The organism is Streptomyces sp. CNT372 (genome assembly GCF_000377145.1).
On record NZ_KB897778.1, the window covers coordinates 289,125 to 404,467 of the forward strand.

At 74.4% G+C, this 115,343-nt stretch carries 90 protein-coding genes, 1 tRNA gene and 2 pseudogenes (1 of these 93 only partly in view); 46 read left to right on the plus strand and 47 right to left on the minus strand.

Annotated elements, in window-relative coordinates:
• Positions 1-162: 162 nt before the first annotated feature.
• From C593_RS0106625 to C593_RS0106635, 3 genes are all read left to right on the plus strand, one after another.
• Positions 163-1,296: an acyl-CoA dehydrogenase family protein gene (locus tag C593_RS0106625; RefSeq protein WP_018846512.1), complete on the plus strand. Its 1,134-nt coding sequence runs from the start codon at positions 163-165 to the stop codon at positions 1,294-1,296.
• Positions 1,297-1,540: 244 nt separating this feature from the next.
• Positions 1,541-3,064 carry an NDP-hexose 2,3-dehydratase family protein gene (locus C593_RS0106630; RefSeq protein ID WP_018846513.1) on the plus strand — a complete coding sequence of 508 codons (1,524 nt, stop codon included), beginning with the start codon at positions 1,541-1,543 and terminating at the stop codon, positions 3,062-3,064.
• Positions 3,061-4,746 carry an MFS transporter gene (locus tag C593_RS0106635; RefSeq protein ID WP_018846514.1) on the plus strand — a complete coding sequence of 562 codons (1,686 nt, stop codon included), beginning with the start codon at positions 3,061-3,063 and terminating at the stop codon, positions 4,744-4,746. Before C593_RS0106630 ends, C593_RS0106635 begins: the two co-directional genes overlap by 4 nt.
• A 359-nt stretch (positions 4,747-5,105) precedes the next feature.
• Here C593_RS0106635 and C593_RS0106640 read toward each other — a convergent pair whose 3' ends face one another.
• The 4 genes from C593_RS0106640 to C593_RS0106655 all read right to left on the minus strand — a co-directional run bounded on the left by C593_RS0106640 (position 5,106) and on the right by C593_RS0106655 (position 8,783).
• Positions 5,106-5,513, minus strand: coding sequence for a hypothetical protein (locus C593_RS0106640; RefSeq protein ID WP_018846515.1), 408 nt, complete (start codon positions 5,511-5,513; stop codon positions 5,106-5,108).
• Positions 5,514-5,769: 256 nt separating this feature from the next.
• Complete coding sequence (locus C593_RS0106645; RefSeq protein WP_018846516.1) at positions 5,770-7,032, minus strand: FAD-dependent oxidoreductase; 1,263 nt, start codon at positions 7,030-7,032, stop codon at positions 5,770-5,772.
• Complete coding sequence (locus C593_RS0106650) at positions 7,032-7,355, minus strand: 2Fe-2S iron-sulfur cluster-binding protein (protein ID WP_018846517.1); 324 nt, start codon at positions 7,353-7,355, stop codon at positions 7,032-7,034. The genes C593_RS0106645 and C593_RS0106650 overlap by 1 nt, the downstream gene beginning before the upstream one ends.
• 198 nt (positions 7,356-7,553) lie before the next feature.
• A complete protein-coding gene (locus C593_RS0106655; protein WP_018846518.1) occupies positions 7,554-8,783 on the minus strand; it encodes a cytochrome P450 in 1,230 nt (409 codons plus the stop codon).
• A 122-nt stretch (positions 8,784-8,905) separates the two neighbouring features.
• On the opposite strand from C593_RS0106655, the gene C593_RS0106660 reads away from it, so the two are divergent.
• A complete protein-coding gene (locus C593_RS0106660) occupies positions 8,906-10,087 on the plus strand; it encodes a CaiB/BaiF CoA transferase family protein (RefSeq protein ID WP_018846519.1) in 1,182 nt (393 codons plus the stop codon).
• Between the two features lie 13 nt (positions 10,088-10,100).
• Here the strand turns inward: C593_RS0106660 and C593_RS0106665 are convergent, their stop codons facing one another.
• The 3 genes from C593_RS0106665 to C593_RS0106675 all read right to left on the minus strand — a co-directional run bounded on the left by C593_RS0106665 (position 10,101) and on the right by C593_RS0106675 (position 13,726).
• Positions 10,101-11,420 carry a UDP-glucose dehydrogenase family protein gene (locus C593_RS0106665; protein ID WP_018846520.1) on the minus strand — a complete coding sequence of 440 codons (1,320 nt, stop codon included), beginning with the start codon at positions 11,418-11,420 and terminating at the stop codon, positions 10,101-10,103.
• Positions 11,421-11,487: 67 nt separating this feature from the next.
• The gene (locus C593_RS0106670) at positions 11,488-11,928 is read right to left on the minus strand and encodes an NUDIX domain-containing protein (protein WP_018846521.1); all 441 of its coding nucleotides are present in this window, start codon (positions 11,926-11,928) and stop codon (positions 11,488-11,490) included.
• 31 nt (positions 11,929-11,959) lie between these two features.
• Positions 11,960-13,726, minus strand: coding sequence for an asparagine synthetase B family protein (locus C593_RS0106675; RefSeq protein WP_018846522.1), 1,767 nt, complete (start codon positions 13,724-13,726; stop codon positions 11,960-11,962).
• Between the two features lie 244 nt (positions 13,727-13,970).
• On the opposite strand from C593_RS0106675, the gene C593_RS0106680 reads away from it, so the two are divergent.
• Positions 13,971-15,362, plus strand: a complete 1,392-nt coding sequence (locus tag C593_RS0106680; protein ID WP_018846523.1) for an NsdA family TPR-like regulatory protein — start codon at positions 13,971-13,973, stop codon at positions 15,360-15,362.
• A 110-nt stretch (positions 15,363-15,472) separates the two neighbouring features.
• Here C593_RS0106680 and C593_RS0106685 read toward each other — a convergent pair whose 3' ends face one another.
• Complete coding sequence (locus C593_RS0106685; protein WP_018846524.1) at positions 15,473-16,015, minus strand: hypothetical protein; 543 nt, start codon at positions 16,013-16,015, stop codon at positions 15,473-15,475.
• 136 nt (positions 16,016-16,151) lie between these two features.
• On the opposite strand from C593_RS0106685, the gene C593_RS0106690 reads away from it, so the two are divergent.
• From C593_RS0106690 to C593_RS28980, 3 genes are all read left to right on the plus strand, one after another.
• Positions 16,152-17,297 (plus strand): epoxide hydrolase family protein, encoded by a 1,146-nt coding sequence (locus C593_RS0106690; protein WP_018846525.1) that lies wholly within the window; start codon positions 16,152-16,154, stop codon positions 17,295-17,297.
• Positions 17,298-17,409: 112 nt separating this feature from the next.
• A complete protein-coding gene (locus C593_RS0106695; protein ID WP_018846526.1) occupies positions 17,410-17,910 on the plus strand; it encodes a hypothetical protein in 501 nt (166 codons plus the stop codon).
• A 245-nt stretch (positions 17,911-18,155) separates the two neighbouring features.
• Entirely contained in the window at positions 18,156-20,315 is a 2,160-nt protein-coding gene (locus C593_RS28980; protein WP_018846527.1) for an amino acid adenylation domain-containing protein, read from the plus strand.
• Positions 20,316-20,428: 113 nt separating this feature from the next.
• Here the strand turns inward: C593_RS28980 and C593_RS0106705 are convergent, their stop codons facing one another.
• The 3 genes from C593_RS0106705 to C593_RS0106715 all read right to left on the minus strand — a co-directional run bounded on the left by C593_RS0106705 (position 20,429) and on the right by C593_RS0106715 (position 24,177).
• Entirely contained in the window at positions 20,429-21,283 is an 855-nt protein-coding gene (locus tag C593_RS0106705; protein ID WP_018846528.1) for an alpha/beta fold hydrolase, read from the minus strand.
• A 37-nt stretch (positions 21,284-21,320) separates the two neighbouring features.
• Positions 21,321-22,358 carry a ketoacyl-ACP synthase III family protein gene (locus tag C593_RS0106710; protein WP_018846529.1) on the minus strand — a complete coding sequence of 346 codons (1,038 nt, stop codon included), beginning with the start codon at positions 22,356-22,358 and terminating at the stop codon, positions 21,321-21,323.
• A 253-nt stretch (positions 22,359-22,611) separates the two neighbouring features.
• Complete coding sequence (locus C593_RS0106715; protein WP_199790001.1) at positions 22,612-24,177, minus strand: alpha/beta fold hydrolase; 1,566 nt, start codon at positions 24,175-24,177, stop codon at positions 22,612-22,614.
• Positions 24,178-24,354: 177 nt separating this feature from the next.
• Here C593_RS0106715 and C593_RS0106720 point away from each other — a divergent pair, with 177 nt between their 5' ends.
• Complete coding sequence (locus C593_RS0106720) at positions 24,355-25,413, plus strand: glucose-1-phosphate thymidylyltransferase (RefSeq protein ID WP_018846531.1); 1,059 nt, start codon at positions 24,355-24,357, stop codon at positions 25,411-25,413.
• 35 nt (positions 25,414-25,448) lie between these two features.
• Positions 25,449-26,447: an NAD-dependent epimerase/dehydratase family protein gene (locus tag C593_RS28985; RefSeq protein ID WP_106434579.1), complete on the plus strand. Its 999-nt coding sequence runs from the start codon at positions 25,449-25,451 to the stop codon at positions 26,445-26,447.
• Between the two features lie 206 nt (positions 26,448-26,653).
• Here the strand turns inward: C593_RS28985 and C593_RS0106730 are convergent, their stop codons facing one another.
• Both C593_RS0106730 and C593_RS0106735 read right to left on the minus strand, forming a co-directional pair.
• Positions 26,654-27,766: a DegT/DnrJ/EryC1/StrS aminotransferase family protein gene (locus tag C593_RS0106730; RefSeq protein WP_018846533.1), complete on the minus strand. Its 1,113-nt coding sequence runs from the start codon at positions 27,764-27,766 to the stop codon at positions 26,654-26,656.
• Between the two features lie 147 nt (positions 27,767-27,913).
• A complete protein-coding gene (locus C593_RS0106735) occupies positions 27,914-29,107 on the minus strand; it encodes a winged helix DNA-binding domain-containing protein (RefSeq protein WP_018846534.1) in 1,194 nt (397 codons plus the stop codon).
• Positions 29,108-29,286: 179 nt separating this feature from the next.
• On the opposite strand from C593_RS0106735, the gene C593_RS0106740 reads away from it, so the two are divergent.
• Positions 29,287-30,000, plus strand: a complete 714-nt coding sequence (locus tag C593_RS0106740) for a class I SAM-dependent methyltransferase (protein ID WP_018846535.1) — start codon at positions 29,287-29,289, stop codon at positions 29,998-30,000.
• An 84-nt stretch (positions 30,001-30,084) separates the two neighbouring features.
• Here C593_RS0106740 and C593_RS0106745 read toward each other — a convergent pair whose 3' ends face one another.
• The gene (locus C593_RS0106745; protein ID WP_051093644.1) at positions 30,085-31,299 is read right to left on the minus strand and encodes a low temperature requirement protein A; all 1,215 of its coding nucleotides are present in this window, start codon (positions 31,297-31,299) and stop codon (positions 30,085-30,087) included.
• A 490-nt stretch (positions 31,300-31,789) separates the two neighbouring features.
• Between C593_RS0106745 and C593_RS0106750 the strand changes: the two genes are divergently transcribed.
• Positions 31,790-32,647, plus strand: a complete 858-nt coding sequence (locus C593_RS0106750) for a hypothetical protein (RefSeq protein ID WP_018846537.1) — start codon at positions 31,790-31,792, stop codon at positions 32,645-32,647.
• Here C593_RS0106750 and C593_RS28990 read toward each other — a convergent pair.
• From C593_RS28990 to C593_RS28995, 4 genes are all read right to left on the minus strand, one after another.
• On the minus strand, positions 32,635-33,498 hold the full coding sequence (locus tag C593_RS28990) for an aldo/keto reductase (RefSeq protein ID WP_037744908.1): 864 nt from the start codon (positions 33,496-33,498) through the stop codon (positions 32,635-32,637). The genes C593_RS0106750 and C593_RS28990 overlap by 13 nt on opposite strands.
• Complete coding sequence (locus tag C593_RS0106760) at positions 33,432-34,643, minus strand: JmjC domain-containing protein (protein WP_018846539.1); 1,212 nt, start codon at positions 34,641-34,643, stop codon at positions 33,432-33,434. Before C593_RS0106760 ends, C593_RS28990 begins: the two co-directional genes overlap by 67 nt.
• A 78-nt stretch (positions 34,644-34,721) precedes the next feature.
• The gene (locus C593_RS33265; RefSeq protein WP_018846540.1) at positions 34,722-34,883 is read right to left on the minus strand and encodes a hypothetical protein; all 162 of its coding nucleotides are present in this window, start codon (positions 34,881-34,883) and stop codon (positions 34,722-34,724) included.
• A 46-nt stretch (positions 34,884-34,929) separates the two neighbouring features.
• Positions 34,930-35,139: a hypothetical protein gene (locus C593_RS28995; RefSeq protein WP_018846541.1), complete on the minus strand. Its 210-nt coding sequence runs from the start codon at positions 35,137-35,139 to the stop codon at positions 34,930-34,932.
• A 157-nt stretch (positions 35,140-35,296) separates the two neighbouring features.
• On the opposite strand from C593_RS28995, the gene C593_RS0106780 reads away from it, so the two are divergent.
• Together C593_RS0106780 and C593_RS0106785 are read left to right on the plus strand one after the other, a co-directional pair.
• Positions 35,297-36,592: an NsdA family TPR-like regulatory protein gene (locus C593_RS0106780; protein ID WP_106434571.1), complete on the plus strand. Its 1,296-nt coding sequence runs from the start codon at positions 35,297-35,299 to the stop codon at positions 36,590-36,592.
• 19 nt (positions 36,593-36,611) lie between these two features.
• Entirely contained in the window at positions 36,612-37,427 is an 816-nt protein-coding gene (locus C593_RS0106785) for a class I SAM-dependent methyltransferase (RefSeq protein ID WP_018846544.1), read from the plus strand.
• Between the two features lie 71 nt (positions 37,428-37,498).
• Here the strand turns inward: C593_RS0106785 and C593_RS0106790 are convergent, their stop codons facing one another.
• Both C593_RS0106790 and C593_RS0106795 read right to left on the minus strand, forming a co-directional pair.
• Positions 37,499-38,713 (minus strand): macrolide family glycosyltransferase, encoded by a 1,215-nt coding sequence (locus C593_RS0106790; protein ID WP_018846545.1) that lies wholly within the window; start codon positions 38,711-38,713, stop codon positions 37,499-37,501.
• Positions 38,710-39,732, minus strand: coding sequence for an MDR family NADP-dependent oxidoreductase (locus C593_RS0106795; protein WP_018846546.1), 1,023 nt, complete (start codon positions 39,730-39,732; stop codon positions 38,710-38,712). The genes C593_RS0106790 and C593_RS0106795 overlap by 4 nt, the downstream gene beginning before the upstream one ends.
• A gap of 426 nt (positions 39,733-40,158) precedes the next feature.
• Here C593_RS0106795 and cimA point away from each other — a divergent pair, with 426 nt between their 5' ends.
• The 9 genes and pseudogenes from cimA to C593_RS33620 form a co-directional block, all read left to right on the plus strand.
• Positions 40,159-41,802, plus strand: a complete 1,644-nt coding sequence (cimA, locus tag C593_RS0106800) for a citramalate synthase (protein WP_018846547.1) — start codon at positions 40,159-40,161, stop codon at positions 41,800-41,802.
• Positions 41,803-42,061: 259 nt separating this feature from the next.
• On the plus strand, positions 42,062-43,108 hold the full coding sequence (locus tag C593_RS0106805; RefSeq protein ID WP_018846548.1) for a ketoacyl-ACP synthase III family protein: 1,047 nt from the start codon (positions 42,062-42,064) through the stop codon (positions 43,106-43,108).
• Positions 43,109-43,235: 127 nt separating this feature from the next.
• Positions 43,236-44,222 (plus strand): aromatase/cyclase, encoded by a 987-nt coding sequence (locus tag C593_RS0106810; protein ID WP_018846549.1) that lies wholly within the window; start codon positions 43,236-43,238, stop codon positions 44,220-44,222.
• On the plus strand, positions 44,209-44,844 hold the full coding sequence (locus C593_RS0106815; protein WP_158686802.1) for a hypothetical protein: 636 nt from the start codon (positions 44,209-44,211) through the stop codon (positions 44,842-44,844). The genes C593_RS0106810 and C593_RS0106815 overlap by 14 nt, the downstream gene beginning before the upstream one ends.
• Positions 44,845-45,216: 372 nt before the next feature.
• Positions 45,217-45,429, plus strand: coding sequence for an acyl-CoA carboxylase epsilon subunit (locus C593_RS0106820; protein WP_158686803.1), 213 nt, complete (start codon positions 45,217-45,219; stop codon positions 45,427-45,429).
• Positions 45,426-47,297 (plus strand): fatty acyl-AMP ligase, encoded by a 1,872-nt coding sequence (locus tag C593_RS0106825; protein WP_018846552.1) that lies wholly within the window; start codon positions 45,426-45,428, stop codon positions 47,295-47,297. Before C593_RS0106820 ends, C593_RS0106825 begins: the two co-directional genes overlap by 4 nt.
• Positions 47,294-49,231 (plus strand): acyl-CoA dehydrogenase family protein, encoded by a 1,938-nt coding sequence (locus C593_RS29000; protein ID WP_018846553.1) that lies wholly within the window; start codon positions 47,294-47,296, stop codon positions 49,229-49,231. The genes C593_RS0106825 and C593_RS29000 overlap by 4 nt, the downstream gene beginning before the upstream one ends.
• A 120-nt stretch (positions 49,232-49,351) precedes the next feature.
• Complete coding sequence (locus tag C593_RS0106835) at positions 49,352-50,584, plus strand: acyltransferase domain-containing protein (protein WP_026277428.1); 1,233 nt, start codon at positions 49,352-49,354, stop codon at positions 50,582-50,584.
• 366 nt (positions 50,585-50,950) lie between these two features.
• Positions 50,951-51,241, plus strand: a pseudogene (locus C593_RS33620) (4'-phosphopantetheinyl transferase family protein); the annotation flags it as partial.
• A gap of 222 nt (positions 51,242-51,463) precedes the next feature.
• Here C593_RS33620 and C593_RS30910 read toward each other — a convergent pair.
• The 4 genes from C593_RS30910 to C593_RS29010 form a co-directional block, all read right to left on the minus strand.
• Positions 51,464-52,078 carry a response regulator transcription factor gene (locus tag C593_RS30910; protein ID WP_018846555.1) on the minus strand — a complete coding sequence of 205 codons (615 nt, stop codon included), beginning with the start codon at positions 52,076-52,078 and terminating at the stop codon, positions 51,464-51,466.
• Between the two features lie 234 nt (positions 52,079-52,312).
• Positions 52,313-53,632, minus strand: coding sequence for a histidine kinase (locus C593_RS0106850; protein WP_018846556.1), 1,320 nt, complete (start codon positions 53,630-53,632; stop codon positions 52,313-52,315).
• Positions 53,633-53,719: 87 nt separating this feature from the next.
• Positions 53,720-55,981 (minus strand): TOMM precursor leader peptide-binding protein, encoded by a 2,262-nt coding sequence (locus C593_RS0106855; protein ID WP_020610246.1) that lies wholly within the window; start codon positions 55,979-55,981, stop codon positions 53,720-53,722.
• On the minus strand, positions 55,978-56,466 hold the full coding sequence (locus tag C593_RS29010; RefSeq protein WP_018846558.1) for a hypothetical protein: 489 nt from the start codon (positions 56,464-56,466) through the stop codon (positions 55,978-55,980). Before C593_RS29010 ends, C593_RS0106855 begins: the two co-directional genes overlap by 4 nt.
• A 241-nt stretch (positions 56,467-56,707) precedes the next feature.
• Here C593_RS29010 and C593_RS0106865 point away from each other — a divergent pair, with 241 nt between their 5' ends.
• The 9 genes from C593_RS0106865 to C593_RS33630 all read left to right on the plus strand — a co-directional run bounded on the left by C593_RS0106865 (position 56,708) and on the right by C593_RS33630 (position 65,936).
• Entirely contained in the window at positions 56,708-57,511 is an 804-nt protein-coding gene (locus C593_RS0106865) for an AfsR/SARP family transcriptional regulator (RefSeq protein ID WP_020610247.1), read from the plus strand.
• A gap of 348 nt (positions 57,512-57,859) precedes the next feature.
• Complete coding sequence (locus tag C593_RS0106870) at positions 57,860-59,500, plus strand: acyl-CoA carboxylase subunit beta (protein ID WP_018846560.1); 1,641 nt, start codon at positions 57,860-57,862, stop codon at positions 59,498-59,500.
• A 263-nt stretch (positions 59,501-59,763) separates the two neighbouring features.
• Positions 59,764-61,032: a beta-ketoacyl-[acyl-carrier-protein] synthase family protein gene (locus C593_RS0106875; protein ID WP_018846561.1), complete on the plus strand. Its 1,269-nt coding sequence runs from the start codon at positions 59,764-59,766 to the stop codon at positions 61,030-61,032.
• The gene (locus C593_RS0106880) at positions 61,029-62,297 is read left to right on the plus strand and encodes a ketosynthase chain-length factor (protein ID WP_018846562.1); all 1,269 of its coding nucleotides are present in this window, start codon (positions 61,029-61,031) and stop codon (positions 62,295-62,297) included. The genes C593_RS0106875 and C593_RS0106880 overlap by 4 nt, the downstream gene beginning before the upstream one ends.
• Positions 62,298-62,377: 80 nt before the next feature.
• Positions 62,378-62,659: an acyl carrier protein gene (locus tag C593_RS0106885; RefSeq protein ID WP_018846563.1), complete on the plus strand. Its 282-nt coding sequence runs from the start codon at positions 62,378-62,380 to the stop codon at positions 62,657-62,659.
• A 158-nt stretch (positions 62,660-62,817) separates the two neighbouring features.
• Positions 62,818-64,608 carry an acyltransferase domain-containing protein gene (locus C593_RS33270; RefSeq protein ID WP_018846564.1) on the plus strand — a complete coding sequence of 597 codons (1,791 nt, stop codon included), beginning with the start codon at positions 62,818-62,820 and terminating at the stop codon, positions 64,606-64,608.
• Between the two features lie 280 nt (positions 64,609-64,888).
• Positions 64,889-65,164, plus strand: coding sequence for a hypothetical protein (locus tag C593_RS0106895; protein ID WP_018846565.1), 276 nt, complete (start codon positions 64,889-64,891; stop codon positions 65,162-65,164).
• Positions 65,161-65,529 (plus strand): hypothetical protein, encoded by a 369-nt coding sequence (locus C593_RS33625; protein WP_486591082.1) that lies wholly within the window; start codon positions 65,161-65,163, stop codon positions 65,527-65,529. The genes C593_RS0106895 and C593_RS33625 overlap by 4 nt, the downstream gene beginning before the upstream one ends.
• 80 nt (positions 65,530-65,609) lie before the next feature.
• Positions 65,610-65,936, plus strand: coding sequence for a hypothetical protein (locus C593_RS33630; protein WP_486591083.1), 327 nt, complete (start codon positions 65,610-65,612; stop codon positions 65,934-65,936).
• A 426-nt stretch (positions 65,937-66,362) separates the two neighbouring features.
• On the opposite strand, the gene C593_RS0106905 is transcribed toward C593_RS33630, so the two are convergent.
• The 3 genes from C593_RS0106905 to C593_RS0106915 all read right to left on the minus strand — a co-directional run bounded on the left by C593_RS0106905 (position 66,363) and on the right by C593_RS0106915 (position 67,351).
• Entirely contained in the window at positions 66,363-66,821 is a 459-nt protein-coding gene (locus C593_RS0106905; RefSeq protein ID WP_018846566.1) for a type II toxin-antitoxin system VapC family toxin, read from the minus strand.
• Positions 66,811-67,080, minus strand: a complete 270-nt coding sequence (locus C593_RS0106910; protein ID WP_026277431.1) for a prevent-host-death protein — start codon at positions 67,078-67,080, stop codon at positions 66,811-66,813. The genes C593_RS0106905 and C593_RS0106910 overlap by 11 nt, the downstream gene beginning before the upstream one ends.
• Before the next feature lie 195 nt (positions 67,081-67,275).
• Positions 67,276-67,351 (minus strand) — tRNA-Arg (locus tag C593_RS0106915).
• A 315-nt stretch (positions 67,352-67,666) separates the two neighbouring features.
• Here C593_RS0106915 and C593_RS0106920 point away from each other — a divergent pair.
• The 7 genes from C593_RS0106920 to C593_RS0106950 all read left to right on the plus strand — a co-directional run bounded on the left by C593_RS0106920 (position 67,667) and on the right by C593_RS0106950 (position 76,740).
• A complete protein-coding gene (locus C593_RS0106920; RefSeq protein ID WP_020610248.1) occupies positions 67,667-69,391 on the plus strand; it encodes a GTPase domain-containing protein in 1,725 nt (574 codons plus the stop codon).
• A gap of 6 nt (positions 69,392-69,397) precedes the next feature.
• Positions 69,398-71,233 (plus strand): YfjP family GTPase, encoded by a 1,836-nt coding sequence (locus C593_RS0106925; RefSeq protein ID WP_018846569.1) that lies wholly within the window; start codon positions 69,398-69,400, stop codon positions 71,231-71,233.
• A gap of 279 nt (positions 71,234-71,512) precedes the next feature.
• Positions 71,513-71,971: a single-stranded DNA-binding protein gene (locus C593_RS29030; protein WP_018846570.1), complete on the plus strand. Its 459-nt coding sequence runs from the start codon at positions 71,513-71,515 to the stop codon at positions 71,969-71,971.
• 346 nt (positions 71,972-72,317) lie between these two features.
• Positions 72,318-73,676 (plus strand): Cys-Gln thioester bond-forming surface protein, encoded by a 1,359-nt coding sequence (locus tag C593_RS0106935; RefSeq protein WP_018846571.1) that lies wholly within the window; start codon positions 72,318-72,320, stop codon positions 73,674-73,676.
• A 238-nt stretch (positions 73,677-73,914) separates the two neighbouring features.
• Positions 73,915-75,579 (plus strand): energy-dependent translational throttle protein EttA, encoded by a 1,665-nt coding sequence (ettA, locus tag C593_RS0106940; protein ID WP_018846572.1) that lies wholly within the window; start codon positions 73,915-73,917, stop codon positions 75,577-75,579.
• 7 nt (positions 75,580-75,586) lie between these two features.
• On the plus strand, positions 75,587-76,057 hold the full coding sequence (locus tag C593_RS0106945) for an acyl-CoA thioesterase (protein WP_018846573.1): 471 nt from the start codon (positions 75,587-75,589) through the stop codon (positions 76,055-76,057).
• A 14-nt stretch (positions 76,058-76,071) separates the two neighbouring features.
• On the plus strand, positions 76,072-76,740 hold the full coding sequence (locus C593_RS0106950; protein WP_026277432.1) for a DUF8010 domain-containing protein: 669 nt from the start codon (positions 76,072-76,074) through the stop codon (positions 76,738-76,740).
• A 135-nt stretch (positions 76,741-76,875) separates the two neighbouring features.
• Here C593_RS0106950 and C593_RS0106955 read toward each other — a convergent pair whose 3' ends face one another.
• The 4 genes from C593_RS0106955 to C593_RS0106970 all read right to left on the minus strand — a co-directional run bounded on the left by C593_RS0106955 (position 76,876) and on the right by C593_RS0106970 (position 84,871).
• Positions 76,876-77,835 carry an ABC transporter ATP-binding protein gene (locus C593_RS0106955; protein ID WP_018846575.1) on the minus strand — a complete coding sequence of 320 codons (960 nt, stop codon included), beginning with the start codon at positions 77,833-77,835 and terminating at the stop codon, positions 76,876-76,878.
• Entirely contained in the window at positions 77,832-80,858 is a 3,027-nt protein-coding gene (locus tag C593_RS0106960; RefSeq protein ID WP_018846576.1) for a hypothetical protein, read from the minus strand. Before C593_RS0106960 ends, C593_RS0106955 begins: the two co-directional genes overlap by 4 nt.
• A 1-nt stretch (position 80,859) precedes the next feature.
• Positions 80,860-84,222: an ABC transporter permease gene (locus tag C593_RS0106965; RefSeq protein ID WP_018846577.1), complete on the minus strand. Its 3,363-nt coding sequence runs from the start codon at positions 84,220-84,222 to the stop codon at positions 80,860-80,862.
• Positions 84,223-84,466: 244 nt separating this feature from the next.
• The gene (locus C593_RS0106970; RefSeq protein ID WP_018846578.1) at positions 84,467-84,871 is read right to left on the minus strand and encodes a globin; all 405 of its coding nucleotides are present in this window, start codon (positions 84,869-84,871) and stop codon (positions 84,467-84,469) included.
• A 463-nt stretch (positions 84,872-85,334) separates the two neighbouring features.
• Between C593_RS0106970 and C593_RS0106975 the strand changes: the two genes are divergently transcribed.
• Positions 85,335-86,351: a methyltransferase domain-containing protein gene (locus tag C593_RS0106975; protein WP_018846579.1), complete on the plus strand. Its 1,017-nt coding sequence runs from the start codon at positions 85,335-85,337 to the stop codon at positions 86,349-86,351.
• 30 nt (positions 86,352-86,381) lie between these two features.
• Here C593_RS0106975 and C593_RS0106980 read toward each other — a convergent pair whose 3' ends face one another.
• The 12 genes and pseudogenes from C593_RS0106980 to C593_RS0107040 form a co-directional block, all read right to left on the minus strand.
• Positions 86,382-87,914, minus strand: coding sequence for an FHA domain-containing protein (locus tag C593_RS0106980; protein WP_018846580.1), 1,533 nt, complete (start codon positions 87,912-87,914; stop codon positions 86,382-86,384).
• 139 nt (positions 87,915-88,053) lie between these two features.
• A complete protein-coding gene (locus C593_RS0106985; protein ID WP_018846581.1) occupies positions 88,054-89,415 on the minus strand; it encodes a VWA domain-containing protein in 1,362 nt (453 codons plus the stop codon).
• Positions 89,416-89,637: 222 nt separating this feature from the next.
• Positions 89,638-91,044: a PP2C family protein-serine/threonine phosphatase gene (locus C593_RS29035; RefSeq protein WP_078521270.1), complete on the minus strand. Its 1,407-nt coding sequence runs from the start codon at positions 91,042-91,044 to the stop codon at positions 89,638-89,640.
• Positions 91,045-91,596: 552 nt separating this feature from the next.
• A complete protein-coding gene (locus tag C593_RS29040; protein ID WP_078521230.1) occupies positions 91,597-94,173 on the minus strand; it encodes a tetratricopeptide repeat protein in 2,577 nt (858 codons plus the stop codon).
• The gene (locus tag C593_RS0107005; RefSeq protein ID WP_078521232.1) at positions 94,170-95,510 is read right to left on the minus strand and encodes a hypothetical protein; all 1,341 of its coding nucleotides are present in this window, start codon (positions 95,508-95,510) and stop codon (positions 94,170-94,172) included. The genes C593_RS29040 and C593_RS0107005 overlap by 4 nt, the downstream gene beginning before the upstream one ends.
• Positions 95,511-95,594: 84 nt before the next feature.
• Complete coding sequence (locus C593_RS0107010) at positions 95,595-96,638, minus strand: glutamate ABC transporter substrate-binding protein (RefSeq protein ID WP_018846586.1); 1,044 nt, start codon at positions 96,636-96,638, stop codon at positions 95,595-95,597.
• Positions 96,639-96,655: 17 nt separating this feature from the next.
• Positions 96,656-98,053, minus strand: coding sequence for a hypothetical protein (locus tag C593_RS0107015; protein ID WP_026277434.1), 1,398 nt, complete (start codon positions 98,051-98,053; stop codon positions 96,656-96,658).
• A gap of 1,060 nt (positions 98,054-99,113) precedes the next feature.
• Positions 99,114-100,100: a BadF/BadG/BcrA/BcrD ATPase family protein gene (locus tag C593_RS0107020; RefSeq protein WP_018846588.1), complete on the minus strand. Its 987-nt coding sequence runs from the start codon at positions 100,098-100,100 to the stop codon at positions 99,114-99,116.
• Positions 100,091-101,356, minus strand: coding sequence for a 6-phospho-beta-glucosidase (locus C593_RS0107025; RefSeq protein ID WP_026277435.1), 1,266 nt, complete (start codon positions 101,354-101,356; stop codon positions 100,091-100,093). The genes C593_RS0107020 and C593_RS0107025 overlap by 10 nt, the downstream gene beginning before the upstream one ends.
• A gap of 6 nt (positions 101,357-101,362) precedes the next feature.
• Positions 101,363-101,590 (minus strand): annotated as a pseudogene (locus C593_RS31370) (carbohydrate ABC transporter permease); the annotation flags it as partial.
• A 105-nt stretch (positions 101,591-101,695) separates the two neighbouring features.
• The gene (locus tag C593_RS0107035; protein ID WP_018846591.1) at positions 101,696-102,898 is read right to left on the minus strand and encodes an ROK family transcriptional regulator; all 1,203 of its coding nucleotides are present in this window, start codon (positions 102,896-102,898) and stop codon (positions 101,696-101,698) included.
• Positions 102,899-103,115: 217 nt separating this feature from the next.
• On the minus strand, positions 103,116-104,183 hold the full coding sequence (locus C593_RS0107040; RefSeq protein WP_018846592.1) for a mechanosensitive ion channel family protein: 1,068 nt from the start codon (positions 104,181-104,183) through the stop codon (positions 103,116-103,118).
• 251 nt (positions 104,184-104,434) lie between these two features.
• Between C593_RS0107040 and C593_RS0107045 the strand changes: the two genes are divergently transcribed.
• Positions 104,435-104,971, plus strand: a complete 537-nt coding sequence (locus C593_RS0107045) for an HNH endonuclease (protein WP_018846593.1) — start codon at positions 104,435-104,437, stop codon at positions 104,969-104,971.
• A 281-nt stretch (positions 104,972-105,252) separates the two neighbouring features.
• Here the strand turns inward: C593_RS0107045 and C593_RS0107050 are convergent, their stop codons facing one another.
• Positions 105,253-108,273 (minus strand): beta-N-acetylglucosaminidase domain-containing protein, encoded by a 3,021-nt coding sequence (locus tag C593_RS0107050; protein ID WP_018846594.1) that lies wholly within the window; start codon positions 108,271-108,273, stop codon positions 105,253-105,255.
• Positions 108,274-108,574: 301 nt separating this feature from the next.
• Here C593_RS0107050 and C593_RS0107055 point away from each other — a divergent pair, with 301 nt between their 5' ends.
• From C593_RS0107055 to C593_RS0107075, 5 genes are all read left to right on the plus strand, one after another.
• Entirely contained in the window at positions 108,575-108,844 is a 270-nt protein-coding gene (locus C593_RS0107055; RefSeq protein WP_018846595.1) for a hypothetical protein, read from the plus strand.
• Between the two features lie 321 nt (positions 108,845-109,165).
• On the plus strand, positions 109,166-111,532 hold the full coding sequence (malQ, locus tag C593_RS0107060; RefSeq protein WP_018846596.1) for a 4-alpha-glucanotransferase: 2,367 nt from the start codon (positions 109,166-109,168) through the stop codon (positions 111,530-111,532).
• A 23-nt stretch (positions 111,533-111,555) separates the two neighbouring features.
• On the plus strand, positions 111,556-111,786 hold the full coding sequence (locus tag C593_RS0107065) for a hypothetical protein (RefSeq protein ID WP_018846597.1): 231 nt from the start codon (positions 111,556-111,558) through the stop codon (positions 111,784-111,786).
• Between the two features lie 189 nt (positions 111,787-111,975).
• Positions 111,976-112,389 carry a hypothetical protein gene (locus C593_RS0107070; protein ID WP_486591084.1) on the plus strand — a complete coding sequence of 138 codons (414 nt, stop codon included), beginning with the start codon at positions 111,976-111,978 and terminating at the stop codon, positions 112,387-112,389.
• 37 nt (positions 112,390-112,426) lie between these two features.
• Positions 112,427-112,696: a transcriptional regulator gene (locus C593_RS0107075; RefSeq protein WP_018846599.1), complete on the plus strand. Its 270-nt coding sequence runs from the start codon at positions 112,427-112,429 to the stop codon at positions 112,694-112,696.
• A gap of 102 nt (positions 112,697-112,798) precedes the next feature.
• Here the strand turns inward: C593_RS0107075 and C593_RS30915 are convergent, their stop codons facing one another.
• From C593_RS30915 to C593_RS0107090, 3 genes are all read right to left on the minus strand, one after another.
• Positions 112,799-113,365 (minus strand): hypothetical protein, encoded by a 567-nt coding sequence (locus C593_RS30915; protein ID WP_018846600.1) that lies wholly within the window; start codon positions 113,363-113,365, stop codon positions 112,799-112,801.
• Positions 113,366-113,619: 254 nt separating this feature from the next.
• Positions 113,620-114,720 (minus strand): selina-4(15),7(11)-diene synthase, encoded by a 1,101-nt coding sequence (locus C593_RS0107085; RefSeq protein ID WP_018846601.1) that lies wholly within the window; start codon positions 114,718-114,720, stop codon positions 113,620-113,622.
• Between the two features lie 297 nt (positions 114,721-115,017).
• Positions 115,018-115,343, minus strand: partial view of an ATP/GTP-binding protein gene (locus tag C593_RS0107090; RefSeq protein ID WP_026277437.1) — the 3' portion only. The gene runs 295 nt beyond the window's last position; only the last 326 of its 621 coding nucleotides appear in the window; its start codon lies beyond the right edge, outside the window; it ends in the stop codon at positions 115,018-115,020.

A 115,343-nucleotide genomic window follows, 5' to 3' on the forward strand; every position in this document is an offset into this window, starting at 1 on the left:
CCCGCGCGCCGTACCGGCACCGAACCCGCGCGCCGTACCGGCACCGAACCCGCGCGCCGTACCGGCACCGAACCCGCGCGCCGTACCGGCCCCGTCGCAAGGCACCCGCGCGAGCCGCCCCACCCCCACCCCGATCCGTTCCCCAGCCAGGAGGTCACGAGGATGTCCGCCGACGACATACAGCAGCCGGACACCGGCACGGTCACCGTCGCCGCCGAGGCCGTGCGCGCCCTCGCGGCCCGCCACGCCGCCGACGCCGACAGCAGCCGCAAGCTCGCCCGCGAGGTCGCCGACGCGGTCCGCGACGCCGGGTTCGCCCGTCACTTCGTCGGCCGCGAACACGGCGGCAGCGAAGGCACGTTCGCGGAGCTGACCGAGGCGGTCGCCACCGTCGCCCGGTCCTGCGCGTCCACCGCCTGGTACGCCTCGCTGGCCGCCTACTCCGGCCGGATCGCCTCCCACCTTCCGCGGGAGGGCCGCGAGGCCCTGTGGGCCGACGGCCCGGACACCGTGATCGCCACCGCCCTGATGCCCGCCGGCCGGGCCGTCCGCGCCGAGGGCGGCTGGCGGCTGACCGGACGCTGGGGATACGTCAGCGGCATCGACTTCGCCGACTGGGCCCTGGTCTGCGCCGTCGTCCCGGCCGCCGGCGGCGAAGGGCCGCCCGCCATGCGGTTCTTCGCCCTCCCGTGGGGCACCTGGACCGTCGACAACACCTGGGACAGCGTCGGCATGCGGGCCACCGGCAGCCACACCGTCAACGTCCAGGACATCCTGGTCGCCGACCACCTCTCCTTCGACCGGACCGAACTCCTCACCGGCCGCAACAGCTCCTCCGACCGGCCCGTCCACAACGTGCCCCTCCAGGCCGTCGCCGGACTGCCCTTCGTCGCCCCCGTCGTCGGCTCCGCCCTCGGCGCCCTGGACGCGGCCGCCGCGACCGTCACCGGCCGCCGCCGGACCCCCGCCAACGAGGTGAAGCTCGTCCGCGCGGCCGGTCTGATCGCCGCGGCCCGGCTCCTCGTCGAGGAGAACGCCGCCACCGCCGACACCCACCGGCTCGACCGCGGCCTGCTGGCCCGTGCCGAGCGCAACGCCACCACCGCCGCCGAGATCCTCCGCGACGCGGCCGGGCTGCTCGTCGCCCTCGCGGGCACCGGCGGACTCGGCGAGGCCCATGAACTCCAGCGCCACTGGCGGGACATCACCTCCGCCACCAGCCATGTCGCGCTCCAGTACGAGACCTCCGCGGCGAAGAGCCACGCCACCGCGCTCCTGGGCCCCGCCCCGGAGTGAGGCGCAGGCCGCGCGGCCCGGGGCCCGCCGGCCCCACCCCCTCCGGGCGGCGGCGCCCTGCCCGTCCGACCACCCCACCCACCGACCCGCTCGCTCAGGGAGCACGCGCGCCCGGCGGATCCGTACGGCGGCTCCCGGAACCACCGTTCCGGGAGGCCCCAATGGACCGGGGGACGTCCGGCCGCCGCCGGACACCCCGGGGCCGGGCACACCCCAGCCGCTTGACCACCCATAGGAGCCTGCCATGTCCACCGCCGTCCACGCGGGGCCCGCCGGCGCGGGAACCCTGCTGCGCCCGCCGTCCACGGCCCTGCCGCCCGGGGCCCTCCCGCCGTCCCCCGACACCGGCCCGCCGCTGGCGCCCCGCCTCGCCCGCTCCGCCGCGGCCACCGGCGCGGGGGCGTTCATCCGGACCGAGGAGATCGCCGACTGGTTCGAGGAACGCAGACGCGCCCACCACTTCGCCGTCCGGCGCATCCCCTTCGCCGAGCTCACCGGCTGGTCCTTCCGGCCCGGCACCGGGAACCTCGGCCACGACAGCGGACGGTTCTTCACCGTCGAGGGGCTGCGGGTCGGCGTCGACGGCGGACCGTACCGGAGCTGGCAGCAGCCCATCATCAACCAGCCCGAGGTCGGCGTCCTCGGCATCCTGGCCAAGGAGTTCGACGGCGTCCTGCACTTCCTGATGCAGGCCAAGATGGAGCCCGGCAACCCGAACCTGCTCCAGCTCTCGCCCACGGTCCAGGCCACCCGCAGCAACTACCTCAAGGTCCACCGGGGCGCCTCCGTCCCCCATCTGGACCGCTTCCTGGAGCCCGAGCGGACCGGCGGACGCGTCCTCGCCGACGCCCTCCAGTCCGAGCACGGCGCCTGGTTCTTCCGCAAGAGCAACCGGAACATGATCGTCGAGATCTTCGACGACATCCCTCCGCACGACGACTTCCGCTGGCTCACCCTCGGCCAGATCGGCGAACTCCTGCACCGCGAGAACTTCGTCAACATGGACGCTCGTTCCGTCCTCGCAGGCGCCCCGATCACCGACCCCGCCGACCCGGCCGACCTCGGGGCGGTCCGCTCCGGCACCGAGCTGCTGTCCTGGTTCGCCGCCGAACGCTCCCCGTACGTCCTCGCCGAGCGCATCCCGCTCGACGGGCTGGAGGGCTGGCGGCGCGACGACTGGCACCTGGAACGCGACGACCAGCGCTTCTTCCGGGTGGTCGCGGTCGCCGTGCAGGCCGGCAGCCGGGAGGTCACCGGCTGGAGCCAGCCGCTGATCGAGCCCATCGGCCGAGGCGTCGCCGCCTTCGTCGTGCGCCGCTTCCATGGCGTTCCGCACGTCCTGGTGCAGGCCCGCACCGAGGCCGGGCTCAACCACGGGGTGGAACTCGCGCCGACCGTGCAGTGCGTCCCCGAGAACCACGCCCAGCTCTCCGGCGACGACCGTCCGCTCTTCCTCGACACCGTGCTCGGCGCGAGCCAGGACCGCGTCCACTACGAGGCCGTCCTCTCCGAGGAGGGCGGACGCTTCCTCGACGCGGAGAGCCGCTATCTGATCGTCGAGGCGCCCGAAGCGGCGGCCGACGGCCGGTCCGAGGTCCCGGACGTCCCGCCGCCCGGCTACCAGTGGGCCACCCCCGCCCAGCTCGGCGCACTCGCCCGGCACGGCTACTACCTCAACGTCCAGGCCCGCACGCTGCTCTCGGTCATCGGCAGCGGCGCGGCGGGCCCGGCACTGAACCCCCGAAGTCCGTACGGAGGAACCTCATGACCGAAGCAGCCCGGCCCACCGCACCCGTCCCCCGGGCAGGCAGGCGGGAATGGACCGGACTCGCCGTCCTGGCGCTGCCCACCCTGCTGATCTCGATGGACGTCACGGTCCTGTACCTGGCCGTCCCGCAGCTCAGCGCCGACCTGGCCCCCAGCAGCTCCCAGCTGCTGTGGATCCTGGACGTCTACGGCTTCCTCGTCGCGGGCTTCCTGATCGCCATGGGCGTCATCGGCGACCGGATCGGACGGCGGCGGCTCCTGCTGGTCGGCGCCGCCGCGTTCGGCGTCGCGTCCCTGGTCGCGGCCTGGTCGACGAGCGCGGAGATGCTCATCGCCAACCGGGCGCTGCTGGGCATCGCGGGCGCCACCCTGATGCCGTCCACGCTGGCCCTGATCCGCAACATGTTCCAGGACCCGCGCCAGCGCACGGGCGCCATCGCCGTGTGGATGTCCAGCTTCACCGTCGGCATGACCCTGGGCCCGCTGGTCGGCGGCGCCCTGCTGGAGCACTTCTGGTGGGGCTCGGTCTTCCTGCTCGGCGTCCCGCCGATGCTCCTGCTGCTGGTCGTCGGCCCGATCCTGCTGCCCGAGTACCGCGACCCGGCGCCGGGGCGCCTCGACGTGCCCAGTGTGGCGCTGTCGGTGGCCGCCATGATCGGCCTGGTGTACGGCGTCAAGGAACTGGCCAAGGACGGCCTCGCCCCGGTGCCGGCGCTGGTCCTGGCGACGGGCCTGCTCCTCGGGTACGTCTTCGTGCGCCGGCAGCGCGCCCTCACCGACCCGCTGCTCGACCTGCGGCTCTTCGCGGACCGCGCGTTCAGTGCCTCGCTGACCACGCTGACGCTGTCGCTGTTCGCGATGTCCGGACTGTTCTTCTTCCTGTCCCAGTACATGCAACTCGTGCTGGGGCTCTCGCCGTTCGAGGCGGGTCTGTGGACGCTGCCGCAGACAGCCGCGATGATCGGGGCCGCGGCGGTGACCCCGGCCCTGGTCAAGCGGTCCCGGCCGGCCTTCGTGATGGGCGGCGGCCTGGTCGTCGCGGCGGTCGGCTTCCTGATGTTCACCCTGCTGGACGGCTCCGACGACCTGGGGCTGATGGCCGCGGGCACGGTGGTCTTCGCGCTGGGGATCAGCCCGATGTCGATCCTGGGCGTCGACATGATCGTGGGCGCGGCGCCGCCCGAGCGCGCGGGGGCCGCCTCCGCGATCTCGGAGACCAACCAGGAGTTCGGCATGGCGATCGGCGTCGCCGTCCTCGGCAGCGTCGGTACGGCGGTGTACCGGGCGCAGCTCACGGACACGATGCCGTCCGGAGTGCCGGAGGCGGTCGCGGAGACCGCCCGGGACACCCTCGGCGGCGCCCTCGGCGCGGCGGGCTCCCTGCCGGGTGACGCGGGCGCGGCCCTGGTCGCGGCGGCGCGGGCCGCCTTCGTGGACGGGCTGCACGTGAACGCGGTCATCGGCGCGGTGCTGGTGGTGCTGGCGGCCGTCCTCGTCGTCCTGATGCTCCGGGACGTGGAGCCGGTCGACCCGGAAACGGCGGAGGCGGCGGCCGCGGAGGCGGCAGCCGGGGGACGCCCGGCCGACTCGGACCGGGCTCCCGCGGAGGCGTCCGCCGGGCCGGGTGACGCGGGGACACCGGCGTCCCCGGACCCGGCGCACCGCTCGGACGTCCCCGTCTGACGCGCCCCGTCCTGATACGGGCCCCGTTACCGGCCCCGGCCCCGACCCCGAGCTCCCCGGGGTCGGGGCCACGGGCGTTGCGGGCGCGGCCGAGGGCGTCGGGGGTGGGCGCTCGTACGTCGAGCGGGCTGTGGGTCCGGGCCGGGCGTCCGCCCCGGGCGCGACCAGGGGCGAGCGCCCCCGCCGGGGAGACCGTCCGCGGGTTCCGGGCCGGGCGTCGGCCCCGTTCCGGGCCGGCGAGTGGGCCGAAGGGCGCGCGGGTGCCGCAAGGGAGGCCGCGCGCAGGCGCCGAGGAACGAGGTGCCGAGCACGGCAGACCGTCGGGACCCGCTGAAAGCGCCCGGAGGCGAACCGAGCCCTCAAGAAGAAGCAGCGGCCCGTGCTCGCAGGGAGACGTGCTTGGTGCGCAGGACACGGCCGGTGGTGCTGTCGCGGACCACGGAGGTGCCCGTGCTGTGGAAGGTGTCCCCGTCGAGGACGGCCAGTTGGTCGATGTCCACCCAGGCGACGCATGCGCCCCCCGCCGGGCCGCGCTCGTCGTAGAGGGGTTCCGCGACGCGGAAGGCGAAGCTCCCCGGCCCGGCCGGGTCCCAGTGGCCGGCGCCGCCGGTGGAGAGGAAGGCGCGGCCGTCCGCGGTGAGGTGGAGGACCACCTCCGAGGTCTCCGTCCCCCGGTGCACCCTGGCCGCCCAGGCTCCGACGGGCGCGGTCGCGGGGAGGTCGGCGTGGAGGGCGGCGCGGGGTTCCGTACGCGAGGTGGTTGCCATGGGTCCAGCGTCACGCAGCCACCTCGAACGCCTGTCGAGCCCCCGTTGAATTCCGGCCATCGGACAGCCATGTTCCGGCCATCGTGGTCAAGCGCCGAGTGCCGAGCGCGGAGTGCCGAGTGCCGAGCGCGGAACGCCGTACGCCGGAACGCCCTACGCCGGGAAGCCGGGAAGCCGGGACGCCGTGCGCCGGGAAGCCGGGCCGCCCCTCGGGGCGGCCCGGCTTCCCGGTCCGGATACGGCCGGGCCGTCGCCGCTACTGCGGCTGCCGCGCCCGCTGGAACGCCTTCAGGTCGAAGTCCGGCCCGGCCACCTCCGCCGGCCCCGGCAGCGCCTCCCCGCCCTCCGCCAGAAGCCGGCGGGTGATCATGTGGTCGGCGGGGCGGTTGACCGACTCCGTGCCGAGCAGCCGCTCCCCGGCGAAGCAGAACACCGAGAAGCGCCCGCCGGCCACGTCCCCGGACACCACCGTGCGGTCGTGCCCGGCGGTGATGCCCGCGAGCTGCACCCGCAGCCCGCACTGCTCGGTCCAGAACCACGGCACCGCGGCGTACGGCCCCGGCGCGTCCCCGCAGATCGCGCCCGCCACGCTGCGCGCCTGGTCGGAAGCGTTCTGCACGGACTCCAGCCGCAGCGGGCGGCCCGCGTGCGGGCTCGGGAAGCGGGCGCAGTCCCCGATCGCGTACACGGACCGGTCCGCAGTCCGCAGCGTCGCGTCGACGAGGACGCCGTCGCCCACCGGAAGCCCCGCGTCCGCGGCGAGTTCGGTACGCGGCAGGACGCCGACGCCCATCACGACCACGTCCGCCGCGACGCGCTCCCCGCCGTCCAGCTCGGCGACCCGCACCCGGCCGGCGCCGTCGCCGTGCAGGGCCAGGACCTCGCGGCGGGTCAGGATCCGGGTGCCCCGGGCGCGGTGCTCGGCGGTCAGGTGCTCGGCCAGGGCCGCGCTGGCGGACCGCTCCATGACCCGCGCCCCCGCCTCGACGACCGTGACCTCCAGGCCCAGCAGCCGTGCCGTGGAAGCGAGTTCGAGCCCGACGAAGCCCGCGCCGACGACCAGAAGCTGCGCCCCGGGCCGCAGTTCCGCGCGCAGCGCGAGGGCGTCCCGCAGATCGCGCAGGGTGTGCACGCCGGCCAGCGAGGCGCCGGGCAGCGGCAGCACCCGTGGCCGCGCGCCCGTCGCCAGCACGAGGTGGTCGTAGCGCAGCCGCACCCCGCGCCCGCCGCCCCGGGCGAGGGTCACCCGCTGGCCGCCCGGGTCGAGTTCGGTGACCGGCGTGCCGGTGATCAGCTCGATGTCCTGGGCCTCGTAGAACGACTGCGGACGCAGGTCCAGTTCGTCCGCCGGGGTGCTCCCGGTGAGGTACCCCTTGGACAGCGGCGGGCGCTGGTACGGAAGGGCGTCCTCCGCGCCGACCAGGGTGATCCGGCCGGAGAAGCCCCGGCTGCGCAGGGCGGCGGCGGTCTCGGTGCCGCCCTGCCCCGCGCCGATGACGACGACCGAGGACGCGCCCATCAGGACTGCGCCTCCGGCAGATGCACCAGCAGCCCGTCCATGTCGTCGGTGACGGGCAGCTGGCAGCTGAGCCGGCTGGTCTCGCGGCGGGGGCTGGCCGTGCCGTAGAGCACGTCGTCCTCCACCTCGTGCATGGGCGGCAGCGGCAGGGTGTTCGCCTCGTCGATGTAGACGTGGCACGTGCCGCACTGGGCGGAGCCGCCGCACTGCGCCTCGATGCCGTCGATGTTGTTGAGCTTCGCGCCGCGCATCACGGTGCCCGGGGAGGCGACGTCGACGACGGTGTCGGTGCCGTCCGGGCTCCGGTAGGTGATCTTGGCCATGGGTGTCCTCCTCGGACTCGGACCGTGCGTGTGCTGCCTGCCTGAGTGCTGTTCCTGACCGCGCGGGTTGTGACCGCGTCCCGGCCGCGGCCTGACCGCCGCGCGTCCCGGCCGCGGCCTGACCGCCGCGTGTCCGGACCGCGTTCCGGCCGCGTTCCGGCCGCTTGGCGCCGGCGGCCGCGTTCCGGTGGCGCGGCCTCACCACGTGATCGGCAGCTCCCACAGCCCGTAGATCACGGCACCCTCCTTGCGCGGGATCTCCGCGAACGGCTTGGCCAGCCGCAGGGTCGGGATGCGCTGGAACAGCTTGCTCCAGACGATCTCAAGCTCCAGCCGGGCCAGGTCCGCGCCGATGCAGTGGTGCACGCCGTGGCCGAACCCGAGGTGCTTGCGGCTGCCGCGGCTGAGGATGACCTTCTCCGGCTCCGGGAAGACCTCCGGGTCGCGGTTGGCGGCGAGACCGAGGCAGAGGATGCCGTCGCCCTTGCGGATGACCTCCCCGCCGATCTCAATGTCCTCCAGCGCGACGCGCGGCACCGCCGTGTCGCCGATGGTCGCGATCCGGATCAGCTCCTCCACGGCCGGCTTCACCAGGGAGGGGTCCGCCTTCAACTGCTCCAGCTGCTCCGGGTTCTCCAGCAGGCAGGCCGTGCCGAGGGAGATCTGGCTGGCGGTGGTCTCGTGGCCGCCGTTCATCAGCAGCCGGACCATGTTGAACAGGTCGCGGTCGGTGTACTCCTCGCCGGACGCCTCGTAGTCCGCCATCGCCCGGCTGAGCAGGTCCTCGCCCGGCTCCCGCTTCTTGAGCTGGATCAGGTCGTCGACGTACGCGTTGACCTCGACGATCGCGGCCTGGCGCTCCTCGGCGGAGCTGTGGCCGCCGAGGAGGGCGGTGCCGTGCTTGATGAAGAAGTCGTGCTTGTCGTGGGGTATGCCGAGGAGTTCGCAGATCACCGTCATCGGCACGGGCAGCGAGAACGCGTGGTGCAGGTCGACCGGCGGCGGCGAGGCCAGCATCCGGTCGATGTGCTCGTCGACGATCTCCTCGATGCGCGGGCGCAGCTTCTTCACCTGGCGGCTGGTGAAGGTGAGGGCCGCCTTGCGGCGGGTCCTGGTGTGCTCCTCGCCGTCGTAGCCGATGAAGGAGGTCTCGGTGCGGAACTCCGGCGGCGCGATGAAGTAGAAGGGGAAGTTGTCGTGCTTGCGCGAGGCGCTGACCCGGGGGTCGGTGAGCAGCTGACGGATCGTGTGGTAGCCGGTCACGGTCCAGATCCGCAGGCCGGAACCGGTCAGGGTGACCTGGGAGACGTCCTTCTCGATCATCTCCGGGTACTCGGGGGGCGTGCTGAACGGGCAGCCGCGCTGGTACGGGAAGGTCTTGGGCGCGGTCTCGGAATCGGTGCCGGACGGACTGGTGCTGGTCGTCATCGTCGTGAGTCCCTTCGGTCGGCATGGGCGGGCCGCAAGGCGAGCAGTGTCGCCCCGCGCCCTCAGCCCCTGATGGAGTCACGCTCAAGGGCACCTGAAGGCCCCGTTCCTAGCCTCCGGCCATGGAGACGGAGACACAGACACGTGGGATCGGCGGCCCGCTGAGCGGGCTGCGCGTCCTCGAACTCGCCGCTATCGGCCCCGCGCCGTTCGCCTGCATGCTCCTCGCCGACCTGGGGGCCGACGTCGTCCGCGTCGACCGGCCCGGCGCGCCCCGGGCGTTCGGCTCCTGGCACCGGGTGCTGGACCGGGGGCGCCGCTCGGTGGCCCTGGACCTCAAGGACCCGGCCGCGGTGGACGCCCTGCTCCGGCTGGTGGACGGCGCGGACGTCCTGGTGGAGGGCTACCGGCCGGGCGTCGCCGAGCGGCTGGGCGTCGGCCCGGCGGTCTGCCTCGCCCGCAACCCGCGCCTGGTGTACGGGCGGATGACCGGCTGGGGGCAGGACGGTCCGCTGGCGCGGGAGCCCGGACACGACATCAACTACCTGGCGCTCAGCGGCGCGCTGGACGCGATCGGACCCGCCGGCGGGCCGCCCGTCCTGCCGCTCAACCTCCTCGGCGACTTCGCGGGCGGCGGGCTGCCGCTCGCCTTCGGCATCCTCGCCGCCCTCCAGGAGCGCGGGCGCTCCGGGCGCGGCCAGGTCGTGGACAGCGCGATCGTCGACGGGACGGCCTCGCTGCTGGGCATGCTCGCGGCGACGGCCGCGGCGGGGGAGTGGCAGCCGGAACGCGGCACCAACACCCTGGACGGCGGGGCCCCGTTCTACGACGTGTACGCCTGCGCGGACGGCCGCCACATCGCGGTCGGCGCACTGGAGGACCGCTTCTACGCGGCGCTCCTGACCGGCCTCGGCCTGGACCCGGCCACCGTCCCCGACCGGTCGGACCCGGCCGCCTGGCCCGCCCTGCGGGAACGGTTCGCCGCCCGCTTCCGCACTCGCACCCGGGACGCCTGGGCCGCGGCCTTCGCGGGCACCGAGGCATGTGTGACGCCCGTCCTCACCCTCCACGAGGCGGAACGCCACCCGCACCACCGGGCCCGGGGCGTCCACATCGGCGCGGACGGCATCGTCCAGCCGGCCCCCGCCCCCCGCTTCGACCGCACCCCGCCCCCGCCCGTCCCGGCCCCGGCCCCGGCGGTGGGCGCGCACACGGACGAGATCCTGGCGGAGATCGGCCTCACGGCGGCGGACCTGAGTGGCCGCCGCACGGGCCGCCCGGAGCCGGCGACGGCGAGGGGGTGACGGGCGGGCCTGATCAGGCCCGCCCCAGGGACCTCACCAGCCACCCGGCCCCACGCCAGCGGCCCGCGTCCAAGGTGCCCCGGGCGTCGACGACCCGGGGGCTGTGAGTACGGACGGGAAGCCGCTCCGGAGCGACGCCGGAGAACTCCTCCCACTCGGTGAGGTGCAGCAGCAGATCGCAGTCGAGGACGGCGGTGACCGGGTCCTCGGCGTAGTCCAGTTCGGGGTGGCGCTTGCGGGCGTTGTCGAGGGCCTTGGGGTCGGTGACGGTCACGACGGCACCGAGCGCGTGGAGGGCCGCGGCGACGGCCAGGGCCGGTGAGTCGCGGATGTCGTCGGTCCCGGGCTTGAACGCCGCGCCCCATACGGTGATCCGCTTGCCGCGCAGGTCGGGGCCGAGTTCTTCGGAGGCCACGTCCAGCACACGCTGCCGCCGGCGGTCGTTGACGGCGCTCACTTCCCGGAGGATGCCGGCGGCTGCCGAGGCGTCGAGTTCCTCGGCGCGGGCGACGAAGCCACGCAGGTCCTTGGGCAGGCATCCGCCACCGAACCCGAGGCCGGGGTGCATGCCCTCATGGCCGATGCGGACGTCGTGGCCGAGGATCTCCGCGAGCGCGGAGACGTCCGCCCCGGATTTTTCGCAGATTTCCGCCATGGCGTTGATGAAGGAGATTTTGGTGGCAAGGAAGGAGTTCGCCGCGCCCTTGGCGAGTTCCGCGGTGGTCCAGTCCGTGACGATCGTCGGCACGCCGGCTCGGATGATCCCCTCGTAGGCCTGCCGCAGCAAGGTCTCGGCCAGGGAGTGCCGGGTGCCGAACCCGAGGACGAGCCGGTCGGGGCGGAGGGTGTCCTCGACGGCATGCGACTCCCTCAGGAACTCGGGATTCCAGGCGGTCTCGACGAGGTCGCCCGCGGGTGCGTGGTCGCGCAGGATCTCCGCGACGCGGGCTGCGGTGCCGACGGGGACGGTCGATTTGACCGCGACCACGGCCGGTGACGTCAGATGCACGGCCAGGAGGCGTACCGCCTCGAAGAGTTGCGTGAGGTCGTAGGCGTCACCACCCGGCAGCTGCGGGGTGCCGACTCCGACGAAGTGGAGGGCGGCGAACTCGGCCGCCTCCCGGTAGGAGGCGGTGAACCTCAGCCGCCCGCTTGCTGTGTGCCTCGCGAGCAGATCGTCCAGGCCCTGCTCGAAGAAGGGCGCCCGGCCCGCGTTGAGGGCGTTCACCCTGTCGACATCGGAGTCCATGCCCACGACGTGGTGGCCCAGCTCGGCCATACAGGCGGCGTGGGTGGCTCCGAGGTATCCGCAGCCGATGACGGTCATCTTCATGGTGGGGAATGTCCCTTCGGGTCGGTCGTCGCCGGCCCGCCTCCCTTTTCCCGCAGATGCGGGGTGGTCAGGAGGGCCCGGCGGCGGCCAGGTGGTGACGGATCCCGTCCCGGATGAACGGCGGGATCGTGAGGGTATGGAGCTGTCCGGGGGCGAAGAACCGGAGTTCGACGCCCTCGGTGAGGGGGAGGGCCGAGGCGTCGCCGTCCCAGGCACAGGCGAAGAACGTGATGGTCTGACCCGAGCCCTGCTCGTCGGGGACCTCGAACAGCTCGGTCAGTTGCCGGACGGTGAGTCCGGCTTCCTCGTTCAGTTCGCGAGCGATGGCGGTGGCCGCTTCCTCGCCGGGCTCGCAGCCTCCGCCCAGCAGGCTCCAGTGGGCGGGCCATGCGATCCCCGGCAGGTCGTCGCGGAGGTGCAGGAGAAGTTCGCCACGGCGATTCGTGATGATGGCGACGGCGCCGCGGGGGGATCCCGGGCCCGGCCGCACGGAGGCGTCAATGGGCATCCCGACACGCTAACGGGCCGCTCCCGGGTCGTCATGCGGCGGCCCGTGTGGTCTGCTCGGCGAACCACGCGGCCGTCATCACGGCCTGCATGCGGGTCCGGTCGAACCGGCCGCCCCGGCCGAAACCCGTCTCCAGAAGGGGGCGGAAGGCAGTAGGAGCGTTCGCCAGGGCCGCCGTGATCCGGTCGTCGGCCCACTGCGCGAGCTCGCCGTTCAGCCATTCCGGAACCGGTGAGGCGAAGCCGAGCTTGTCCCGGCCCGCCCAGACCTCGCGCGGCAAACCGAGGACACGGGCCGCGTCGCGCAGGATCCGCTTGCCCCGGGCCGGGTCGGTGATCTTGTGCTCGACCGGGAGCCGGTAGCACAACTCGACCAGATCACGGGCGAGGTAGGGCGATCGCCGTTCGAGCGCGTGGGCGGAGGCGAGCTTGTCACTGGTCAGCACGAGCGGCCTCCAGGCCGTGGCCAGATCGACCATGGTCAGGGCGCGAGCCGGATCCCCGTCGGCCCGCGCCATCGCGTCGGCGACATGGGCTCCGATCCGCCCGTCCGGATCCGGCCCTCGCAGGATCAGCCTGGTCGCGGCCTCCGCCGGTGCGAGGACCTCGCCCGCCGTGTGCAGCAGCTTGGCCGCCAGCGGTCGGTACGCCGTCAGCCCGGCCCGCACAACGTCATCGGGGCCGAAGAGAACCAGAGCCTGACGGACATAGCCCATGAGGAACTCGTCGGGCCCGAGGCCGCCGACCACGACCCGCAGGCCCAGGTCGGCGATCGTCCGGTAGGCCATGTACTCCGAGAAGGTGGACGCGTTGCCCATCGGATAGTCCAAGGCCCGCATCAGGGCGGGTAACGCATGGCGGAAGTCGTCCGGATCCGGCTCGACGACCACCAGTTCGGCACCGATGTCGCGAGCGATCGCGGCGGCTGCCGCAGACTCGTCCAACCGGTCCTGCCCTCTGTAGCGGACGGTGACACAGATCGGGGGCCGCATCAGATGGGCGAGGACCGCCGAGTCGAGCCCGCCGGAGAGGAGAAGGGCGTAGTCGCACGCGGGAGCACGGAGGGGGATCTGTTCCGCCAACAGGGTCGCGAACTTCCCCAGCGCCTCGTCGTACGTGCCGGTAAACGGGGACCGGTCCGTCAGGCGCCACCAGGTCGCATGCTCGATCGAACCGGACGCGACATCGAAGGACAGCAGCGTTGCCGGCGCCAGGAGCTGGATGCCCTGAAACGGGGTGTCGACGCCGACGGGGGTCTCCAGTGCCGCTACCTCCGGTCGCAGGACCAGGGGCGCGGGTCCGTAGCCCGTCAGGGTGGACACCTCGGAGGCGAAGGCGAGCCGGCCGCCGTCCAGACGCCAGTAGAGAGGCTTCTCCCCCAGCCGGTCACGGGCCAGGAACAGTTTCGCCGAGCGGGGGTCGTAGACGGCAAGGGCGAACATCCCGTCCAGTCCCGCCAAGCAGGACGGCCCGATCCTCGCCCATGCCCGCAGCACGAAGTGGGCGTCCGACTCGCGCTCGCCCAACTCGATGCCCCAGGCGGCTGCCTGCGTACGCCAGTTGTAGATCTCTCCGTTGAAGGTGAGCAGCACTCCGGTGGCCGGGTCCAGGTACGGGCCCGGCTCGGCCTCGGGATCGACGACGAGCAGTGTGTTCATGGCCAGCACCCCGCGCCCGTCGCCGCTGGCGACTTGCCTGGTGCCGTCCGGGCCACGATGGCGCTGCGCCGCTCCCATCGCCGCGATCGTCCGCTCGTGCCGGGCGGCATCGCCGCCGGCCAGTCCTGCGATTCCGCACATCTGGTTCACCCCCGGGCATGAAGTCGTGGTGCCGATGACCGTCGGCGGTCTGCTCTGTGCCCGACGCGGTCCGGGCTTCATCACACCGGTTCGCACCAGGCGTCCACGAGGGCTCGCACGGGGGCTCACAACTCGCGAAACCGGTCCATCCGGGGCTCACGGGCACATACCCTCGGTGTCCCGCCGGGGAAGCCCTTCCGCCGTCGGTGGGCACAAGTCGCCGATCCGGTGGAGGAGGAGACGGGTGGCGTCGACCAGCCGCCGGCAGCGGCCGCCCAACGCGGACCTTGCCCGGTTCATCGAGGCAAGCGGCGCGAGCCGCAAGTCCCTCGCCTTGCGGGTCAACCAACTCGCGCAGCAGGCAGGTGTCGGGACGGACTACTCGCACACGTCCGTCGCGAACTGGTGCCGCAGAGGCATGGTGCCGAAGTGGCCGGTGCCGGTTCTGCTCGCCCAGGCACTCGCCGAGCGCCTCGGCCGACCGGTGTCTCCGTCCGATATCGGTATGGGCGACGCGCAGACACCGGGCGCGGAGGTGGGGTTGGATTTCCCCCGGGACCGTGGTGAGGCGGTCCGTGTGGCCACCTCGTTCTGGAGTTTCGTGAACCGCCGCGACTTCCTGACCGGATCCGGGTTCGCCGTCTCCGCGTTCAGCACCCCCGTCACCCGCTGGCTGGTCGCGCCGTCCGACGGGCCCGCCGACATGGCCGGGGGCAAGCAGGTCGGACGGGCCGATCTGGACGAACTCCGTGACGCGGCCGAGGAGGCCCGCCGCTGGGACTCCAAGTACGGCGGCGGGAACTGGCGGGCCGGCTCCGTCGCCGTCTGCCTCCAGCAGCGTGCTGCCCCGTTGCTGCGGGGCACTTTCAGCGACGACGTCGGGCGCGACCTGTTCTCCGTGACCGCCGAACTGTCCAGGCTGGCCGGGTGGACGGCGTTCGACGTCGGTCGGCACGACGCGGCCCAGCGGCACTTCATCCAGGCGCTGCGCCTGGCGAGAGCGGGCGGAGACGTGCAGCTGGGCTGCTACGTGTTGACCACGATGGCCATGCAGTCACTGTTGCGGGGCTTCGCCTCCGAGGCCGTCGACATGGCCCAGGGCGCGTACGAGCGGGCCAAGGGGCAGGCCGCGCCCCGGGTCCTGGCCTTCACACGGCTGATCGAGGCCCGTGCGCACGCCCGCACCGGAGACTCCCGGGCCGCCTCCCACGCCTTGGCCGGGTCGGAGGAACTCCTGGGCCGGGCGGACGCCGGGGGCTGGGACGAGCCCGCCTGGATCGACTTCTACCGTCACGCCCGTCTCTCCGCGGACGCCGCCGAGGTCTTCCGCGACCTGAGGAAGCCGAAGGCCGCCCTGGCCTGGAACCAGCAGGCCGCCGCGATGCCCCGGGGAGTTTTCACCCGCTCGGTCGGGATGCGGCTCGCGATCGTGGGGACGGCCCATCTCCAGGCGCGCGACCTCGACCGGGGCCTGGAACTCGGCCATCAGTCCGTGGACATCCTGGCCCGGGTGCGGTCCTCGCGGGCCAAGGACTACGTCCGCGAGTTCAGCACGGCGCTCGCGCCGTGGCGGCGGGAACCGCGCGTTCGTGCCTTCCTGCACCGCGGGGCCACGGAACTCGGCATCGACGGCTGACGACGGGGCCGAGCCGCGCACGCCGACGGGCCACGGGCTGGGTGCCCGTGGCCCGTAGGCGTTCCTCCGGTGTCGCGGTGTGCGGGTGTGCTGTCAGGCGGTCGGGGGTGTCACGCGCACGGCGCGCCGTTCGGCGGGCCCGTGCGGACCGCGGTGATGGAGACCGGGACCGTGGCCTGCACCGTGCCGTCGGCCGCGTGGACGGTGGAGACGCCCGAGCCCGCGAACGAGGCGCCCGTCTGCTCCGCCGACTGGGCGATGTCGACCCAGCCCTCGACCGTGCCGTTCGCGTCACGCCAGTACTCGCGTATGCCGTAGTCGAAGGCGGCCGGTCCGGTGCGGTGCCAGCGGCCCTTGCTCGCGCCGGCGGGGGAGACCAGGCACACCGAGCGGTCCGCGCCGAAGGACATCGTCACGTCGTACTGGGCGCCCTCGCGGACCACCGTCGCCGTCCAGGTGCCCACCGGGACGGCGAAACGAGGCGCGGGCGGCGCCGCGCCCGCCGGGCCGGCCATGGCCGGGAGGGTGAACACCGCGGCCCCCGCGAGCACCGTCGCCGCCAGGGCCAGGGGCCCGCGCCGTGTGCTCCGGCCGGTCCGTCCGCCGCCCCGCGCGGGGTACGACTTCGGCCACTTCCGTTGCGTCTGCCTCATCCGATTCATGGCGCGGAGTCTCACCTCCCGGCCTCTCACCGCACTCGACCGCTGCTGTAGGGGCCCGCCCTAGCGTCTGCGCCACCGCGACGGCGTACGCCCCGCGGACGGAACAAGCCACGGAGGAGGCCACGGGGTGAGCTCAGTCATCGAGCCCTACCGGGCGGACATCCCGCAGACCGCGCTCGACGAGCTCCGCGACCGGCTGCGCGCCACACGCTGGCCGGACCGGGAGACGGTGGACGACTGGTCCCAGGGCGCTCCCCTGGACCAGGTGCGGGGACTGTGCCGGCGCTGGGCGGAGGAGTACGACTGGCGGGCAACCGAACGCCGACTCAACACCTTCCCGCAGTACACCACCGAGATCGACGGCCTGCGCGTCCACTTCCTGCACGTCCGCTCGCCGCACCCGGACGCCGTGCCGCTGCTGCTGACGCACGGCTGGCCCAGCTCCGTCGTCGAGTTCCTGGACCTGATCCCGCAGCTCACCGACCCCGAGGACCCGGCCGACGCCTTCCATGTGGTCGTCCCGTCGCTGCCCGGCCACGGCTTCGGACCCGCGCCCACCACGGCCGGCTGGACCGTCGGCCGGATCGCCTCGGCCTGGGCCGGGCTGATGGAGCGACTCGGCCACGAGCAGTACATCGCGCACGGCGGAGACTGGGGCTCCTGGGTCTCCGCCGCCCTCGGCAGCACCGACGCCGCGCGCCTGCGGGGCATCCATCTGACGATGCCGCTCGCCCGGCCGCCGGAGCGGCAGATCCCGTTCGAGGAGCTGGACGAGCGCGACCGCGCCGCCATGGGCCGGATGCAGAGCTTCGGGAAGAACCGTTCCGGGTACGCGGCCATCCAGTCGACCCGGCCGCAGGCCCTCGGCTACGGCCTCGCCGACTCCCCAGCCGCCCAGCTCGCCTGGATCGTCGACCGGTTCTGGGAGTGGGCCGACCACGACGGCGACCTGGAGAAGGCGATCGGGGCCGACCGGCTGCTCGACATCGTGTCGATGTACTGGTTCGGCAACACGGGTGCCGCCTCGGCCCGCCTGTTCTGGGAGAGCTTCGAGTCGGAGCCGATGGCCGCGACCGCCGTGCCCACCGGCTGCTCGGTCTTCCCCAAGGACGCCTGGCTGCCGCGCGCCTGGGCGCGGGAGCGCTTCACCGAGCTGCGCTACTGGCGCGACCTGCCGGACGGCGGCCACTTCCCTGCCCTGGAACGGCCGGAGGTCCTGGCCGCCGAACTCCGCGCGTTCAACCGCGAGCTGGGCCGGCCGGCGGCGCGCTGAGCCGCGCCCCGGGCTGCCCTGCCCCCTGATCCGCACGGAGGCGTACGTCGCGCACGTACGTCTCGCATGCCTGTCATGCACGACCGATGATCATAGAAGGGACTCAGCGCACATGACTCAGCGCACGAAGAAGTACGGCATCCGGATCCTCGCCCCGGCGGTGGGGCTCGCGGCGGCGGCCGTCCTGGTCGCCCCGGCCGGCGCGGGGGCCGCCCCCTCGAACGGCTGGTACCACCGCAACTCCACGCCGGTGGGTACCTGGGAGGGCACCGTCGAGCACGCGCAGGGCACGGGCAATGTGACCCTGTCCTTCCAGCCGAACGGCGTGATGTGCCTGTCGTCCGGCGGCGGCCCGGAGGGCGGCGGCGAGGGCAAGGGCTACTGGAAGCCCACGGGGCCCAACACCTTCAGCTACCGCGTGAAGGAGCGCCTCTTCGAGGGTGACGGCACCACCGTGGGCTACGTCGACGTCAACCAGAAGGCCCTCCAGAGCGGGCACACCTTCAACAGCTCCGGCATATCGAAGATCTACGACGCGAACTACACCTTCCTGTTCGAGGCGGAGGCCAAGGTCAACGTCACGCGCGTGAGCCTGGTTCCCACCGTCTGCTGAATGCGGTAGGAGGCGAGAACGAGCGCGGCAGCGGAGGGTGCGGGCGGACGGGTGCGGCCGTCCGCCCGCACCCGTGTGCGTCGCCCCCATGTGCGCAGCGCACATGGGGGCGACGCATATGTGTTCCGCGCACACGGACTCCGCGCACACGATCGATTCGAGTGCCGGTCGAGCCCTCTGCCGCACCCTTGGTCCGGACATACCGGTATTCGGACCGGAATCCGTCTCTCCGAGGAGCGTACGCGGTGAATCCATTCGACAACCGGGACGGGCAGTTCCTGCTGGTGGCCGACGACGAAGGCCGGCACGCGCTCTGGCCCGCACCCCTGGCCGTGCCGGAGGGCTGGCGGACCGTCCACCGCGGCGGTCACACCGACTGCCTGGCCCGTGTGACGGAGCTGTGGAGCGACATGCGGCCGCTGAGTGTGGTGGCGGCCCACACGGCCGCGGCCGGCACCACGGCCGGCACCACGGCCGGCGCCTCCGCCGCCGACGCCACCTCCGGGCCGGACCGGCCCGCCTCCGCGGCCGAGCTCTTCGAGCAGCAGGCGGCCCGGTCGCCCGGTGAGACCGCCGTCGTCTTCGAGGACACCGAGCTGACCTACGCACAGCTCAACGCGCGCGCGAACCGTGTCGCCCACCGCCTGATAGCCCGGGGCGTCGGCCCGGAGGACGTCGTCGCGCTGCTGCTCCCGCGCTCCGCCGAGCTGGTCGTCGGCCTGCTGGCCATCCTGAAGACCGGCGCCGCCTACATGCCCGTGGACACCGAGTACCCGGAGCAGCGGCGCCAGTTGATGTTCGACCTGGCGCGCCCCGCGTGCGTGGTGGACGCCGGGCTGTTCGCCGCCCTGGAGGCCGAGGGGGAGGACCGGACCCCGGCGGGGAACCCGGTCGACGCCGACCGTGTCCGCCCGCTCACCCCCTCCGGCGCCGCGTACCTGATCTTCACCTCCGGATCCACCGGCGTCCCCAAGGGGATCGTCATGCACGACGCCGGACTGACGAATCTGCTGCGCTGGCAGCGCGGCGCCATCCCCGGCGGACCGGGCGTGCGCACCGCGCAGTTCGCCGCGATCGGCTTCGACGTCTCGGTGCAGGAGATCCTGTCCACGCTGGTCTCCGGCCGGACCCTGGTCGTCCCGCCGGACGGCATCCGCCGCGACCCCGAGGCCGTCGTCGCCTGGCTGGATCGCCACCGGGTGAACGAGCTGTTCGCGCCGACGGCGGTCCTGGACGCCCTGGTCGGCGCGGCCGCCGAGAACGGCAGTGAACTGCCGCACCTGACCGACGTCATCCAGGCCGGTGAGGCGCTGCACGTGGACGGCGGTCTGCGGGAGTTCGGCCGGCGCACGCCCTTCCGGCTGCACAACGAGTACGGGCCCGCCGAGACCCATGTGGTCCTCGCACACACCCTCTCCGCGGACGCCGCCGGCTGGCCTTCGTCCGTGCCCATCGGCACCGAGGTCACCGCGACCCGCTCCTATGTCCTCGACGAGAAGCTGGACCCGGTCCCCGACGGTGCCGCCGGCGAGCTGTACCTCGCGGGAGCCCAGGTCGCGCGCGGCTACTGGCAGCGGCCCGATCTGACCGCGCAGCGCTTCGTGCCCGACCCGTACGGCGGCCCGGGCGCGGTCATGTACCGCTCGGGGGACCTGGTGCGCAGGGGCGCGGACGGCGTGTTCGAGTTCCTCGGCCGGGCCGACGACCAGGTGAAGATCCGCGGCTTCCGGGTGGAGCCCGGCGAGGTCGAGGCGGTCCTGCTGGGGCACCCCGGGGTGGCCCAGTGCGCCGTCGTCGCGCGCCGGGACGAGGCGACCGGGCCCCGGCTCGTCGCGTACACGGTGGGCGAGGCCGACGAGGCCGCGCTCCGGGCGCACCTGGCGCATCTGCCGGACTACCTGGTGCCGTCCGCGTTCGTGCGGCTGGAGAGCTTCCCGCTCTCCCCGAACGGCAAGGTGGACCGGAAGAACCTGCCCGAGCCCGTCCGGGAGCCCGCCGCGGTGACCGCGCCGCGCAACGAGACCGAGGCGCTGTACTGCGCGATCTTCGCCGAGGTCCTGAAGGTGCCGGAGGTCGGCCCGGAGGACGACTTCTTCCGGCTGGGCGGCCACTCGCTGCTCGCGACCCGGCTGACCGCCCTGATCCGCCGGCGTACGGGCACCTCGGTGCCGTCCCGCCGGGTGTACGACGCGCCCACCCCGGCGGCGCTCGCGGCGCTGACCGGTGACGTCGCCGCCACACAGGCGTCCGCCGCACAGGTCGGCACCACACAGGCTCCCGCCACACAGGTTGGCACCACACAGCCGGCCGCGGCTGCCCAGGTGATCCCCACACAGCCCGCCGCCACACAGCCCGCCGCCACACGGGCTCCCGCCCCGGCGACCGCCCAGCCGGTCGGCGTCTGACCGGGTGCGGGCCCGGCCTCCGGGCCCGCACCCCCCGGGACCCGGTACGGCCGAGGCCCCCTGCGGACGCAGGGGGCCTCGGCCGTACGGTCCGCGGGACCGTGGTCGGCTGGTCAGCCGCGGTCCAGGAACGCCAGCACGTCCTTCGGGAACTGCGGGTTGTTGAACGTGCCGATGTGGCCCGCCTTCTCGTACACCACCAGCTCCGCGTCCGGCAGCCCGTCCACCGTGCGCCGGCAGACCTCGACCGGGCAGGCCCGGTCCTGGCCGCCCGCGATCACCAGGGTCGGCACCTGGATCCGGCCGAGCCGGTCCCGCACGTCGAACGCCGCCTCGGCGCGCACGAACGCCACCATGTCCGCGGGCTCCTTGGGCCGCACGAACGGGTCCGCCAGCCACATCAGCGGCGCGATCACCTTGGCCAGGGCCGCGCTCTTGAAGGAGATCCGTGCCGTGTGGTGCAGCGCGCGCCGCCCCGCCTCCGAGGCCTCCGCGTACTTGAGCTGCGCGTCCCGCGCCTCGTCGCCCATGGTGTGGCCGGCCATCGCCAGCACCATCCGCTTGAAGACCTGCGGGTGGTCGGCGGCGAGCTGCATGGCGACCGAGCCGCCCGAGGAGGTGCCGAGGATGTGGACCGGGCCGCCGAACTTCTCGGTCAGCGCCTCCGCGTGCTGCTCGGCGATCTGCTCCATCGTGGTGCCGGGGGCCATACCGGGCGCGCGGTTGACCGCGTAGACGCGGTAGCGCTCGGCCAGCGGGGCGAGCTGCTTCAGCTCGACGTTCCGCTCCCACCCCTCGGGGTTGGTGTGGTTGTCGGTGAACCAGCGCAGCACCACCAGCGGTTCCGTGCCGGTGCCGAGCGCGCGGTAGGGGAGGCCGTGCTTCAGCGTCCCCTCCTCCACGTTCAGATGCGCGAACTTGTCCTTCTTCTCCTTCTTCGGTGCTTGCTGCGCGGCTGTGTCAGCCATCGGTCGTGTCCTCTCCTCACCGGGGGGTGTTCAGTGCTCAGGCGGGCAGGTCGACGAGGAACTCCAGCACCGCGACCGTCCAGACGAACCCGGCCGTCGCGCCCATCGCGATCAGCACGTCGCCCTTGCGCGGGCCGCGTTCGGCGACGACGTGGTCCAGGCTGATCAGGTGGTCGCCCGCGCCCATGTGGCCGAGGTCCCGGGCCCACTCGTAGGTGGTCGTGGCCGGGTTCACCCCGAGCGCGTCGTGGTACGCGAACTCCACCGTCGACTGGTTGATGTTCGGGTGGACGAAGAAGCGCGCGCTCTCCAGGTCCGTGCCGGCCTCCTTCAGCGCGTCCTCCAGCACCCGGACGCTCATCGATCCGATCTTTTCGCCCATGATGTCAAGATTGGACTCGCTCTGGGTCATGAAGTCCCGGATGCGGCTTCGCAGGTCGATCGGCTTGCCCTCGTGGAACGGCGCCGGCGTCCACCCCTGGGTGCCCCGCAGGAAGGGCTCCAGCGAGGGGTCGCCGTAGGAGACGGTGGCCAGCAGCTTGGCGAAACCGCCCTGGTTGCTGAGGACCACCGCGCCGGCGCCGTCGCCGTGCGCCAGCGCGTCGTCGGAGTTCCAGCGGTCGAAGTACGGCAGCCGGTGCTGGTCGCCGGTGGTGACCAGGACCGCGCCCGGCTGCGGGCGCGCCGCGAGGTGGGAGGCGGCCATCTCCAGCGAGAAGAGGCCGCCGCTGGAGTTCTGGAGGACCTCCACCGCGGGCGCGGTGCCACCGATGGTCTCGTGCTGGACGTAGCTCGCCGGGGTCCACAGCTCCTGGCCCTGGTGGAGCACATAGGAGTGGATCAGCAGCCCGAAGTCCTCGGTGGCCAGGCCGGAGTTCTCGACCGCGCGCCGCCCCGCGTGCGCGGCCATCACCGGACCGGTCTCCTCCGGCGAGGCGACGCGGACGGCGCGTATGCCGTGGGCCGCGACCTCCTCCGCGTCGGCCAGGCCCTCGGCGACGGCCTCCTCGGCGGTCTGCACCTGCTCGGGCAGGTAGGAACCGGTGCCCGCGAGATAGATGTTGTCCCAGCGCATGTCATTCCCCAGTGGTTCGTCGGTGGTCGTCGGGGTCGTCGGTGGTCGGAACCCCGTCGTGCGGGCGGTCCCCGTCGTGCTGTGCGGCCCGTCGTGCCCGTGCGGACCCGTGCTGTGCGGTCCCGTGGTGCCCGTGCGGACCCGCCCTGTGGGGCCCGTCGTGAGGGATCCGGAGTCGGCGCCGCCCCGGTCCGCCGCCCGCCCGCCCCCGTGAAGGGGGCCGGCCGGGCGCGGCGCCGGGGCGGATGCCGGTTCAGCCCGCCGGGACGGCCGGCCGCGGCACGCCCGGCACGCACGTCTCGGCGCCGGACGGCAGCTCGCCGTCCAGCAGGTAGCGGTCGACGAGCGCGTCCACCGCCGCGTTGCCGCCGAGCGCGTACACCTCGTGCGCGCCCGAGTCGGTGATCCTGATGAGCCGGTGGCCCAGGCGCTCGGCCATCACCCGGCCGCCCTCGTGGTGGTCCAGCGGATCGCCGTCCGCCTGTACGACCAGCCCCACCGGGTAGCCCCCGCCCCGCAGGACGGTCGGCGCCTCGGGCGGGGTGAACGTACGGAAGGTGCCCACCCACGGCTGCGCCCGCATCACGCCCAGCCCGTACGGGCAGCGCTCCCGGAACTCGCGCATGGTCGCGTGGTGGAGGGCGGGGTCCGAGGGCCAGTCGGTCTCGGAGGTGACCGCCTCCAGGACGGCGTCCCGCCGGGTCCCGGCCGGCTTGCCCGGACGCCATTCCGCCTGCCCGGCCAGCAGTTCGCCCGCCCGGGCCGCGTCCCCGCCCTCCGCGGCGGCCAGCAGCGCGCCGACCAGCTCGCCGAGGCGGTCCCAGCGGGACCGGTCCGCCGCCAGCGTCCCGACGATCATGTCGAAGGAGGTGCGCAGCGCCCGCCCGCCGTCCAGCGCGGCGAGGGCGGCGGCGGCCCGCTCCACGGAGGCGATCACCGCCTCCGGTCCGGTGCCCAGCCCGAACGCGGACGGACGCTCGCCCGTCCACTCCGCCCAGGCGTCCACGTTCTCCCGGGTGGCCTCCGCCTGGGAGCGGAACTGCGCCCGCCAGTCCCAGTCGGGGTGCACGGAGGAGTCCAGCACGCTGCGGTCCAGCCGCTCGGGGAACATCGTCCCGTAGACCGCGCCCAGCAGGGTGCCGTACGCCCAGCCCACGAAGTTCAGCTTCTCCTCGCCCAGCACCGCGCGGATCAGGTCCATGTCGCGGGCGTTGTTGCGGGTGGAGACGTGCGGACGCAGCTCGCCGCCGGCCCGCCGGCAGCCCTCCTCGCGCTCGCGCATGTCGGCGGCGAGGGCGTCGAAGACCTCGTCCGGCGGACGGGAGTCGAAGGGGACGGTCACCGGGCTGTCCTCACCCTCCAGCCGGGTGGAGGCGCCCGTTCCGCGCGGGTCGAAGCCGATGAGGTCGTACGCCTCGGCGAGCGGGGTCGACGCGGCCAGCCGGACGGGCAGGCCCCGGCCGATGCCGTTGTCGCCGCCGGGGCCGCCGTTCAGGGAGAGCAGGATGCCGCGGCGGCGGCCGGGCGCGCCGGTGGCCCGGATGCGGCTCAGGGCGAGGGTGATCCGCGGGCCGTCGGGGCGCGCGTAGTCGAGGGGCGCCTCGATCTCGGCGTGCTCCAGCACGCCGTGCGGCAGGCCCGGCGCGTCCACCGGCGTCCACCGGGGCCGCTGCGCGAGGAGCGCGGGCGCCGGGGGGCGCGGGGGCGCTGCCGTGGCCGCCGCGGGGGCGTCCCCGGCAGCGGCGGGCGGTGAGTGCGGCGCCGCCGGGGCCGCCGGCGGTGCCTGGGGTGCCTGCACGGTGTCCATCCCACTGGTCATGGTGCCCACTGTGCCGACCGGGGCTTGAGACGGGCTGGAGCCGTGCGCGCGCGTGAGGCGCCGCCCGGCGCCCTGTCCAGGTGGGCTGGAGGTGTGCTCAAGGCGCCCCGGTCACCTTGGCGTCCCCTGAATCCGGCCGAACGCCACCGAAGGCGACCGAAGTCGACAGGAGAAGCCATGAAAGCCCTGGTTCTGTGCGGGGGTTCGGGCACGCGCCTGCGTCCGCTGAGCCACTCGATGCCCAAGCAGCTGATCCCGGTGGCGGGCCGCCCCGTCCTCGTCCACGTCGTGGAGAACCTGCGCGAGCTGGGCGTGGAGGAGATCGGTGTGATCGTCGGCGACTGGCGGGAGGCGATCGAGGAGGTCCTCGGCGACGGCTCCGCGTACGGCGCCCGCGTCACCTACATCCCGCAGGAGGCCCCGCTCGGGCTCGCGCACTGCGTCCTGATCGCCCGGGAGTTCCTGGGGGAGGACGACTTCGTGCTCTACCTCGGCGACACGGTCCTCACCGAGGGGATCACCGCCGTCGCGGAGGAGTTCGCCACGGTGCCGTCCGCCGCCCGGCTGGTGGTGCAGAAGGTCGCCGACCCGCGGGCCTTCGGCGTCGCCGAGACGGACGCGGACGGCCTGGTCACCCGGCTCGTCGAGAAGCCGAGCGAGCCGGCGACCGATCTCGCGGTGGTCGGCGTGTACTTCTTCACTCCGGCGATCCACGAGGCGGTCGCCGCGGTGCCGCCGAGCGCGCGCGGGGAGCGCGAGATCACCGACGCGATCCAGTGGCTGGTGGACGCCGGCCACGAGGTCCGGGCCACCGTCCACTCCGGCTTCTGGCGGGACACCGGCCGGGTCGGGGACCTGCTGGAGTGCAACCGGGAGCTGCTGAACGGCGTCCGGCGGCGGATCGACGGCCGGGTCGACGGCGCCAGCGAGGTCACCGGTGAGGTGGTCGTCGAGGAGGGCGCCGTGGTGGTGCGGTCCCGGATCACCGGCCCGGCGTTCATCGGCGCGGGCGCGGTCGTCCGGGACAGCCACATCGGCCCGCACACGGCGATCGGGGCCGGGTGCGCGGTGGAGGCGGCAGGGATCGCGGACTCGATCCTGCTGCCGGGCGCCGGTGTGCGCCGTGTCGGCGATGTGCACGCCTCGGTCCTGGCCCGGGAGTCGGCCGCGGGCCCCGCCGCTCCCCGGCTGCGCCTCGCGGCCGACCGGCCCGCGTGGGTGGGGGCGGCGGCGTGAGCGGCGGTCCGGCCCGCGTGGGTGGGGGCGGCGGCGTGAGCGGCACGCCCCGCGGGACCCGCGCCGGGGTGCTGGTGCTCGGCGGGAGCGGCTTCGTCGGCCGGGAGGTGTGCGCGCTGCTCGCCGCGCGCGGCGAGCCGGTGCTCTCCGTGGCGCGGGGCGCGCAGGACGGGCTTCCGGAAGGGGTGCGCGCCCTGCGGCTCGACCTCGGCTCGGACGGAGCGGGGCTCGCCCTCGCCCGGCTGCTGGACGCGGAACGCCCGCACACGGTCGTCAACTGCGTCGGCAGCATCTGGGGCCGTACCGACGCCGAGATGGCCCCCGCGATCGTCGCCCCCACCGAGCGGCTGCTCGCCGCGCTGGGCCGGGCCGCCGGCCGGCCGCGCCTGGTGCACCTGGGGTCCGTCCTGGAGTACGGGCCGGTACCGCACGGCGGGACCGCCCGGGGCCCGGCCCGGCCGGACACCGCGTACGGGCGGGCCAAACTCGCCGCGACCGAGGCGGTCCTGGCCGCGCGGGCGGCGGGCGCGGTGGACGCGCTGGTGCTGCGCGTCGCCAACGTCGCCGGGCCGGGGACGCCCGCGGTGAGCCTCCTCGGCCAGGTCGCGGCGCGCCTGTTCGCCGGGGCCGACGCGGCCGGGGGCCCCGCGGGAGGCGCTCTGCCGCCGCCCGTCACCGTCGAACTGTCCCCGCTGCGCGCCCACCGGGACTACGTGGACGTCCGGGACGTCGCCGACGCCGTCGTCCGCGCCACCGATCCGGCCGTGCCCGCGACCGGTGCCGTCGTGGACATCGGACGCGGCGAGGCCGTTCCCGTACGGGAGTTGGTGGACCTGCTCGTCGCCGTCAGCGGGGTCCCGGCACGGATCGTGGAGCGCGGCGCGCCCGGACCGGACGACTGGATGCGCGTCGACCCGGGACCCGCGCGGGAACTGCTCGGCTGGCGGCCCCGGCACGCGCTCGCGGACGCGGTCCGCGCGTACTGGGAGGCATACCGGGACGCGGCGGGCCGGGCGAGCGCCGTCCCGGCCTGAGGGGCGCGGACGCGCAGCACGGCGCAAGGTCGCCCTCCGCATGGTGGGGGGCGACCCTCCCGATCCGTCTGCATCTGTCAGCACCACCGCGAGCGGCGCGGAAGCGCGCGCACGGCGGAGGGGGCACCGGCCGAAGCCGGTGCCCCCTTCCGCGTACGCGGGCCGCACGCGGGCGGTACGCGCGCCGCGCAGGCCGTCGACGGCCGTCACACCGTCGCCAGGACCTCGCGGAGCGCCTCGATCGTGCGGTCCTGCGTCTCGCGGGAGAGCGAGGGGTACATCGGCAGCGAGAAGATCTCCCCGGCCAGCCGCTCCGTCACCGGCAGGGCGCCCGCCGGGACTCCCAGGTGGCGGAAGCCGGTCATCGTGTGCACCGGCCACGGGTAGCTGATGTTCAGGTGGATGCCGTGCGGCTTCAGCGCCTCGATGACGGCGTCCCGGCGCGGGTGGCGCACCACGTACACGTAGTACACGTGCTCGTTGCCCTCGTTGGTGCGCGGCAGGACCAGCTCGGCCTGGTCGCCCAGGGCCTCCTCGTAACGGGCGGCCACCGCGCGGCGGCCGGCCACGTAGGCGTCGAGACGGGTCAGCTTGCGGCGCAGGATCTCCGCCTGGACCTCGTCGAGCCGGCTGTTGTGGCCCGGGGTCTCGACGACGTAGTAGCGCTCCTCCATGCCGTAGTAGCGCAGCCGGCGCAGCCTGCGCTCGGTCCCGTCGTCGGCGGTGACGACCGCGCCGCCGTCGCCGTACGCGCCGAGGACCTTGGTCGGGTAGAAGGAGAACGCGCCCGCGTCCGACATCGCGCCCGCGATGCGGCCGTGGTGGCGGGCGCCGTGGGCCTGGGCGCAGTCCTCCAGGACACGCAGTCCGTGGCGGTCGGCGACGGCCTGCACGGCGGCCATGTCCACGCACTGGCCGTACAGGTGCACGGGCAGGATCGCCTTGGTGCGCGGGGTGACCGCGGCCTCCAACTGGTCGGTGTCCATGAGGAAGTCGTCCTCGCGGACGTCGACGAAGACGGGCGTGGCGCCCGTGCCGTCGATGGCGAGGACGGTGGGCGCCGCGGTGTTGGACACCGTGATCACCTCGTCGCCGGGGCCGACGCCGAGGGCCTGGAGGCCCAGCTTCACGGCGTTGGTGCCGTTGTCGACGCCGACGCAGTGGGCGAGACCGTGGTAGGCGGCGAACTCCTCCTCGAAGCCGCGCACACTCTTGCCGAGCATGAGCTGCCCGGAGCTGAAGACGGTCTCGACGGCGTCCAGGAGGTCGGCGCGCTCGCTCTCGTACTCGGGCAGGTAGTCCCATACATAGGTGGTCATGGGGCCACTGTCCCGGCCCGCCTTGGAACGGCGCTCGACCCCCGCTGGACCGGGCCCGGCTGGACCGGGCCCGGCTGGACCGGGCCCGGCTGGACCGGGCCCGGCTGGACCGGGCCCGGCCCTTCGTGGCCCCGGCTCTTCGGGCCGTCAGAGGTGCTTGCCGCCTTCGACCGGCCCCAGGGTCAGCGCCGGGACCGCCTCCAGGATCTCCCCGACGCGCGCCGCCTGCGCCTCCACCTGCGCGAGCTGCGCCGCCGTCAGGGTGCCGAACGCCTCCACGGTCAGCGCGACCTTCCGCCCGGACCGCTTCTGGTGCCACACCCCGGCGACCACCCCTCCCACGGTGAGCACCTGCACCGTCCCGGCCTGCCCGTTGGACAGGGCACGCTCGGCGGCGACGCCCGGGTAGACCAGCTCACGGGGGTGGCTGCCCACCGTGTACGGGTCGAAGTACGGCAGCAGCCGCACGGCGTCGTCCCCGGCGGCGGCCGGCTCGTACGGGGGCTCGTCGGCCAGCTCGTAGACCGTGCTCCCGTCGCCCGAGGGGCTCGCCACCGGCCGCAGTTCCTCGCCGAGGGAGTCGAACAGGTCGGCGGCCCAGCGGCGCGGCGCGCTCAGCCACTGCGCGAAGTGCTGGGAGTGGGCGGGGCCGTAGGAGCGCAGATAGCGGCGGACGAGCTCGGCGAGGGCCTTGTCCGCGTCCATCGGCGTGAAGCCGGGCAGCCAGCGGTCCGGGGTGGTGTACGTGACCTTCCGGCCGCGGTTGGGGCCGAAACAGAGCGCCCCGCGGTGCCCGGCGGTGTGCAGGGCCTGGCGCCAGCGCGGCCACATGCCGGTGAACGCGGGCACCACCGGGTCGGCGGCCCAGTCGCCGAGGCGGGCGATCACCGCGTCGCTCAGCTCGTCCACGGTCGGCGGCTCCTCGGCGCGCAGCACCTCCGCGACCGCCCCGACCACGGCCTCGGTCTGCGCCGCGTCCAGCCGGGCGGACTGCGGCAGACCGCCGCCCGCCGCGGGGACGGCCGCCAAGGCGCCCGTCCACAAGGGGAGTTCGGCGGCGGGCAGCAGGTGCACTGTCCCGCGCGGGCCGAAGGTCTTGACCAGGGTGCGGTCCTCCCAGAGCGCCCGCCGCACGTCCGCGCGGGTGGTGCCTTCGGTGCGCAGGCCGATGGACAGCTCGGCCGCCGACATCACCTGGGCGTGCGCCCCGCCCATCGCGGCCACCACCTCGGCCATGCGGTCGGCGGGCGCCGGCGTGTCCAGGCTGTGCCGGGCCAGCCGCCGGGCGCACACGTCCGCCCAGGACGCGTTCGGGGCTGCGGACTGCTTGCTGCCGGGCATCTGCGGGGTGCCTCCTCGGGGAGCGGATCGGTACGGGCCGGGCCGTCGTCGACGGCGGGGCCCGGTGGTCAGCCTGCCACGCCGGGGCCGAGCGCCCGTCGAGCCGCGGTCGACCGCGGCGCAGGACCCTGGCGGACGCGGCAAGTCGCCGTGCCCCGACGGCCATTCGAGGTGATCCCATGTACGGCGCCGAAGCGGCGGAGATCTACGACCTGACCCACAGCGCACGCGGGAAGGACTTCCCCAACGAGGCGCAGACCGTCCTCGACCTGATCCGCACCCGGACCAAGGACAGCACCTCCCTCCTCGACGTCGCCTGCGGCACCGGCGCCCATCTGGAGGTGTTCGGGCACCACTTCGACCGGGTGGAGGGCGTCGACCTCTCCGAGGCCATGCTGGAGGCGGCCCGCCGCCGGCTGCCGGACGTGTTCGTCTCCGCCGCCGACATGCGCGACTTCGACCTCGGCCGCACCTACTCCGTCGTCACCTGCCTCTTCGCCTCCGTCGGCTACCTCGCCACCGTGGCCGAACTGACCTCCGCCCTGCGCTGCTTCGCCCGCCATCTCGCCCCGGGCGGCGCGGTCGCCGTCGAGCCCTGGTGGTTCCCGGAGACCTTCCTCCCGGGCCATGTCGCCGCCGACGTCGTCGAGTCCGGCGGCCGCCGCATCGCCCGCGTCTCCCACACCGTCCGCGACGGCGACGCCTCCCGCATGGAGGTCCACTACACGGTCGCCGACAGCGAGCGGGGCATCCGCCACTTCACCGAGACGCACCGCGCGACCCTCTTCACCCGCGAGCAGTACGAGTCCGCCTTCCGCGCGGCCGGCTTCGACGCGGAGTACGTCCCGGGGGTCCAGAACGGGCGCGGGCTGTTCGTGGCGGGGCCGGCCTGAGGGGAGCGGGCTCCGGGTGGCTCGCCGACGGGGCGGCCCCCGCCGCAGGGGCGCCGCCGCCCCCGACCGGTCCCGTCCTCCGGGCTACCCCGCCCCTCCTCCCGCTCCGCCCGCCGCATGCCGGTTGTGGACGGCGACCCCCGCCGCGACGGTGCACGCGGCCGCGAGTCCGGCCAGCGGGACGGCCCAGTGCCCGGCGAAGGTGGCTGCCAGCACGAGGAGGGCACCCACGGGCAGGACCAGGTGCTCCGAGACACCGTGCTTGAAGTGCCGGGTGTGCACGAGCCAGGCGGCCATCATGAACAAGGCAGTCGGTGCCGTGACCGCGAACGACGCGCCGAGGGTGGAGATGTGGGCGTGGTGGGTCGCCTCCTCCACCGCGACCTCGATCCCGGCGCCGATCGCGGCCGCCGACCCGAAGACCACGTAGTGGCCGTACCCCCACCACAGCGGCGTGCGCGTGGTGGCCAGGTACTCGTGGGTGGGGGAGGAGAAGTAGATCCAGAAGGCCGCGAAGACGATCACGAGCCCGCCGCCCGCGATGGGCAGCAGCACGTCCAGCGCCGCGTCCTCGTCGAGGGCGGACCGGACGGCCGTGGTGGCGGCCAGGATGCTCTCGCCGAGCACCAGGATGGTGAACAGCCCGTACCGTTCCGCGATGTGGTGCGGATGCCACGGGGTGGGGTGCGCGCGCTCCGCGATCGCGGGGACGGCCAGTTCGGCGACGGCCAGCGGCCCGAAGCCCCACCACCATGCTCCGTCGGGCAGGAGCAGCAGCACGACCCACCCCGCCTGCACCACGACCAGCCCCGCCGCGTACCGCAGTGCCGCCCGCCGTGCGGGCCCGGTCTCGCCCCGGGCGGCGCGCAGCCACTGCGCGGTGAGCGCCACCCGCATGATCAGGTAGCCGATGACGGCCAGCGTGTAGTCCCCGTCGTCGAAGGCGCGGGGGATGCCGGCGGCCAGCACCAGCACCCCGGCCATCTGCACGAGCGTGGCCAGGCGGTAGGGGATGTCGTCGCAGTCGTAGGCGGAGGCGAACCAGGTGAAGTTCACCCAGGCCCACCAGATCGCGAAGAAGACGAACAGGTAGCCGACGACCCCCTCGGCGGGGTGCCCCTCGGCCACCGCGTGGACGAGCCGGGCACCCGCCGTGGCGACGGCGACGACGAAACACAGGTCGAAGAGGAGCTCCAGCGGCGTCGCCGCCCGGTGCTCCTCGTCCCGGCTCCGGGCGACCATACGGGCCAGCACCGTGGTGGGCCGGCCGTGGCCGGTTCGGGGAGAGGTGTCGCTCATCGGTTCTTCGCCCTCGGGATGCGGTACGGCGGCGGCGCGGACGCGTGCCCGCTCCGCCGCGACGGCGCGCACCGTCGCGTCCGGGCACTCGGCCAGCATGGCCGGTGAGCGCGGCGGCGCGGGGGAGCGGAAGGCCCAGCGTGTCGGCGGGGTGCCCGGCGTCACCACCGCCGCCGTCACCTCCACGGGACGCAGCCTCGGCCTGATCCGCACCCGGACCAAGGGCAGCACCTCACTCCTCGACCTCGCCTGCGGCACCGGCACCGCAGCACACTGTCGCCGACAGCGAGCGGGGCATCCGCCACTTCACCGAGACGCACCGCGCGACCCTCTTCACCCGCGAGCAGTACGAGTCCGCCTTCCGCGCGGCTGGCTTCGACGCGGAGTACGTCCCGGGGGTCCAGAACGGGCGCGGGCTGTTCGTGGAAGGACTGGCCTGACGGGGGCCGGGTGGCTTGCTAGCGTGGGCGGCCCCCCACCTGGAGGTCCGATGCCGCCGTCCCGGCCCGCCGCCCCCGCCTCCGACTTACGCAGCGGGACCGTCGACCGGGTCCTCACTGAGGCGGAACGCGCCCTGGCCGTCACCCTGGACCCGGCCACGCTCGTCCGCAAACGCCGTTCCCTGGGCGCACGCACCGACCGTGACACCTGGGTCCGCGTCGAACGCCGCACCCTGGACCGGATCGGCGCCCAAGGCTGGAACGGCACCGAGTGCGCCGCCATGCTGCACGGGGTCGCCCGCCCCGCCTGGCACCGGGGCGCCACCTGGCCCGAGCCGGGCCGGCCGGTGATGTGGCGGGCTGATGAGATGGACCTGCTCCCGGACGCCCCCGTCGGCAGCAGCGTCCTGGCTGCCGACCCCACGCTGCCGGACGAGTGGTGGCGCGCCCTCAACGTCTCCCTGGACGCGCTGTCCCGCCACCGCACCCGGCGGGTGGCCACCCCGGACACCGTCCCGATCACCCAGAATGGCGTGACACGGGCGGTGGCACCGTTCCTTCCGACCGCCGCCGACACCGCAGTGACGACCTGGCAACCGGCGCACGCCGACCTGACCTGGGCGAACATGACCGGTCCGCGCTTCTGTCTGTTCGACTGGGAGGACTGGGGCTTGGCTCCCCGCGGCCTGGACGCCGCCGCCCTCTGGGGCAACTCCCTCGCGGTCCCGTCCCTGGCCGCCCGTGTCCGCCGCGAACGCGGGCAGGACCTGGAGACTCGGGACGGTCGGCTGATGACCCTATTCGTCTGCGCCAAGCTCCTCAGCCCGGACGCCCACCCCGCCGACCCTCGCCTCGGCCCGGCACGGGAGATGGTGGCGCGGGTTGTCGAGGAGCTTCAGCGGGGGTGACGTCGTGCGCGGTCACGGAGCAGCATGCGGTACCTGCGTACAGCAACATCGTTGACCTCGCACTCCAGCGCACTCAGCAACTCCCGCATATGAACAGGGTTGTGTGTGCCAACGGCGACGGCGCGCACCTCAGGGAGCGAGTAGGCCGCACGAAATGCGGCCTGCGCTCTGGTGACACCGTCATGAGCGTCGCGGATGAAGAGCCGAGGGTCCACTCTGCGCCATAGGTCCTGCGCCATGTTGCCGCCGAACGGACTCATGCCCCAGAGCCGGGTGCGGTCGTCGAGACCCCATCGGGTCACGACGGCGCTGGTGGCATCCATGGTGTCGATGCCCACCAGGAGGCCTGCGCGGACCATGACGACGGCAGGGCGGGGAAGCGTGCCGTCCACCAGGGCGGCGAGGGGACGCGGGTCCCAGGAAGCGATGCCCCAGGTTTTGCACAGACCGTCCGTCACGGCCTGATACATCGTCATGCACGCGTTGCGCAGCCTGTCCCGGGCGGAAGCCGACGGGCCTGTGAGAGAGCGCTCCGGATTGTGCAGGAACACCAGCTCCGGAGCGCGTTCCAAGTCGCGGCACGTCAGCTCCAGGGCCGCGCGGAGCCGCCTGGGGCAAAGTGAATGCACGGGGCGGCCGTACGCTGCGAAGAAGCCGACCTTGGTGGAGATGCTGAAGCGTGGAAGGAGATCCCGGCCCGCGTTCGCCAGAGCTGAGTGGGCTGAGAAATGCCGATAGTTGAAGCTGGTGTCGATGGCCTCGATTCCAGCATCCAGAGCATCGGTCAGGACGCTGCGTTCGTGACGAGATCGATGTAACCCGAGGACAATTCGGGGGTGAGGGTCGCGCACAGCTCCTCCTGAACCAGAATTTCTGCCAAGGCGCCGACCTCTCCGCCGACCAAGTGGGCTGCCTCGTCCAGGTGTACGGGGCCGCCGTCGAGCAGCAGTCGCAGGGCCGGCAGGGCCCTGGACGCGAAGGTGAGCTGCCTACCCGATGCCCGCACCACGACTGTTCGGTCGTCGTATTCGATCAGCGGAGGGAACTCGCTGACGCATGCGACGGCTTCCAGCGGGCCGAGGACGGGCAGGGAACGGATGTGCCTGCCGGCGGGCGTCTCCTGCTCACGTGTCCGCAGGAAGTCTGCGGGTCCACGCTCCTCAGCGAGCAGGGTGGCCCGAGCCACCAGTGCGCGCCGCTGCGCGTCGCACCCGCCCACGGCGCCCCATCGGTCGAGGTCGTGACGGAATGCCTCCTCCTGCCGAGACCGGTCGGCGAGCCAGGACAGCCAACTGACGCCTGTGCGCTGGGCGAAGCCGAAGGTCACATGAGTGCTGAGGCCTTCGCCCTGACCGACTCTGGTTGCGGCGTGCCAGTGGCCACGAGGAATGTGCATGATGTCGCCGGCCGTCAGTGTGCCGGACCAGACCGTCTCCTGGCTGGGCGTGTTGTTCCGCTCCGCGTCCCGGAAGAGGGGGACCGGGCGGGAGGCCCCGCGGACCTCCCAGCGCTTTTCTCCGGCGAGCTGCACGATGAGCACATCGTGGTCGTCCCAGTGCAGGTCGAAGCCGGATGCATCGTTCGTGGTCAGATAGACGTTGGCCTGAACATGTTCCCGTGACCACCACTGGAGGGCGCGACAGGCCACTTCCATCGTGGGGTCGAACACGTTCGTCTGGTCCAGTACCAGCGTCGCGCCGCCGCGCAGCAACTCCCCGATGAGCCGCATGTCCGCCATGGGGACGGCTTGACCCCGGGGAGAGACATGCCGGGTGAGGTACCTGTCCGGGTGCAGTTCCTCCCCACCCCGGAAGCATCGGAACTGAGGGTTCGCGAGGCTTCGGCGCATGACCAGGTCGAGGAGTCTGTGAGGAGTCAGCAGCCGCCTGACAATGCCGACATCATCGATGCGGCCCCTTGCGAATTCTCTGCCGAGCGGGCCCGGGCCCTCCCAGGCCAGTGATTGCTCGACGGCGCGGACCAACCTGTGTTCCATGGTCTGTTCCCTTCGGTTCGTCAAACGAGAGGAAGGGGAGAGGCCACCAGGACAGCCCCTCCCCTCGGCGCCGGACTGTCAGACGTGGTTCAGCCCGTCACCGCCGGGCCAGGGGCCGTCACCCGACGATCCCTGGCCCGGATCGGACGCACTGCTGTCGTGCCTGTCCTGGATGCTCGCCAGGACTTCCACGGCGATCACCAGCGCTGAATCGAGCGTGGGGTGCTGCTTCTCGTCCACCGTTTGTTCCTTCCTCGTTCGGATCCTCCGTCCGGGTGGCCCTTGCTCAGAACGGAAACCCGGTCGTGACTTCGTCCCGCATGGCGAGTGCCCGCCCGGTCTGCGCGTGAAGGAGTTCGACCTCGCCGGGGCAGAGAACCAACGTCGTGGTCTCGGTCGAACCGTCGAGTCGGTGCAGAATGATCGCCAGCGTGGCGGTCTGCTCCTGCCGGTCGTACCGGATGTCCCGCCGCACCGGCGTCGCATGGCTGATCACGGGTTCTCCCACAAGGGTCGTCTTTCAGGGACGAAGCCAGTGAACGTCTTCCGGGCGATGAGCGAACAGGGCATCCGACACGGCATTTTGAAGGCAATCTGTAGGCAGATCGCCGTGGGGTTCACTGCGCTCGACGTGACCGGGTAAGGGTGTGGCTGTGGGAAACGACCGACTGCGGAGGCTCAGACACGGGAGGCGCTGGACACAAGCCCAGGCCGCACAGCGTGTGTGTTCCCAGGTCGAGGTCATGACGGGACGTGATCCCGATGTGGACGCGAACTGGATCTCACGTCTTGAGCGGGGGATCATCTCCTGGCCGTCCGCCGACTACCGAGCGGCGCTGTGCGCGGTGTACGGGGTGGACGACGAAGTGCAGCTAGGCCTCTTTCCTGGCGCTCGACCGGGTGCGCCGGATGCTGCGGTCAGAAAGTCAGCCGATGCGAAGATCCTCGACACGGACGGAGACGCGGAACTCTCCTCGCGAATCGCCCGGCATGCCGGGGTTAGCAATGTCAACGCGCTCGTGCTCGAACAGTTCGACGCGGACGTTTCCCGGCTCGCGCGGGACTTCGTCAGTCGGCCTTTGGCCGTGCTTGTTCCCGAGATCCGCGCCTTGCGTGAGGAGGTCTTCCGATTAATCGAAGGCCGGCAGTCTCCGAGCCAGTCCCGCCGTCTCTACACCATCGCCGGCTGGTTGGGCGGTCTGGCCGCACACGTCTCGCTGGACCTTGGCCACCAACGCTCCGCCGCAACGCACGTACGGACGGTGCTCCAATGCGCAGAGGCGGCCGAGCACGCCGGTCAGCGGGCTTGGGGCCGGTCGTTCCAGTCTCTGGCCGCTTACTGGTCCGGTGACTTCCAGCGGGCCGCGGCTCTTGCGCGCGACGGATACGACAGTAGTCCCCACAGTGGCACGATCAGGGCGCGGCTGCTCAGCCTTGAGGCGAGGGCGCTGGGGGCAGGGGGCGACAGCCGGATGGCGTTGCGGGTCCTCGCGCTCGCCCACGATGCGCGCATCTCGGCGGATGCCGATGAGCTGCCGGGCGTCTTCGCGTTTCCGGAAGCCAAGCAGTGGACCTACACCGGTACGACACTCCTGGGCCTGGGCGTCGCGGCACACACGCATCGTGCGATCACGGCCTCTGAGAGGGCCGTTCAGATCTACCGGTCCGGTACGGACGAGGACAGGTCGCCCGGTGATGTGAACGCGGCACATCTCGACCTCGCCACCGCGTACCTCATGATCGGGGAGATAGAGGGCGTCGCCGCGCAACTCGCGTCGGTCCTGACCTCTCCGCAGCGCACCGCGAGCATTTCGATCAGACTACGCAACCTGGACGCACGGCTGGCGGCGGGGCCCTACCGTGGCTCACGGGCGGTGGATGAGCTGCGCGAAGGCATCCGTGAAGCCATGTCCCGGCAAGCCGTCCCCGGCGACCCCATGGCGCGGTGATGACCAACATGGAGCGGTGATGACCACCAGCAACCCCACCGAGGAACCCTCGGTCACCGATCGGAAGCTGCTCGCGACGCAGGCATACGGTACGGGCCGCCACCTGGCGGCACGTCAGTCTCTCTACCGGTGGCAGAAGCCGAGACACGACCTCCCCGGAATCGTTCTGGGCGAACTGAACGGCGTCGGGGGCGCGATCGCGGACGTGGGCTGCGGCAACGGGATGTACGTCCGCCGGATACGTGCGGTCCGGCCGGACCTGGCGGTGGTTCCGCTGGACGTCTCGCCGGGAATCGTGGCCGGTATCCCCGGCGCCGTGGCCGCGGACGCCGAGCGGCTGCCGCTCGCCGACGGTGCTCTGACCGCCGTGCTGGCCATGCACATGCTGTATCACGTGAAGGACCGGCGACGGGCCGTACGTGAGCTGGGCCGCGTCCTCGCCCCGGGCGGCATGGCCCTGGTGTCCACGAACAGCCGCACCGACAAGCGTGAGCTGGAGGATCTGTGGCGGCGGGCGGCAGGTGATGTGCTGGGGGTTCCGGAGGGGCCGGCCAGGGTGCAGCTCTCGGCGCGGTTCACGCTGGAGGACGCACCGGGGCTGCTGGGCGAGGTGTTCTCCGAGATCCGGGCCATCCCCCTGCCGGGCGTGATCGAGGTATCCGATCCCGCGCCCGTCGTCGCCCACCTCGCTTCCTACGAGGCATGGGCCGACACGATGGGGGTCCCCTTCGCGGCGACGCTCGAACGGGCCCGTCAGCGCGTCGAGGAAGCCGTCCGCCGGGACGGGGCCTTCCGGATCGCCTGTCGGGGCGGCATCCTCGTCTGCCGGACCTGACCACCGCGGGCAGCCGTGAAGGGCCGGCCCCCGGGAGGCCCCCGGGGTCCGGCCCTTCACGCGCCCGCGGCTCAGGCCGCTCGCGCGGCCCCGCCGTCGCCCGCCTCGTGGCGGGCCAGGTGCGCCAGGATCTCGTCCGCCGCGCGGGACGCGCCGCCCGCGTCGTGGACGTGCTTGCGCATCGCGCCGACGCTGTCGCGGACGCCCGCGTCGGCGGCGACCGTGAGGACCGTCTCGCGCAGCAGGGCCGCGGTGACCTCGTCGCGGGACAGGACCCGGCCGAGGTCCAGCTCGGTGAGCTGGTGGGCGAGCTGGTCGGTCTCGCCGACCTGGGGGACGACCACCATCGGGGTCCCCGCGTACAGGGACTGCATCACCGTGCCCCAGCCGCCGTGGCACACGAACACGCTCGTGTGCGCCAGGACCGCCTGGAGCGGGAGCCACTCGTGCACCTCGACGTGCTCCGGGAGCGGGCCGAGGGCCGAGCGGTCGACGCCCGGGCCGGTGACCAGGACCGTGTGCCACGGCTGGTCGGCGAACGCCTCCACACACATCCGGAAGAACTCCGGCTGCGCGTTGAAGCTGGTCCCCAGCGAGATCAGCACCACCGGACGGCCGCTCGCCGGCGGCTCCCAGCCGCCGGACAGGTCGCCCTCGCGCAGGCACGGGCCGACGAAGGCGAACCGGTCCTCCTCGAAGGTCTCCTGCGCGTACTGGAAGGCGCGCGGCACGGACACCAGGTTCAGCGCCCGCGGGTCGTCGACCAGTTCGTCGAAGGACACGTTGTCCACGCCGTGCGCGGCGGCGAACTCCCTCAGCTCGGACTCGATCCGGTCGTACGCCTCGCCGCCGACCGCCTCCCGGGGGATGCTCCGGTTGGTCGGCGAGACCGAGTAGAACTTCACCCCCGGCCGGTTCCAGCGGCGGGTGAGGACCCCGCCGAGGAACTGCACCGAGATGTCGTACGCCAGCAGGTCCGGCAGGTCGCCCCGGAAGTGCTCCTCGAAGACCGGGGCCGTCGCCGCCCCCTCGCGGACGTTGCCGAGCAGCACCCGGGCCAGCCAGTCCTCCGCCCCGGCGGGCACGATCGTCTGCGGGTCGATCGAGGAGGTGTACGGCAGGACCGTCGCCCCCGTGGAGGCGACCAGGTCCGCGTACGCCTCCGTCGCCGCGTACGTCACCCGGTGGCCCCGGCGGACCAGTTCCTCGACCACACCGAGGGTGGGGACGAGGTGCCCGGTCGCCGGGATGTTGAAGAACGCGAAGTGCCTGCCGGACCCGGTCACGACAGCTTCACCACGAGGTTTCCGGTGTACTTGCCCTTCAGCAGGTCGATCAGGGCCTGCGGCGCGGCCTCCAGGCCGCCCTCCACCACGGTCTGCGGCAGCACGAACTTCCCCTCGCCCAGCCACTGGGCGAAGTGCGAGTTCCACGCCCAGATCTGCTCGGGGGTGTGGTAGGTCGCGAACGGGCGGATGACGAGCTGCTTGACGATGGAGGTCATCACGTCCAGGCGCGGGAACGCGCCCTCGGAGTCGCCGACCTGCCCGGACAGCGCGCCGCAGAGCGCGAAGCGGGCGCCCGGGGCCGCCGCCTGCACGGCCGCCTCGAACTGCTCGCCGCCGACGGTGTCGAAGAAGACGTCGATGCCGTCCGGGGCCAGCTCGCGCAGGCGGTCCAGGACCGGGCCGTCGTGGTAGTCGAACGCGGCGTCGTAGCCGAGCTCCTTCACCAGGTAGTCGACCTTCGCCTTGCTGCCCGCCGCGCCGATGACCCGCTTGGCGCCCCGCGCCTTGGCGATCTGGCCCGCGAGGGAGCCGACGCCGCCGGCCGCGCCGGAGACGAAGACGGTGTCGCCCTCGCCGACCTCAACGATGTCCACCATGCCGTGGTAGGCCGTCGGGCCCTGCGTCAGGTAGTGGACGGGGCTCGGGAAGGCGTCCGCGTCCAGCTTGAAGTAGTCGCCCGCCGGGCCCGCCGAGTACTCCTTGAAGCCGTCCATGCCCTCGACGAGGTCGCCCGCGGCCAGGTCGGGGCTGTTCGACTTGACCACCACACCGACCGCGGCGCCCCACATCGGGGCGCCCGGCTGGTAGCCGGGCATCGGCAGGCTCGGGTCGGGCTTCATCAGGTCCTGCATCACGGCGGCGAGCTGCAGGTACTGGTAGCGCACCAGGACCTCGCCGTCGCCGGGCTCGGGGACCTCGGCCTCGGCCAGCTCGAAGTGCGAGAGAGTCAGCGCGCCCTCCAGGTGTGCGGCAAGCCGCACTTCCTTGGCCTTCGCGGGAATCTCTTCGGTGGTCATGGGGGCCCTCCTGGTCGTGTGGTCCGGGGCCCGTCCCCTTCAGGCAGGACAGTCCCCAACAGGCCCCAGCATCGCGGGTGCCGCTCGAATCCCGGTCGACCCGCGGGTCCGGCCGCGTGGCGGAGGCCCGTCCCGCCGGGCGCCCGGCCCCAGCCCCGGGGCCCGCCCCCGCGCTCAGGGGCCCGACCCCGTGCCCCGGCGCCCGGCCCCGCGACGGAGGACCGCCCGGGGGACCGCCCCGGAGGCCCGGCCCCGCGACGGAGGACCGTTCCGGCGGCCCGTCCCGCCGGGCCGCTCACGCCCGCCCGCCCGGCCGGGCCGCCGCGCTCGACCGCGTCTCCAGCGGTGCTCCGGGTGGTCGCTGGACCGTTCGAGCCGCGGCGGCGGGGGCCCGCCGGCCACCGCTGACACGGAGGAGGGCGGCAGATGAGCGAGCGCGGTACGCAGGTCCGCGAGCGGGGCTTCCAGCTCTACGACACGACCCTGCGCGACGGCAGCCAACAGGAGGGCATGGTCCTGACGGTCGACGACAAGCTCGCCGTCGCCCGCCACCTGGACGCGGCCGGCGTGGGCTTCATCGAGGGCGGCTGGCCCGGCGCCGTGCCCCGGGACACGGAGTTCTTCCGCCGCGCCCGGTCCGAACTCGACCTCAAGCACGCCGAACTGGCCGCCTTCGGCGCCACCCGCCGCCCCGGCGCGGCCGTCTCCCGGGACCCGCAGGTCCGGGCGCTGCTGGTCGCCGAGACCCCGGTGGTGACCCTCGTCGCCAAGAGCCACACCGGGCACGTCAACAGCGCACTGCGCACCACCCTCGCCGAGAACCTGGCGATGATCGGCAGCACCGTGCGCCACCTGGTGCACGCCGGCCGCCGGGTCTTCCTCGACGCGGAGCACTATTTCGACGGCTACCGCCTCAACCGCGAGTACGCCCTCGAAGTGGTGCTGATCGCGGCCGAGGCCGGGGCCGAGACGGTGGTGCTGTGCGACACCAACGGCGGCTGCCTGCCCGACGAGATCGGCGCGGTCGTGGCCGACACCATCGCGGTGACCGGCGCCTCCGTCGGCATCCACTGCCACGACGACACCGGCTGCGCGGTCGCCAACACCATGGCCGCCGTGGACGCGGGCGCGATCCACGTCCAGGGCACGGCGCACGGCTACGGCGAACGCTGCGGCAACGCCAACCTGTTCACCGTGCTCGGCAACCTCGCCCTGAAGCGGGGGCGGGAGGTCGCCGACCCGGCCCTGCTCGGCTCCCTCGCCGCGACCGCCCGGGCGATCACCGAGCTGACCGGGGTGCCCGCCGACCCGTCCGCGCCCTACGTCGGCGCCTCCGCCTTCACCCACAAGGCCGGACTGCACGCCTCCGCCCTGCGGATCGACCCGGACCTGTACCAGCACATCGACCCGGAGCGGGTCGGCAACACCATGCGCACCCTCGTCTCCGACGTGGGCGGCCGGTCCTCCATCGAGCTGAAGGCGCGCGAGCTGGGCTACACGGTGGACGCCGGGTCCGACGAGAGCGCGCGGGCCGCCGCCCGGGTCAAGGAGATGGAGAGCCGGGGCTACAGCTTCGAGAGCGCCGACGCCTCCTTCGAGCTGCTGCTCCGCGAGGAACTGGCCGGCAGCCCGCCGGAGCCGCCGTTCGAGGTGGACTCCTGGCAGGTGTCCGTCGCCCGCCAGACCAACGGGGAGGTCCGCACGGACGCCTCGGTGCGGCTGCGCGTGGACGGCGTCCCGCTGGCGGCGAACGGGCAGGGCAACGGTCCCGTCAACGCCCTCGACACGGCCCTGCACCGGGCACTGGACCCGTTCTTCCCGCAGCTCGCCCGGCTGGAGCTGGTCGACTACCGGGTCCGGGTGCTCAGCGGCGAGACGGGCAGCGGCGCGGCCGCCCGGGTGCTGGTGCAGTTCCGGGACGGGGAGCGCCGCTGGGGGACCGTCGGCGTGGACGAGAACACCGTGACCGCGAGCTGGCGGGCGCTGCTGGACGCCGTCCACTACGTCCTCCTCGACGACGTGCGGCCGGGACGCGGCGCCGTGCCGCTGGCCACCGCCTGGGCCGGCTGACCCGAAGACCGGCCGGCCCGAGGACCGGCCTACCCGAAGGCCCCCCGACTCGAAGGCCCCCCGACCCGAAGACCGGCCGGCCCGAAGGCCGCCTGACCCGAGACCGGCCGACCTGCCCCCGGCCCGGCGCGCCCGGACCTCTGGTCACGGCCCGCCCCGGCCGGCTCCGGGAAGGCCCGGAACCCGCCCGGCCGGGTCCGGCACGCGCACCGTGGCGCGTGCCCGGACCCCGCCCCGCAACCGACGAAAGGCCCCAGCAGTGCGTGTGGAAGACATCTGGATACGCGGGACCGCGGTACGCCTGCCGTCCTCGCTCCTGGTCGCCGACGCGGTCGCCTCCGGCGCGTGCCCGCCCCGGGTCGCCGCCGCCACCGGGATGGAGTCCGTGGCGTACTCGCCGGACGAGTCGGCCGCCGAGATGGCCGCCGTCGCCGCCCGTGACGCCCTGGCCCGGGCCGGGTCCGGACCCGGGGACGTCGGGCTGATCCTGCACGCCGACACCTACCACCAGGGCCAGGACCTGTGGCCCGTCGCCTCCTACATCCAGCGCGAAACCACCGGGAACAGCTGCCCCGCCCTGGAGATCCGGCAGATGTCCAACGGCGGGCTCGCCGCCATGGACCTCGCCGCCGCCTACCTGACCGCCGGTCACTCCGGCGCGCCGGACGCCCTGCTCACCACGGCCGACCGCTTCTGCGAGCCGGGGATCGACCGCTGGAGCACCGACCCCGGCACCCCGTACGCGGACGGCGCCACCGCCCTGGTCCTCTCCCGGCGCGGCGGGTACGCCCGGCTGCTCTCCCTCGCGCTCTTCGCCGACCCCGAACTGGAGCCCATGCACCGGGGCGACGACCCGTTCACCAGAGCGCCGTTCACCCACCGGACGCCGGTCGACTTCGAGGAGGCCAAGCGGGCCTTCATCGGCCGGACCGGGATGTCGTACGCCATCAGCCGGGCGCACCAAGGCCAGCAGACGGTCGTGAAGCAGGCCCTCGCCGACGCCGGCCTCGAACTGGCCGACGCGCGCTGGGTGCTGCTGCCGCACTTCGGGCGCCGCCGCCTCCAGTCCATCTACTACACGCCGTTCGGGATCGACCCGGAGCGCACCACCTGGGAGTGGAGCCGCACCGTCGGTCACCTGGGCGCGGGCGACCAGTTCGCCGGCCTCGACCACCTCACCGTCACCGGGCGCGCCCGGCCGGGCGACCGGGTGGTGCTGGTGAGCGTCGGCGCGGGCTACAGCTGGGGCTGCGCCGTCGTCGAGATCACCGGCGTCCCGGAGCACTCCGCGGACACCGGGCACTGAACCGGTCGCCGGGCCGGACCGGACCGGGCGACCCGCCCGTTCCAGTCAGGCTCAAGCGGCCCTCCAGTACACCTCTGCCACTGTTGAATCCGCCGTTCACACGGCCGCACCGAAGGGAAGGTACGCCGTGGCGACCGCACTGTCCGACACATCGGCGACCAAGGTCACGGAACACTCCATCAGCGTCGCGGCGCCGCCGCCCGCCGTCTACCGGCTGATCGCGGACGTCTCCGCGTGGCCGCAGGTCTTCGGACCGACCGTGCACGTCGAGGTCCTGGAGGAGGCCGATCCGGAGCGTGGTGGCGAGCAGTTGCTGCGGATCTGGGCGACGGCCGAGGACCGGGTGAGGTCGTGGACCTCGCGCCGGGTCCTGGACCCGGCCGCGCGCACCGTCGTCTTCCGCCAGGTCGTCTCCGCCGCGCCGGTCGCCTCCATGGGCGGCGAGTGGCGCGTCGAGGAACTGGACGACGGCACCAGCCGGGTCGTCCTGCTGCACGACTACCGGGCGGTCGGTGACGACCCGGAGGCCGAGGCGCTGATCGCCCGCGCCGTGGACCGCAACAGCATCGCCGAACTGGCCGCGCTGAAGAACGCGGCCGAACTCGGCGCGAGCGCCGACGACCTGCACATGACCTTCTCCGACTCGGAGACCGTGCACGGCGACGCGGCCGACGTCTACGCCTTCCTGGAGCGCGCCGACCTGTGGCCGGAGCGCCTGCCGCACGTCGCCCGGCTGGACCTCGCCGAGGAGGAGGGCGGCGTCCAGCGCATGGACATGGACACCCGCAGCCCGGACGGCTCCCTGCACAACACCACCTCGATCCGCGTCTGCTTCGCGGACCGCCGGGAAATCGTCTACAAGCAGCTCCGGGTGCCGGTCGCGATGAGCGGCCACACCGGGCGCTGGGAGATCGAGACCCTCGGCGACGGCACCGTGAAGGCCACCTCCTGGCACACGGTCACCCTCGACCCGGAGGGCATCCGGACCGCCCTCGGCCCCGACGCCACCGTCGGGGAGGCGCGCGACCTGGTGCGCAAGGCGCTGGGCGGCAACAGTTCCACCACCCTGCGCCATGCCAGGCGATACGCGGAGGAAGCCCGTGCACGAACGTGATCCCAACAGGCCGGTGACCGTCATCAACCGGTTCGAGGTCAAGGACGACGTGGAGGAGTTCGAGCGCGAGTTCCGCGAGCACTCCCAGTTCCTGCGCAGGCGCGCGGACTTCGACTTCCTGGTGACGGTCGGCCTGGTGGACGACCCCCGGGTGTACGTGCACCTGGGGCACTGGCGGAGCCTGCGCGGCTTCCTGGACACCGTGCACGACGACACGTTCACGGAGCAGGTCCGCCGGCTCGGCCCGAAGGTCCACACGGAGGCGGACCAGGCGGTCAGCGTCCGCCGGACGGTGCACGAGGCGGCCGAGATCGGTTCGGCCGGCGTCGTCCTGATCGGTGCGCGGGTGCACGGGGAGTGCGCCGAACTGGAGAAGCGCTTCGCCGTCCTCGGCGACCGCTGCCTGGACGCGGGCGGCTTCGGCGGCAGCGACCTGCTGCGCTCGACCGTCCGCCCGCTCTCCTACACCGGCCTGCTGTGGTGGCGCGACGCCACCCACTGCGAACGCGCCCGCGCGAGCGGACCGTTCCGCGAGGCCCTGGACGCACTGCGCGAGGTCGCGGACGTCACCGTGGAGCACAGCCGCCACGTCGCCTACGAAGGCGCGGGCACCTGCGGCTGACCGGTGCGGTCCGCCCCGGCCCTGGCGGGCCCGGGGCCTGCCGGGGCCGTCGGGCCGGGCGGCGTATCCGCCGCCCGGCCCGGGCGGGCAGCCGGGACCGGTCTTGCGCCGCCGGGGCGCGCGGGATCGGCGACCGAGCCGCGCGCGCCACCCGGCCGGGCCCGGGCACCGGCCTTGCCAGAGGCGGCAGTTGCGTCGTGCAGCCGCCGCACGGACGCGGGTCCGGGCCGTCAGGGAGGGCGGCGTATCCGCCACCTCGGTCCGGGCCGGTGGGACCGGTTCCGGGCCGGTGGAGCCGGGGACGACACGTCCTCGGCTCCGTCGCGTTCGGGGCGCGAGCCCAGCTCAAGCGGGTGGGCGCACGATGGCAGCATGGCAGAAGAGACAGGAATGACCGTGCTCCACGGGAAGCCGGACGCGGCGGAACTCGCTGCCGTGACGGCCGTGCTGCTGGCGCGGCTGCGGATGCAGGCGTGCGCCGAGGACGCGGCCGCGCCTGCTTCCGGGGTCGCGCCGCGTGCCGAGTGGTCCGTCCGGGGCGAGGGCCGGACCTGGGCCGCTCCCGCCCCGAGGGGGCGGCGATGAGCGCCCCCCGGTCGGCCGCCGGGTCGGCTCCCCGGACGGCCGCCGGGTCGGTTCCCGGGGCGGGCCCGGGGACGTTCACCGACGTCTTCCGAGCCACCGCCGCCGCCCGGCCCGAGCGGACCGCCCTGGTCCTGCTGACCGAGCGGGACGGCCGGCTGGTCCCCGAGGAGATCGCCTACGGCGCCCTCGACCGGCACGCCCGCGCCCTCGCGGCCCGGCTGCGCCGGCACACCGTGCCCGGCGACCGGGTGCTGATCCTCCAGACCTCCCGGCGGCTCTTCGCCGCCAGCTTCCTCGCGTGCCTGTACGCCGGAGCCGTCGCCGTGCCCGTCGCCCCGCCCGGCGGCCGGGGCCATCACGACGAGCGGGTGGCGGGGATCGTCAAGGACGCCGCCGCGAGCTGCGTCCTCACCGAGGCGCGCGACGCGGCCGAGGTGTCCCAGCTCCTCGCCCGCACCGGCTTCGGCGACGTCGTCTGCGCCCCGGCCGACCTCCCGTACGAGGCGCCGGTCGGCGAAGACGCCCTCACCGGCACCGACGACACCGGCACCGACGACACCGGCACCGACGACGCCGAGCCGCACCGCGCCGCCCCCGAGGACGTCGCCTACCTCCAGTACACCTCCGGCTCCACCCGCGAGCCGCGCGGAGTGATGATCACCCACCGGAACCTGCTCGCCAACCAGGAGGCCATCCGCCGGGCACTGGGCACCGGACCGGAGTCCCGGATCGGCGGCTGGCTGCCGTTCCACCACGACATGGGCCTGGTCGGGCAGTTGCTGCACCCCCTGTGGCTCGGTACCACCGCCGTGCTGCTCTCCCCGGCGACCTTCGTGAAGAAGCCGGCGCACTGGCTGGAGACCGTCTCCCGCTACCGGCTCACCGTCAGCGGCGGCCCGGACTTCGCCTACGACCTGTGCGTCCGCCGGATCAACGACCACCAGATCGCCGGGCTCGACCTGTCCGGCTGGCGGGCCGCCGTCAACGGCGGCGAACCGGTGCGCGCCGAGACCCTGCGCGCCTTCGCCGAGCGCTTCGCCCCCGCCGGGCTGCGCCCCGAGGCGCTCACCCCCTGCTACGGGCTCGCCGAGGCCACCCTCCTGGTCTCCGGCGCTGTGGCCGACGCCCCCGTCCCGCCGCGTACCGCCGACGCCGCCGCCCTGGAGGAGCACCGCCTCACCGACGCGGACGGCACGGCCCCGCAGCGCACCGTCGTGCCCTGCGGCCCGGCCGCCCCCGCCGCCGAGATCCGGATCGTGGACCCGGAGTCCGGCGCCGAACTGCCCGAGGGCCGGATAGGGGAGATCTGGGTGCGCGGCGAGAGCGTCGCCCCCGGCTACTGGCGTCGGCCCGCCGAGACGGCCGAGACCTTCGACGCCCGCACGGGCGGCCTGGGCGGGCATCTGCGCACCGGCGACCTGGGCGCCGTCGAGGGCGGACTGCTCCATGTCACCGGCCGGATCAAGGACATGATGGTGGTGGCCGGCCGCAACCTCTACCCGCAGGACCTGGAGCGCACGGTCCAGCAGCTCGACCCGCTGTTCGGCGCGGCGACCGTGTTCTCCGTCCCGGACGCGGACGAGGGCCGCGAACGGGTCGTGATCGTGCAGGAGCTGCGCGACCGCGGCCACTACGACATCGACCTGGACGCCCTCGCGGGCGAGGTCGAGACCCGGATAGGCGAGGAGTACGAGATCCGCACCGGAGGCATCCTGCTGGTCCGCTCGGGCACCGTCCGCCGGACCGCGAGCGGCAAGGTCGAACGCGCCGCGATGCGCCTGCTGTTCCTGCGCGGCGAGATCACCCCCCTGCACGCCCGTCTCGACCCGGGCGTGGAGCGGCTGCTCACGGCGGGAGCCCCGGCATGAGCACGGTCAGCGACCCGGCCCGCGGCGAGCGGCGCGGCACGGCACCCGCAGCACCCGGCCCACGCGACGCACGTGACCCCCGCGACGTACGTGACCCCCGCGACGCACACGGCGCACGCGATCCACGCGGCGGAGACGGCGTACCCGGTGCACGTGACGCACGCAACGCACGCGGCGGAGACGGCGCACCCGGCGCACGCGACGATGTCCTCCGCGACGAGGCCGCCCAGGACCGGATCGAAGATCTGGAGCGTTCCTTCGGCCCCCTGGACGACGACGCCAACCCGCTCGGCGGCGCGGCCCTGCTCGCCGCCGACGCGGCGGGCGAGGTCCTCGCCGAGGCCGAACAGGTCCTGGACGCGTACGGGCTGAACGCCGAGTTCGTCCCCGCCTCCCTCGGCGGCCGGCTGCGCCGGATGGACGTCCTCGGCCGGCTGCTGCGGCCGGTCTTCCGCCGGGACGCCTCCCTCGGCTTCGCCTACGGCCTGAACTGCTTCTTCGCCGCCACCCCGGTGTGGACCGCGGGCAACGACGAGCAGCGCGCCAAGGCCGCCCGGCTGCTGCTCGACGGCCACCGCATCGCCGTCGCCCGGCACGGCGTCGCGCACGGGAACGACTTCGTCCGCGACGAGTTCACCGCCACCGTCCGCCCCGACGGCTCCCTCGTGGTCAACGGCAGCAAGACCGGCATCGCCAACGCCTCCCGCGCCCGCGGCCTGGTGGTCTTCGCCCGGACCGGCGCGGAGGGCGGCGGGCGGAGCCACACCGTCCTCCTGCTCGACCGGGCGGAACTGCCCCCGGGCAGCGTCGAGGACCTGGGCCGCCGGGCCACCACCGGGATGCGCAGCGCCGAGTTCGGGGGGCTGCGGATGACCGACTGCCCGGTCCCGGCCGGCGCGGTCCTCGGGCGGATCGGCGACGGCTACGAACTCTCGCTGCGCTCCTCGCTGGTGATCCGCGGGGTGATCCCGTCCATCGTGCTGGCCGGTGCGGACACCGCGCTGCGCACGGTCGCCGCCTTCGCCGACCGGCGCCGTGCGGACGGCCGCTCGTCCCTGGACGTCCAGCACGTCCGGGACGTGCTCACCGGCGCCTTCCTGGACCTGCTGCTCATCGACTGCCTGGCCCTGGTGGGCACGCGGGCGCTGCATCTGCTGCCCAAGCAGCTCAGCGCCTACGCGGCCGCCGCCGCGTACCTCGCGCCGAAGCTGGTCGCCGAGACCATGGACGAGATGTCCGCGGTGCTGGGGGAGCTGACCTTCGCCAAGGAGGGCGCCTACGGGATGTTCCAGAAGCAGCTCCGGGACCTGCCGGTGACGTCCCTCGGGCACGCGGGCAGTGCCGGCCGCCAGGTGAGCATCCTGCCGCAGCTGCCGTTCTTCGCCCGGCACACCTGGTTCATGGACCCCGAGGCACCGCCGGGCCTGTTCCGGCCGTACGAGGACCTGCCGCCGCTGGACCTGTCCGCGCCCGCGCTGCTCGGCGACGGGGACCGGCTGGCCGCGACCCTGGTGGCCAGCAGCGACCTGTTCGAGGAGTCGCCCCCGGACGGCGACGGCGGGGTGCTGCGCTTCCTCACGCGGACCTTCACCGCCGAACTGGACGGTCTGCGGCAGGCGTTCGCGGACGTGCCGCAGAACGACCGCAAGGCGCTGTCGAGTCCGCACAGCCTCGGCCTCGCGGACCGGTACACGCTGGTGCTCGCCGCCGCGGCCTGTCTGGGGGTGTGGCGGGAGCAGCGGTCCGCCCCGGACGGCGACCCGTTCCTGGCGGACCCGGCGTGGCCCTCGGCCGCCCTGTACCGGCTCTGCCGGCGGCTCGGTCTGCCGCTCCCGGACCGGCCGCTGGCGGCGGAGCGGCGGGTGCTCGACGAGGCCCTGGCCCGGCTGCGCGGCCGGCGCAGCTACGACCTGTACGGGTCCCCGCTGGCCTGAGCCCGTCCCGGGCAGGTCGCGTCCCGTCACGTCCGGCCCCGACCCGGACCGTGCCGCGCGGCCGCCCCGCGCCGAAGCGCGGTGCAGAAACCATTCATCAATGCCCTGAAGGAGCATCCCATGCCCGTCTCGGAGCCTGACCACCACCGAGCGGCCTATCGCGAGTGGCTGCTGGAGCGGTTCGCCCACTACCTGGGCCGGCCCGTCGAGGAGACTGTCCCGCTGAGCGAGTACGGGATGGACTCGGTCCTCGCCCTCAGCCTCTACGGTGACATCGAGGCGGAGTTCGGCCCACTGATCGACCCCGGTGACATCTGGGCCCGCCCCACCGTGCGCGAACTCGCCCAGTACATGGCCTCCCGCGACACCCGGCCCGGCGGTGGGCACCGCATCCGGTCCGTGTTCGTCTTCACCGGCCAGGGCTGCCAGCACCCGGGGATGACTTCCGGCCTCTATCTGAACTCCACCGGCTACCGCCGCCACCTCGACGCCGCCGCCGAGGCCCTGCTGCCCTACACGGGCCTGTCCGTGGTCGACCTGATCCTCGACAGGGACCCGCGCATCCAGCTCGCCTCCTGCGCCCAGCCGGCCCTGTTCGCCGTCGAGTACGCCCTCGCCCGCACCCTCCAGGACGCCGGGGTGGTCCCCGCCGCCGTCCTGGGCCACGGCATCGGAGAGTTCGCCGCGGCCACCGTCGCCGGTGCGATCGGCCTCGCCGACGCCGCCCAACTGGTCGCGCTGCGCGGCGCGTTCATGCAGCAGCTGCCGCCCGGCGGCGGAATGACCGCCGCCTGCATCACCCCCTACGAGGCCGCCGAACTCGTCGCGAACGAACCCCGCGCGGGCATCGGGGCCATGAACGCGGTCAAGTCCACGGTCCTGTCCGGCGAGATCGCCGCCCTGGAGCGCATCGAGGCCCGCCTCGCCTCCCGGGGCGTCCTCTGCCGCCGGCTCGCCGTCTCGCACGCCTTCCACTCGCCGCTGATGGAGCCGATGGTCGCCAAGTTCACCGCGGCCGCCCGGCGACTGCCCGGTGGGATCGCCCGGCTGCCGTTCTACTCGACCGTGTACGGCCGGATGGCCACCGAGCCCCTGTACGCCCCGTACTGGGCCGAACAGCTCACCGCTCCGGTCCGGTTCGCCGACGCGGCCCGCAGCATGCTGGCCCAGCAGGCGCCCACCCATGTCGTCGAGATCGGCCCCCGGGTCGTCCTCAGCCCCTATCTGCGGCGCATGGGCGGTCCCGCCTGCATCCCCGTCTGCCAGGGCCCGGAAAGCGACGCGGTCGACCTGGCCGGGGTGATCTCCGCCCTGGACGCCGGTCCCCTCGCGGCCGAACTGGCGGGTGCCTGAGTGGCCGCGAGCATCCCGCACCCGCTGACCGTCCACGGGGCGGACGGTCCCTGGGAGCCACTGCGGGAGGTGCTGGCGGACACCGGCAGCGTCGTGGTGCACGGCGACGCGGCCGACTGGCGGCCCGGACCCGAGGCCATGGACGGCGCCCGCCGGATCCTCGGCCGCGACTGGCGGCGCTACGAGAGCCTGGTGCAGCCGCGTATGCGGGAGCGGTTCGTCGCCTCCCGGCTGCTGCTGCGCTGTGCCGCCGCGGCCGCCCTCCGGACCGCCCCCCAACTGGTCGATCTGGCCTACCAGCCGGGCGGGCGGCCGTATGTGCGTGGCTGCGACCAGATCGACGTCAGCCTCAGCCACACCGAGGACATGCTCGTCGTCGGGATCACCCGGCGCGGCCGGATCGGAGTCGACGTGGAGCGGGCCGACCGCCGGCTCGCGGGCACCGGCTCGGAGCTCCAGGCGTGCACCCCGTACGAGACGGCGCAGCTCGACGCGGGCGGGGCGGCGGCGCGCAACGACACCATGGTCCGGCTGTGGACGCTCAAGGAGGCGTACAGCAAGGCCCTCGGGCAGGGGCTGCGCTTCCGCTTCACCGAGTTCGGCTTCGACCTGCGCACCCCGGACGCCCGGCTGGTCCGCCCGGACGGCTCCCCGGCGGGCGGCCCGGAGTGGGCGTTCGCCACCTTCCCGGCGGGGCAGGGGTACGTGGTGAGCGTCGCCGTCCACGACGAGGGCTTCGGTGAGGCGGCCGATCTGTCGGTGGGCACGGCGCTGGACGAGGGGCTGCTCGACGCGCTCTTCGGCTGCCTGCCCGGGCACGACCCCGGACCGCCCGGGGAGCCGGTCGGCGTCCCGTCCGGGGAGCCGGCCCGTACGCCTTCAGGGGATCCAGCCCGCCTCCTCGGCGATCCGTACCGCGTCGATGCGGTTGCGGGCGCAGAGTTTGCTGACGATCGCCGTGAGGTAGTTGCGGACCGTGCCCTTGGACAGGTACAGGCAGCCGGCGATCTCGGCGGTGTCCGCGCCCTGGGCGGCGAGCCGTAGTACTTCCAGTTCCCGGGGCGAGAGCGGGTTGTCCACCGAGTCCCAGGCGGTGAGGGCGAGTTGCGGGTCCACCACCCTGCGGCCCGCCGCCACCGCCCGCACGGCCTGGGCGAGCTGGTCCGGCGGGGAGTCCTTCAGCAGGAACCCCGCGACGTGCGCGCTCAGCGCCCGGCGCAGGGTGCCGGGTCTGCCGAGGTTGGTCAGGATCAGCGTGCGGCAGCCCGGCAGTTGCTCATGGAGTTCGGCCGCCGCGGTCAGTCCGTCGGTCCCCGGCAGGTCGATGTCGATGATCGCGACGTCCGGGCGGGTCTCCAGGGCGGCCTTCACTATGGTGTCGCCCCGGTCGACGGAGGCGACGACCTCCAGGTCCGGTTCGAGTTCGAGCAGGGCGACCAGTGCTCCGCGGATCATGTGCATGTCCTCGGCGAGCAGGATCTTCAAGGACAGCATCGGTTCCCCCGTCGGTCGATGTCGTCGTGGTGGTCGTGGTGGTGTGGTGATGGCGGACGTCGTGAACGTCGTGAACGTCGTGAACGTCGTGGACATCGTGGTGATCGTGGTGATGGCGGACGTCGCGGCGGTCGTGGACCTGAGGACGGCGGTGGCCGCCGTCACGGTTGCGGTCGCGGCCGTCCGGGGCGTCCGCGTCGTCGGGATCGGGGTCGTCGCGGCGGCGACCAGGGGTCATGCGGGTACGGCGGCACTGCCCGTGTACCGCACACCGCCTCCCTCCGCAGGCCCGCCGGGAGCCTGGGGCACGGCCGGTGCCAGGGCCTCCAGATGGAAGCGCCCGTCTTCCCGCAGCCCCGCGGTGAGCTGCCCGCCGATCGCCGAGAAACGGTCGCGCAGATTGCCCAGACCGCTGCCGGACGGCCCGCCGGACCCCTTGCCCGAGGTGTGCGCCCCGTCGTTGACCAGGGTCAGCCGCACCGTTCCGTCCTTGCGCACGGCCTTGATGGTGCAGCTCTGCACCTTGCTGTGCCGCAGGATGTTGGTGACCCCCTCGCGCAGCGCCGTCGCGAGGACCGTGTCCGCCACCGGGTGCAGCCGCCCGCAGTCGATGTCGACCACGGCCCGTATGTCGGCGGCCTCCAGGATCGAGGCGGCGGAGGCGGCCTCGTCCCGCAGGGACATGTCCCGGTAGCCGCTGGAGACCAGGCGGACGTCCGCCAGCGCCTGGCGCGCGACCTTCAGCAGTTCGGTGGTCTCCTCGCGGGCCTGCTCGGGGCGGACGGCGATCAGCCGGTGGATCAGCTCGCCCTTGAGGGTGACCGCGGAGAGGCTGTAGCCGAGCAGGTCGTGCAGGTCCCGGGCGAAGCGCAGCCGCTCCTGGTTGACGGCCATCCGGGCCAGCTCCTCACGGGTGGCGTGCACCTCGTGGACCAGGTCGGTGAGCCGGCTGAGCCCGTAGATGACCAGACCGGCGAGCATCCCCGCGATCAGGAAGTAGCCGACCTCCACCAGCGGCACTCCGATGCTCGCCGCGTACACCGGGATGCTGCTGACGACCACCGCGTACAGCGGCCAGGCGAACCGGGCGGGCAGGCTCAGCAGCACGGTCGCGGCGAGCGGGCCCTCCATGCTGCCCCAGGAGAGACCGAACCAGGTGATCGGCAGATAGGTCAGCACGGTCTGGAAGCCGAGCACGGACAGCTTCTTCCGCAGGCTCCAGGTGCGCGCCCGGGGCGCGGAGACCACGAACTGCACGCCGAACACCAGCAGGACGAGGGCCAGGCACACCGTCAGCCGCACCGTGTTCGAGTCCCCGGCGCGCAGCACGTTGAGGATCGTGACGCTCGCGTAGCAGCACAGGGCGACGACGGTGATGGCGCGGGCGATACGGGGCGCGGGCAGCTCCGGGGACGGTCGCCGCCGGCCGTCCATCCCGATGAGCGGATGGCCGGAACCCGGCGTCGAACCGTCCTGACCGGCGCCCTCGTCACGACCCGCGCCCGGCGGTCTCTGCGAGACTCCGGCGGGGACGTGACGGAAACGGTTCGGCATCGCAGCCTCCTCGGCAGGGACTGTGGCTGAACCGCATGCTAAGACCAGCAAATGGTAAAGGCTACTCAAGCGATCAATCGGCTTGCGTCAGACGAAGAGCGGAACCGGGTTGATCGCGTCGTACTCCGTCGCCCGGTCCTGCCAGCCCAACTCCACCGGAACGTCGAAGAGTCGGCCCGGGGCGTAGCGCGCCCAGAAGTGCCGCATCCCCGGGACGATCACCTTTACCACGGGTAGTCCCACGTCGGGACGGGTCTGCCGGAGCACCAGCAACTCCATGCCGCGTGCACGCACCAGGGCTTCCGCGGCCTCGACATCGGCCCGCAGATCCTCGCGGGGTACGTATCTGTACATGCTCGGGGCATATGCAATTTGGCTGGAATCCGGTGTCAGATAGGCCAGTTCCTCCGTGGTCGCGGAGGACCACCAGGCGTTCAGATCCGGACAGCCGAGCGCGGCCTGCGCCGTCGAACGGTCGAAGTACCCCTCCGGGGGCAGAAGCTGGCACATCTCGGTGAGCGCCCGGCGCAGGGCGAGCCGCGGGTCGAAGTGCGCCCCGAAGCCGAACGAGATGCCCTGCGCGGCCCCTTCGGCCCTGCGGGAGACCGCAGCCATGACCGGGACGCCGAAGTCCGAGGTGAGGTCCAGGACCCAGACCCGCCGTCCGGCCTTCTCGTACGCGGCGCGGGTGCGGGCCAGCCAGGGCTCGTCGAAGGCGTCCAGGTCCACGGCGGGCCGGCGCAGCCGGTTGTACCACCACAGGGCCACCGCGTCCCGCTCCACGACCTCCAGGAAGCCCTGGACGACAGCGTCCTCGGTGCTGCTGCCCGCCGCGTTTCCGTTGGAGTCCGCCCAGGGCGCCCGCTCCACCCCGTCCGGGCCGGGCCCGAAGTACAGCATGGAGGTGGGCAGCAGGCGGTGTTCGCCCGCCGTCAGCGACCAGACCGGGGTCCACTCGGTGGGCGCGTCCGCGTCGAAGCGCGGGGGTACCCACTGCATCGGCTGGTGGACGGCGTTCCACGAGTGACGCTCCTCGAACTGCCGGTCGGCGAAGAGCTGGCAGTCGTTGGGGTGCAGGGCCGCCGCGCCGAGCCCGTTGAGGGACTCCCGCACGACCGGCTCGTCCCCCTGACGCGTTCCGCAGTAACGTTCCACCGCCTCGCAGAGAGCCCCGGCCTCCGCCTCCTCCGCGGTGACCCCCTTGCCACCGCTGTGGTTGCGCAGCCCGTTCAGCGAACTGCTCCGCAGCGCCAGATTGCGGCCCGAGACATAGCGGTTGAGCCCGTCCGGGGTCCCCTCCGCCCGGCGCACCTCCGCCACGATGCCGGTCACCGGGTCGATCAGATGCCGGTAGCGGGCCAGCACCGCGCCCGGGGTCATCGCCCGGTGGTTGCTCCCCGCTCCCTCGGCCTTCGGCCGGGACACGGGTGTGTACGGCGCCCGCACCAGCGAGCCGACCAGCCCCGGGTCCCCGCAGGCGGGGCACTGCGGCCGGCGGGCCACCGGATGGTGCCGCGTGGAGAGCGTCCGGGTGTCCAGCGCGCACACCGCGTCCTGGCCCGGATACCGCATCCCGGCCAGCCACTTGAGGGCCTCCAGGACCGTCGTGTGCAGCCCCAGCATCCGCCCGGCCGCCAGGGAGGCCTCCGGCAGCGGCACCGGCCCCGCCAGCCCCAGGGCGCGGCGCACCGGGGACTGCGAGGAGCGGTGCCCGCGCAGCCGGTGCGCCAGACACGACCAGCAGGCGCCGTCCGGCCCGAACACCGGCCCCACCCACACGGCCGAACCCCCCGGCCGGGCCAGCAGCCAGGGCCGCCGGGCCGCCCGGTGCGCCGCGTCCACCCCGGCCAGCGCCGGGTCGAGGTAGTCGTCGCAGAGCACCAGCGAGAAGGCGGCGGGCGCGTCCGGCCCGGCCAGGGTGAGACCGGCGGCCCGGCACTCCGCCCGGGCCGCCTCGCCGTCCGTCCGGCCGAGCGGGACCACGTCCACCGGCGCGGCCCGCAGCGCGGACTGCACCCCGGGGCCGCCCACACCGGCCAGCTCCCAGTACGCCTCGGCCGCCGCGTCCGCCTCCGGGTCGCAGTACCCGATCAGATCGGCCCGCGCCAGCTCGGCGATCACCCGGCCCGCCTCCGCGGCGGGCAGTGCCGGCGGGGCCTCCGCCAGCAGGGCGTCCAGGGTGCGGGTGCCGTCCAGCAGCGGGGCCAGGGCCTGCACATGCTCGCCCTGGAGCACGGTCGTGCCGTGCTCGGAGAGGAGGTAGACGGCCTCACCGGCCACCGTCTCCACCCTCAGATGCCGCTTGAACCCCACGGGAAGACCGGTCGGAGCCGGCTCCGCGAGCGTCACCGCACGTCGGCCGTTGCGGCCGAAGCGGCGTGGGCGTGGGTGAAGTTGGAGTAGCAGCCGCGGGTCACGGAGGCGTCGACGGTGTCCAGGTCCTCACGGACGACCGCCGGGGCGTGGGTGAAGTTGGAGTAGCAGCCGCGGGTCACCGAGGCGTCGACGGTGTCCAGGTCCTCGCGGACGACCGCCGGGGCGTGGGTGAAGTTGGAGTAGCAGCCGCGGGTCACGGAGGCGTCCACGGAGTCCAGGTCCTCCCGGACCATCCCGTACGCGCCGCCCTTCCCCCCGGCGGGCGCCTGCTCCCCGAACAGGTACACCGGCTCGGCGGCGGTCAGGCCGAACTCGGCCAGCACGGACACGGGATCGTTCAGATAGCGCTGGGCCAGGTCGGGCTCCAGCCCCGCACGGGCGGTCAGCAGGGCGAAGCGGTGGTCCTGCGCGGAGACGTCGGGGGTCGTGCCGGTTCTCATCACGGTCGAGACGATCATGGTGTTCCCCTCCTGAGGCGGTCGCACGAGGCGGCGTCCGTCGTCCTGTGGTGAGGATTCTGCGTGGCCCGTGTGATGACGCACAGTGCCGCTGTCATCAACGCACCATGACATTTTCACGTCCGCCTTCATGACCCGTTCACTGGGGCGCGAAGCCTCCCGGTGCCAGGCTCGGACCACGCGCAGGCCGGCCGCCCGGCGGGCCTGAGACGGGGAACGTGGGAAAGGGAGAGCGAACACCATGGACATCCAAGTGCTAGGCCCGCTCACCGCCCGGAAGCACGGCGTGTCCGTCGTGCCCACGGCGGCGAAGCCGCGCCAGATCCTCGCTCTGCTCGCCCTGCAGGCCGACCGGGTCGTGACGGTGCCCGCCCTGATGGAGGAGATCTGGGGCGAGGACATCCCGCGCAGCGCGGCGACCACCCTCCAGACGTACATCCTCCAGCTCCGGCGCAAGATCGCGGCGGCCCTCGACGGGGATCCGCTCCAGCAGGCCAAGGACGTGCTGGTCACCCAGCACGGCGGCTACCTCCTCCAGGTCCGGCCCGGCCAGGTCGACGTGCAGGAGTTCGACCGCCTCGCCGCCGCCGGACGCGCCGCCCACGAGGCGGGCGACCACCGCGCGGCCTCCGAACTCCTCGGCCGGGCCCTGCACATGTGGCGCGGGCCCGCCCTGGTGGACGTACGCGTCGGCGGGGTGCTGGAGCTGGAGGTGCTGCGGCTGGAGGAGGACCGGATGGCCGCGCTGGAGCGGCGTATCGGCGCCGACCTGCAACTCGGCCGGCACGCGGAGATCGTGCCCGAACTGCGGGTCCTGGTCGCCAAGCACCCGATGCACGAGAACTTCTGCGCCCAGCTGATGACCGCCCTGCACCGCTCGGGCAGCGCCTGGCGCGCTCTGGAGGCGTACCAGCGACTGCGCACCACTCTCATCGAGGAACTCGGCCTGGAGCCCTCGCCCCGCCTCCAGCGCCTCCACCAGGCCGTCCTCAACGCGGACCCGGAACTGGACCTGGCCGCGGAACGCGGCGTCCGCGCGGGCTGAGGCTGGTTCCTTCTTCAGGGGCTCGGTTCGCCTCCGGGGCGCTTTCAGCGGGTCCCGACGGTCGATCGTGCTCGGCCACTCGTTCCTCGCGGCCTGCGCGCGTTCTCCCGTTCGGCACCCGCGCGCCCCTTCGGCTCACTCGCCGGCCCGGAACGGGGCGGGCGGAGTCCCAGGCGGGGTGCGGCCGGCCCCCGGCACCCCCGGGACGGGGCGGGCGGGCTCCCGGGCGCGAGCGCCGGACCACCGGGCGCCGGACCACCGGGCGCCGGGGCGGGCGGTGCCGGGCCCGCGCCTCACGCGCCGGGCCCGGTCCAGTGGGTCTCTAGCCCGCGTTCCTACGTTCGGCCGATGACGATCCTCGACGACCGCACGGTCACCCCCCAGCCCCTGTCCGCCCCGCCCGCCACGCCCGCCCCCGCCACCCCGGCGCCGCTGCCGCCCGATCTGCGGCGCGCCACCGAGGAGTTGCGCCGGCTCAAGGAGGAGGTGGGCCGGGGCCCCGACCCCGCCGCCACCCGGCGGCAGCACGAGAAGAACAAGCTGACCGCCCACGAGCGCCTGCACCTCCTCTTCGACGAGGGCACGTTCACCGAGATCGAGCCCCTGCGCCGGCACCGCGCCACCGGCTTCGGCCTGGAGGACCGCAAGCCGCACGGCGACGGCGTCGTCATCGGCTGGGGCCTGGTCCACGGCCGGACCGTGTTCGCCTACGCGCACGACTTCCGGGTCTTCGCGGGCGCCCTCGGCGAGGCCCACGCGGCCAAGGTGCACAAGGTGATGGATCTCGCCGAGTCCGCCGGCGCCCCCCTCGTCAGCCTCAACGACGGCGCGGGCGCCCGTATCCAGGAGGGCGTCACCGCCCTCGCCGGCTACGGCGGCATCTTCCGCCGCAACGTCGCCGCCTCCGGCGTCATCCCGCAGATCAGCGTGATGCTCGGGCCCTGCGCGGGCGGCGCGGCCTACTCGCCCGCCCTCACCGACTACGTCTTCATGGTCCGCGACACCGCGCAGATGTTCATCACCGGCCCCGACGTCGTCCAGGCCGTCACCGGCGAGCGGATCACCCACAACGGCCTCGGCGGCGCCGACGTGCACGCCACCACCTCCGGCGTTTGCCACTTCGCCTACGACGACGAGGAGACCTGCCTGGAGGACGTGCGGTACCTGATCTCCCTGCTGCCGTCCAACAACCGGGAGATGCCCCCGGCCGCCCCCACCGCCGACCCGCCGGACCGCCGCACCGACGCCCTGCTGGAGCTGGTCCCCGCCGAACCGGGCCGCTCCTACGACATTCGCGCCGTGATCGAGGAGATCGTCGACGACGGCGAGCTGTTCGAGGTCCACGAGGGCTGGGCGCCCAACGTGGTCTGCGCCTTCGCCCGGCTCGACGGCCACACCGTCGGCATCGTCGCCAACCAGCCGGCCGCCCTCGCCGGGGTGCTCGACATCCAGGCGTCCGAGAAGGCCGCCCGCCACGTCTCCACCTGCGACGCCTTCAACATCCCGCTGATCACCCTGGTCGACGTGCCCGGCTTCCTGCCCGGCGTCGACCAGGAGCACGACGGCATCATCCGGCACGGCGCCAAGCTCCTGTACGCGTACTGCAACGCCACCGTCCCCCGCATCTCCCTGGTCCTGAGGAAGGCGTACGGCGGCGCGTACATCGTCATGGACTCCCGCTCCATCGGCGCCGACCTCTCCTTCGCCTGGCCCACCAACGAGATCGCCGTGATGGGCGCGGAGGGCGCGGCGAACGTCATCTTCCGCCGCGAGATCGCCGCCGCCGACGACCCCGAGGCCTTGCGCGAGCAGCGGATCAAGGAGTACCGGACCGAGCTGATGCACCCGTACTACGCGGCCGAACGCGGCCTCGTGGACGACGTCATCGACCCCGCCGACACCCGCCGTGTGCTGTGCGAGTCCCTCGCCGTCCTGCGCACCAAGCGGGCCGAGGTGCCCGCCCGCAAGCACGGCAACCTGCCCACGTGAGACGGCGTCGGGGCAGGTCCACGGCCGCGCGAGCGCAGATCGAGGGCGCACACGTTCCATGGCGGAACCGGCAACGGCGGCCCGTCACGAGCGGGCGGCCGACCGGTCCGGCCGGCCGGGGCGCGGAGGACGCGACCCTGAACCGCCCCGGCCGCCGTACCGATTCAGGAGTGACACGGACGAAGGGATCGACAGTGACCCCCACAGTTCCATCCGGCTGGTGCACCTCGCGGCACCCGGCCCCGTCGAAGGTCAGGTAGGTCATGCGCAGAGTCGCCATCACCGGACTGGGAGTCGTGGCCCCCGGCGGGGTCGGGGTCAAGGAGTACTGGGACCTGCTCACCGCGGGCCGGACCGCCACCCGCACGATCAGCTTCTACGACCCCTCGCCGTTCCGTTCCCGGGTCGCCGCCGAGTGCGACTTCGACCCGGCCGCCGCGGGACTGAGCCAGCAGGAGATCCGCCGGCTCGACCGGGCCGCCCAGTTCGCCGTGGTCTCCACCCGCGAGGCACTCGCCGACAGCGGCCTCGACGTCTCCGCCCTCGACCCGGGCCGCATCGGCACCTCACTGGGCAGCGCGGTCGGCTGCACCACCAGCCTGGAGCGCGAGTACGCCGTCGTCAGCGACGGCGGCCGCCTCTGGAACGTCGACCACACCTACGCGGTCCCCGAGCTGTACCGGCACTTCGTGCCCAGCTCCATGGCCGCCGAGGTCGGGCAGGCGGCGGGCGCCGAGGGACCGGCCGCGGTCGTCTCCACCGGCTGCACCTCCGGCCTGGACTCCCTCGGCCACGCCGTGGACCTGATCCGCGAGGGCACCGCCGACGTGATGATCGCCGGCGCCACCGAGGCCCCGATCTCGCCGATCACCTCGGCCTGCTTCGACGCCATCCACGCCACCACCCCGCGCAACGACACCCCGGAGAGCGCCTGCCGCCCGTTCGACCGGACCCGCAGCGGACTGGTCCTCGGGGAGGGCGCGGCGATCCTGGTCCTGGAGGAGCTGGAGAGCGCCCGCCGGCGCGGCGCGCACATCTACGCCGAGATCGCCGGCTTCGCCTCCCGCTGCAACGCCTTCCACATGACCGGCCTCAAGCCGGACGGCCGGGAGATGGCCGAGGCGATCGACGCCGCCATGGGCGAGGCCCGCCTCGCCCCGGACACCGTCGACTACATCAACGCCCACGGCTCCGGCACCAAGATGAACGACCGCCACGAGACCGGCGCGTTCAAGCGGAGCCTCGGCGACCACGCGTACCGGACGCCGGTCAGCTCCATCAAGTCGATGATCGGGCACTCGCTCGGCGCGATCGGCTCCCTGGAGATCGCGGCCTGCGCCCTGGCCATGGAGCACGGCGTTCTGCCGCCGACCGCCAACCTCCACGAGCCGGACCCCGAACTCGACCTGGACTACATCCCGTTGACCGCCCGCGAGAAGCAGACCGACGTGGTGCTGAGCGTCGGCAGCGGCTTCGGCGGCTTCCAGAGCGCCATGGTGCTCGCCCGACCGGAGAGGAGCACCGCCGCATGAGCAGCACCGCAGCCCCCGCCGCGTCCGCCGGCCCGGCCGCCGGGCCGCGCACCGCGACGACCGTCGTGACCGGCCTGGGCGTCACCGCGCCCAACGGCCTGGGCACCGAGGCGTACTGGAAGGCCACCCTGGCCGGCGAGTCCGCGATCGGCCCGGTCACCCGCTTCGACGCCACGCAGTACCCCGCCCGGCTCGCGGGGGAGGTGCGCGACTACGTGGCCGAGGAGCACATCCCCAGCCGGCTGATGCCCCAGACCGACCACATGACCCGGCTCGCCCTCACTGCCGCCGACTGGGCCCTGAAGGACGCCGGGATCGACACCGAGGAACTCCCCGAGTACGGGATCGGCGTGGTCACCTCCGCCTCCGGAGGTGCCGTCGAGTTCGGCCAGCGCGAGCTGCAGAACCTGTGGAGCAAGGGCAAGGAGTACGTCAGCGCGTACCAGTCCTTCGCCTGGTTCTACGCCGTCAACACCGGCCAGATCTCCATCCGGCACAAGCTGCGCGGCCCCAGCGGGGTGCTGCTCACCGAGCAGGCGGGCGGCATCGACTCCGTCGGCCAGGCCCGCCGCCACATCCGCAAGGGCTTCCCCGTCGTCATCACCGGCGGCGTGGACGCGGCGATCTGCCCCTGGGGCTGGGTCCCGCAGCTCGCGTCCGGCCTGATGAGCACGGTCGACGACCCGGCCCGCGCCTACCTGCCGTTCTCGGCCGAGGCGAGCGGGTACGTGCCCGGCGAGGGGGGCGCGATCCTGGTCACCGAGGACGCGGACTCCGCCCGGAAGCGGGGTGTCGCCCAGGTCTACGGCGAGATCGCCGGCTACGCGGCCACCCTGGACCCGGCTCCCGGCGGTGGACGCCCCACGGCTCTGCGCAGGGCCGTCGACAACGCCCTCGCGGACGCGGGGCTCACCCCGGGCGACATCGACGTGGTCTTCGCGGACGCGGCCGGTGTGCCCGAGGCGGACCGGGCCGAGGCCCAGGCCCTGGCCGCGATCTTCGGGCCGCGCGCGGTGCCGGTGACCGCGCCGAAGACCATGACCGGCCGGCTGCTGGCCGGGGGCGCCGCCCTGGACGTGGCCACCGCGCTGCTGTCGCTGCGGGACGGCGTCGTCCCGCCGACGGCCAACGTCGGCGCGGCGGACCCGGGCCACGCGATCGACCTGGTCACCGAGGCGCGGGAGGCGCGGCTGCGCAACGCGCTGGTGCTGGCGCGGGGGCACGGGGGCTTCAACGCGGCCCTGGTCGTGCGCCGCGCGTCCTGACCGGCCCCCCGTACCCACCCCCCATGAACCGAGTGCACGTTCCGACCCTTCCGACCCTTCCGACCGAGAGGACGCCCACCATGAGCGCCACCACCGAGACCACCACCACCGTCACCCTCGCCGACCTCACCCGGATGCTCCGCGAGAGCGCCGGCGAGGAGGAGGGCGTCGACCTGGACGGCGACGTCATCGACACCCCGTTCATCGAGCTGGGTTACGACTCCCTCGCCCTGCTCCAGGTCATCGGCCAGATACAGCGCGAGTACGGCATCGAGATCCCGGACGACGCGGTGGTCGACGCCGAGACGCCGGGCGCGCTGCTCGCCCTGATCAACGCGGGCGACACCCCGGCCGCCGCCTGAGCCGCCCCCGACGCGGGCGCCCCGTCTGCCGTCCCCCCGTCAGCCGGGGCGTCCGCTCCCTCCAATATCCCCTTATATCCCCCCACAACCACCCCCACAGCACGTCCTCTTCCGTAACGCTCCGCTCCGTCTTCTTCCGTACCGCCGAGGAGGGAACCATGCCGCTCACGGAACACAGCGCGGTGGTCCGCAGGCTGGTCGTCAGCCCCGGCCCCGCGTCCCCGGACCGACCGCAGGGCCCGCACACCGCCGCCTCGCCCGCCGCGGTCTCGGCGGTGCTGCGCGCCTTCGGCCGCCCGCTCCGCGACCTTCCCGTCCGCACCGTCGTCTACATCGGCGCGACCCGCCAGGACCCGCCGCTCCCCGCCGAGCACGAGTCCTTCCCGGTCCGCTCCGCCGCCACGCCGGGCCGTGCCCTGCGCCTGGCCCACCGCGAACTCCTCGACGGCACGGCCGACTTCGCCCTGGTCGCCGGGTTCGGCGAGCCCGCCCCGGACACCATCACGGTGTACGCGCTCAAGCGCGCCGCCGAGGCCGTCGCGGACGGCGACCCGGTCCTCGGCGTCGTCGACCTCGCCGACTCCGGCGACCAGGACGCCACGCCCCCGCTGCGGCCCCTGCGCCACGGCCGGCGCGACACCGACCCCGACCGGCACCGGCTGCTGCTGTGGTCGGGCCGGGACGAGGCCGACGAGACCCGGGTCCGCGGCGAACTCCTGCCGCTCCTGGGCAGCCTGCACTGCGAGGCGTTCCCCTCGCTGCCGACGGCGGTCCCGTGCGGCGCGGCCCCCGGACCGGTCCGGGGCGCCGCCGTGGCCGTAGCCCGGCTCGCCGGGGGCACCGTCCACAAGGCCAAGCCGGTCACGTCCCCCCGGCCCCGCCCGGTCGCCCTCCTCTTCCCGGGCCAGGGCTCCCAGCACCACGCCATGGCGGCCGGCCTCTACGGGCGCGAGCCGGTCTTCACCGCGGCCGTCGACGCGGTGGTCTCCCACATGGGCCCCGAGGGCCCCGCGATCACCGCCGACTGGCTGACCGAGGCCGCCCCCGTCATCGACATCGACGACGTGCGCCGCGCCCAGCCGCTGCTGTTCGCGGTGGACTACGCCCTCGGCCGGATGGTCCTCAGCTGGGGCGTCCGCCCGGTCGCCCTGCTCGGCCACAGCGCCGGCGAACTCGTCGCCGCCGCCCTCGCCGGGGTGATGCCCCTGCCGGACGCGGTCCGGATGGTGATGGCCCGCGTCCGCGAGGCGGTGAGGATCCCGCCGGGCGGGATGCTCGCGGTCGCGGCGAGCGCGGAGGCCGTGCGGCCGTATCTGACCGCCGACGTGGCCGTGGCCGCCGTCAACGCCAACCAGCAGGTGATGCTGGCCGGTTCGGCCGAGCCGCTGACCGGGGTGGAGGCGGCCCTGCGGGCGGACGGCTTCACCGTGGTCACCGTCCCGGCGACCAGCCCCTTCCACTCCCCGGCGATGGCGCCCGCCTCCGACGCGCTGGAGGCGGAGTACGCGGGCATCCCGTTCCGCGAGCCGTCCCTGCCGCTGTACTCGGGCTACACGGGCGGCCTGATGCGCGCGGAGGACGCCCTCAGCCCCCGCTTCTGGGCCCGCCAGGTCACGGACACCGTCCATTTCCTGCCCGCCCTGGACGAACTCCTCGCGGCCGACGACGTCCTCCTGGTCGAGGCGGGCCCCCGCCAGACCCTGACGGCCTTCGCCCGCCGCCACCGCGCGGTCCGCCTCGGCGCGAGCGCGGCCCTCGCCCTCCTCCCGGCCCGCCCGGGCACCCGCGAGGCCGACCGCCAGTCCGTCCTCAACGCGGCCGCCCGCCTCTGGACCGAGGGCCACGCCCCGGACCCGGAAGCCCTCTCCCGCCTCTGGACCTGGTCCGCGGACCCGCCCCCGCCGGCATCCCCCACCCCGGCCCGCCCCCTCGCGACGACGGCGTCCTGACCGCCGGGCCCCCGCTCCGGCGCCGGAACGGACCGCGCACCGGAGCGGGGCCACGAGCACACGGTCCGGAGCGATGCGCTCAGCTGCGTGCCGGCAGCCGTCCACGAACGGGAGTCGTTCAGAGCGCTCGCTGCCGATTCCGGTCCCTGCTCGAGGGGCGAGCCTCGGTTGGCGACGGCGCGTGCCGTGGGCCGGAGGCAGAGCGTGTTCAGCAGCCGTGACGCCAGAAAATACGCACCCTGAGGTATTTGGGTACTATGGCAGCGGAGGTGCGTTGACCATGACGACGGCGGCGAAGCCGGTACGCCAGTCCCCGCTGAAGGTGGACCCGGCGACGGACAAGTTGATCAGCCAGGGCGCCCATTTTCTGGGGCTGACGAAGAAGGACCTGGTGGCCGAGGCGGTCCGGGCCTATCTGGAGCAGCGCCGTGAGGATCTGCGGTCCGGCATGGTGGAGGCGCTCAGCGTGCTGGACGGTTCGCTGAAATCGGACGTGATGATGCTGACCGGGCTGACCGCGGAGGAGATCGACGCGGTCGGGGGAATCGAGGAATGAGCGGACCCGGCCCGCTGCGCCCCGCCCGCCCGACGCTGCGCTGCTTACGCGAGGATTTGTGCCTCGCGGTGCCGCCGGTCACGGCGCCGCTGGACGAGATCGACCACCCGGTGCTGGCCAAGGCGTCCGAGCAGTTCGCGGACGAGGACCGCAAGCACGAACGCATCCGGGCCGTGGACGACCAGGTGCTGCTCAAGGTCAAGGTGCAGCGGTGGCGCGGCGCGGTGTGGCTGGACGCCGACCTGCCGTGGCTGGTGGCGGCGGGCCGGCGCGAGGACGGCTCGGGCGACGACTTCTACGCAGCCCTCGAGGCCGGTGCCGCACTGCCCGGGCGCGCTACAACGCGGAACATTCTGAGGGCCTGAAGACCGCGACGCACATCGCACACCTCCTGCCCTCGCGCGAGGACCACGTCCGGTACCGCGCCGAGGCAGGTGTCCGCTTCGTGTGCCGCCTGCGGGCGACGCTGCTGGACCTGGCGCACGCCACGCTGCGCGACGGCCGTGAGCACACGCGCGAGTTCGACACCTTCACCCTTGGTCTCCAGGTGCGGGCGGAAGACGGCCATGAGACCTACCTCGCCGTCCGGATCACCGGCTCCGTTCCGCCGAACCTGACCGTGCTGATCCTGCGCAACGTCCACGGCTGCGAGGCCGAGGGCTGGTACCCGGAATACGCTCTGCCCGAGCGGGATCTGCTCCCGGCCGAACAAGCGTGGTCCAACCTCATGGACCCCCGCGCGGCCGCCCAAGTGCTGGACGAGATGGGGTAGCCGTGCCGCCGTCGGCGCGAACTGCAACGCCGGTGCCGGGGTTGACCGCGATCGTGCGCGCCAAGGCGCTTGGTCCCACAGCCAAGTGCGTCCGGTAAGTGCATCCGGGCGTCAGGGAACCCCTCACGCGTTTCCGCTGGGAGAGGGTCTGTGCGCCCCCGGCAGGACTCGAACCTGCGGCCAAGCGCTTAGAAGGTGCTCGGGCCTGAGCGATGTGCTCATCTGCGTCAACGCAGGTTGCTCGCGAGCGAAAGTTGTCAAGGCGCTTGCTGTCACTTCCTGCGGCCATTGGCTGGAGTCCGCCCCGGCTCACGATGGCCCCGGAGGCGTAAGCATGGCTCCGCGGTACCCGGACGCGGGACCGCAGCGCTCGCCGACGTCGGGCGTTCGACAGCGCCCCGGCGTGGCGTTCGGTCAGACGCGGTGCTACCGGTCGTGCAGGATCTCGGGCCGCGTTACGGGCACGATGGTGATCAAGTCGTCGAGACCCTTGAAGTCGTCGGGGTTGGTGGTGAAGAGAGGGAGTTCCTCGGCTGCCGCGATGGCGGCGATCATCAGGTCGGCCACACGGCGACGGGGCTTGCGGCCTGCGGAAACGACGGCGGCGCAGATTCTGCCGTAGATACGGGCCGCCTCCACGTCGAAGGGGATGGGGTCGAATTCGTTCTCGGCGCGCTGGAGGACGTCCATGCGGCGGGCCCGCTCGGCGTGTTCGTCGTAGTCGCTCTGCTCGTCGCTGCCGCGTACCTGGTGGGGTCCTGCGGAGAGTTCCGCGAGGGTGATGGTGCTGATGGCCATCTCGGCGGGCAACTCGTCGGCGTCGATCCACTTGCGCAAGATCATGATGTTGGTGTCGAGCAGGCCCTGCTCGTGCTCAACGGGCATACGGGTCGTCCAACTCCTGCTCGACGACGGCGTCCTGGTCGTCGCGGAAGGCGTCCAGTGAGATGTCAGGGGCGGTGCGTGACATGGCCACGAACTCGGCACGGGGAACGAAGCGGCGACGGCGGCGGAGCGGGATCAGCTCGCCGACACGGTGCCCGTCGCGGGTGACCGTGAACGCCTGTCCCCCCTGGACGGCGTCCATGATCTCTTTGGACCGGGTGCGCAGATCGCGCTGAGTGATCTCCGGCTGCGCTGTCATGCTGTCCACGATAGCGAAGGTGTGCTACTTGGTGCTACATCGTGTTCCCGGCGTGGATTCGCTGACGAGGGGCGTTGTTGCAACGGTTCAGGGTTTGTCCGGGCCCGGCGTGGACAGGTGAAGGCGCTTGCTCACAGAGCGATGTGCATCCGGACATGAAAGAGCCCCTCACGCGTTTCCGCAGGTGAGAAGCAGTGGCGCCCCCGGCAGGACTCGAACCTGCGGCCAAGCGCTTAGAAGGCGCCTGCTCTATCCACTGAGCTACGGGGGCCGGTGACGGCCTGGTGGCCTGGAGCCCCCCTCGGGCGGTTCTGGACCATGCCGGGCACAAGGATAGGGCTCCGATCCCCTTGGCCCGGTTGCCTCACCTGCGTGGCACGATGTGGAGGTTCGGTGAAGCGAACCGATAATCGCAGGCATGGCGTGATTCGCGCATCGCTTTTGACCCCTCGCGCGGCGGGTGTTGTGCACTCGTTATGCCTGCGTCCCACTCGTCCCCTCTGTCCTGTCTGTCCGATCGGCGCGCAGAGATGCCCATACGCTTCAAAAAGGCTCCAAAATTGGGCATTCTTCGCTTGTGGTGACCTTGGATGCACGGCCTCAGCTCATCGACGCACTCTCCGCCCTGCGCGACCGTGTCGCCGCCGTGCGTCTGCCGCTCCCCCTGCTCGGCGCTTCACGGGCGCGGCAGACGCGTACGGAGCTGCTCGCGCAGCTCGACGACTATCTGGTTCCGCGGCTCAAGGAACCGGAGGCGCCCCTGCTCGCCGTCATCGGCGGCTCGACCGGCGCGGGCAAGTCCACGCTCGTCAACTCCCTTGTCGGCAGGCGGGTCAGCGAGGCCGGGGTACTCCGGCCCACGACCCGTACACCCGTGCTCGTCTGCCACCCGGACGACCACCACTGGTTCGCCGGGATCCGGGTGCTGCCCCAGCTGACGCGGGTCTGGATGCCGCCGCGGGACGAGACCGGCGAGGACGACGACCCGACGGCCGCACGGGGCCACGCCGCACGGGGGCACGCCGCGCGGGCGAAGAGCGCCACCGGGGTGGGCGCGCGGCCGGTGGCGGCGCCCGGCCCGCAAGACACCGCCCGCCCCGGCCGGGCGACCCCCGGTGCCCCCGCCGGTGAGACGTTCCTGCGGATCGAGACCGCCGCCGGCCTCCCTCGCGGCCTCGCCCTTCTCGACGCCCCCGACATCGACTCCCTCGTGGTCGAGAACCGCGTCCTCGCCGCCGAGTTGATCTGCGCAGCCGACGTCTGGGTGATGGTCACGACCGCCTCCCGCTACGCCGACGCCGTCCCCTGGCACCTGCTGCGCACCGCCAAGGAGTACCAGGCCACGCTGGTCACCGTGCTCGACCGGGTGCCCCACCAGCTCGTCGACGAGGTGTCACGTCAGTACGCGGCGCTGCTCACCAAGGCCGGGCTCGGGCACGTCCCCCGGTTCACCGTCCCCGAACTGCCCGAGTCCGCGGGGGGCGGCAACGGGCTGCTGCCCACCACCGCCGTCGCTCCGCTGCTCGCCTGGCTCGCCCACCGCGCCCAGGACCCGGCCGCCCGCCAGCAGGCCCTCGGGCGTACCGCGAGCGGCGTCCTCGACTCCCTCCGGTCCCGGATGCCCGAACTGGCGAGCGCCGTCGCCGCCCAGCACGCCGCCGCCGTACGGCTCACGGGCGCCGTGGAGGAGGCGTACGAGGCGCAGCGGACCCGGGTCCGGAACCGGCTGCGCGCCGGGGCCGTCCTCGCGGGCGACGCGCGTACCCGCTGGCGCGGCCACCCCCGAGACAGCACCGCGGGCGAACTCCTGGACGCCCTGGTGGCGAGCCTGTCCGCGCTGCTCCAGTGCGCGGTGGACGCCGCCGACGAGCAGGTCCGCCAGGTCTGGGGACGCGAGCCCGCCTCCGCCGCCCTCGCCGGGCAGGGGCGGGGCGACCTGGAGAGCGCCGAGCGCATCGGAATCGCCGTCCGGCGCTGGCGGCGGGTCCTGGAGGAGCTGGCGGAGGAGGAGGTGCGGGGCATGGAGCGCAACGCGGCCCCCGACCCGGAGACCGTCGCCGCCCTCCTCGCGACCGCCCTCCTCGGCGGCCGGCGCGCCCGCGGCGCGGGGGAGCGGCTGGCCGAACGCATCGGAGCCCAGGGCGCGCTGCGCCTGCGGGACAAGGGCGGTGAGCTGGTCACCGCGACCATCGACGAGGTGCTGCACAGCGAACGGGACCGCAGGCTCGCCCCCCTCGACGCCCTTGAGGTGACGCCCGAGCCGCAGGCCGAGCTGATCGCCGCCCTGTCCCTACTGCAGAAGGAGAGGTGAGCGCGGGTGACCGCCATCACCGACGACCAGAACGAGACCGGTGACCGCTGGGACGACGGGGTGATCGCCCGCAGGGCCGAGGCGAAGAACGGGCCCGGGGACTTCACCGGCCCGGACAGCGGGGACGACGCCGACGGCACCGGCGACGACGCGGGCACCGACGCGGACCGGGACGCGGACGCCCGAGCCGCCGAGGACGCGTACGGCGGCCCCCTGCGGCACCGGCTGGACGCCCTGCGCGACCTCCTCGGGCTCTCCCAGGCCCGGCTCGACGGCCGGACCCTCGCGGAGGCGGGCCGGGTCCTCGACGAGGCGGCCACCCGCCGCCGCCTCTCCTCGCGCCACACCGTCGTCGCCGTGGCCGGAGCGACCGGCAGCGGCAAGTCCGCCCTCTTCAACGCCCTCGCCGGGGTGCGCATCTCCGAGACGGGCCTGCGCCGGCCGACCACCTCGGCACCCATCGCCTGCACGTGGTCGGAGGGCGCGGCCGGGCTGCTGGACCGGCTCGCGGTGCCGGGGCGGCTGCGCCGCAGGCCGCTCGCGGGCGGCGACGGCGACGAGCAGCTCCAGGGGCTGGTCCTGATCGACCTGCCCGACCACGACTCGGCCGTCGTCCGCCACCGGGAGCAGGTCGACCGGGTGCTCGCCCTGGTCGACGCGGTCATCTGGGTGGTGGACCCGGAGAAGTACGCCGACGCCGCCCTGCACGAGCGCTATCTGCGGCCGCTGGCGGGCCACGCGGAGGTCACCTTCGTGGTGCTCAACCAGATCGACCGGCTGCCCGGCGAGGCCGCCGACCAGGTCCTCGACGACCTGCGCCGGCTCCTCGACGAGGACGGCATGGCGCTGGGGGAGCACGGCGAGCCGGGCGCCACGGTGCTGCCGGTCTCCGCGCTGACCGGCGAAGGGGTCCCCGAACTGCGCGAGATGCTGGGCGCCTTCGTCCAGGAGCGGGACGCCGCGGCCCGCCGCCTCTCCGCCGACGTCGACGCGGCCGCGCGGCGGCTGCGCCCGGTGTACGTGGCGGAGGGCCGGACCGGGCTCGACGAGCGGGCCCGCCAGGACTTCTCCGCCCGGCTCGCGGACGCGGTCGGCGCGACGGCGTCCGGGGAGGCGGCGGAACGCGAGTGGCGCCGGAACGCCGGGCGGGCCTGCGGTACCCCGTGGCTGCGGCTGTGGCGCTGGTACGAGCGCTCCCGGATGCCCGGGGCGGCCTCCCTCCAGCCGCCGCCGCCCGCCGAGGACGAACTCACCGCCCGGCAGCGGGTGGAGCAGGCGGTTCGCACGGTCGCCGACGAGGCGGCGAGCGGGCTGCCGGCGCCGTGGGCGCAGGCCGTGCGGGAGGCCGCGGTCCGGGGTGCGGAAGGGCTTCCGGAGGCCCTGGACGAACTGGCGGTGCGCGAGGCCGCGGCGGTCGGCGGGCGTCCGCAGCGCCCCAGGTGGTGGCCGGCGGCCGTGCTGGCGCAGGTGGCGATGACCCTCCTTCAGATCTTCGGCGGGCTGTGGCTCGTGGGGCAGATCGTCGGGGTGCTGGAGCCCGGGCTGCTGCCGCCGGTGCTGGTGATGCTGGCCGGGATCATCGGCGGTCCGTTCGTCGAATGGGCCTGCGCGGCGGCTTCGCGGGGGCCCGCCCGGCGCTACGGGCAGGACGTGCGGCGCCGGCTCCACGAGGCGGCCGCGGACTGCGGGCGGGCCCGGGTGCTGGACCCGGTCTCGGCGGAACTCATGCGCTACCGCGAGGTGCGCGAGCGGTACTCGGCGGTCTCGGGCGCGGGCCGGACGGGCGGTACCGGTGGGTCCGGGGCGGGCGGCCGGGGCAGGGTCCCCAGCCGGGTCGGGTGAGCCGGGTGGGGTGAGCCGGGCCGGGTTCGGGGCGGCGGGGACGGCTCCGCAGCCGGGCCGGGGTGACCGGGCCGAGTGGACCGGGCCGGGGGGCAAGGCGAGGTACCCGCCGGGCCACCGGATCGGGTGAGGGAGTTGTCCACAGTGCCGGGGTCTTCCACAGGCCCAGGCACGGCCGTACGCCCCGCGCCAGGATGGATTCCGGCACCGCGGCCGCCCCGCCCGCAAGGGGCGTCCCGCCGCGGTCCGTTGGGTCCGACGCACGGGGAGGCACGGAAGATGAACGACACCTTGGTGACGGTGGTGGGGAATGTCGCCACGAATGTGGAGTACCGGGAAACCGCCGCCGGGGGTATGGCGCGATTCCGTTTCGCGGTGCCCCAACGGCGCTGGGACCGGCGCAGTGGCAACTGGACGGACGGGCCGACGAGCTTCTACACGGTGTTCGCCTGGCGTTCGCTGGCGCTGAATCTGTCCGGTTCCGTTTCGGTCGGCGAGCCGCTCGTGGTGCACGGCAGGCTGAAAGTCCGTGAGGAGGAGACGGACGGCGGGCGGCGTACTTTCGTGGACATCGACGCCGTGGCGGCCGGCCACGACCTGACCCGGGGGACGGCGGCGTTCCGGCGTGTGACGAGGGGTGATCCCAGCGTGACCGCCGGTCGGGCGGGTGCGGGGGAGGGGCCCGCGGCGGGTTCCGGGAAGGTCCCGGGGAGGGAGTCGGCGCCCGCCGCCAACTGAGGGGCGAGCGTGTTGATTTGTCGACCTGGTTTGTGAAAATCGGACGGATGGGGAAAGTCCGGTCGCCGGGGATAACGATTCCGATTCGGAATGCTTGTGTGAGGGCGGGACGGGGGCCCGGGCCGCATTCCGTCCATAGGATTCCCGCGTGCTCACGGGGCACTTGAGACTGCTGGCGAGACTCTCCCACCACGCATCACGTGTGAGCGCATCCGCGCGTATCCATGCGAAGTCTCGCCCGGAGGGGAATTCTGTGTTTGCTCTTTTCTCTGCGTCCGCCACGACCGGGCGGCGCACCGCCGGCCGGCGGATAGCCGCCGCGGCCGCCACGGCCGGACTGCTGGCCATGGGCACTCTCGCCGGTGCGGGTAACGCCGCCGCCGACGAGCCCATCCAGCACCAGGGGGGCGCCGTCGCCACCCTGGACGGGCTGAAGACCTACGACTCGGCCCGCCTGGACCTCGGCAACGGCAAGACCAAGAAGATCGCCGCGGGTCTGTTCGAGATGAGTGTCGAGGGCGGAGGTCTGCTGAAGACCTACTGCATCGACATCCACAACCCGACCCAGGACAAGGCGAAGTACCTGGAGACCCCCTGGGCCCAGACCTCGCTCGGCGCCAACGAGAACGCCGGGAAGATCCTCTGGATCCTCCAGAACTCGTACCCGCAGGTCGACGACCTCGCGGCGCTGGCCCAGAAGGCGGGCGCCAAGCGCCTGACCGCCGAGACGGCCGCCGCCGGCACCCAGGTCGCCATCTGGCGCTTCTCGGACTCGGCGAAGGTCGAGGCCAAGAACCCGCAGGCGGAGAAGCTCGCCGACTGGCTGGAGTCCCAGGCCCAGAACCTCCAGGAGCCGAAGACCTCGCTGACGCTGGAGCCCAACGCGGTCTCCGGCAAGGCGGGCAGCAAGCTCGGCCCGGTCACCGTGCGCACCAACGCCGGCCAGGTCTCCGTCGCCGCCCCGGCCGCCGCGGCCGCCGGCGTCAAGGTGACCGACAAGGACGGCAAGGAGGTCAGCTCGGCGACCGACGGCACCGAGCTGTACTTCGACGTCCCGGAGGGCACCGCCGACGGTTCGGCCGCCCTGTCGGTCGAGGCCACCACCTCGGTCCCGGTCGGCCGCGCCTTCGCCAGCGCCAGCAAGAGCCAGACGCAGATCCTCGCCGGCTCCAGCGACTCCACGGTCACGGCCAACGCGACCGCGAACTGGGCCACCAAGGGCGCCATCCCGTCGGTCACGGCGGAGAAGAACTGCGCCAAGGGCGGCGTCGACGTCACGGCGGGCAACGAGGGCGACAGCCCGTTCACCTTCGAGCTCGCGGGCGTCAAGCACACCATCGGTGCGGGCGAGTCCAAGACGGTGACCGTCCCGGTCGCCGAGGACCAGGCGTACGACTTCACCATCACCGGTCCGAACGGCTTCTCGGAGCGCTTCCAGGGTGTCCTCGACTGCAAGACGCAGGGCACCCCGGCGCCGGAGACCCCGGACGAGGAGGAGACCCCCTCCTCCGAGCCGAGCCCGGCCACGGCCGGCGGCTCCTCCGAGGGCACGACCGAGGGCACGACCGGTGGCGAGGGCGACCTCGCGGCCACCGGTGGCTCCAGCGCGACGCCGATGATCGCGGGCATCGCGGTGGTCCTCGTCGTCGCGGGCGGCGCGGCGATGTTCATCCTGCGCAAGAAGAAGGCGGTCGCCGGAGAGTGACCGGCCGCTGACACGGCGGACGGGCCCGGTACGCGCACCGCGTACCGGGCCCGTCCCTGTTCCCGGGGCGTTTGCGGTGCCCGCCGCCGGGGCCGCGCGCAGCCCCCGGTCCGGCCCCGGCACGGCGACCCCCGTCCGGGGCCGTGGCCCGGTCGTGGTACCCGCGGTTTTCACCCAGGCCGCGCCGTACGGCAAGATGGGTGTATCTGCCCACCCACTGCTTGCCGGACGGTTTCTCTTGGCTGAGTACATCTACACGATGCGCAAGACGCGCAAGGCGCACGGCGACAAGGTCATCCTCGATGACGTGACGCTGAGCTTCCTGCCCGGTGCGAAGATCGGTGTGGTCGGCCCCAACGGCGCCGGTAAGTCCACCGTGCTCAAGATCATGGCCGGCCTGGAGCAGCCGTCCAACGGCGACGCCTTCCTGTCGCCCGGCTACACGGTCGGCATCCTCCTCCAGGAGCCCCCGCTCGACGAGGACAAGACCGTCCTGGAGAACGTCCAGCTCGGCGTCGCCGAGGTCAAGGGCAAGCTCGACCGGTTCAACGCCATCGCCGAGGAGATGGCCACGAACTACACGGACGAGCTGATGGAGGAGATGGGCAAGCTCCAGGAGGAGCTGGACCACGCGAACGCCTGGGACCTGGACGCGCAGCTGGAGCAGGCGATGGACGCCCTCGGGTGCCCGCCCGCCGACTGGCCCGTCACCAACCTCTCCGGTGGTGAGAAGCGCCGCGTCGCCCTCTGCAAGCTGCTGCTGGAGGCGCCCGACCTGCTCCTCCTCGACGAGCCCACCAACCACCTGGACGCGGAGTCCGTCCAGTGGCTGGAGGCCCACCTCGCCAAGTACGCCGGCACCGTCGTCGCCATCACCCACGACCGGTACTTCCTCGACAACGTGGCCGAGTGGATCCTGGAGCTCGACCGCGGCCGCGCCCACCCCTACGAGGGCAACTACTCCACCTACCTGGAGAACAAGGCCGCGCGCCTCAAGGTCGAGGGCCAGAAGGACGCCAAGCGCCAGAAGCGCCTCAAGGACGAACTGGAGTGGGTCCGCTCCAACGCCAAGGGCCGTCAGGCCAAGTCCAAGGCCCGTCTCGCCCGTTACGAGGAGATGGCGGCCGAGGCCGACAAGATGCGGAAGCTGGACTTCGAGGAGATCCAGATCCCGCCGGGCCCGCGCCTGGGCTCCGTGGTCGTCGAGGTGAACAACCTCTCCAAAGCGTTCGGCGACAAGGTCCTCATCGACGACCTGTCCTTCACCCTGCCGCGTAACGGCATCGTCGGCGTCATCGGCCCGAACGGCGCCGGCAAGACCACCCTGTTCAAGATGATCCAGGGCCTGGAGACGCCGGACTCCGGCAGCATCAAGGTCGGCGAGACCGTCAAGATCTCCTACGTCGACCAGAGCCGCGCCAACATCGACCCGAAGAAGACGCTGTGGGCCGTCGTCTCCGACGAGCTGGACTACATCAACGTCGGCCAGGTCGAGATGCCGTCCCGCGCGTACGTCAGCGCCTTCGGCTTCAAGGGCCCGGACCAGCAGAAGCCGGCCGGCGTGCTGTCCGGCGGTGAGCGCAACCGCCTCAACCTGGCGCTCACCCTCAAGCAGGGCGGCAACCTGCTGCTCCTCGACGAGCCGACCAACGACCTCGACGTCGAGACCCTGTCCTCCCTGGAGAACGCGCTCCTCGACTTCCCCGGCGCGGCGGTGGTCGTCTCCCACGACCGCTGGTTCCTCGACCGGGTCGCCACGCACATCCTGGCGTACGAGGGCGAGTCCAAGTGGTTCTGGTTCGAGGGCAACTTCGAGTCCTACGAGAAGAACAAGATCGAGCGGCTCGGCCCGGACGCGGCGCGTCCGCACCGCGCCACCTACAAGAAGCTCACCCGGGGCTGAGCAGCCGATGGCCCGCCACATCTACCGCTGCCCCCTGCGCTGGTCGGACATGGACGCCTTCGGGCACGTCAACAACGTCGTCTTCCTGCGGTACCTGGAAGAGGCGCGGATCGACTTCATGTTCCGGCTGGCGCCGGGGGACGGCTCGCCGTCCTTCTCCGGCGGGTCGGTGGTCGCACGCCACGAGATCGACTACGTGCGCCCGCTGGTCCACCGCCACGAGCCCGTGGTGATCGAGTCCTGGGTCACCAGGATCACCGCGGCCTCGCTGACCATCGCGTACGAGGTCAAGGAGGAGAACGACCCGGCCACGGTCTATGTGCGGGCCGCCACCGTCGTGGTGCCCTTCGACCTGGCGGCGCAGCGGCCCCGCCGGATCAGCGCGGAGGAGAAGTCCTTCCTGCTGGAGTACCTCGACGAGGGCGCCGGCACCCTGGAGGGGAAGGCCGAGCCCGCCGAGGACGCCGTCGCCGCATGACCCCGCCCGTGCCGATGCCCGTACCCGTGCAGAGCCTGCGCCTCGCCGACGCGAGGGAGGCGGACGATCTCGCCGCCTTCCTCGCCCGGCTGATCCACTACGACCGCGCCGCCGCGGTCCGGATGCAGGCGGGCGGGGGCGCGCTTGCGGTGTTCGGCCGGCCGCCGTCGTTCGAGGTGCTGGCCATCCGCACGGCACGGCTGGCGGAGGCGGTCACCTTCGACGTGACCGTGTCGGCGGGCGAACTGCTGGAGTCCCTGAGCGGCGCGGAGTGCGCCGTGCCCGGCGAGGTCACCGGCCCGCCGTGGGCCGGGGTCCTGCCGCCGCGCGGCGGCTGGCGGGAACTGCCCGGCCTGCCGCAGGTCCGGGAGATGCGCGGCGCGGTGGCGGCGGCCGTCGCCGAGTTCCGCGCCCGGGACGAGGCCCTGCCGGACGAACGGCGCACCCGGGCGGAACGGGACCGCATCGGCCGCGAGATCTGGTCCCGCACGGTCGGCGGCACGGGCCTGCCGCTGCGGGCCGTCCACGCGGCCCAGTCGCTGGGCTTCCTGCGGCCGGGCGTCCCCGTCGCCCTGCTGACCTCGGGCACGTGGCTCCGCCTGCGCACCCCGTACGGCTCGGTCGCCCTCCGCACGTCCGACCCGTCCTCCGGCCTCGGCGGCCTGGCGGTCACCCCACGCTGACCCCGCTGACGCGGGGGCGGTCCGGGCCCGCGTCCGGGCCCCCGGCGGGCGGTCCGGCGTCTGGTCCGGGCCCGGTGGGCGGTCCCGCGCCGTGCGGCGCGCTTCCGCGAGGGCGCCCGGCACTCCCGGGCCGGGTCAGGTGGCGCGGTCGTCGTCCGGCCAGACGCCGATGTGGTCCGGTTCCAGCTCCAGGGCGACGCGGTCGCGCATGCCGAGGGCGGCCGTGTAGTCCGCCGGGAGCTGGAGGCGGCCGGCGCGGTCCAGCATCGCGTACTCGCGTGCCACCACCGACTCCTGGCCGGTCGCCGCGTCGACCTCCGTGCGGCGCAGGACCTCCGAGGAGGTGCGGCCGTCCCGGATGGCGACCGTGCGGCGCACCTCGTCCGCCACCGCCTGGTCGTGCGTGACGATCACGATCGTCGTGCCCAGCTCCTCGTTGGCCCGCCGGAACGCGGCGAAGACCTGCTCGCCCGTCGCCGAGTCCAGTTCGCCCGTCGGCTCGTCGGCCAGCAGCACCGAGGGGTTGTTCGCCAGGGACACCGCGATCGCCACCCGCTGCTGCTGGCCGCCGGAGAGCTGGGCCGGACGGTGGTCCGCGTACGCGTCGACCCCCAGCATCCGCAGCAGCTCATGCGCCCGCTCCGCCTTGGCGCGCCGCCCGCGCGGAGCGCCCCGGCCGCGCAGTTGCATCGGCAGGGCCACGTTCTGCACGGCGGTCAGGTACGGCAGGAGGTTGCGCGCGGTCTGCTGCCAGACGAAGCCGACGGCCTCGCGCCGGTAGCGCAGCCGGGCCCTCGCGTCCATCGACAGCAGATCGCGGCCGGCGACCCGCGCCGCGCCCGCCGTGGGTACGTCGAGACCCGCGAGGATGTTCATCAGGGTCGACTTGCCGCTGCCCGACGCGCCGACCAGGGCCATCAGTTCCCCCTCCCGCACCAGCAGGTCCAGCCCCTGGAGGGCCTGGACCTCGACGCCGTCCGCGGAGAAAACCCGCACCAGCCGGTCGCAGGTGATCAGGGCGTCGTGCCCGTAGGACGGCCGTTCGCGGCGGGCCGCGACGCGCCGTTCCAGGTCCGCGAGGGTCGTCTCGGTCATCGCATGTCTCCTGCCCTGAGTTCCTGCACGGATCCGCGCCGGCCCGCCCACCACGCCTGCACCCCGGCGACCGCGCCCGCCAGCAGCACCACGGCCGCCGCCGGCGCCCCCAGCGACCAGGCGTCCGCCCGCAGCGGGACGGAGCCGAGCGGGGCGACGCCCGGCGCGGCGGCCAGCGCCAGGCGCACCAGGTCCACCCCCGGCGCCAGCAGCACGATCGTCGCCCAGCCGGTGAGCACCCCGCCCGCGGCGGCCAGCGCGGCCGGCGGCAGCGCCTCGGCGGCCAGCAGCCGCCGGCCCTGCCGGGTGGTCAGGCCCATGGTCCGCAACCGGGCCAGCAGCACGGCTCGTTCGGGTGCCGACTGGAGCAGCGCGAGCAGCAGCGCGAGGACCGCGTACCCGGCACCCGCCGCGACGGCCGCCCCGTAGACGCGCTCCGCGCCCGCCTGGAGCGGTGAGTCGGTGAACGCGGCGCGGGCCTCGGAGCGCAGCCGCACGGTCAGCTCGCCGCCCGCCTCCCGGGCCGCCGCGCGCAGGGCCGGGCCGTCCACGTCCGCGCCGGTCACCAGGAGCGCGCTGGGGGCGACGCGGGTGAGCCGGGAGCGGTCCACGATCACGAACTCGGCGGCGGTGACCGCCGGGGTCCGCTCCCGTACGGCCGCGACCTCGATCCGGAACTCGCCGGCCACCGCGTCGACCCGGTGCGCGCCCTCGCCCAGGTACGCGGCGACGCCGGGGGTGACGACCGCCGGGACGGTGCCGGCGCCCTCTCCGGAGCGCAGGGCGTCCGCCGGGAACGCGCCGAGGTCCAGGGACCGGGTGAGCGCGGCGTACGCGGCCGGGTCCACGGCGACCAGGGAGACGGCCGGGGGGTCGCCCACGCCGTCGCGCGGCGGTGGCAGGGTGAGGGCGTGCTCGATCTGCGCCGTGGTCACCGACCGCACCCCGGCCGCCTTCCGGACCGCCTCCTCGGCGCCGGGCGGGAGGGCGGTGGAGTCGCGCGGTCCGGTCACCCGGGCGTCCGCGCCGGTCGCCAGCAGGGCGGCCCGGGCCCGGGCGTCGTCGATCCCGGCGAGCACCGCACCGCCGAACGCGGCCGTGCTCAGCGCCGCCAGCAGCGCCAGCAGGGGCAGCGCGCCCACCGAGGAGGCGCGCCCGGCGCGGGCGAGGGACAGGAAGCCGACCGCGCCCCGCAGCCGGGCGGCCGGACGTGCCGCCCAGCGCAGCGGCAGCGGGTACAGCCGCACCAGCACTAGGGCGGCGATCAGTGCGAGGAGCACCGGGGCGGCGCTGACCAGGAGGTCGCCCGCGTCGGAGGTGCCGCGCCGGCGCAGCGCGGTGACCGCCCCGGCGGCCAGCACCAGCAGGGTCAGCTCGGCGACGGTGCGCCGCCGGCTCGGCCTGGCCGACACCGGATCGTTCCGGCCGCCGTGGGCGAGTGGTGTCCGGTGCCGGACCACCGCCCGCAGGGGCAGGGCGGCGCAGGCGACGGCGGCCACGGCGGCGGCGGCGAGGACGGCCTCCCCGGCCCGGGCGTCGGGGAAGGCGGCCAGTGCGAGGGCCAGGCCGAGGGCCGCGGCGGGCACGGCGACCACGGCGGACTCGGCGAGGAGCCGCCCGCCGATGCCCGCGAGGGATCCGCCGCGCGAGCGCAGCAGGGCGAGTTCGCTCTCCCGGCGGGCGGCGAACAGCCCGCCGGTCATCGCCAGCACCACCAGGGCGACCGTGCCGACGCCGACGGCGGCGACCGCGACGACCGGCGCGATCGCGGAGCGCATCGACGCGAAGTCGGCGAGCAGGCCGTCCAGTTCGGTGGTCACCTCGGCGTTCTCGTCCACGGTCTCCCGCAGCCGGACCAGTCCGGGGCCGTCCTCCAGGGCGGCGATCCGCGCGGTCAGGGCGGCCGCGTCGGCGGCGGTGAGCCCGGCGGTGGCGGGGGCGATCCGCCAGTAGGGGCGGGGCGCGCCCTGGGTGCCGAGGAGGGCGGGGGCGGCCTCCGGGGCGATCAGCAGGGCGGCCTTCCAGTAGGTCTGCGGGGTGGGGCCGGTGGTCGCCGACATGCCGGGGGTGTGGAGCAGGGAATTGGCGGACCAGTACGCCCCGGCGGGGGAGCGGGGCTCGGCCAGGCCGGTGATCCGTACGGAGAGTCGGGGCTCGCCGGGGCCGCCGTCGCCGAGGTGGACGACCCGGCCGACCGTGATGTTCAGCGCCTTCGCGGTCTCGGGTGTGACGACGGCCTCGATCGCCCTGGTGCGGCCGGTGACCGTGCCGCGCACGGCCGGCAGCCGGCCCTCGACGATCTTGGCGTGCTCGGCGAGCCCGGCCTGCGCCGCGAGCGTCAGGTGCGGGGGGACGGCCTCGGGCCTCGGGAGCCACCGGTCGGTGCCGAGCAGCGGCTGGGAGGTCTCCACGCCGTGCGAGGACTCGTCGGCGACGGCCCGCAGCGGGTCGGCCAGCATGGCGTGCACCCTGCGGTCGACCGCCGCGAGGGGCCCGGGCCGCAGGGCCTCCTCCCGATCGGCTTCGGGCAGCTGGATGCCCGGCCCCGGCGTACTCACCTGCACGGTGCTCCGCACGGCCGGCGCCCCGTCCACGGCGCTCCGCAGCGCGTGGTTCTCGTACGCCTGGACGACCCGGGGGAACCCGGCCGCCAGAAACGCGGTGACCAGCACGAGCACGGCGAACGCGGCCGCGGCCCCGGGCGCGGTCCGCAACCGCGTCCCGACCCACGACGCGACGGCCCGCCGGGGGCGGGCGGGGGCGGGCGCGGCCGGGTCCCCGGCGGAACGTGGCCCGGGGCGGGCGTCCTCCCCGCCCGCGGCGCCGTCGCGGCGGGTGGCCGGGGCCCCGGCGGGGCCCGGAGCCGGGCGCGGCTCGGGGGTGGGGCGGGCGTCCTGCGGGCGCGGCTCCGTCTTGGGGGCGGGGCGGGCGTCCTGCGCCGGGTTCGGGGGCGGGCACTGCGTGGCGCGGTCCGGGCGCGGCTCCGGCTCGGGGGCCGGGGTGGCGGGCGGGTGGGCGGTCATCTCAGGTGTCCCCCTGGTGGCGCAGGGTCACCGTCGGGTCCGCGCGACGGAGGGCGAGGGCGGTGACGGTGAGGAGGGGCAGGGCGGCGACGGCGGTGAGCAGGAGGGCCACGCGGGCGAGGGGGAGCTCGACGAGGACGGGCGGGACGGGCTGGGTCGCCCGGCCGGTCAGGACGATCAGCGGGACCACCGCGCGGGTCAGCAGGGTGCCCAGGCCGACGCCGACCAGGAGGGCGAGCGTCAGCAGGACGCCTTGTTCCGCCGCCACCAGCCGCGCGAGGCGGCGCCGGGGCGTGCCCAGCGCGCGCAGCACCGCGAACTCCGCCGAGCGTTCGCGCAGCGAACCCGCCGCGCTCACCGCGAAGCCGACCGCCGCCAGCGCGGCGGCCACCGCCGCGACCGCCACCAGGGCGGCGCGGGGGCCCGCGCCGAGCGGGTCGTCCAGGAGTTCCGCCGCGTCCTCGTCGCGGACGAGGACCCGCGCGCCGTCCGGCTCCGCCCCGGCCCGGAGTGCGGCGGCGACCTTCCCCGCCTCGCCCGGAGCGGTGTGCAGCCACCACTCGGAGGGCGTGAGGGAGCCGGCGCCGCTGCGGGAGAGCACCTCGTTGACCGTCCGGAAGTCGATCAGCAGCGCCCCGCCGTCCCGGGCCGGCTCCTCGGCGCCGTCGGCGGCGGTGGCGCCGGTCGTCGGCAGCCGGCGGACCGTGTCCACGACGGTGACCCTCAGGTCCTGCCCGCCGAAGGTGACGTCCACGCTCTCCCCGCGCACGGCCCCGGACGCCGCCAGGAACGCGTCCGTCGCCACCGCCGGGATCTCCCGGGCCGCGCGCGGCCGGGCCGCCGCGACCTCGACGGCGAAGTCCGGGGCCGCCGCCGCGAAGCCCCACTGGTCGGTGCCGGCGGGTGCCGGCCGGATGTCGTAGGCGACGCTCAGTGGCGCTGCGCCCCGCGGCCCGGACCGCAGCCTCACGGGCTCCCCGGCGGCCTCGACGCCCATGCTCTCGGTGTAGACACCGGTCCAGGCGAGCCCGCCCGGAACGGCGACCGGCCGCGGAGCCCCGGTCCCGCCGGCGCCCGCCGCGCGGACCCGTTCCACCGTCAGCCGGTGCCGCTCGGCGGCCTCGGGCGCGGCCGTGTCCAGCAGCCGCAGCCCGGTCAGGGCGAGCGGCCCGGCGGGTGCGCCCCGGTCCCCGGCGGCGGTCGCGTCCAGGGCCAGCGTCACCGTGTGCGTCCGCCCGTCGACCGGGACGGTCCCGGCGGACATCCGGTGGGCGATGCCGTAGCGGTCCTCGAACACGGCCACCACCGTGGCCCGGATCCCGGCGGGGGACGCCCCCCGGGGCGCGCCCTCCGCGGTGATCCGGAGGTCCAGGACGGCGCTGCGGGCGTCCTGTGGCAGCGGCAGCCCCGGCCGGGCCGCCCCCTTCGGGCGCAGCGAGGCGAGGACGTCCGCCGGGGCCCGGTCCGCGAGGTCGCCGCGCATCAGGAGGTGCTCCCCGGCGCCGGCGGTGTCCAGGGCCAGCACCGTCGCGGTGCGGTTCCCGGACAGGTTCACGGGCGCCCGGACGGCGGGCGCGGCGGCCCGCACCCCCGGCAGCGCCCCGTACCGCCCCGCGTCCCCCGGCCCGCCCGGACCGGTGTCCACGACCCGTACGGAGGACCCGGACCGGAAGTCCGCCTGGTCCTGCTGCGAGCGGTCCCACGAGGCGCTCTGCCCGATGGCGAGCATGCCCATGGCCACCGCCAGGACCAGCAGCAGCACCGGCCCCGCCCCGCGCAGCGGCCGGCGGCTGAGCTGCCACCCGGCGAGCGCGGTCGCCAGACCGCGCCCGCGCGCGGCCCGCCGCTCCGCCAGCCGGGCGACCGGCGGCAGCAGCCGCAGTGTCAGGACCGTGCCCGCGAGCAGGGCCAGCGCCGGGGCGGCCACCAGCAGCGGGTCCACCCCGAGATCGCCCTCCCGGTCGCCGCTGAGCGCCCCGCCGCCCGAGGCCCCGGTCTGCCGGTCCAGTTGCCAGAACGCCACCCCCGCGATCGCCAGCAGCGCCAGGTCCCCGCCCGCCCGGACCGCGCCCGGCAGTGCCCGCCCCCGGGCCCGGCGCAGGACGCCCCCCTCGCCTGCGGAGCCTGCGGAGAGCGCCGGGGCCACCACCGCCGCCGCGCAGCACACCGCGACGGCGAGGGCCACCAGCCACACGTCGGCGAGCGGCGGCTCGCCGAGCCGCAGTCCGCTGTCGCCGAGGACGGAGTGCGCGGCGAGCAGCCGGGTCAGCGGTCCGGCCAGCAGCGGGGCGGCGACCGCCGCCGGCAGTGCCAGCAGCAGCGCCTCCGCCAAGGCGAGCGCCGCGATCCGCCCCCGGGACGCGCCGCGCGCCCGCAGCAGCCCGGTCTCCCCGGCGCGTTCGCTGCTCAGCAGCCGTGCCACCAGCAGCAGGGTGTACCCGGCGAGTACGACCAGCTGGACGGCGACGATCAGCAGGGTGGAGCGGGCCACCAGCAGGGCGCGTTCGCTCTGGGCCAGGACCGTCGGCAGCCCGGTGGTCACGGTGGCGGAACCTCCGAGGGCGGGCTCCTTGCCGAGCGCCTCCGCCTCCTCGGTGGCCGAGGTGTGCAGGGCGCCGATCCGGTCGGTGGTCACGTCCCGGAAGTCCGCCCGGGCCAGCCACCCCGTCTCGCCCGCGGAGGTCCGGCCGGAGGCGAGGACGGCGGGGTCGGCGAGCAGCGGCCCGTAGGTCGTGAAGACGGCGGTGCGCACACCCCGGCCGCCGAGGGGGTCGAGCCGCCAGTACGGGTCCGCCGGGTCGGCGACCCGGTAGACGCCGGTGATCTCCACCCGCAGCGGCTTGTCGCCGAGCCGGTCGGTGAGGGTCAGGACGGCGCCGGGCGCCACGCCCAGGAGTTCGGCCGCGGGTTCCGGGACCGCGACCGGCACCGGCCGGCCACCGGCGACCGGCCCGGGCAGCCGTCCGGCCACGGCCGTCACGCGGCCGGGGTCGACGGCGGCGAGGTGGGTGAGGTCCGGTTCGCCCTTGCGGGCCTCGGGGCTCTGGAGGGAACGCGGCAGCGCGTACGCCCCGGACCGTTCCAGCGAGCGGACGGTGACCGGCAGCCCGCCGAAGACGGCCCGCGCCCCGCGCGCCACCGCCTCGTCGGCGGCCCCGCGCTCCCGAGGGGTCCGGGCGCCGACGACCACGGCGGTGGACGCGGCCTCGCGGGTGCCGAGGGTGTGGCGCAGCGCGGCGTCGCCGACCGAGCCGGAGAAGGCGGCCAGCGCGGAGAGCACGGCGGTGGTGAGGACGACGGCGAGCAGCGCGGCGGCCAGCAGCAGACGGTGCGCCCGGACGCGCAGCAGTACGAACCCCGTCACGCGTCCCCCACCCCGCCGGTCTCCCCGTGCGATCCGCCCCCGGCGTCCCGCACGGACGCCGTCCCCGTCCCCGGATGCTTTCACCGGATGCTTTCAGAGGGCACGGTGCCGGGGAAACCGCTTACGGTCCGACCTTGACCTGATCGTGACCGTTATCCGGCGTGGTGCGACCGCATAGTGCGGGAAGTGTGACGCAGCGTCACCGGGTGGATGCGGGGCGAACTCCCCGTTCTCCGGGGCGGGTTCAGCCGGGGGTGTTCACCATCGAGGCGGCGGCGTAGGTCAGGTAGTCCCAGAGCTGCCGCTCGTGCTCGGGTGCGAGGCCCAGCTCGTCCACGGCGTCCCGCATGTGCTTCAGCCAGGCGTCGTGCGCGGCGCGGTCCACCGTGAACGGGGCGTGCCGCATCCGCAGCCGGGGATGCCCGCGGTTGTCGCTGTAGGTGCGGGGGCCGCCCCAGTACTGCATCAGGAAGAGCACCAGCCGCTCCTCGGCCGGCCCGAGGTCCTCCTCCGGGTACATCGGCCGCAGCAGCGGGTCCCCGGCCACCCCCTGGTAGAAGCGGTGGACGAGGCGTCGAAAGGTCTCCTCGCCGCCGACCTGCTCGTAGAAGGTCTGCTCCTGAAGCGTCCCGCGCGGAATCTCGTTCACCCGTCCATCGTCTCAGACACCCCGGCGGAGGCCGGAAGTCCTAAGGCCTGTCTGACGAATCCCGTCTGGGCTGCGGCGCCCTGCACGCACTCCCCCTGGCTTCGCCGGGCGGTGCCCCCATGCCGCGTTGTCGGTCGTCGGCGCAGCCCGCTGCGCTCTCTCCCCCTGCGCCTGGCGGCGCGGGAGGTGCCCCCACCCTCCGCCTTGCGATCGCACGCACCGGACACCGCAGCCCCCGCCCTCCGGGCGAACGACGCTATTTGTCAGACAGGCCTTAGGACAACGCGGGAGGGTGCGTGCCCGGCATCGTGGACCGGACGGGGCTTTCCGGACCTGGCCTGGGCCGGCCTCGGCCGGGCGGTCTTCCGCCCGGCCGCCGGAGTTCGCGCCGCTGGAGTTCGGACCGCCGGAGTCCGGGCCGCCGGAGTTCGCGTCGGCGGCGGGCGCGCAGGACAGTGGACGCATGGGCCAGGGCCGTGGAGAACGGAAGACCGCCGACCCCTTCGCCGGCGAAGGGGCGGCGGCGCGGGCCGCGCTGGTGCGGGAGATCGTCGCGGACGGCGGGCTGCGCGACCCCGCCTGGCGTGCGGCCTTCGCCGAGGTGCCCCGGCACCTCTTCGTCCCCTGCTACTTCGCCGTCCGGTCCGGCGTCCACGAGCGGATGTGGCGCGAGGACCCGGACCCGGTACGGCGGGCGGACTGGCTGCGCGGGGCCTACCGGGACGGGCCGCTCGCCACCCGGCTGCGCGACGGCGACCTGGTCTCGTCCTCCAGCCAGCCCTCGCTGATGGCCCTGATGCTCGAAGCCCTCGACCTGCGCACCGGCGACACCGTCCTGGAGATCGGCGCGGGCACCGGCTACAACGCGGCCCTGCTCGCGCACCGCCTCGGCGACGAGGCGGTCACCACCATCGACCTCGACCCCGAGATCACCGAGTCCGCCCGGCTCCACCTGGACGCGGCCGGCTACCACCCGGCCGTGGTCACCGGCGACGGCGCACGGGGCTGCCCGGAGCGTGCCCCGTACGACGCGGTCGTCGCCACCTGCACCCTCGCCTCGGTGCCCCACGCCTGGGTCGAGCAGTGCGCACCGGGCGCCCGGATCCTCGCACCGCTGTCCACCGGGCTCATCTCGCTGCGGGTGGACGAGGGCGCCGAGGGGCCGGAGGCCGAGGGCCACTTCCTGCGGACCTCGGCGTACTTCGTGCCGCTGCGCGGCGGGTCCGGGCCCGGCGAGGCGGCGGCCGGGGTGGCCGGACTGCCGCGCCGGGCCGTGCAGAACGACCTGTTCCGGTTCCTGCTGACCCTGACGGACGGCGCCCTCGACCCGCACGAGGCCGTCGCCCTGTGGGAGCGCGAGCACCGCCCGGACCGCAGCCGCTTCGGCGTCACCGTCCGCGGCGGCCGCCAGTGGGCCTGGCTGGACGACCCGCAGGGCCCGTACGTCTGGCCGCTGGACGAACGGCGGCCCCTGGGGTGAGGGACCGCCGCCCGGCACCGGCCGGGTGCGTCAGCCGCGCCGCAGGGTGATCGTCGTCCACGCCCCGACGTGCACCCGGTCGCCGTCCTGGAGCGGGACGGGCACATAGGGCTGGATCGGGTCCTCGGCACCGTTGAGCGTGGTGCCGTTGGTGGAGTTCTGGTCGACCACGGCCCAGGTCCCGTCCGGCTGCTGCACCAGCACCGCGTGCTGGTGCGAGACGCCCGGGTCCTCCGGCGGCACGGAGAGATCGATGTCGGGGGACTCGCCGGTGGAGTGCCGGCGGCGGCCGACGGTGACCTGGTTGCCGGTGAGCGGCAGGCGCTGCTCCGGGGAGTACGCGGGCAGGTTGAGCCCGGTCGCCTCGGGGCCGCTGCGCCGCATCATCGCCATGAAGTACTCGCGGTCGGGCCCGATCACGGCCGTCCACTCGTCCCGCGCCGGCTCCGGGAAGTGCGGCGGGGGAGCGCCCTGCGTGCCCTGTGACCCCTGAGGTTCCTGCGGCGGGGCCTGCTGGGGGAAGGCGGCGACGCCCTGCGGACCCTGCGGCGGGCCGCCGAGGCCCCCCGGCCCGCCGTGGCTCTGCGGCCCGCCGTGGCTCTGCGGGCCGTGCGGCGCGGGCGGGCCCTGGGGCGCGCCGGGCGGCGGCGGGGACTGGGTGCGCGACGGGGGCGACAGCATCCAGTCGTCACCGCCGCCGTCCGTGTGCTGCTGCTGCTGCGGCGGCGCGGGCGGCGTCGGCTGCGTGTACGCGGGCGGCGGCGTCGGCTGCGTGTACGCGGGCGGCGGGGTCTGCTGCTGGAACGCCGGCGGTACCGCGGGCTGTCCGGGCCGGTCCTGCTGCCCGAAGCCGTGCGGCGGCGGCCCGGCGGGCGGGGCCCCGGGGACGGAGTCCGGGCCACCGAGGGGTTCGGCCGGCCGGTTCATCTGGGAGGGCCGGGAGCCCTGGTAGTCGAACGGGTCGCGCGGCTGCGGCGGGCCCGGGGGCTGCCCGGGACCGGGCCCGGGACCGGACTGCCCGTGCGCCGGCGGCGGTCCCTGGTGCGGCCCGCCCTGCTGGGGCGGCGGTCCCTGGTGGGGTCCGCCCTGGTGGGGCGGCGGTTCCTGGTGGGGTCCGCCCTGGTGGGGCGGCGGTTCCTGGTGCGGCGGGGGGCCTTGGTGCGGCGGGGAGCCCGGCGGCATGCCCTGCGACGGCCCCTGCGGCGGGCCGGACTGGAAGCCCGGCGGCAGGTTCAGCCCGGCCTGGGGCGCCGGAGGCGGCGGGGCCAGCGGGGTGTACGAGGTCGCCGTGTTCGTCAGGAAGTTGTACCGGCACTCCTCGCAGAACGGCGCCATCGCCTCACGGGGCGTGCGGCACTGCGGGCAGAGCTCGGCCTGCGCGGTCGCGTGCGGATCACCGGTGCCGGGGCCGGGCGGGGGGCCGGGATAGCCGTAGGCGGGCGGCGGCGGGGGAGGCGGCGGAGGGACGGCTCCGGCGGGAGCACCCGCGCCGGCCATGCGGTGGCCGCAGACCTCGCACCAGTCGTCGGAACCCGACTGGTGTCCGTTCGGGCAGGTCGGCATGTCGGCGCTTCCCCCTTTTCCTCCCCCGGCCCACGGGGGCCGGACAGTTCTGCTCCGGTGTGCTCTGAGCTCCGCGGGCTCCGTGAGCCCTGTGCTCCGCACGGCCCCCAGCGCTCGGTACGCCGGGCGGGCTCGTGCGCTACTTCTTCACACGGACGGTCTTGGTGGAGCGCGTTTCGAGGGTCATCTCGTCCGCGTCCGCCACCTTCGCCTTCAGTCGCACAGTACCTGTCGCCACATCGACGACGTCCACCACCTTCGAAAGGAGTTTCGCAGTGTCCTCGTTCCCGGACCGGGCCGCGAGCTGCACCGCCCGGCCCAGTTTCGCCGTCGCGCCGTCGAAGTCCCCCGATCTGCGGGCCTGGAGGCCCTGCTGGATGACCTGGGCCAGTTCGGCCTGGCCGGTGTAGTGGGCGACCTGCGCGTTGATCGCGGTGGAGGCGGCCAGGTCGTCCGTCCACACCGCCCGCACCAGACCCTGGGCCAGCACCAGCGGGGCGCCGCCGTCGGCGGCGGGCACGATCAACAAGGCGCGGGCGGCGAGCATCTCCTGCCCCGTCCCGGCCGCGTTGACCCGGACGCAGAGGTGGTAGTCGCGGGACTCGTCGCCCCAGGACCCGGTCGGGTAGTCGCCCGCGCGCGGACCAGCGCCGGTGCGGCGGGCGGTGAGGTCCGCCACGGTGGGCGCGACCTGCTTGACGAAGACGGTCTCCGCGCCCACGGGCGTCCACAGCCGCAGCGCGACGTCCGCGACCTCCTTGCCCATCGCGGTCTCCATCATCGACGTGAAGTCGGCGGCCAGTCCGCCGGGATCGGCGACGATGTCGGCCGTTCCCAGCAGGGCGGCGGCGATACCGGTGACCTCCTTGACCTCCCAGTCGGTGCCCACCCCGCGGGCGTCGCAGGTGAAGCGGCCGGCGCAGGCGTCCAGGGTGGCCCGCAGGTCCTCGGGCGACTCGTGCTCGTTGCGGCCGTCGGTGAGCAGGATGCCGTGGCGGATGGCGACGCCGGCGGAGCCGAGCAGCCGGTCGGCGAGCCGCAGCCAGGTGCCGATGGCCGTGCCGCCGCCCGCCTGGAGCCGGCGCAGCGCCTCCTTGGCCTGGGCCCGGGTCGCCGGATCGGCCACCGCGAGGCGGCCGTTGCCGGGGTAGACCTCGACGGCCTGGTGGGTGCCCGCCACGACGGCGAAGGCGACGCCGTCGCGCAGGGTGTCCACGGCGGCGGCCGTGGCGTCCCGTGCGTTGCGCATCTTGGCGGGCGGGTAGTCCATCGAGCCCGAGCAGTCGACCATCAGGACGACACCGGCCGGGGGAGCGGAGGGGCCGGGGACGGCGGACGCGGTGGGCGAGGCCCCGGCGAACGGGATGCCGCCGGTCGTGCCGCCGCCGGTGGAGGACACGGTGACGATGGCGTTGACCTCGCGGCCCCCCTCCGGGAGGTAGGGGTTCTGGTACACCTCGACCGAGAACTGCGGGACCTGGGACTTCGCGAAAACGGCCATCTGATCGGCTCCTCGTGGCTCCACGGGCGACGTCCGCCGGGGACGTCCGCGACCGGGCGGACACATACGGGGACACGGGCGGGACCCGGCCGGCGTGCGATGCGGTGCGGACGGGTGCGGTGCGGTGTTCTGCGCTGCGCTGCGCTGTTCTGCGGCGGTGCTCTGCGGTGCTCTGCGGTGTGGTCGGGGCGGGGTCCGGCGACGGCGGCGGACCCCGCCGGGTCAGGCCCCTCCGGCGACGGGCCCCTGGACAGCGGACTCCTGGGCGGCCCCCTCGGGCGGCGGTACGGCGAACGGCAGCACGGCCACGGTCACGTTGTCGTGGCCCCCGCTGTCGAGTGCGTGGCCGACCAGCGCCTGGGCGCTGTGCAGCGGGCGCAGCGCCGCGTCGGCGGGCACGGCGCGTGCCATGTCCTGCGCGCCCTCGGCGTAGTTCCACAGGCCGTCGGTGCAGACGACCACCACGCCCGGCCGGTCGGGCTTGAACGCGGCGGTGTGCGGCTCCAGTTCGTACGCGTCGGCGCCGAGCCAGCCGGTGATGGCGTGGGCCCGCTCGTCCGCGTACGCCTCGGCCTCGTTCATCAGGCCCGCCGCGACCATCTGGGCGGCCCAGGAGTCGTCCTCGGTGAGCCGCGCGGGCGGGCCGCCGCGGTCGTCCGGCACCCAGTAAGCGCGGCTGTCGCCGACCCAGCCGACGACCAGCAGCTCGCCGGCCGAGACCGCGCCCACGATGGTGCACGCGGGCGCGTTCTGGTGGCGGCCGTGGTCCTCGCCCGCACCACCCTCGCCGGCCAGGGAGTTGACCGCCTCGGACGCGGCGACGATCGCCTCGTGCATCGCCTGCTGCGGGTGGGTGCCGCGGGGCAGGGCGTCGAGCAGCCGCTCGTTGGCGGCCCGGGCGGCGGCGGCGGACGCCTCGTCCGGGCGGGTCGCCGAGGAGACACCGTCGCAGACGAACGCGACGACGGCGGGGGAGCCGTCCGGCAGGGCGGTGGAGGAGACGGCGAACGAGTCCTCGTTGCGGTGGTGGCGCAGCCCGCGGTCGCTGACCGCGGCCACCGAACCGAGCTCCTGCTCCATGTGGTCGCGCTCGCGGGGCTGGGCGTGGCCGCAGTTCTCGCAGTACCCGTCGGGATCGACGTGCCCGGCCCGGCACGCGACGCACATCCGTCCCCCGGCCGGGGCATGCGGCCGCGCGGCACGCGGATCCACGGCGGTCGCCGTCCCGGGCGCGGGAGCGGCCAGTTCGAAGTCCCCACCGGGCGGCGTGTCGTGCCGCACCGCCGCAGCGGCGGGGCCGCCCACCCCGGCCTCGGGCGGCAGGGGGCGCCCGCCCGGGGTCGGAGCGGGCACCTGCGCGGGCTCGGCGCCCGGGGTCGCCGGCCCCGCAGGCGCGTGCACCGGCCCGGCGGGTGCCCCGCCGGAAGCGGCGGAGGGGCCGGGGCCTGCGGGCAGCGGGGTGCCTGCGGCGGCCGCCGCACCGGCTGTCGGCTGCCGGTCGCCTGCCGGTTGGGCCTGCCCGGGCGGTGCGTACGGCGCGTGCGCGGCCGCCACGCCCGGCCCGGTGCCGGAGGCCGCCGCCCCGGCCGCCGGGAGCTGTCCGTCCGCGCGCGCGGAAGCGGTGTGCACCGGGCCGCCGGGTGCCCCGCCGGAAGTGCCGGACGCCCCGGCCGCCGTCCCGGCGTGCCCGCCGGCCGGCGCGGGGCCCGCGGCCACCGGCCCTGCAAGGGAGGCGGGCCCCGTGCCACTGTCCGTCGTCGCGCGCGCGGACGGACAGGGCTGCCCGCCGGCGGGGGCGGAAGCCGCGTGGGCGGGCGCCGCCCCGGCGGGGGCGTTACGCGGGGCCGGGGGCGGACCGGCGAGCGGGCCGCCCGGCGGCGAGGCCGGGCCGTCCGCGGGCACCGCGGGCGGGGCCAGGGGCAGGTCGTCGCCGGCGGAGTCCGTGCCAGGGAGGTCGCCCGGGCGCTGGGTGGGCGGGGACATGCCCGATGTGTCCGTGCCGTCGGCCTCCGGCCACTCCACCGGGGTGCCGATCGGCAGGGTGGGCCGGTCCGGGGACGGGGCCGGGAGGGCCGACAGGTCGTACCCGCAGGCTCCGCAGAACCGGTCGCCGGATTCGACCGGCTCCTCGCAGCCGGGGCAGGCGCGCCCCTCGGCCGACTGGTGCATCCGCGCCATCAATCACACCCACGTCCGGGGGCGGTAGCGGTTCGCCCGCTCCACCAGCTCCATCCGCTCCTCCCCGTGCTGGGCGAGCCGGGCGAGGACCCGGAAGGAGCGCTCCAGTCCGAAGCGCAGGCCGCGCTCGTCCAGTTCACTGCCGAGCAGCACCGTCGGTGCGCTCGGTCCTGCGGAAGCGGTCGCGGCGGACGGCAGGGCTCCGGGACTTCCGGAGAGTACCCAGTCGAGCGCCGTCCCGAGGACCTCCGTCGCCAGCCGCTCCCGGCGCACCGCGTCGAGACCGAAGCCGGCCAGCCCCTCGACCTGCGCCCCCGCGGCCACCAGGTCGTGCAGCAGCGGCTCCTGGGGGCCCCGGCCCCGCAGCCGGGAGCGGACCGCCGCCACCCGCGCGGCCGTGTAGTGGATCGACGCCTCCGGGACCGACTCCAGGGTGCGTACCGCCCCCTCCCGGTCCCCGGCCGCGATCTGGACCCGGGCGAGCGCGAACGCGGCGCTCACATAGGACGGATCGGTCGTCCACACCAGCCGGTAGTAGTCCGCCGCGTTGTCCAGCTGGCCCAGCACCTCCGCGCACAGGCCCAGCGCGAGCTTCGGCGCGCACTCGCCGGGGAACGCGTCGTACACCGCGTCGAAGGACAGGGCTGCGGACTCGTGGTCGCCGGTCACCAGGGCCGTGACACCCCGGTACCAGACGACCCGCCAGTCGTCCGGACGACTGCTCTCCAGCGCGGCCACCACCCGCACCGCCGAGGCCGTGTCGCCGGTCTCCAGCCGGGCACGCAGCTCGCGCAGCAGGGTCTCCGTCGAGGAGGGGACGCCGTGCAGGGCGGTGATCAGCTCGGCCGGGGCGGCGGCCATCAGGCCCGCCAGGAAACCGGCGTTGGGGTCGTTCGGGTCCACCCGGGGGGCGGGCAGGGCCAGGACGGCGGCCCGGACGTCCGGCGCGGCGGGCTGCCGCCCGGCGGACGGGGAGGGGAGGAGGCCCGGTGGCGCACCGGCGGCGCCGGGCGCGCGCTGCGCGGGCACGCCCGGCAGACCGCCCGGCCCCCGCGCCCCCGCGCCCATCCGCCCGGCGGCGTCCCGCCCGGCGCCGGTCCGGGAGCCCAGCGCGGAGACCTCGCCCGCCCGCTCCTCGAACAGCACCGTGTCCGGTACCCGCAGTTCCGGGCCGAAGAGGGTCGACATCGCCGGCCGCGGCCGGCCCGTCTGCATCGCGACGACCTCGCGCAGCACCCCGGTGAGCTGTTCGGCCATCTCCTGGGCCGAGGCGAACCGCCGCGCCGGGTCCGGGTCCGTCGCCCGCACCAGCAGCCGGTAGAACGACTCGTACGTCCGGAACACCGGGATGTTCTCGGGGTCGGGCAGGGAGTCCGTGAAGAGGGTCGTGTAGCCCTGGAAGTCGAAGGTGAGCACCGCGAGGGTCCGCGCGACCGTGTAGAGGTCGGAGGCGACGGACGGGCCGACCTCGGCGACCTCCGGCGCCTGGTAGCCGACCGTGCCGTAGATCGCCGACTCCTCGTCGTCCATCCGGCGGACCGCGCCCATGTCGATCAGCTTCAGCCGGTCCTGCTGCTGGATCGCGTTGTCGACCTTGAAGTCGCAGTACAGGAGGTTGCGGCTGTGCAGGTGGCCGAGCGCCTCCAGAGCCTCGATGCCGTACGCGCACGCCTGCTCCACCGGCAGCGGGTCGCGCCGGCCGTCCGGGCCGCGGCGCGCGTTCGCGATCTCCTTCAGGGACTTGCCGCCCACGTACTCCATGACGATGTAGCCGTCCAGGGAGCCGGTGCGCTGGTCGAGGTGCTCCACGAAGTTGTAGATGCGGACGATGTTGGAGTGCTCGATCTCGGCGAGGAAGCGCCGTTCGGAGATCGCCGCCGCCATGGCGTCCTGGTCGCCCGTGTCCAGCAGGCCCTTGAGGACCACCCAGCGGTCGGAGACCGCGCGGTCCACCGCCAGGTACACCCAGCCCAGGCCGCCGTGGGCCAGACAGCCCACCACCTCGTACTGGCCGTGCACGATGTCGCCGGACTTCAGCTTGGGCACGAAGGAGTACGGGTGGCCGCAGCGGGTGCAGAAGCCCTCGGTGCGGCCGGGCCGTTCGCCACGGGTGCGGCCCACCGGCGCCCCGCAGTCGGAGCGGGAGCAGAACCGCTTGCGCTCCGGGACCTCCGGGTTCGCCATGACCGCCGACCGAGGGTCGGGCCGGGGCACGTCCGGGACGGCGACCAGCCCCGCGCCCAGCCGGTTCCGCCCGGACGCGGCCGTCGAGGAACCCGTACTGCGCACGGACACCGAACGGGACGAGGTGCTGCTCCCCGTCAGCGAGCGGGAGAGGCGGCCGGAGACCGAACGGCGGGAGGACGAGGAGCGGGCCGACGCCCGGGAGGAGCGCGAACTGCCGCGCGCGGACGAGGAGCCGTGCCCGCCGGCCGCGATACCGGTCGGCGGGGAGGACACCATGCCGGTGGCGGACACCACGGGTGCCAGCCCGCAGGTGCCGCAGTACAGCTCGCCGCCGCCCATGTCCTCGTAGGAGCCACCGCAGCCGGGGCGCTGGCAGGTGCCGTTCTCGCTCATGAGTCCCCCCTGCGGTCCTCGGGCGCGGGCCCGGCCGCTCTCGGCGCGACCACGTCGGCGACCGCGTACTGGTAGCGCAGGACCGCCTGTTCGGCGGCGCGCAGGTCGCACGGCGCGCTCCACAGCATGCGCCGGGCCGCGTCGTACCGCTCGATCAGCAGGGGGTCCTCCGCGGTGCCGTGCCGGGCCGCCTTCGCCTTGTAGGCGTCGAGCCGGCCGCGCAGCTCCGCGCGCACCGCGAGCGGCGCGGTGACGGCGGTCAGCGACTCGCGGGCGCGGTGCAGTTCGTCCTCCGCCTCCCGCTCCAGGGACTCCAGCAGCGGGGAGAGCCGGTGCCACTGGGCGTGCCGGCGGAACTCGGCGGCGGCGGCCAGGCGTTCCTGGAGGACGGTCGGCGGGCCGCTGACGGCGGGGACCTCGGAGGCGGCTATCTTCGCCAGCACCTCGCCCCGTGCGGCCCGGGCCTCGCTCAGGGTCCGGTCGGCGCGGGAGAGCACGTCCCGCAGCCGGATCAGCCGCTCCTCGGAGTCCTGGCGGACGCCGAGCACGGCCTCGATCTCCCGGCGGACCTCCTCCAGGGCGCGGGCCGCCCGGTCGTAGCGGCCGGTGTCCGGCCTGCCGCCGCCGGGGGCGGAACTGCCGGGCGCGGGACGCCAGAACGCCAGCGGGTCGGAGAGCACCTCGGCCCGCAGCGCGGTCAGCTCCTCGGTGATGGACTCCAGTTCGTCGCCCGCGGGGTGTTCGCCGGGGCGGACCCCGACCGAGTGGGCGAGGGAGCGGGTACGGCGCAGCTCGGCGGCGAGCAGGTCGATCCGGGCGGGCAGGGCCGACCAGACGGCGTCCGCGGTGATGATGGTGTCGAGGGAACTCGCGTACAGCTCGTTCATCCGGGCGACCAGCTCCTGGAGGGTGAACTCCTCGGCCAGCCTCGCCGGTCCGGTCAGGGACGGGCCGGGGTGGGCCGCGGCCGGTCCGGGCACGGTGACGCTGCGGCCGCGCAGCCGCTCGGTCAGCTCGACCAGGTCCTCGCGGCTGGACCAGCGGCGGCGGGCACGCAGTTCACGCAGTGCGGTGAGGGCCCCTGTGTAGGCGTCGAAGTAGGTCCACAGCAGGGTGATCGACTGCTCGGCCGCTGCCCAGCGCTCCTTGGTCGCGCCGGTCAGCTCGGCCCCTTCGAGAAGCCGGCGGCCGGCGTGCTCCTGGAGCGCGAGGAGGGAGGTCTCGACCGCCTCGTGCTCGGCGCCGAGCCGCGCCAGGGCGCGGTCCGCCTCGTCCCGGTCCATCACCGGTCCGTGGGGCGTCCCCGCAGGATCCGGGAAGGGGCCCGCGACTCCCATCGATCACCTCTCCGTCCGTGCGGGCCCGCTGCCCGCGCCGCCTGCCGTCCTGCCGCCGTCCCGTCGTGCGCCGCGCCCCGAGCCCTACCCGTCCCGGTACGTGGGCTGCGGCGGGCCGCTGATCCCGGGCAGGTCGGCCTTGAGCCACTTGTCGTACGCGGCGGTCCAGGCCCCCTTCCGGTACTCCTCCAGCACCCGGTTCACCCGGCGCACCAGGTCGTCCTTGCCCAGCTTGGTGGCGACCCCGTAGTACTCGGTGGTGAACGGCTTGTCGCCCTTCAGCTCGATCGACGGGTCCTGCGCGGCCTGCCCGGCGGCCAGGGCGTTGTCGGTGACGATCGCGTCCACCAGGCCGAGCTGGAGCCGGACCAGGCAGTCGAGCTGGTTCGGCACCGTGAGCAGGTCCTCGTCCCCGGGCTGCCCGTCGTGCTCGTCCTGGAAGACCGCGCCGAAGCTGTTCTTCTCCAGGGCCTCGTACGCCGTGGAGCCCTCGGCGGAGCAGACCCGCTTGCCCGCCAGGCTCTCGTCGTACCCCGTGATCGGGGAGCTCTTGGGCGCCAGGACCTGCTGGCCCGCCTGGAAGTACGCGGTGGAGAAGGCGACCTGCTCGATACGGCTGCAGCTGATCGTCATGGTGCGCACCACGACGTCCACCCGGCCGCTCTCCAGCGCGGGGATGCGCTGGTTGGTCGGTATCGCGCGGAAGATGACCGCGTCGGGGCTGCCGAGGATGTCCTGCGCTATGGCGCGGGCCAGGTCGATGTCGAAGCCCTCCAGGTCGGACGGCTGGTCCGGCCCCTCGGCGGGCTTGCGGTAGCCCCAGCGGTAGCTGTTCTGGTCGACGCCGACGATGAGCTTGCCGCGCTCCTTGATGGCGTCGATGTTCGGTCCGCCGGCCGCGGAGGGCCGCAGGGACGCCTCCGGGTCCTCGCAGTCGTCCGCCCGCTGCGGCGCGGCCGCGCTCTGTGGGGCGGCCGGTCCGGCGCTCAGGGCGTCCGCGGCGCCGTGGGACAGCGGCAGCAGGGTGGCGGCGGCCGTCAGCGCGCAGGCGGCGGCCATCGTGGCGACGCCGCCCCAGCCGCGCAGCCCGCGCCGCAGCGGACGGCCGGCCGTGCCGTGGTCCTCCATCGTTCGCCTCCCCTCCCTCACCGGTACTCCGACAGTCTGCGGTTGATGCCGAGGATCGCGGCGACCGCGCCCAGCACGGCCAGCAGCGCGGCGCCGGCGGCCAGCCCGGTCAGGGCCGCGCGCCCGCCCTTCGCCGCCTCGGTGAACTCGTGCTGCTCGTGCTTCAGCGCCTCGGCGAGTGCCGCGTCCACCGCGTCGAAGGACTCGGTGGTGGAGCCCTCGGCGCCGATCACCTTGCGCAGCGCGCCCTCGTAGTCGCCGCCCTGGTCGGAGCGGGCGACCTCGGCGTGCCGCTCCTGCCAGTCGCCGACCGCGCGTATCGCCTGCTCGACGGGGCGGCGGCCCTCGTCGTCGTCCGCGTGGCGCAGGGCCAGCTCCAGGGAGTCGTCCAGCCAGCCCATGGTCTGGCCGTACTCCGCCGCGTACTTGTCGTCCTTGCCGTCGTCGGTGAGGACGGCGCCGCGGGCGACCAGGGTGAGGTTCTCGTTGGCGCGGGCCTGGAGGGCGTTGATCCGGGCCTCGTTGAGGACGTTCAGCGAGCGCTGGGCGTGCACCTCGGCGTCGTTCAGCCGGGCGCTCGCGAGGGCCTGGGCGCCGGTCATCCACAGCAGGACCAGGGCGCAGGCGACGGTGGCGGCGAGCAGCCCGTGGTTGAAGACGCGGTTGGTGCGGCGGTAGTTGCGCCGCTGGGCCCAGCCGAGGACGGAGAGGGCGAGGACCCCGGTGGCCACCGACAGCAGGGGCCAGAAGCGGGCGTCGTCGTAGTCCGCCTTCAGCCGGTGGGACTCGGCCCGGTGCAGCTTCTGCGCGGCGGGCAGCAGGTCCCGGGTCATCAGGTCGTTCGCGTACCGCAGGTAGGCGCCGCCGAGGGGGCGGCCGAGGCGGTTGTTGGCGCGGGCGGTCTCGATCAGGCCCGTGTACCGGGGCAGATGCTCGTTGAGGTAGGCGATCTGGCGGCCGGACTCGCTGGTGCCGTCGGTGTGTGTGGCCGCGGTGACCAGCAGCCGGGAGGCGCGGGCGATGTCCTGCTCGTACCGCTTCTTGACGGCGGCGGGCTCCTCGGCGCCGGCCAGGAAGCCGGTGGAGGCGGCCGTGTTGGCGTCGGCGAGGGAGCGGTAGACCGAGGCGGCGTCCTGGCTGAGCGGCTGGCTGCGCTCCACCACGTCGTGCGCGGCGGACGCCCGGTCGGAGACCTCGAAGGCGGTGACCGCGCCGAACACCACCATCAGCGCGGCGAGTACCGCGCCGATGATCTGGAGCCGGCCCGGCTCGGTGGTCGCGGCGGCGCGCAGCCGCCGGCGGAACTCCGCCCAGGGGCCCGGCCCCTGGGCGGGACCGCCCGGTGGGCGCGCGGGCGCGGGCACGGCGGCGGGGGGCGGCGTGGGCGCCGCGCCCACGCTCGGCGGGTGTGTCACGAGACCTCTCCCCCTCGGTCGCTGACGGCCCGCCCCCCGGCGGGTCCTGGGATGACTCCCGGCCAGCAGTATGGCCGCAGGGGACTCCTTCACACCACAATTGACTGGATCTTGCTCCTCGCCCGGCCCCGGCGGCGACCGCCGTCGTGCCAGGTCCGACTCCCCACCGCGTCCCCACAGTGAATACGTGCGCCGCGCGCGCCCGGTTCCCGCCGAACGGGTGAATCCAGCCGGGGTTCCGCGGGTCCGCGGGAACCGGAGGCCGGGACCCGGGGGTCCCGGCCGGCCCCCCGGGCCCGGGCCCTCGCCCGGCCACCGCATCCCCGGCCTTGCCGGGCCGGGGATGCGGGCATCCGGCCCTGAAGGCCGGGACGAGATCGGCCGCTGACGGCTGATCACGGCCCGCCTCCCGGGCCACCGGGCCCGGAACGGGGCGGTCGAGCAGCGGCCCGGGCGCCCGGCGGCACCCAGGCGCCCGTGGACCCGGGAGAGCGGGACTTCAGCGGGCCGCCGGAGGCCGCTCCGATCGGGCGGGAGCGGGCCGCCGAGCACTGCCCCCGGAGGCCGGGGCGCGATCGGACCGCCGAAGGCCGGCCTTGGCGGGCCCGGGCGCGCCCCGGCAACCCGGCTCGGGAGGCCGGTACTGATCGGGTCGCTGGAGGTCAGCCCCCGCCCGGCCTCGGGGGTCCGGCCCCGGAGGGTCGGGACTCGCCGGGGTGTTGAAGGCTGACCCCGGTCGGCGGTTCCTCGGCCAACCCCGACCGGGCGAACCAGGGCCACCGCAGCCCTGCCTCCGTGGCCCGGGGCCCCGGCAACCCGGCTCGGGAGACAGGGACTTCATCGGACCGCCGAAGGTCGGCCGTCGCACCCGGGACCAGGCCGCCGAGTACCGGCCCGGTGGCCCGGGGGCCCGGCGGCACCCGGCGCCCCGGCAACGGCTCGGGAGACAGGGACTTCATCGGACCGCCGAAGGCCGGCCCCCGCCCGGGCCCGGGGGCACCCGGGGCGTGCTGCCGGGCCACCGGACGCACCCCCCGGGCGGGCCCGGGTACCCCCCGGCTCACCCCTCGTAGCGCGCCCGCAGTGCCCCCGCCGCCCCCGGGGCCGCCCCCGTGCGGTCCAGGCCCAGGAGGGCCGCGCCCAGTACCGGAGGGGCCGTCACCACCCGGATCACCGCCTTGGGGGCCCGCAGCGCCAGCAGTTCGGTGAGGTCGGCGTCCAACTGCGGGTGCCGGGCGGCGAGGACGCTGCCGCCCAGGACCAGCGGAACCACCTCGTCCAGGAGTTCCAGCCGCCGCAGCGCGACCACGGCCATCGCGACGACCTCCTCCGCCTGCCGCCGCACCAGCGATCGCGCCACCGGGTCCCCGGCCGCGCTCGCCGCGAACAGCAGCGGTACCAGCTCGTGCCGCCGGGTCAACGGCACCCGCCCCAGGTGCAGCGCCTCGATCAGCTCCCGCATCGAGCCCAGCCCGAAGTGCGCCGGAAGCTCCCGTGCCAGCGCCGACGCCTCGCCCCGGCCGTCCTCGGCCCGTGCCGCGCACCACAGGGCCTCGTCGGCGAGCCCGCCGCCCCCGCCCCAGTCGCCGGAGATCTTCCCGAGCGCCGGGAAGCGGGCGGTGCGCCCGTCGGGCAGCATGCCCACGCAGTTGATGCCCGCCCCGCAGACCACCGCGACCCCGCGCGGCTCGTCCACCCCGGCCCGCAGCACCGCGAAGGTGTCGTTGCGGACCTCGGTGGTGCGGCCCCAGCCCCGCGCGTGCACGGCGGCGGTCAGCTCCGCCTCCTCCACCGGCAGATCCGCGTTGGCCAGGGCCGCCGAGACATGCCCGGCCCCCTCGACCGGCGTCCCCGCCGCCCGCGCGGCGGCCAGCGCCCCGCCGACCGCCTCCGCGAGCACGTCCACGGCCGCCGCCACCCCGACCACCGGTGGCTGGAAGCCGCCCGCCCGCCCGGTGCCCAGGACCGTGCCGTCGGCGGCGACGAGGGCCGCGTCGGTCTTGCTGTTCCCCGCGTCCAGGGCGAGGACCGCGGCTCTCAGGCCCACGTCAGATGCTCCCGGTTGTGTGCGATCAGACGGTCCGTCAGCCGGTCCGCGTACGCGTACTGGCCGATCAGCGGATGGGCGAGGAGGGCGGCGAACACCCGCTCCCGGCCGCCGTGCAGGGCCGCCCGCAGCGCCAGGTCCTCGTACGCGGTCACGTTCGCGATCAGCCCCGCGTACAGGGGGTCGAGCGGGGCCACCGGCAGCGGGGCGGCGCCCTCGCGGCCCACCCGGGCCTGCACCTCGACCACCGCGTCGTCCGGGAGGAAGGGCAGCGTGCCCCGGTTGAGGGTGTTCACCACCTGCACCGGGCTGCCGCCCCCGCCCAGCAGCGCCGCCGCCAGGTCCACGGCGGCCTCCGAGTAGAACGCCCCGCCCCGCTCGGCCAGCAGCTCCGGCTTCTCGTCCAGGGCCGGGTCCGCGTACATCTCCAGGAGCCGCCTCTCCATGGCCGCGACCTCGGCGGCTCGTGAGGGCTTGGTGCGCAGCTCCTCCACCACCTCGTCGTGCGCGTAGAAGTAGCGCAGGTAGTAGGAGGGGACCACGCCGAGCCGGTCCAGCAGGGCGCGGGGCAGGCGCAGATCGGAGGCGACGGTGTCGCCGTGCTCGGTGAGCAGCTTCGGCAGGACGTCGGCGCCGTCGGGCCCGCCGAGGCGGACGCCGGTCTCCCAGGTGAGGTGGTTCAGTCCGACGTGCTCCAGGTGCACGTCGGCGGGCCGCACGTCGAGGAGCTTGGCGAACTTGCGCTGGAGGCCGATGGCCACGTTGCACAGCCCGACCGCCTTGTGCCCGGCCGCCAGCAGGGCGCGGGTGACGATGCCGACCGGGTTGGTGAAGTCGATGATCCAGGCGTCCGGGCTGGCCCGGCGCACCCGTTCGGCGATGTCCAGGACCACGGGGACGGTGCGCAGGGCCTTCGCCAGCCCGCCCGCGCCCGTGGTCTCCTGGCCGACGCAGCCGCACTCCAGGGGCCAGGTCTCGTCCCGTTCGCGGGCCGCCTGGCCGCCGACGCGCAGCTGGAGGAGGACGGCGTCCGCGCCGTCGACGCCCGCGTCCAGGTCGGCGGTGGTGGTGATCCGGCCGGGGTGTCCCTGCCGGGCGAAGATCCGCTGGGCGAGGCCGCCGACCAGCTCCAGCCGGTGGGTGTCCGGGTCGGTCAGGACCAGTTCGGTGATCGGCAGGGTGGTGCGCATCCGCGCGAAGCCGTCGATCAGCTCGGGGGTGTAGGTGGAACCGCCCCCCACTACAGCGAGTTTCATGAGCCCTCAGCCCTTCACTCCGGTCGGTGTGACGCCCTCGGTGAGGGCCTTGTGCGCGAAGAAGAAGACCGTGATCACCGGCGTGGTGATCAGAACGGTGGCGGTCATGGTCAGGTTCCAGTCGGTCCGGCAGGCGCCCTTGAAGGACTCCAGGCCGTAGCTCGGGGTCCAGGCGGCCGGGTTCTCGGAGGCGTGGATCTGCGGTCCGAAGCAGTCGTTCCAGCAAGAGAGGAAGGGGGATGGGGAGGGGCTCCGGCGGGGCGGGGACTCACAGTGGGCGGGACGGGACTTGCGGCGGGCGGTGGCAGGGCCTGAGGGGAGGCGGGGCGGGCGCGGGGGTCAGCGGGTGGTGTCGAAGACCTCGTCGCGGGTGGCGGCGAGCGCGGTCTCCAGGGCGCCGCGCAGCACCGGGCCGTGCCGAACCGACCCGGCGACCAGCTTCGGGCGGGGCGCGGCCAGCTCGGTCAGTTCGGCCCGCACCCGGGTGAGCAGCGGCTCCCCGCCGGCGGCGATCACCTCGCCGGCGAGGACGACGAGCTCCGGGTCGAGCACCGCGACCAGCGAGGCGAGACCGGTCGCGAGGCCGGTGGCACAGGCGTCGAGCAGGGCGCCCTGGGCGCCGGTGTCCGACTCGGCGGCGCGGGCGAGCAGGGCGGCGGCCACTTCGGCGTGCGGGCCGCTGCCGATGTCCGCGATGCCGAGGTCCCGGGCGATCCGGGGGAGGACCTGGGCGCCGGCCAGTTCCTGGAAGCCGCCGCTGTTGGCCTTGGCGACCTGCCGGACCAGCCGCGCGCCGGGCACCGGAAGGAAGCCCACCTCGCCCGCGCCGCCGGTGGAGCCCCGGTGCAGCCGGCCGCCGATGACGACGGCGGCGCCGAGGCCCTCCTCGTTCCAGAGCAGCACGAAGTTCTCGTGGCCGCGGGCGGCCCCGAGGCGCTGTTCGGCGACGGCGGCCAGGTTCACGTCGTTCTCGTACTCGACGGGCATAGGCAGGGCCGCGGCCAGCTCGTCGAGCAGGGTGGGGGAGTGCCAGCCGGGCAGGTGGGAGGCGTAGCGCAGCCGCCCGGTGGACGGGTCGAAGGCGCCGGGGGTGCCGACCACCAGGCGGTGGACGTCGGCGCGGGTGACGCCGGCCGCCTTCACCGCCCCGTCGAGGGCCTCGGTGACCTGGCGCACCACGCCGTCCGCGCGCCGCCCGGGGGTGGCCAGTTCGAACTCCCCGGCGACCGCGCCGGTGACGTCGGCGACGGCGGCCCGGATGCGCAGCGGGGTGACGTCGAGCCCGGCGGCGTACGCGGCGCGGGGGTTGACCGCGTAGAGCTGGGCGCTGGGGCCGGGCCGTCCCTCGGTGGTGCCGGTGACGACGACGAGCCCCGCGGCCTCCAGCCGGGCGAGCAGCTGGGAGGCGGTGGGCTTGGACAGGCCGGTGAGCTTGCCGATCCGGGTCCGGGACAGGGGGCCGTGCTCCAGGAGCAGATCGAGCGCGGCCCGGTCGTTCATGGCCCGCAGGACCCGGGGGGTCCCGGGGGTGGTACCGGCCATGGCGTTCTCCCTGTCCGGGTGCACGGGTGCACGGGTGCACGGGTGTGCGGGTGCACGGGTGTGCGGGTGCACTGTTAGGAAACTTTCCTGTTCGATGGGGGGAAGGTACGGCGCACCGCCCGCCCCCGTCAATGGCACACGCCCCCGGACAACTCCTTCGTTGTCCGGGGGCGTGTGCCATTGACGGGGGCGGACCTCGGGCCGCCGCGCTCCTGCCCTACTTCGACAGGGAGGGCGGTGGTATCGGCGACGCCGCCATGGACTGCGGGGAGATCTGCGAGGCGAACGCGGAGGGCGCGGCCATCGCGGCCGTCGGGTCGGCCGCCGCCTCCTCGGCCGCCTGCGGCAGCCCGCCGACGATCCGGATGCCCGCCGCGTCGAACGCCCGCTTGATCCGCCAGCGCAGCTCCCGCTCCACCCCGAGGGCCTTGCCCGGCATGGTCTTGCCCGCGACGCGGAACGTCATCGAGTCCAGCAGCACCTCGGTCAGGCCCAGCACCTCGACCGGGCCCCACAGCTGCTCGTTCCACGGCTCGGCCTTCGCCAGATCGTCCGCGACCTCGGAGATCACGGACTTGACCTGGTCCAGGTCCTCGCCGGAGCCGACGGTGACGTCCACGGCGGCGGTCGCCCAGCCCTGGCTGAGGTTCCCGATCCGCTTGATCTCGCCGTTGCGGACGTACCAGATCTCCCCGTTGTCGCCGCGCAGCTTGGTCACCCGCAGTCCGACCTCGATGACCTCGCCGGACGCCACGCCCGCGTCGATCGAGTCACCGACCCCGTACTGGTCCTCCATGATCATGAACACGCCGGAGAGGAAGTCCGTGACCAGGTTGCGCGCGCCGAAACCGATCGCCACACCCGCGACACCCGCGGAGGCGAGCAGGGGCGCCAGATTGATGTTGAACGCGCCCAGGACCATCAGGCCCGCGGTCCCCAGGATCAGGAAGGACGCGATCGAGCGCAGCACCGAGCCGATGGCCTCCGAGCGCTGCCGGCGCCGCTCGGCGTTGACCAGCAGACCGCCCAGGGCGGTGCCCTCCACGGCCTGCGCGGACCGGTTCATCCGGTCTATGAGCTTGGTCAGCGCGCGGCGCACCAGCATCCGCAGGGTCAGGGCCACGGCGAGGATCAGCGCGATCCGCAGTCCCGTGTTCAGCCAGTCGGCCCAGTTCTGCTCCACCCACCCCGCGGCGTCCGTCGCTCTCTTGGCGGCTTCGTCGAGGGTGACGGGAGGGGTCGTGGGGTCGGCGTCCGCGCCGACGGCGGACCAGAACGCGGTCACGAGGGAACCTCCAGGGCGTGTAAAGGCGAGCCTCGACAAGGCTAGCGGCGGCCGGAGGCCCTACCGACGCGTTCGCGCCGACAGGAGACAAGGCTCACGACACGGGGAGAAAAAGGGCGGAACCACCTGTGGTGGAAAACACCTCCGGCCCGTTACACGGACGTGGTGGCGTTCCGAGGCGCCATGAGGCGAAACTGAAGGGAGATCGTCCCGGCGCGAGCCACGCGCCGCCGGCGTACAAGGAGGCATCCGTGCCGCATGTCCTGGTCCTCAACGCGTCGTACGAGCCGCTCGGCGTCGTACCGCTCCGCCGCGCGCTCGTCCTCGTCCTCGAGAACAAGGCCCTCTGTCTGGAGGAGTCCGGCGCCTTCCTGCACAGTGCGACCCGCGTCGTCGCCGCGCCCAGTGTGGTCCGGCTCAAGCGGTTCGTCCGGGTCCCCTACCGGGGGCCCGTTCCTCTTACCCGCAAAGCGCTCTTCGCCCGCGACGGCGGGCGCTGCATGTACTGCGGTGGCGTCGCAACCAGCGTCGACCACGTCGTTCCGCGCAGCCGCGGGGGACAGCACGTCTGGGACAACGTGGTGGCGGCCTGCCGCCGCTGCAACCACGTCAAGGCGGACCGGCACCTGCGGGAGCTCGGCTGGCACCTGCGCCACCAGCCCGCCCCGCCGAGCGGCCTCGCCTGGCGCATCATCGGCACGGGCCACCGCGATCCGCGCTGGCTCCCCTACCTCCAGCCCTACGGCGCGGACGACGCCATGGCCCGCATCGACGGCGTCTCCGCGTAGCGCGGCTTCCGCCGCGTCCGTGGTCCGGGCCGTACCCTCGGCGGCCCGCGTGTCCCGGGCCACTCCGGCCCCTCGTTCCGAGCCGCACCCCAGCCCCCGCCGCGGTGGGGGCGTTCGTCCGGGCAGGCGCGGGGCGCGCCTGCCCAGGGGGCGTTCGCCGGTCCGGGCGCCGGTCCGGGCGTGTGGGGGCGCGCCGCCCCCGCCGGGCGCTCGCGCGCTGCCTGCCCCGCGCGGCCTGGTGGCCCTGGTCGACGCGCCCCGGCGCCCGCCCGCGGGCCCGGTCAGTCCGGGGCGTCGGCCGGGGGTGACGGCTTCTTCGGGGCGACCGCGTACGCCTCCGCCGAGAAGAGGGAGTAGCCGTACTCCGTCGCCCGCTCGTCGCCCTGGACACGCAGGAAACGGGTGCCCCTCGCGTCGATGCCCACCGCCTCGCGGCCGCCCCGGCCGTCCGTCACCGTGGCCGCCGTGCGCCAGACGCGTCCGTCCGCGGAGACCTGTATGCGGTACTTCGTCGCGTACGCGTCCTGCCAGTGCAGGACGACCCGGCCGAGGTGCTCGGGGCGGGGCAGCTCCACCTGCCACCAGGCGCTCGGGCCGGCGGCCGAGGACCAGCGGGTGGCGGCGTCGCCGTCCACCGCCGCCGACGCCGGGAAGTCCGCGGTCTCCTCGCTCGACGCGGACACCGACGCCCCCGGGGCCCGGGCCACGTCCGGCCCGGCCGTGCGCGGGGAGGCGCGGACGGTCAGGGTGCCCTCCTGCCCCTCGAAGGAGAGCGGCACCTCGTACTCGCCGGCCGGGGTGCCCTCCGGGACCGTGACCTCCACCGGGACGGTGGTCCGCAGCCCTCGCGGCACCGTGGTGCGCTCCGGGACCTTCACCTCGATGCCCTTGGGCGGCTTCGCCGTGAGCGCCCCCCGCACCTCGTCCGGCCGCTTCGCGGTCAGCTCGACCCCGGTGCGGCCCGGAGCGCCGCCGATCTCCGCCTCGGTCCGGGGCCGCTTCAGGGCCAGCCCGGCCGCGGGCTCGTCCGCGAACCAGGGGACCAGGGCGCGGACCGGCACCGTCTCGCCCTCGTCCGCCGAGACCCGCAGCCCGTCCACGCTCAGCCCGCCCGTGTCCGTCTGGGTCCAGCCGTCCGCCGACAGCGGGGCGAGCCGCCGCCAGCCCTCGCCCGGCACATGGCCCTCGACCCAGCCCCGCGACGCGGCGGCGGGCTCGGTCATCGCCGTGACCTCGGCCACCGGACGCGGCCGGGGCAGTCGCACCTCGCCCGTGCCGGACCCCGCCCCGCCGGAGCTCGTCCGGTCGGCGCCCGTCCACGCCCGGGACTCCTTCTCCGCGCGCGCCAGGAAGGCGTCCAGCACGCCCTTGCCCACCGTCGCCCGGCTGCCCGCGATCCGGTCCCGGACCGGTTCCAGCGCCAGCGAGGCCCGCCAGGCCGCGCGCCCGTCCCCGGCCGACTGGGACCGGAGCATGTCGACGGCCAGCTCGCCCGCCGTGCCGTAGCGCGCCAACTGGTCCAGCCAGGGGCGCGACTCGCGCGCCAGCGACCCGCCGTCGACCTCCCGCAGCCGGGCCGGCGCCTCCCGCATCGCCGTGAACGCCGTGCGCAGCGCGGCCGCCGACCGCTCCCGGGCACCGGCGTCCCCGGCGGCGCGGGCCGCCCAGAACGCGTCCAGCAGCGGCCGCAGGTACGCGGACTCGGCGTCGGGGGAGAGGATCGACGACGCGCCGTTCCCGGCCAGCACCCCCAGCGCCTCGCGCGCCGCCCGGTCCCCGCCCGCCAGTTCGTCCAGGGCCGCCCGCCAGGACTCCCCGGGCCGGTACCCGCGCGGGTTCCACGCGTAGTCCGCGGCCGTGAACAGCGGTACCCGGGAGGCCGACGCCTGCTCCATCGCGTTGGCCAGAAGCACCGCCGAGCCGGTGGCCACCGCCGGGTCACGGCCGGTCAGCGGGCCGAGGAAGAGCCGGTCCTGCGCGTAGTCGTTGATCGGGTAGTTGTCCATGGTGACCAGCGGACGGTCGTCGAACGCCCGCCGCACACCGGCGAGTTCACCGCCGGTGATGGTCCGCGGCACCACCCCGACACCCGTCCACGCCACCCGCACCCCGTCCGCCAGCGCGCCCGCGAGGGCGGTGCGGTACTCGGTGGCCCCGTCCTGGTAGTACTCGGTCGGCATCACCGACAGCGCCTCCGCGCCCGGGTGACGGTCCGCCAGATGGCGCGCGACGGTGTTGGCGACCCGTGCCTGTGCCTTCGCCGCCGCCCGGGGTCCGGAGCCGAAGGTCTCCGCGTCCCGGTCGCAGTGCCACTCGGTGTAGCTGACGTCCTGGAACTGGAGCTGGAACGCCCGGAACCCGAGGGCCCACATCGCGTCGATCTTGCGGGTCAGCGCCTTGACGTCGCCGTCGTCGGCCAGGCACATCGACTGTGCGGGAGCGACCGCCCAGGCGAGGGTGACATGGTTGCTCCGGGCCCGCTCGGCCAGCGCCCGGAACTCGGCGCGCTGCGCGGCCGGGTACGGTTCACGCCACATGGACTGGCGGTAGAGGTCGTCGCCCGCCGCGTAGAGGTAGCGGTTCTGCTTGGTGCGGCCCAGGAAGTCCAGTTGGGCCAGGCGCTGTTCGCGCGTCCAGGGGCGGCCGTAGAAGCCCTCGGTGATCCCGCGTACGGCGGTGCCGGGCCAGTCGCGCACCACCACGCCCGGCACGGCGGCACCCCCGTCGCCGTCGAGGGCGACGAGCTGACGCAGGGTCTGGGCGCCGTGGAAGAGGCCGTCCTCACCGTCGCCGTCGAGGGCGATCGTGCCGCGCCCGTCCACCGCGCCCACCGCCAGGCGGTATCCGCCCGCGGGCAGGTCGCCGCGCTCCGGGGCGCGCAGGGCGCGCAGCGCCGCGGCCGCCTCCGGGCCGCCGACGCGCACCAGCACACCGCGGCCGGGCAGTTGCTCGTGCACGGTGCGTACCCCGGACTGCCGCAGCAACTCCCGCACCAGCGCCACCGTGTGCGGATCGGCGTCCGGGGCGGCGGCGAGGGTCGCCTCAGGGCCCAGCCGCACGGGCGCGTGGACGGTGCGCAGGGACTGCGGGCGGGGCCACACGGACGGCGTCGCGGACGCGTCCCGGCCGTCGGCGCGGACCAGAGGGGCGGTGGGGTACGCCTCCGGGGCGGTGCGCGGCTCGGGCGGGGGCACCGAGGGGGCCGACGGATCGGCCGTCGCGCTCGGGGCCCCGGTCAGCAGGCCGCCGATGACGGCCGCCGCGACGGCCGCGGCCGTCCGCCTCGTTGCTGCGTGCCGCACGCCCCTCTCCTCTCTGCCGCGCCGAGCCCGTGCCGATGGGTCCCACCCCTTGCCGCACGGTCGGCTGCGAGCCCACCACCACGACCGCGAGGGTGTCAATGCGCGTGGTCGTTGTGCACCTTTATGCCGGATGTGGTGGATGATCGGAGCGGAGTCCGTCGTCAGGTGTCTGCCGGCGGAGCGGCGAACGATCTGTGACCCGGGTCACGTTGGCCGGCTGGTTACGTCTGCGGTCGCGCCGGCTGGGTAGGCCCCCCATGACCGTTCACGACCGTTCACGTTCCGCTTGGAGTGATTCACCGTGGCCGTATCCGCGAACCTGCTGCTCGACGCGCTGTCCAAACAGGTCCCGGCGCAGCAGACGCAGATCCCGACCCTCTGCCCGCTCGCGCCCGACGCACCCCTCACCGCCGAGCCGCCCCTCGCCTACGACGCGCCGCTGACCAGCGAGCCGCCCCTCGCCCACACCACCCCCCTGACCAGCGAGCCGCCGCTCGCCGACCTCGCGCCCCTGACCAGCGAGCCCACCGCCCCGGCCACGGCGGGCGGCGGCGACAGCGCGGGATTCTGAGGCTTCTCGTATGGATCGTGACCGGGTGGGCGGTGACCGCGCGCGCGTGACGCGCGCCGGCGTGCACCGGGCCCGCGTGCACCGGGCCCGCGTGACCCGGCTCCGCGCGCCGGGGCACCGCTCTTCGCGGCTCCGCACGCCGGGGCTCTGCTCCCCGTGGCTCGGCTCTCCGTGGCACCGCCGGGTGGCGCGACCGCTCCGCGCCCCCGTCACCCGTTCGGGCTGCCCCGCCGTCGACGGCCCGCTCCGCCGCGCGATAGCGGCACCGGAGTCCGCTCACCGACCCGGCCTGATCCGAATGAGAGACCACGAGGAGTCCGCATGGGCCTTGCCCGGCTCGCCGCGCTGTACGGCGTCGCCACCACGTTCTCGCCGTCCGCGGGGGTGACGCAGACGGTCCCGGACGACACCGTCGTCGCCGTCCTCGCCGCGCTCGGGGTCGACGCCGCCACACCCGAGGCGGTGGCGGTGTCCCTCGACCGCGCGGAGCGGACGGCCGCCGAACGGCTGCTGCCGCCGACCGTCGTCCTCTGGCGCGACCCGCCCGGCCCCGACGCCCGGGCCGGAGCCGCGCCCCCCGACTTCCCCGCGGCGCCCCCCGACCTCTCCGTGGCGCCCCCCGGCCTGCCGGCCGCGCTCAATGACCTCCCCGCCGCGCCCCCCGGCCTCCCCGCCGCGCTCGCCGCCCTGCCCGCCGGTACCACCCTCCGGGTCGCCACGGAGGACGGCGGGGCCCGCAACCTCCCGCCCCTGGCTCCCGCCACACCTCCCGCCCCCGCCGCGCCCCGCGCCGGACGGGTGCGCGGAGCCCTGCGGAAGCCCGCCCCCGCGGACGCGGACACCACGGACGGGACGAGGGCCGCGGCCGCCTGGGCGGCCCTCCCGTACGGGGTGCACCGCGTCGAGGCCGTCACGCCCGACGGCCGCCGGGGGGACGCGGTCCTGGTCGTCGCGCCGAGCCGGGCCCCCGTGCCCGGGGCCCGCTCGCACGGCTTCCTCGTCCAGCTCTACTCCCTCCTCTCCGCGCGCTCCTGGGGCATGGGCGACCTCGGGGACCTCGCCGAACTCGCCGCCTGGTCCGGGCGTGCCCTAGGTGCGTCCTTCGTTCAGGTGAACCCGTTGCACGCGGGTGTCCCGGGCGCCCCCAGTGATCCGTCCCCGTACCGTCCCTCCTCCCGGCGCTTCCCCGACCCGGTGCATCTGCGGATCGAGGACGTCCCCGAGTACGGTCACGCCGACCCCCGGCAGCGCGAGCGGCTGGAGGAGCTGCGGGAGAAGGCCGCCGAGCTGTGCGAGTCCGTGCTCCGCAAGGGCGCGCTGATCGACCGGGACGCCGTCTGGGAGCTCAAGCGCGAGGCCCTGGAGATCCTGCACACCGTGCCGCTCGGACCCGGCCGCCACGCCGCCTACTGCGACTTCCTCGCCGAGCAGGGCCGCGCCCTGGAGGACCACGCCCTGTGGTGCGCCCTCGCCGAGGTGCACGGCCCCGAGTGGGGCGCCTGGCCCGAGGCGCTGCGTGACCCCCGTTCCCCCGAGTCCGCGCGGGCCCGGGGCGAGCTGACCGAGCGGGTGGACTTCCACTGCCGGCTGGCCTGGCTGACGGACGCCCAGCTCGCCGCCGCCGACCGGGCCGCGCGCGAGGCCGGAATGGGCGTGGGCGTCGTCCACGACCTGGCGGTGGGCGTGCACCCGGGCGGGGCCGACGCCTGGGCGCAGCAGGACGTGTTCGCCGCGGGCATGTCCGTCGGTGCCCCGCCGGACGCCTTCAACGCGCACGGCCAGGACTGGGGCCTGCCGCCCTGGCGCCCCGACGCCCTCGCCGCCGCCGGGTTCGCGCCCTACCGGGGCCTGCTGCGGGGTGTGCTGCGCAACGCGGGCGCGCTCCGGATCGACCACGTCATGGGCCTGTTCCGGCTCTGGTGGGTGCCGCAGGGGCAGCCGCCGACCCACGGCACCTATGTCCGCTACGACGCCGAGGCCATGCTCGCGGTCCTGGTCCTGGAGGCGCACCGGGCCGGGGCCGTCGTCATAGGAGAGGACCTCGGCACGGTCGAACCGGGCGTCCGGGAGGCATTGTCGGCGCGCGGTGTCCTCGGCACCTCCGTGCTCTGGTTCGAACGCGACTGGGCGGGCGACGGGCGGCCGCTCGCGCCGGAACGCTGGCGGGAGGGGTGCGTCGCGACCGCCACCACCCACGACCTGCCGTCCACCGCGGCCCGGCTCACCGGCGACCACGTGGACCTGAGGCACCGGCTCGGGCTGCTGGCCCGCACCCTGGAGGAGGAGCGCGCCGAGGACACGGCCGATGTGCGCGAGTGGCTGGACCTCCTGGAGCGGGACGGCCTGCTGCCGGAGGGCGCGGCCGACGAGGAGGGCGGCATCCGCGCCGTCTACCGGTATCTGCTGCGCACCCCGGCCCGCATGGTCGGCGTCTGGCTGCCGGACGCGGTCGGCGACCGGCGTCCGCAGAACCTGCCGGGCACCTGGGACCAGTACCCGAACTGGCGGCTGCCCGTCGCGGACGCCGAGGGCCGCCCGGTGTCCCTGGAGGACCTGGCCGCCTCGCCCCGGCTGCACCGGCTTCTGGACGTCTTCACGGGCGGCGGCACGGGCGCCGGGGACGGCCGCCCGGACACGGTCCCGGCCGGCCCCGGGGCCCCTACGGCACCCCCGGGCGCGCGGCCGTGACGGGCGTTCGCTACGTTGGCACCGTGGACAAGAAGAACGCCTTGCGCGCCGGCGCCGTCGCGGCCGGTACGACGCTGATGATGCTGCTCATGTCGTCTCCCGCGCTCGCGCTCACCCGCGACGACGGCGACGACCCGGGTACCGGCCTGAGCGTGGCCGAGACGCTGGGCCTGTTCGTGATCGCTCCGATCGCGTTGTTCGTGGTGATCACCGGCCTGGTGATGGTGCTCGACAAGTCCAGGAAGCACGGCTGACCCCCGGGCTCTGACCCTTCCTTCGGGGCGCCCCGGGTGCGTACACACGCACCCGGGGCGCCCCTTTGCCATGCTCGCCCGGCCGCGCGCCGGCCAGGTTGCCGCCTCGCCATCTGGTTGCATTTTTGGTAACCGTGAGCGTAATCTGAAAGTGAAAAAAATCGCGAAGCACCGGAGAAGGGGGCGTTCATGGCACAGGAGGCAGACCGTGCGGAGCAGTTGAGGGTCATCGAGGAGGCGCCGGTCCTGGCCCGGCCCGCCGGTTCCGTGGAGCGGCTGCTCGGCCCGCTCTCGGCGGCGGCGCTCTTCGCGGTCGCCGTGACCGCCGCGGCGAACCGGATTCCGCTCCTCGTCGGGTGCCTCGCCCTGGCTGTGGTCTTCGGGATCGTGCTGGGCTGGCGCTGGTTCCACCTCGGGGCGCCGGGGCGCAGGCCGCACACCAAGGTCGAGGAGAGCGTCTTCCTGCTGGCGGTCGTGACCTCGGCTTTCCCCGGCGTGAAGCTCCTCTGGGACAATCCCGCGCCCCTGTCCGACGCGCTCGCCGCGGCCACCGTCCCCGCCGCCGCACTGCTGGCGTACCTCGTCCTGCGTTGGCGGCGTTGACATGCCCGAGCAGCCGAGAGCCAGACTCTCGACCGTGATGCACTCGCCCAACCGCCTCGCGATCCTGGGCGCCCTCCGCCACGTCCAGCAGGCCAACTTCGCCGACCTCCAGGAGGCCCTGGGCCTGTCCACCCCCGAACTGTCCAGGCAACTCGGCATCCTGGAGAAGGACGACCTGATCGAGATCGCCAAGTTCCGCGAACGCCGCCACGCGGTCACCCGCGTCCGCCTCTCCCCGACGGGCCGGGAACGCTTCGAGGAGTACCTGACGGAACTGCGCGCGATCGTGCGGGTCGATATCCCGTAGCGGCCCGTAGGCCCTGGGTGCGTGACCGGAGAACGGCGGCAACCGGCGACGGCAGGACGGAGCCTCGCGCCGTCCTGCCGCCGCGTCACCCGCGGTGGACGCTCACGCCCAAGGCGTCGCGCACCAGATCGCGCTGGCCGCGAGGCTGGCCGCCAGACCGACGACCCCACCCTTCACCGCGATCTTTACGCCACGCTTCGCTGCCTCCTTGGTGATGAGGCGGGCGGCGTCGGACCACTTCTTCTCCGACAGCTTGTTCATGATGGCCGACGTGGCCCCGCCGAGGCCGCCGAGTCCTACCGCCTTGAGCAGGCACTTGCCATAACTGTCTTTGCCCTTGGCTGCCTTGGCGCTCAGGGTCGACTTCGCTCCGGCGGAGGCGACCTGGCGCTCGGAGAGCTCGGTCTCCACGGCGTCCGCGAACTCGGCACCGAACAGGGAGACCGCGGCGGTTCTGTCGAAGGAGCCGTCCGCGGAACGGAGTTCTCCTTCGTGGATGGCTTCCAGGTAGCGCGCCAGTTCGTCGATCTGCTCGTGCGAGACCTCAGTGGAGGTGGAAATCGCGGCGGGTCGAGGTGCGACGGTGGCGGCGTTTGCCGCGCCCACCCCGGTCAGGGTGACGGCGGCGCAGACGACGGATATGAGCGTCGCGCGATGAAACAGCTTCACAAGGGGCTCCATGGTCAGAGGAGTTGGATGCAGGCACTGACACGGCCGACGCGGACGCCGGCCGTATGGGCGACGCCCCCCGGCGTCGTCCCGTGCAAGATCACTCAATCACAGTGATCGACTTCTTCTGTCCCTGTGAGTGCTGATCTGAGCAAGATCTGAGCCATTGCCCGGTTTCGCGGCCCTTCGGTGGTCGTGAGGCGTCCATCTCCAGTGAGTTCATTGCGCATGAGACGCCCACGGCCGCCGCCCCCTCAGGCCGCCCGCCCCGCGGCGCAGCCGGCGTGGGGGGACTGGGGGCGGGGGGCCGGGACGAGGTTCCACCACCAGTCGACGGCGGGGATGCCGAGGGGGTGGTGGCGGGCGTCGGTCGGGGTGGTGGTGAAGGACGGGGGGAGGCCGGCGGGGTCGTCCGGGGTGGTGTAGCGGACGGAGGTGATGCCCCAGTCCTGGGCGCCGCGGATGAAGCTGGAGAGGCCGGCGACGTACTGGCGGAGCTGGGGGCTGCCGTGGCGGGAGAGGTGGTCCGCGAGACGCGTGAAGAGGCACATCACGCGGTCGCGCTGGGCGATGGCGGTGCGCAGGGCCTGCTGCGGTGTGCAGCCCTCGTGTTCCTCCAGGACGCGCAGGGCGTTGAGCCAGTAGCCGGAGCCACGGCGTTCCTTGTGGTGCGAGAAGATGTCGTTGTCCCAGGTGATGACGAAGGACGCCATCTCGGCGGCGGCCCGCACCGGGGTGCTGTCGCGTTCGTGGGGCTGGAGTTCGTAGCCGTGGCCCATCTCCAGCATCGGCAGGACCACGGAGGTGGCGCCGTCGTACAGGCGCATCAGGGTGTAGTCGTTGAGGGTGGGCACGGTGCCCGCGCGGCGGTGGGCCGCCTCCCAGACCACGGAGAAGAAGTACTCGCGCAGGGCGTCCACCCAGCGGGCCGTCTGGCCGGGGGTGCCGTAGCGGTCGACGCGCAGACGCAGGTCGCGCAGCCCGGCCGCGAGGGGGTCGTCGAGGAGCATCGGGGCCTCGGGGTTCTGCGCGACGCGGATCAGCCGGTGCAGAAGTCCGGCCAGCTCGCCAGGCCGGTGGCCCAGTTCGCCCTCCTCGCAGTGGCCGTCGTCGACGCCGAAGAGCCACAGCACGAAGTCCGCGAGGAGGGAGACGACCTCCTCGCGGCCCTCGGGGAGGATCCGCGCCGAGAAGGTGCCGATGTCCTGCGTCACCAGCTTGGCGCGCAGGCTTTCCGAGCCGATCCGGAAGGTCTCCGCCCAGGCCGCGGTCTGGACGTCGATGTCCGCGTGGCGGGGGTGGATGGCCGGGGGTATGGGGGTGAAGAGCGGTGGAACGGTCAGCTCGGGCTCCACGGCGGCGGCCTTCCTCTCGATGCGGGTGCGACGCGTCAACACCGGTGTCACAAGCGCAACTTGCACCTCAGAGTGATCAACTATCGCGCATCGTACTCAGCCACCGTGGCCGATCCAACGGGACGATTCCCCGGCGAATCGGGCGGCACCGGACAGGCGCTGTCCGGAAACGGCCGGGCCCGGGGCCGGAGCGGAGAGAGCCGGGGCCCGGAGCGGGAAGGGACCGCGGTCCGGGGAGCGAAGGGACCGCGGTCCGGGGAGGGAGGCACGGCGGGTGCCTCGGGCGCACCCGCCGTGTCAGACCGCCTGCTGCGCCGTCGCCAGCGACTGCAGATACCGCATCAGCGCCATCAGCACGTCCCGGCTCGACGTCCGCGACCGCGCGTCGCACAGCACGATCGGCACCGAGTCCGGCAGGTCCAGCGCGCCCCGCAACTCCTCCACGGGGTAGACCGGCGCGTCCGGGAAGGAGTTGACGGCCACCACGAACGGCACCCCGCGCTCCTCCAGCCGCCCGATCACGTCGAAGCTGACCTCCAGCCGGCGGGTGTCGACCAGCACCACCGCGCCGAGGGCGCCCTCGAAGAGCCCGCGCCACAGGAACCAGAAGCGTTCCTGCCCCG

What these genes read in the sequence shown, in the direction of transcription:
- C593_RS0106910 (WP_026277431.1), bottom strand. Translation starts at nt 67,080, where the DNA reads ATGACAGCGCAGCCGGAGATCACTCAGCGCGATCTGCGCACCCGGTCC.
- C593_RS0106635 (WP_018846514.1), top strand. Translation starts at nt 3,061, where the DNA reads ATGACCGAAGCAGCCCGGCCCACCGCACCCGTCCCCCGGGCAGGCAGG.
- C593_RS0106905 (WP_018846566.1), bottom strand. Translation starts at nt 66,821, where the DNA reads ATGCCCGTTGAGCACGAGCAGGGCCTGCTCGACACCAACATCATGATC.
- C593_RS0106825 (WP_018846552.1), top strand. Translation starts at nt 45,426, where the DNA reads ATGAGCGCCCCCCGGTCGGCCGCCGGGTCGGCTCCCCGGACGGCCGCC.
- C593_RS0106820 (WP_158686803.1), top strand. Translation starts at nt 45,217, where the DNA reads ATGGCAGAAGAGACAGGAATGACCGTGCTCCACGGGAAGCCGGACGCG.
- C593_RS0106865 (WP_020610247.1), top strand. Translation starts at nt 56,708, where the DNA reads ATGGACATCCAAGTGCTAGGCCCGCTCACCGCCCGGAAGCACGGCGTG.
- C593_RS0106950 (WP_026277432.1), top strand. Translation starts at nt 76,072, where the DNA reads ATGCCCGTACCCGTGCAGAGCCTGCGCCTCGCCGACGCGAGGGAGGCG.
- C593_RS29040 (WP_078521230.1), bottom strand. Translation starts at nt 94,173, where the DNA reads ATGAGCGAGAACGGCACCTGCCAGCGCCCCGGCTGCGGTGGCTCCTAC.
- C593_RS0106655 (WP_018846518.1), bottom strand. Translation starts at nt 8,783, where the DNA reads ATGACGACCAGCACCAGTCCGTCCGGCACCGATTCCGAGACCGCGCCC.
- C593_RS0106885 (WP_018846563.1), top strand. Translation starts at nt 62,378, where the DNA reads ATGAGCGCCACCACCGAGACCACCACCACCGTCACCCTCGCCGACCTC.
- C593_RS33270 (WP_018846564.1), top strand. Translation starts at nt 62,818, where the DNA reads ATGCCGCTCACGGAACACAGCGCGGTGGTCCGCAGGCTGGTCGTCAGC.
- C593_RS0106745 (WP_051093644.1), bottom strand. Translation starts at nt 31,299, where the DNA reads ATGAGCGACACCTCTCCCCGAACCGGCCACGGCCGGCCCACCACGGTG.
- C593_RS0106685 (WP_018846524.1), bottom strand. Translation starts at nt 16,015, where the DNA reads ATGAGGCAGACGCAACGGAAGTGGCCGAAGTCGTACCCCGCGCGGGGC.
- C593_RS0106975 (WP_018846579.1), top strand. Translation starts at nt 85,335, where the DNA reads ATGGGCCAGGGCCGTGGAGAACGGAAGACCGCCGACCCCTTCGCCGGC.
- C593_RS0106955 (WP_018846575.1), bottom strand. Translation starts at nt 77,835, where the DNA reads ATGACCGAGACGACCCTCGCGGACCTGGAACGGCGCGTCGCGGCCCGC.
- C593_RS0106630 (WP_018846513.1), top strand. Translation starts at nt 1,541, where the DNA reads ATGTCCACCGCCGTCCACGCGGGGCCCGCCGGCGCGGGAACCCTGCTG.
- C593_RS0106960 (WP_018846576.1), bottom strand. Translation starts at nt 80,858, where the DNA reads ATGACCGCCCACCCGCCCGCCACCCCGGCCCCCGAGCCGGAGCCGCGC.
- cimA (WP_018846547.1), top strand. Translation starts at nt 40,159, where the DNA reads ATGAGCGAGCGCGGTACGCAGGTCCGCGAGCGGGGCTTCCAGCTCTAC.
- C593_RS0106650 (WP_018846517.1), bottom strand. Translation starts at nt 7,355, where the DNA reads ATGGCCAAGATCACCTACCGGAGCCCGGACGGCACCGACACCGTCGTC.
- C593_RS0106670 (WP_018846521.1), bottom strand. Translation starts at nt 11,928, where the DNA reads ATGCCCATTGACGCCTCCGTGCGGCCGGGCCCGGGATCCCCCCGCGGC.
- malQ (WP_018846596.1), top strand. Translation starts at nt 109,166, where the DNA reads ATGGGCCTTGCCCGGCTCGCCGCGCTGTACGGCGTCGCCACCACGTTC.
- C593_RS0106870 (WP_018846560.1), top strand. Translation starts at nt 57,860, where the DNA reads ATGACGATCCTCGACGACCGCACGGTCACCCCCCAGCCCCTGTCCGCC.
- C593_RS0106740 (WP_018846535.1), top strand. Translation starts at nt 29,287, where the DNA reads ATGTACGGCGCCGAAGCGGCGGAGATCTACGACCTGACCCACAGCGCA.
- C593_RS0106850 (WP_018846556.1), bottom strand. Translation starts at nt 53,632, where the DNA reads ATGCCGAACCGTTTCCGTCACGTCCCCGCCGGAGTCTCGCAGAGACCG.
- C593_RS0106785 (WP_018846544.1), top strand. Translation starts at nt 36,612, where the DNA reads ATGACCACCAGCAACCCCACCGAGGAACCCTCGGTCACCGATCGGAAG.
- C593_RS0106710 (WP_018846529.1), bottom strand. Translation starts at nt 22,358, where the DNA reads ATGCGCTGGGACAACATCTATCTCGCGGGCACCGGTTCCTACCTGCCC.
- C593_RS0107005 (WP_078521232.1), bottom strand. Translation starts at nt 95,510, where the DNA reads ATGGGAGTCGCGGGCCCCTTCCCGGATCCTGCGGGGACGCCCCACGGA.
- C593_RS0107070 (WP_486591084.1), top strand. Translation starts at nt 111,976, where the DNA reads ATGGCACAGGAGGCAGACCGTGCGGAGCAGTTGAGGGTCATCGAGGAG.
- C593_RS0106895 (WP_018846565.1), top strand. Translation starts at nt 64,889, where the DNA reads ATGACGACGGCGGCGAAGCCGGTACGCCAGTCCCCGCTGAAGGTGGAC.
- C593_RS0106660 (WP_018846519.1), top strand. Translation starts at nt 8,906, where the DNA reads ATGGAGACGGAGACACAGACACGTGGGATCGGCGGCCCGCTGAGCGGG.
- C593_RS0107035 (WP_018846591.1), bottom strand. Translation starts at nt 102,898, where the DNA reads ATGGCCGGTACCACCCCCGGGACCCCCCGGGTCCTGCGGGCCATGAAC.
- C593_RS0106980 (WP_018846580.1), bottom strand. Translation starts at nt 87,914, where the DNA reads ATGCCGACCTGCCCGAACGGACACCAGTCGGGTTCCGACGACTGGTGC.
- C593_RS0106875 (WP_018846561.1), top strand. Translation starts at nt 59,764, where the DNA reads ATGCGCAGAGTCGCCATCACCGGACTGGGAGTCGTGGCCCCCGGCGGG.
- C593_RS0106935 (WP_018846571.1), top strand. Translation starts at nt 72,318, where the DNA reads ATGGGCACTCTCGCCGGTGCGGGTAACGCCGCCGCCGACGAGCCCATC.
- C593_RS0106735 (WP_018846534.1), bottom strand. Translation starts at nt 29,107, where the DNA reads ATGCCCGGCAGCAAGCAGTCCGCAGCCCCGAACGCGTCCTGGGCGGAC.
- C593_RS0106645 (WP_018846516.1), bottom strand. Translation starts at nt 7,032, where the DNA reads ATGGGCGCGTCCTCGGTCGTCGTCATCGGCGCGGGGCAGGGCGGCACC.
- C593_RS0106665 (WP_018846520.1), bottom strand. Translation starts at nt 11,420, where the DNA reads ATGAAGATGACCGTCATCGGCTGCGGATACCTCGGAGCCACCCACGCC.
- C593_RS0106835 (WP_026277428.1), top strand. Translation starts at nt 49,352, where the DNA reads ATGCCCGTCTCGGAGCCTGACCACCACCGAGCGGCCTATCGCGAGTGG.
- C593_RS0106720 (WP_018846531.1), top strand. Translation starts at nt 24,355, where the DNA reads ATGAAAGCCCTGGTTCTGTGCGGGGGTTCGGGCACGCGCCTGCGTCCG.
- C593_RS0106625 (WP_018846512.1), top strand. Translation starts at nt 163, where the DNA reads ATGTCCGCCGACGACATACAGCAGCCGGACACCGGCACGGTCACCGTC.
- C593_RS0106760 (WP_018846539.1), bottom strand. Translation starts at nt 34,643, where the DNA reads ATGGAACACAGGTTGGTCCGCGCCGTCGAGCAATCACTGGCCTGGGAG.
- C593_RS0107025 (WP_026277435.1), bottom strand. Translation starts at nt 101,356, where the DNA reads ATGAAACTCGCTGTAGTGGGGGGCGGTTCCACCTACACCCCCGAGCTG.
- C593_RS29010 (WP_018846558.1), bottom strand. Translation starts at nt 56,466, where the DNA reads ATGATCGTCTCGACCGTGATGAGAACCGGCACGACCCCCGACGTCTCC.
- C593_RS29000 (WP_018846553.1), top strand. Translation starts at nt 47,294, where the DNA reads ATGAGCACGGTCAGCGACCCGGCCCGCGGCGAGCGGCGCGGCACGGCA.
- C593_RS0106730 (WP_018846533.1), bottom strand. Translation starts at nt 27,766, where the DNA reads ATGACCACCTATGTATGGGACTACCTGCCCGAGTACGAGAGCGAGCGC.
- C593_RS0106640 (WP_018846515.1), bottom strand. Translation starts at nt 5,513, where the DNA reads ATGGCAACCACCTCGCGTACGGAACCCCGCGCCGCCCTCCACGCCGAC.
- C593_RS0106695 (WP_018846526.1), top strand. Translation starts at nt 17,410, where the DNA reads ATGACTCAGCGCACGAAGAAGTACGGCATCCGGATCCTCGCCCCGGCG.
- C593_RS0107010 (WP_018846586.1), bottom strand. Translation starts at nt 96,638, where the DNA reads ATGGAGGACCACGGCACGGCCGGCCGTCCGCTGCGGCGCGGGCTGCGC.
- C593_RS0106705 (WP_018846528.1), bottom strand. Translation starts at nt 21,283, where the DNA reads ATGGCTGACACAGCCGCGCAGCAAGCACCGAAGAAGGAGAAGAAGGAC.
- C593_RS0106795 (WP_018846546.1), bottom strand. Translation starts at nt 39,732, where the DNA reads ATGACCACCGAAGAGATTCCCGCGAAGGCCAAGGAAGTGCGGCTTGCC.
- C593_RS0107075 (WP_018846599.1), top strand. Translation starts at nt 112,427, where the DNA reads ATGCACTCGCCCAACCGCCTCGCGATCCTGGGCGCCCTCCGCCACGTC.
- C593_RS0106750 (WP_018846537.1), top strand. Translation starts at nt 31,790, where the DNA reads ATGCCGCCGTCCCGGCCCGCCGCCCCCGCCTCCGACTTACGCAGCGGG.
- C593_RS0106880 (WP_018846562.1), top strand. Translation starts at nt 61,029, where the DNA reads ATGAGCAGCACCGCAGCCCCCGCCGCGTCCGCCGGCCCGGCCGCCGGG.
- C593_RS0106675 (WP_018846522.1), bottom strand. Translation starts at nt 13,726, where the DNA reads ATGTGCGGAATCGCAGGACTGGCCGGCGGCGATGCCGCCCGGCACGAG.
- C593_RS0106945 (WP_018846573.1), top strand. Translation starts at nt 75,587, where the DNA reads ATGGCCCGCCACATCTACCGCTGCCCCCTGCGCTGGTCGGACATGGAC.
- C593_RS29030 (WP_018846570.1), top strand. Translation starts at nt 71,513, where the DNA reads ATGAACGACACCTTGGTGACGGTGGTGGGGAATGTCGCCACGAATGTG.
- C593_RS0106985 (WP_018846581.1), bottom strand. Translation starts at nt 89,415, where the DNA reads ATGGCCGTTTTCGCGAAGTCCCAGGTCCCGCAGTTCTCGGTCGAGGTG.
- C593_RS30910 (WP_018846555.1), bottom strand. Translation starts at nt 52,078, where the DNA reads ATGCTGTCCTTGAAGATCCTGCTCGCCGAGGACATGCACATGATCCGC.
- C593_RS0106715 (WP_199790001.1), bottom strand. Translation starts at nt 24,177, where the DNA reads ATGACCAGTGGGATGGACACCGTGCAGGCACCCCAGGCACCGCCGGCG.
- C593_RS33625 (WP_486591082.1), top strand. Translation starts at nt 65,161, where the DNA reads ATGAGCGGACCCGGCCCGCTGCGCCCCGCCCGCCCGACGCTGCGCTGC.